The following is a 113,242-nucleotide window of genomic DNA, read 5'->3' as shown; positions in this document are numbered from 1 at the left end:
CGATCGTCTTCTCGGGTCATCCGTTTTACGTCAGCGCGTGGTCGGCATTGAAGCATCACAGGTTGAATATGGATGTGCCGATTGTGCTGGCCATCCTTCTTGCTGTTGTGACGTCGCTTTGGGAAACATCGCTGAGCGGAGAGCATGCCTATTTTGATGCGGCGCTTGCCTTGGTCTTCTTCCTTTTGGCGGGGCGATATCTTGATCACCGCACGCGCGCAGTGGCGCGCTCTGCCGCCGAAGAGCTCGCCGCATTGGAAGTGCCGCGCGCGGTGCGTGTGCGCGACGGCGTCGAAGGAACCGTTCAGGTCAGCGATCTTGCTGTGGGCGATTGGGTGCTTGTGCGACCCGGCGGTCGGATGCCAGTTGACGGCGACATTGTCGAAGGTCAATCCGAGCTGGACCGTTCACTGCTGACCGGCGAAACACTGCCTGTCTTTGCCGAACCGGGTCTGGGTGTCAGCGCCGGAGAAGTGAACCTGACCGGGCCGTTAGTGATCCGAGCAACAGCGGTGGGGCAGGAGACCAGCCTGCATCGTATGGCTGATCTTGTCGCCGTGGCCGAGTCGGGGCGCTCGAATTACACGTCGCTGGCTGACAAGGCTGCGAAACTCTATGCACCGGGAGTGCATATCTTATCAGCGCTCAGCTTTCTGGGCTGGTATCTTTATACGTTTGACGTGCGCACCGCGCTCAATATCGCAGCTGCGGTGTTAATCATTACGTGCCCCTGTGCGCTGGGTTTGGCGGTGCCTGCCGTAACCACCGCAGCTTCGGGTCGGCTTTTCCGCAAAGGTATGCTGATCAAGCATTCGACGGCTCTCGAGCGCTTGGCACAGGTTGACACGGTCGTTTTTGACAAGACCGGAACGCTGACTGCGGGCACTCCGGAATTGACCAATGCGGATGATATCGCACCAAATAACATATCCATAGCACTGGCTTTGGCCATGGGGTCATCGCACCCGCTCAGCCGAGCAATCGTTGCCGCCGGAAACGCCGACCAATTGCGCCCGGCGCGGGTGAGCGATATTGAAGAAGTGCCCGGTTTTGGGACCCAGGGTCGCCTAGACGGGCAGTTGGTGCGGCTTGGGCGCGCGTCTTGGGTGGGGGCAGAGACTCCGACACAGACCGCGGCCTTTTTGGTAGTTGGTGATGGCGCGCCAATTAAGTTCTTGTTCGCTGACACCCTCAGGGACGGCGCCGAGGAAGCAGTGAGCGCACTCAAGGAAGACGGCAAAGACGTTATTCTGCTCTCCGGCGACACCGCCGGCGTGGTTGAAGCACTGGCTCAGCGGCTTGGGATCGAACGATGGGTGGCCGACGCACTGCCAGAAGACAAGGCGAAGCGCATTCAATCGCTGGCGTCTGACGGGCGGCACGTGTTGATGGTGGGCGACGGACTAAACGATACCGCCGCATTGGCCGCAGCCCATGTGTCGATTTCTCCGGCCTCGGCGCTGGATGCGGCGCGGGTGGCGTCGGATATCGTCCTGTTGGGGGGTGACCTCAGCCCAATCGCCGATGCGCTAGCAACCTCCAGGTCGGCCATTCGCCGCATCCGAGAGAACTTTCGCATTGCGACAGTTTACAATATCATTGCCGTACCGCTGGCGGTGGCTGGGCTTGCCACTCCGCTCATAGCGGCCTTGGCAATGTCCTTGTCGTCGATAACCGTATCACTGAACGCTTTGCGCCTGAGGTAACACATGCAGATCCTTGCCTACCTTATCCCGATTTCGCTGATCCTGGGCGGCGTTGGCCTGTTGGCATTTGTCTATACGGTTAAGTCGAACCAGTATGATGACCCCGAAGGGGACGCGCAGCGTATCCTATCTGGGCAATATGACGACAAGCCCAAAGGTTGATCGCTCATCAAAAAAGGCGCCGATTGGCGCCTTTAGTTTTGATCGATTCGATTAACTCAGACCGTCAACCTGGCCCGATTGTGTAACAAGTGATCTGGCGGGCTTGCAGTCGACGACAGGCCAGATCCGCGCTTTCCTCTGACATTCCCATAAAGTTCGCTTCGAACCCGCGCTTGCTCTTGGTGACTTTGCGCAAGGTGCCATCCAGTGTCGACATTTCGGCCAGCGCCGTTTTGAGAAGTTTTTTCTCGGCTGCATATCGGCTGTTAAACCGACCGACGTTGATGCCCCAATGGCGCCCGCCAGAGGTGGAAATGCGCGTTACAACACGCGGTTGCGGCGGTTGTACCGGCGCTTCGGCGCTGACGACTGCTTGGCCGGTTTCCTCTTGCGCCTGTAGCAATGCAGATTGGATATCGTGCTCAATTATCTTGGCCGCCGCAATGACCACAGCTTGGTTCTCTGGCTCGTTTGTCACTGGCCGCAGCTTGGGGCGCAGTGATTTCTTGACCGCCGTTGCGACGCGCACAGTTTTGCCCGCTGGAACACCGCCACCCTTGTAGCTCGGTGTATTTGGCTTGCGCAGCGCAACGTTGCTGGGTGCACGTTTAAACCCAAGGTCGAGCAATTCAGCGACTTTTGCATTGCGCGATGCGGTAGAACGGCCGCCAAACACAGTGGCAATGATACGCTCGTTCCCACGTTCGGCGGAGGCCACAAGATTGAAACCCGCAGCTCGGGTATATCCGGTCTTGATCCCATCTGCACCGCGATAGGCGTTCAGCAGGCGCCGGTTGGTATTGGCCACTTCCTTGATCCCTGCGTGGGTCGAGCGGCGCGAGAACAGGTTGTAATAATCCGGGTAATCATAAAGCAGGTGCCGACCTAACGTTGTCATGTCGCGTGCGGTCGACAAGTGACCCGATTCCGTGAGGCCATGGGCGTTCTTAAACGTCGTGTTACTCATCCCAAGGGCCTTGGCCGTGCGATTCATTCGGCGCGCAAATGCGGCCTCCGACCCTTCCAACGCTTCGCCAATTGCGGTCGCTGCATCATTGGCGGATTTTACTGCGGCCGCGCGTATCAAGAAGCGGAACTTGATACGCTGCCCAGACCGCAACCCAAGTTTGGAAGGCGGCTCGGCGGCGGCGTTCTTCGAGATGCGTACTTTTGTATCAAGCGAAATCTCGCCGTTTTTTACCGCCTCAAACGCAATATAAAGCGTCATCATCTTGGTCAATGATGCTGGATGCAAACGCGTGTCTGCATTGCGCGAATGCAGGACTTCTCCCGATCGCGAGTCGATCACCATAGCCGCATAAGGTGCCGCGAAAGAAACGACTGGCGCGCCAATCGAAATCCACAGCAAGGTTAATACGAATAGCCCCATGCGGGCCGGCGATGTGTGCCGAACCTTCACTTGAACTGTCCTTTGCTCTGCCTCTGGCCGCCGGTTTTTTGGTGGCTGACCTTTTATTTGGCTTTAGGCTAGCACAGAGCTAAAACTGAATAAAGTGTTTGTTTTTGGCGATTTGTTCGGCGACTCTGATGCAAAATGGCAGATGTAGGGGGTCCTGGCAAAAAAGATGCTATCCCTGCCATTTTGGACAGGTCACAATTTTGTTTCAGCCAATTTTAGCAATTATCTCGTTAAGGCCCTCTACAGTGGTCAGCTCAAAAAAGCGTGAATTTTGTGCAGGTATGTCCGCTTTTTCCAATTCCCAAGCGGGGCCCTGGGGGATGTGGACGGCCCAACATCCAGCTTTGATCGCGGGTGCGATGTCAGATCGCATTGAATCCCCAACCATCATTGCGCGGTGGGCGCCGTCGCCGTTTTGCGCAAACACTCGTGTGTAAACGTCGGCAGTTTTGTCTGATACAATTTCGATCCAGTCAAACATCTCACCCAACCCGGATTGAGCGAGTTTGCGTTCCTGGTCCAAGAGATCGCCCTTGGTGATCACGACAATTCGATGGCTCTGCGCCAGTGCTTCGACAGTTTCCTGAACGTGCGGCAAAAGCTCTATCGGGTGGCGCAGCATATCGCGCCCAGCCGCCATCAATTCGGCGATGACCGATGCAGGAACGCGCTCTTGGGTAACGTCAATCGCGGTTTCGATCATGGACAACACGAACCCCTTTATCCCGAAACCATAATGCCCGATATTGCGCCGTTCGGCCTCGAGCAATCTGTCATGCAAGTGATCTGCGGGGGCAAAATCTGCCAACAATTCCGCGAATCGATCTTGAGTAATGCGGAAAAACCGCTCGTTGTGCCAAAGCGTATCATCTGCATCAAAGCCAATTGTCGTAAGATTTCTGCGCATGGGCCTGCTCAATAGGGGTACTGCCCCTTTTCTATCCCGGTGCTGAGGTTATATAAACATTCAACGTGTAACCCCCAGAGTGGACGCTCATATGTCATTGCAGCCCATGCTGATGTCTAACGGACCCAAAGATGATGACGGCGACGTGGGTGTCGCTGTTCAAACACGTGCCAAAACCAAGCGTCCGCCACTTTATAAGGTGCTGCTGTTGAACGACGACTACACGCCGATGGAGTTTGTTGTTCATATATTGGAACGGTTCTTTGGACTGAACCACGCGCAGGCCTTTGAAATCATGCTGACTGTGCACAAAAAAGGTTTGGCAGTTGTTGGTGTTTTCAGCCACGAGATTGCCGAAACGAAGGTCACACAGGTGATGGATTTTGCGCGCCGCCACCAGCATCCGTTGCAATGCACGATGGAGAAAGAGTGAGCCGGCTTTCGGCGCACCAACATATATGTCTCATTCCCGACTGACCCTTGCCGCTGACGAACACGGCTTGCCCGTTTCAGGTGACGGTAGAATTGCCGTTTTTGGACCCCGAGCCGAATACGACCTGTCCGCTTTGCCCAAAGATCGATGCCAGATCATTCAGCCGCTAAAGCCGGATCATGAGGCGTTTGCCCAGTCCGGATATACCTGTGACGTCGCAGCCGAAGGACCGTTTGCCATGGCGGTTGTGGTGCTTCCTCGTGCGAAGGCGCAGGCGAGGGATATGTTGGCGCAGGCGGCTCAGATGGCGGAACTGGTTGTGGTTGATGGTCAGAAAACCGATGGAATAGACAGTATTCTCAAGGCGTGTCGCAAGGAGGCCGAAGTTGAAACGGTTGTCTCCAAGGCGCATGGCAAACTGTTTTGGTTTCGCGATGCGGATCTGTCTGATTGGCGCGCTCCTGCGGCGACGACGCTTGACAGCGGCTTCATAACGAAAGCTGGCGTGTTTTCGGCCGACGGAATTGACCCAGCGTCCGAGGCATTGGCTGATGCGTTGCCCAAGAAACTGGGCCGGGTGGTGGCCGATCTGGGGGCCGGTTGGGGGTATCTTTCAGCGAATATTCTGGCACGCGAGGGCGTTGACGAGCTGCATCTGGTTGAGGCGGATCATGTTGCGTTGGAGTGCGCACGGCGTAACGTGGCGGACTCTCGCGCACAGTTTCACTGGGCCGATGCCACCAATTGGGTGCTAAAGACGCCAATCAACACAGTTGTTATGAATCCGCCATTTCACACAGGCCGCAAGGCCGAGCCAGGGCTAGGAATCGCGTTTATTCAAACGGCAGCGCGAGTTTTGACACCCAGCGGACATTTGTGGATGGTGGCTAATCGACATCTGCCGTACGAAACTACGCTAGAAGCGTGTTTTGCAAAAGTCGAAGAAGTGGCCGGGGACAATCGTTTCAAGGTGCTTCACGCGCAAAGACCGTCTCGTAAGCGGCGATGAAAGCGCGTAATCTGTTTGGAATCGTGACAGCGTGATGGGGATCGCTCATGTCTTATTCAGTCGCGGGTAAAACCGTAATTGTGACCGGGGCCGCTAATGGTATCGGTCTGGCGCTGGGGCGGCATTTTGTCGATCATGGTGCAAATGTGATGTTTGCCGACATGGACGAAAAGCGCCTCGTCGAAGAGTTGGGTGAAAAGCGCGAAGAGGGCAATATCCGTTATTTTGCGGGGGATTTGCGTGAAAAGCTGACGATCAAGAACCTGATTTCAGCGACAATTGATGCCTTTGATCAGGTCGATATTCTGATTAACGGATGTCGGCAGGTGTTACGTACTGACCCGTTGAATCCAGATGATAATTCTGTTGCACTGATGCTGGAACAGAACTTGATGACCGCACTACAGCTTTCTCAGATGGTGGCCAAGCGCATGATCAAGCAGAGCGAAGATCGCCAAGAGGGACAAGCGGGGGCCATTGTTAATCTCAGCTCAATTGCAGCGCGTCGCACACATCCTGATTTACTAGCTTATTCTGTTTCGACCGCGGCGCTTGATCAGATGACACGATCCATGGCTGTTGCCCTCGCGCCGCATCGAATCCGAGTAAACGCCGTTTCGTTTGGCTCAGTGATGTCCGCCAGTCTGCAAGGCACCCTCAAGGAGAACCGCGAATATCGTAGCGAGATCGAGCATCACACGCCGTTGGGGCGCATCGCAGCCCCGGGTGAGCTGGCGGATGCCGTGCAATTTCTGGCTTCGGAAGGGTCGGCCTTTACCACCGGACAAATCCTGACGGTGGATGGTGGGCGCACTTTGTTGGATCCGGTAACTGCACCTGCGCACTAATGTGTGACGATGCGTCTATGGTCTCTTGGGTGGGGCGCTGATAATCAGGACGCGCCAGCCAGAGAGGGACCCAATGTCGGATCAAATGGACAGCCAAAAAGACCGGGCAAGCGCTTGGTTCCGGACGCTTCGTAACGATATTGTCGCGGCTTTTGAGGGGCTTGAAGACAGTCATTCATCTGGGCCATTGGCTGATCAACCCGCAGCGCGTTTTGAGGTCAGCGCGACCAAGCGTGCCAGTCAGGATGGATCAGACGCGGGTGGTGGGCTGATGTCTGTTATGCGTGGCGGACGGGTTTTTGAAAAGGTTGGCGTCAATATCTCAACCGTCTATGGTCAGCTCGGAGAGCGGGCGCAGGCGGCAATGGCGGCGCGCAAAGGCATTCCCGGCATGAAAGACGATCCACGGTTCTGGGCCAGCGGTATCAGTCTTGTCGCGCATATGCAGAATCCGCACTGCCCAGCGGTGCATATGAATACGCGCATGTTTTGGACACCCCACGCATGGTGGTTTGGCGGCGGTTCTGATCTGAACCCTTGTTTGGAATATGATGAGGACACGACGCATTTTCATGGTGTTCAGAAAGACCATTGCGACCGACATGGTGACCATTATCCACGGCTAAAGGCGTGGGCGGACGAGTATTTCTATATTCCCCATCGCAACCGTGCACGTGGGGTGGGCGGCATTTTCCTTGACGACCATAACACCGGTGATTGGGAAGCAGATTTCGCTTTTATTCAGGATATCGGCCGAGCATTTTTGCCCGCCTTTGTGCCCTTGATCGAGAAACGTCGCGGCGCAACTTTTGGAGATGCCGAGAAAGACGCGCAGCTGGTGCATCGCGGGCTCTATGCCGAATATAATCTGGTCTATGATCGCGGCACCAAGTTTGGCTTGGAAACAGGGCATGATGCCAATGCGGTTTTGATGAGCCTGCCACCGATGGCCAAGTGGGTCTAAAGACAAAACGGCGCGCCTGGGCACGCCGTTTTATTGCGTAAGCCGCTGATTTATGACGCTTTACGCGCCATACGGATGTCGCGGCACAACAGGCTGTGCAACATCTCGATCTCAGTATCCGTACCGCGGATGGCGGTCAGCTCGTTGGGTGTGTTCATAAAGCGAATGCGCAACGCAGCCATGCCAACGGGCATGTCAGAGCGGCGCACATAGATGCTTTTGACATTTCGCAATGGAATGCGTTTGCGCGCCTTTGTGCGGTCCTGACGGTTAAGGGCGCACACCACCAGCTCGTTTTTGCGTGGGTCAAAGCGGATTTCGCTGCGATGTCCGCGAATGGCAAAGCTGTAAACGGCAAGGCCGACCAGAGCAAAAGTGATAGAAAGTAAGCCCTTACTTACAGCGGGGTCGCCCGCAAAATTTGTATCCGGGAACGTCCACTGAACCAGCGCGCCCAGCACGGTGACAATTCCGAAAAAGCGCAAGATAGCCTCGTTGCGCGACGTGTGGCGGAACTTGCCTGTGGTTTCGCTGACTGCGTAGCCGCCTTCAGCGGGCGCTGCGATGAGCGAGTTCCAGTTTTCTGCCCCCACGGCACCAAAACGGACCAAAGCGTTCATGAGATCGTCCTCTGTTCAATCAATCAGAGGCAGAATCGTCGGGAAACGTGGCCAAATCGTGGAGCATTTGGTCCGTATTGAAGGAATTAACTATGTTGACGGAAATCCGGATTAGGATCGCCAGTCAAAAAAGCCGGGGCCCGCTTGTGCCAGCAAATGTTCTGCCATCTCGCGTCCTAGGGCCGCGCCGTCCTCGATCGGAGCTGAGCGAGCGTCCTTGAGACTTTCTGAACCATCTGGGCGCAACACTTCGCCACGCAAGCGCAAAGTGGCACCATCCAGCTCGCACAGGCCCGCAATAGGGGTTTCGCAAGACCCATCCAGCGCGGCCAGAAACGCGCGCTCGGCAGCCAGACGTTGTCCAGTGGGGGTGTCATGTATGGCCGACAACAAGTCGGCGGTGTTGGTATCATTTGCGCGCCGTTCAATGCCTATGGCGCCTTGGGCGACGGCGGGCAGCATTTCTTCTGGTTGGATTGCAGATGCGGCGACATGCGACATCTCAAGGCGGTTCAGTCCCGCCATCGCAAGGAACGTGCAATCGGCGATGCCTTCTGACAATTTCTTGAGGCGGGTTTGCACATTGCCGCGAAACTCGACAACTTGCAGGTCAGGGCGATAGTTCAACAACTGTGCCCGGCGGCGCAGAGAGGACGTGCCTACCACCGCGCCGCTGGGCAAATCAGCAAGAGTTTTTACGTCAGAAGAGACAAACGCATCCCGCGTATCTTCGCGCGGGAGATAGGTGTCGAGCACCAGGCCGTCGGGCTGGAGGACTGGCATGTCCTTCATGGAATGTACGGCAATGTCGATGGCGCCAGACAGTAAGTCTTCCTCAATTTCCTTTGTAAACAATCCCTTGCCGCCCAATTCCTTGAGCGGTTTGTCCTTGGCGATCAACGCGGCATCATCGCCGGTTGTTTTGATCACAACGATCTCAAACGCCGCGTCGGGCAGGTCAAAGGCGGCCATCATGCGACGGCGTGTCTCATAGGCCTGAGCCAGAGCCAGCGGAGACCCGCGGGTGCCGATTTTAAGGTGCGAGTCGGGAGAGGGAAGCGTCAAAGTCATGGTGTCGGTCTAATCCTGCTAGGACGGTCTGACAAGCGCGGAAGGGTTGACAACCTTGTCCGCGCGCGTGACCAAGCACAGTGTAAAGCCCCGCGAAAAGAGGCGTGTTTCATGCGACTGAAATGGCACGAATTGCGAATGGGCGACATTGATGCAGGTCAACGCTGGGATGCCTTGTGGCGCCTAGGACTGAGCGGAACGAAAAGGTGACGCATGACACAGAAAAAGAAAATCCTCGCGGCGCTGGCCGGTGAAACCCTAGAGACGCCGCCGATCTGGATGATGCGTCAGGCCGGACGGTATCTGCCTGAATATCGCGCAACGCGCGCTCAGGCGGGGGATTTCCTCTCGCTCTGCTATAACAGCGAGCTGGCAGCGGAGGTCACATTGCAACCTATCCGTCGCTATGGCTTTGACGCGTCGATCCTGTTTGCCGACATTTTGCTGTTGCCCCAGGCGTTGGGCGCGGATTTGTGGTTTGTCACGGGTGAAGGCCCGCGCTTGTCGACCATTCAAATAGAAAGTGACTTCGAAAAGATTAAGCCTGCGTCAGAGATCCACGACGTGCTGAATCCGATCTATGAAACCGTGCGTATTTTGCGCCGTGAATTGCCCGAAGACACAACGCTCATTGGGTTTGCGGGCGCACCGTGGACTGTTGCGACCTATATGGTGGCCGGGCGTGGCACGCCGGATCAGGGGCCTGCTCACGCGCTCAAAGATGAGAATCCGGCGCTGTTTCAACAGATTATCGACCGGCTGGTTGAGGGCACAATTGATTACCTCTCTAAGCAAATCGATGCGGGGGCCGAAGTTGTTAAGTTGTTTGACAGCTGGGCTGGATCGCTCAAGGGGGTTGACTTCGACCGGTATGCCGTTGAACCAACACAGAAAATCATCTCTGCGCTGAAAGACCGACACCCGGATATACCAATCATTGCGTTCCCACGCGGCGCGGGCGAACGTTATGTCGGATTTGCCGAGGCGACGGGTGCGGATTGCGTGGCGCTGGATGATGGTGTCAGCCCGGAATGGGCTGCGGAACATGTGCAAAAGAGCATCTGTGTTCAGGGGAATCTCAAATCATCTCATATGGTTACCGGTGGTCAGGCGCTGGAGGATGAAACCCGGCACATTGTCAAAGCCTTTGGCAAGGGACCACATATTTTCAACCTCGGGCATGGGATTACACCCGATGCAGACCCTGAAAATGTGCAGCTGATGATTGACACTGTACGCAATGGTTAACAGGCGGTGACACTGCAAAAACCGACGTCGGTATTTTGTCGGTATCGCGTCGGTGCGGTTTTCAGGCACAGGCGGCTTAACCCATCGCGCGTTGAGTTATCCCTTCCGTGACCACTTGGACCCGGCGGGCCTTGCCCGTAGCAGGCTCATCGCCCCTTGGGGGCGAAGAGCCATGCCCAACCAATGGCGGGTCAGCTTGCTGATCTGATCATTGGGCGGGAGTGCTCGCGTCGTGAATAAAATGCAGCCTGTTAAATGAGGCGCGCCATTCTGATGTGTCCGCCGCCTGTTTTTCAGGGGAGGAGCTCTTTAGGGCGGTTGCGATACGCATGGCCAGTTCGGGCGCTTCGCCTGCGGTCATCCCCCAACGCACCAGTTCTGGGGTGCCGATGCGTAATCCGTTCATGTCGTTTGCGACCTCTGCCACTGGAAGGCCGGTGCCGCAGGCCAGATAGCCAGCTTTGCGCAAATGTCGGGACGCAGTCTGTCCTCCGCCAAACGGGTCGGCGATTATTGCAAATTGATGCGACTGCGTTGGTCCGCCTTCTGTTTCAAATACCGGGATACCGTTGGATTTGAAAGCGTCGGCCAGGGCTTGCGCCATGTCGATCATCGCACGGGCATAGGCCGTGCCGTGATCGCGCCAATCAAGCATGGAGACTGCCAGCGCCGCAGATTTGGCCGCGTCAAAATTTGCCGTCATGCCGGGAAAGGCGATGGCGTCGAGGCGCTGGGCAATCTCGACTTCGTCTGTGACAATCAGGCCAGAGGGTGGGCCACCAAGGCTCTTGTAGGTGGACATGGTCATCATATGCGCGCCCTCTTTTAGTGGATTGCGCCATGCCCGCCCGGCTATCATCCCGCATTGATGCGCGGCATCAAACAACACGTATGCACCAACAGTGTCAGCAATTTCACGCACTTCGCGCACAGGGTGTTCCAGAAGGTTGAGCGACCCTCCTACCGTGATGAGAGCGGGCTTCACCTGTTTGACCAAATCGGCAAGCCCTTCAAGGTCGATGGTATAGCCATCTGCATTCACCGGGGCCGGGTGACTGTGCAACCCATATAGACCAGCACATCCGGCGGCGTGATGCGTAACATGCCCGCCAATTTGTGCCGGGGGCGTAATGATGGCATCGCCGGGTTTGGCCAATGCCATAAACCCATAGAGATTGGCCAGCGCACCAGAGGGCACGCGGATTTCTGCAAACCGCGCATCAAACACCTCGGCACAGAGTTCTGCGGCGATGATTTCGATTTCCTCAATGGCCTCCAGCCCCATTTCATATTTGTCGCCGGGATAACCCAGAGACGGGCGCGTGCCGATTCCTGAGGATAACAGTTCTTCGGCGGCGGGGTTCATGACGTTGGTGGCCGGGTTGAGGTTGAAGCAGTCACGCTCGTGGATATCGCGGTTTTGCTGGGCAAGGCTGGCGATGTGGGACGAGATGGTCTGGCTTGTGGCACCGACAGTTTCGGCGGCGACGCGTTTGACGAGGGTTTCGGTTGCGGCGGGCACCCAGGGGCGGGGACGAAGGCTATGCATATCTGCTCCAATGCGAAGGATCTGCCTGCATTGGAGCGCAAAGAATGCGTTGGGCGCAAATCAGAAATCATGTAAGCTAGGCATAGTAAATCTGAGCCTAGAGATGATCATGTCCGTACTGCCACCACGCCCCAAAGGGCCACCCATTACGTCGTTGCGCGCCTTTGAAGCGGCCGCGCGTTTGGGGGGATTCACCCGTGCGGCGGATGAGCTGTGTGTCACTCCCGGCGCAGTTGCTCAGCAAGTCAAAGCGCTTGAGGCGTGGTGCGGGGTCGATTTGTTCGAACGACATGCACAGGGCGTTCGGCTGAGCCGTGTCGGGGTTGAGGTGCTGCCGAGTTTAAGTGCTGCGTTTGATGCAATGGGCGAGGCGGTTAGCGTTTTGCGCCGTGCAACGGCACCGGGGCGCGTTCACATTTCGGCACTGCCAGCGGTGGCACAGCTTTGGCTTTCGCCCCGGTTGCCCGCGATCCGTGCAGCCTTGGCGGATGTGGAAATCTCGGTCACAGCGTTGGAGGCCCCGCCCAACCTTGCGCGAGAACCATTTGATTTATCAGTTTTTTACGGGGAGGGTGACGGGCGGCTGATCGCGCGGGATGAGATTTTTCCGGTTTGCGCGCCAGAAGTGGCGCGACAATTGCAGAGCATAGAGGATCTGGCAAATGTGCCGTGTTTAGCCGATGCGGTCTGGACGCAGGATTGGGAGACGTGGCTCAGTGGTTGTGCGACGCAGGTGCCATTACCAGCGCCGGTGCGGGGACCGGTTTATTCGCTTTATGCGCTGGCGGTTGAAGAGGCGGTGAATGGGGCCGGCGTGCTGATAGGGCATAGCGCGTTGGTGGCGCGGCACTTGGAGAGCGGTGCACTAGTGGCGCCGTTTTCGCGGCGTGTGACCCTGCCGCGCGGGTTGGTCTTGGGGGTGCGAGGCGGCGAGATGTCGCCGCCCCTGACAGCGTTGGTGAACCTACTGATCAGCGAAAGCCGCCTCTAGCGCGATCTCGACCATGTCGCCAAAGGTCTTTTCCCGATCCTCGGATGGCAGCGATTCATGGGTGAGCAGGTGATCCGACACGGTCAGTACCGCGAGAGCCTTGCGGCCGTGGCGCGCGGCAAGATTATATAGCTCGGCGGCTTCCATTTCGACCCCAAGGATCCCGTGGCGCACCATCTGTTCGTTAAGGTCTGGACGTTCGTCATAGAACACATCGGCAGAATAAATATTGCCCACATGGGTTGGCGTTCCGCGCGACGTTGCAGCATCTGCGGCGGCGCGTAGCAGGCCATAATCGGCACATGGGGCAAAGTTAAGCTCGCGGAAAATACCGCGCGAGGGGGTTGAGATCGAGCTGGCCGCCTGAGCGATCACCACGTCACGCACCTTGACCTTGTCCTGCATTCCGCCGCACGAACCAATGCGGATCAGGGTTTGCGCGTCGTAGCTGGTGATCAGTTCGTTGACGTAGATCGACAGTGATGGCATTCCCATGCCGGACCCCTGAATGGTGACGCGATGGCCATTCCACGTTCCCGTGAACCCCAGCATACCGCGCACCTGATTGATGCATTCAACGTCGGAAAGAAAAGTCTCAGCCGCCCATTTTGCCCGGTACGGATCACCGGGGAGAAGCACAGTTTGCGCAATCTGCTCGGGTTCGGCGCCAATATGAATCGTCATGAAATGTTCCTGTCCTCGTAGCGTTTAATATAGCCCCAGATGACGCGATCTGCCGCGCGCGTGCAAGGGCTACGCGGGGTCAGCGCTGGATTTCAAACGTGTTCAGGGATGGATCGGGCGGGCTGAATTGCGATTGCACATCGCGCACCGCAGCCACGCCGGGACCTGACCAGAACTCTTCGACCAGAGTGTCAACGCTGGCGCGATCGCCTTGGACAAAGGCGGACACGGATCCGGTTGGATCGTTACGTACCCATCCGGTGAGGCCGAGAGTAGTCGCGCGCGACCGTGTCCACGCCCGAAATGCAACGCTTTGGACGCGGCCTGTAATCTTTACGGATTTCGCATAGTCGGGGACAGTTTGAGACATGATGTCCTCCTCTGTCCCCCAGTGTGACCTGTACCCCGAGTCGTTGCAAATAACGTTATTGCGTGTTCTTAGGGTAGGTCGAATTCAGATTTCCATCTGATCGGGCGCAATTCCTGCGGCGAGCGCTTCGTCAAACCATTTTGGTTTGCGCCCTTTTCCGGTCCAAGTCTTAGATTTGTCATCCGGGTGCGCATATTTCGGAACACCCTTTGTCAGTCCACCTTTGCGTTTACCCGCAACGGAGGCGATTTCGTCAAGCGAAAACCCGTATTGTTCTGCGGCGCTTTGAACCGCCTTGAGCGCATTTTCACGACGCTCGGTTTCCAGCTTGACCAATTGAATTTCAATATTCGCCTTTAATTCCAGCAATTCTTCGCTTGTCATGCCATCTAATTTCATGGCGCTCCCCTTCGCTTTTTATCCTAGCGATTTTCTAATTAAGCAGCGGGTGAAAAATAGGGGTGATATTGTGTCATGTTGCGTGGAATCGAAAAAAACGATGCAACTTGCAAATTCAGGATGATCGATTTAACCCGCTTTTCATGCTAAACGGGTTAAATCGTTGATACCTTTGACGCTATTTGGCGTCGTAATTCCGCGGCGACGGCCTTGGGGTCAGCCAAAGTGACGATGTCGTGCATAATTGTATTCAACTCAAAGTCCTTTGGCGTGTAAACACGCGCCACACCCATTGCGCGCAATCGGTCGGCATCTTCGTCTGGAATTATGCCGCCAACGATTACCGGTGTGTCGGAAAGCCCCTGGTCACGCATGCGCGCCATCAAGTCTTCAATCAGTGGGATGTGGCTTCCTGACAAGATTGAAAGACCTACAACATGGGCTTTATCTTCAATTGCTTTCGCAACTATTTCCTCGGGTGTGAGGCGGATGCCATCATATGTGATATCCATTCCGCAGTCACGCGCGCGGAAAGCGATTTGTTCAGCTCCGTTTGAGTGGCCATCAAGGCCGGGTTTTCCAATGACAAATTTCAGGCGACGTCCCAAACGATCCGACACTGCGTCGACCGCATCGCGAATATCATCCAACCCTTCGGTTTTATTGGACGGCGCGCCGGATACGCCAGTGGGGCCACGGTATTCGCCATGTACAACCCGCATTTGCGCAGCCCATTCGCCGGTTGTAACACCAGCCTTGGCGGCTGCAATCGAGGCGGGCATGACGTTTTCACCGGATTTCGCAGCGGCGCGCAGGGCGGCGAGCGCCGTTTCGACGGCTTTCGCGTCGCGACCATCGCGCCATTCGTTAAGGCGGTTAATCTGTTCCTGTTCGACGGCCGGGTCCACCACCATAATGCCACCATCGCCGGTCATCAGAGGCGAAGGTTCGCCCTTTGTGAATTTGTTCACGCCCACAACCACGGTTTCGCCAGCCTCGATCCGGTTGAGACGGGCAGCGTTGGAATCGACGAGGCGGGATTTCATGTAGTCAATGGCGTCAATCGCGCCGCCCATGCTGTCGAGATTGGCCAGCTCGTGGCGCGCGCCGTCTTTCAGCGCTTCGACCTTGGCATCAACCGCCGGGTTGCCGTCAAACAGATCGTCAAACTCCAGAAGGTCGGTTTCATAGGCCATGATCTGTTGCATCCGCATTGACCATTGCTGATCCCAGGGGCGTGGCAGGCCAAGGGCTTCGTTCCAGGCGGGCAACTGCACAGCGCGGGCACGAGCCTTTTTCGAGAGTGTCACGGCGAGCATTTCGATCAGGATGCGGTAGACGTTGTTTTCGGGTTGCTGTTCGGTCAGGCCCAGAGAGTTGACCTGAACCCCATAGCGGAAGCGGCGGTATTTGGGGTTCTCAACGCCATAGCGGGTTTCGAGGATTTCGTCCCAGAGATCGACAAAGGCGCGCATCTTGCACATTTCGGTGACAAAGCGAATGCCTGCGTTCACGAAGAACGAGATGCGACCGGCCAGTGCCGGGAAATCTTCGGCCGGAACGCGGGGTTTGAGCGCGTCGAGCACGGCAATGGCGGTGGCCAGCGCAAAGGCAAGCTCCTGTTCTGGTGTCGCGCCAGCCTCTTGCAGGTGATAGGAACACACATTCATCGGGTTCCATTTGGGCACGTTCGTATAACAATACTCGGCCACGTCCGCGATCATTTTGAGCGACGGGGCGGGCGGGCAGATATATGTGCCGCGCGACAGGTATTCTTTGATCAGGTCGTTTTGCACGGTGCCTTGAAGCTTGGACACGTCCGCGCCCTGTTCCTCGGCTGCGGCAATATAGAGCGCTAGCAACCACGGTGCCGTGGCATTGATGGTCATAGAGGTGTTCATCTGTTCGAGCGGGATTTCGTCAAACAGGGTGCGCATATCACCGAGATGACAGACAGGTACGCCAACTTTGCCAACTTCGCCGCGTGACAACACATGGTCGCTGTCATAGCCGGTTTGGGTGGGCAGGTCGAAGGCGACAGACAAGCCGGTTTGCCCTTTGGCCAGGTTGGAGCGGTAAAGCGCGTTGGACGCTTGCGCGGTAGAGTGGCCTGCGTATGTGCGGATCAGCCAGGGGCGATCTTTCTGCGGTTGCGACATTTGGCGGTCCTCGTGAATCGTGTGCGTAATATTCTTGCGTCAGAGGTTAGATATGCGAAATATCATGTGCAAGTCAATTCGCTGCGTTGCGGCAATTTAAGTTTCTACCCGCCAGACCATCTTTGTCGAGCTTTTAAACCCAAATACGAGCCGCAGAGGGCCGAGATGCTCGACGCCGGTCGGTTTAAAGCCTTCACGCTCATATAAAGCGCGGGCGCGAGGGTTTGTGTCGATAACGTCCAATCGAACGAAGGAGACAGATCGGTGGACAGCTTCTGCCTTGATTGCGTTCAGTAGAATTGTGCCAACGCCGCGACCACGGGCAGACGCAGCGACAAAAATGCCATCCATTAGTAAGGTGTCCGATACGGTGTCGCGTTCAAGAAGCGCCAGCAGAGCGACACGCCACAGTGTGCCAAAATGGCCGTAATGTCGGGCCATCTCACTATATCCTGCGTCAACCAGAGCGCCCTTTGCGGTTTTGAAGCCGACGACTCCCAGAAGAAGGCCGTTGTGATCGCGGGCCACCAGCGCAAAGTCCGGGTTGAGGGCGGCGTTAAAAAAAGCCAGGGCCTTCTTGGTCGGGCGCATGACCAGGCCAAGTTTGCCGGAAAAAGCCTGCCAATAGAGATCGACCACCTGAGGGCGTTCGGAATCAGTAAAGCCGGGAGTGACCGTGATGTCGCGCATATACGTTTCTATTGTTGCGGTTTGTGCATTTGATATTTACCTGAGCGCCGTGCATTGCAAGAGTTGGTCATGACTTCGGTTGTCGAAATCCCCCTTTGGCTATTCATCCTGATCCTGCTGTTTGCAGCGGTCACAGCAGCCAGCCATTTGTTATTCCCGTCGGTGCGCTGGTTTTTCCGCCGCCGGATGGAGCGCGCAGTGTCGCAGCTGAACACGCGATTGGAGCGTCCGATTGAGCCATTTAAGCTGGCGCGGCGCTATGACATGATCCAGCGTCTGATTTATCAGCCCGACGTCGCAAAGGCGGTGACAGATCGCGCCGCCGAAAATGGCGTGCCCGAAAACGTCGCCTTTGAAGAGGCACGGCGCTATGCACGCGAGATTGTGCCATCGTTTTCGGCCACGGCCTATTTCGGCTTTGCCATTCGGGTGGCACGGTTGCTGAGTACGTCGCTGTTTGAGGTGCGTCTGTTGCAGACGCGCCAGTCGGTGCTGCGAGATATTCCCAAGGACGCGACCGTGGTGTTTGTGATGAACCACCGCAGCAACATGGACTATGTTCTGGTGACCTATCTGGCGGCAGAACGGTCGGCATTGTCCTATGCCGTGGGCGAATGGGCGCGGGTGTGGCCGCTAAGCCGGTTGATCCGTGCGATGGGCGCTTATTTTATCCGGCGTGATCGGGGCAACGCGCTCTACCGCAAGGTTTTGGCGGCGTATGTGCGCTTGGCCACACAAGGCGGTGTCACGCAGGCGATGTTCCCGGAGGGGCGGCTGAGCCTGTCGGGCGGGCCGCAGGATCCTAAGCGGGGATTGTTAAAGTATATCACCGAAGGGGTCGATCCGGCGTCGCGCGACGTTGTGTTTGTACCTGTGGCCATAAATTATGACCGGGTTCTGGAAGATCGTATTTTGCTGGCGGCCAAGGCGCGCGGTGGCAAAGGGTTTCACGCGCGTATCAGCGTGGTCGCCGGGTTCTTTCTGAAACACATGTGGCAGCGGCTGTTAGGCCGGGGCAATCGGTTTGGCACGGCTGCGGTCAGTATCGGCCAGCCATTGTCCTTGCGTGAGTATGCGCCAGATGGCGACGCGGCGGCAGAAGCGCTGGCTGGGGAGCTGATGGGGCGGATCAACGCGATTGTACCGGTTTTGCCGGTCCCATTGGTGGCGGCCATTGTTGAAGACGCTAAGGCTCCTCTGTCTCGGGCAGCAGTCGACAGCTTATTTGCCGACCGGGTGCAAAGGCTGGATCGGCCCGGCGCGACAGCGCAGGTTGTCTTGCCCGAAGGTGATCAGAACCGGGCGATAGAAGAGGCTTTGGCCACATTGACCAAGCGGCGCATGATCCGCAGTGTTGATGGAACTTTTGAAGCCAATCCGGACGAAGCGGATGCGCTGGCCTTTTATGCCAACTCAATACGACACTTGGTAAGCTGATTTCGCAAGTGCAGCGGAAATTTCTGCAACTGCTGGGTTATAAAATTTCAAAATGAACCCAAATGTGGTTGCAATGTTGCGTTAGCGTCGATATTTCATCTTCAGACAGCGCGATTCTGCATCGCGGCAACATGTTTGACACAGGAGGCGACTATGGCTTTGGACACCGAGAGCGCAATTGCAGCGTATGAGGCTCCCAAGAAGGACCTTTATGAAGTAGGGGAGATGCCTCCGCTGGGACATGTACCCAAACAGATGTATGCGTGGGCGATCCGTCGCGAACGCCATGGCGACCCGGAGGTCTCATTCCAGAAGGAAGTTGTAGACACCTGGGAAATCGACAGCCACGAAGTTCTGGTGCTCGTGATGGCCGCGGGCGTGAACTATAATGGTGTCTGGGCGGGCAAAGGTGTTCCGATCAGCCCGTTTGATGTGCACGGTCAGGATTACCACATTGCCGGGTCGGACGCGTCGGGCATCGTTTGGGCCGTTGGTGACAAGGTCAAGACGTGGAAAGTGGGCGACGAGGTTGTCATTCACTGTAACCAGGATGATGGCGACGACGAAGAATGCAACGGTGGCGATCCGATGTTTTCTCCGACGCAGCGGATCTGGGGCTATGAGACGGGTGACGGGTCATTTGCCCAGTTCACAAGGGTTCAGGCGCAACAGCTGATGCCGCGCCCCAAGCATCTGACCTGGGAAGAGGCGGCGTGTTACACGCTGACGCTGGCGACGGCATACCGGATGCTGTTTGGCCACCACCCGCACGAACTGAAGCCCGGTCAGAACGTTCTGGTCTGGGGCGCGTCGGGCGGATTGGGGTCGTATGCGATCCAGTTGGCCAACACGGCGGGTGCCAATGCGATCGGCGTGATCTCGGACGAGAGCAAGCGACAGTTCGTGATGGATCAGGGCGCCAAGGGCGTGATCAATCGCAAAGAGTTCAAGTGTTGGGGGCAACTGCCCACCGTGAACTCACCTGAGTATAATGAGTGGCTCAAGGAGGCGCGCAAGTTCGGTAAAGCGATCTGGGACATCACCGGCAAGGGTGTGAGCGTGGATATGGTGTTCGAACATCCAGGTGAGGCGACATTCCCTGTTTCGACGCTGGTTGTGAAGAAAGGCGGGATCGTTGTGATCTGTGCCGGGACCAGCGGGTTCAACACCACGTTTGACGTGCGTTACATGTGGATGCACCAGAAGCGTCTTCAGGGATCGCACTTTGCCAACTTGAAGCAGGCAGCATCGGCGAACCGTTTGATGATCGATCGCCGTCTGGACCCGTGCATGTCAGAAGTGTTTGCGTGGGAAGAGATCCCGGCTGCGCACACCAAGATGATGAATAACGAGCACAAGCCGGGCAATATGGCGGTGCTGGTGCAGTCGCCCAAGACGGGCCTGCGTACAGTCGAAGACGTTCTGGACGCCGGAAAATAAGAAATTCGCGCCTTTGGGCGCGTGTCGACAGAAACGAATCACCCCCGAAACCCATGCCGGTTCGGGGGTGATTTACGTTTTGGAAAGGGCTTTTAGGTAATTCAAAGCCTTGCAGAACGCCCCCTCACTATTTCTGGGGAGAGAAAATCAGCGAATATCTTAACAAGAAGCGTTCGTGCTATGCTTGTATTAACCTTTCATTAACCACTGAAAACGAGAGTCAATTATGAAAAACGACTGGATACTCGACGTTCTTGCTGATCTGCGGACTTTTGCTTTGGCGAATGGTCTGGAGGATTTGGCTGACCAGCTGGATGACACCCGGATGGTCGCCGCATGCGAGATCGTTTCGATGGCTGAAAAGGTGGGAACGGCGCGACATGGGGATGACGCAAAAACGGGAAACGTTATTAGAGGAGTTAGAGAGCGCGCAAGGGCTTGAGGCTCTACAAGGCGCGATAGAAGAGCTGCGCGAGCATTTCAGTGTGGACCATATGGTCTATCACTGGGTCAGCAGCTCTGGCGAACAATATGGGTGCGGAACATACTCGCCCATTTGGGTGCAGCGCTATCTGGATCGGAACTATATTCGGGTCGATCCGGTAATTATCGGGTGTTATCAAAGGTTTCATCCGGTTGATTGGAAGCGTCTCGACTGGTCCAGCAAGGCCGCGAGAGAGTTTCAAAAAGAAGCCATTGACCATGGGATCGGCAATCAGGGCTTTTCGATTCCGATCCGTGGCCCCAATGGTCAGTTCGCCCTTTTTTCGGTCAGCCACCACTGTGACGATGACACCTGGGCCACATTCACGGACGCCAATCGGCGGGATCTCATCTTGATCGCACACGAGTTCAATCAAAAGGCGCTGGAGCTGGAACCCGGGCGCACGCCGGATCAGCAGCGTGCCCTGTCTCCGCGAGAAGTGGACGCGATGACATTGATCGCGATGGGGTATTCGCGCGCGCAGGTGGCAGAGACTCTGTCGATCTCTGAGCATACTTTGCGGGTCTATATTGAGAGTGCGCGGTTCAAGCTGGGCGCTCTAAATACAACCCATGCGGTTGCTCAGGCGATGAGTCGCGGTTTGATTGTTGTCTCAAATGGTTAACGCACCGGGGCGGTCGTTAGCTCGGTGTTAAGGTGCTGAAAGGTAACTCTTTTCCTGCTCGAAACGGGAAGGGAAGCCAGAATGCTCCATTATATTTATGCGGATCAACTCGACAATTTTCCAAAACTGAAGCGTACGATGTTCCTGGATCGTTCCGATCAGTTCAAGACGCGTCTGAACTGGGACGTGAACGTGGATGAGAACGGTGAGGAGCGCGACGAATACGACGCGCTGAACCCGCTCTATGTGATCTGGGAAAAGCCGGACGGAAGCCATGGCGGCTCGATGCGGTTATTGCCGACGACGGGGCCATGCATGGTCAACGATCATTTCTTGAACCTGACGGATGGTGTGCGGATCGAAAGCCCGCTGATCTGGGAATGCACCCGGTTCTGTCTGGCGCGTGACGCAGAACCGCGTACGGCGGCTGCGCTGATGCTGGCGGGTGGCGAGGTAATGACCGGATTTGGTGTGGAACACTACGTCGGTGTGTTTGACGCGCGCATGGTGCGGATTTACCGCCTGATCGGATCATCGCCCGAGGTGTTGGGATCAGAAGGCAAAGGGCGCGAACAGATCAGTGTTGGTCTGTGGAGTTTTACCGAAGAGGCGCGCGCCAAGGTGGCCGAACGCGCAGGTCTGGACCCGGCGCAATCGCGGGCATGGTTCGAGGCCGCATTTGGCAGTGATGCAGGCGCAGCTTTGGTGGAATTCGCGCAATCGGCGTGATCTGCGCTGGTACGTCCATTGGCGCGGCTGTAGGGTCGCGCCATGGATCAGACAGCCCTTACACTTAGCCATGATCAGGCGGATGCCTTTGACGCAATTGCCGAGATGCTGCGTAGCGTCGGGGTGGATCTGGAAGACAACCTGCTAACCCCGCCGCGCAATGGCAAACAAACCGTGGCAGCGGTGATGGGCAAGGCGGGATCCGGCAAAACGCTGTTGCTGGCCGAGCTGGTCAAAGCGCTTGAGGAGGCCGGGGTCGACATTGTGTCGGGCGATTACGAGGGCAAAAAGCGCAAAGATGGCCGCACGCTGGCGGTGCTGGCACCAACCAACAAGGCAGCAAGTGTACTGCGGATGCGCGGCGTGCCAGCGACCACCATTCACCGGATCATTTACACGCCGGTTTATGACCCGGAATACGAACGCATTGCCGAATGGCTGGCCGGAAATGGCGAGCGCCCCGAGGTAGAGGGGCTGACCGATGAGGCGCTGGACCGGGCGGCTGAGTTCTATAAATTGCACAAGTCCATCCCTGGCGCATTGGCGGCGGCGGGATTGCGCGGATCAGATTTTATCACTGGCTGGAAGCGGCGGGACGACCCGCTGGATATCGGTTTTGTTGATGAAAGTTCGATGCTGGACGACAAACAATATGAGGATCTGCGGGAAATCTTTGACACGCTGTTGTTGTTCGGCGACCCGGCGCAGTTGGCTCCGGTGAACCAGTCGGGCGCGATGGTGTTTGACAAATTACCGATCGAGTCACGGCATGAATTGCAGCGCATTCACCGACAAGAAGCTGATAACCCGATCCTGGATCTGGCCCATGCGCTGGCGGATCCTGACCTGCAGTTTCATGATTTTGAGCGTATGGTCGAGGAGAGCGCGAAAAAGGATGATCGGGTCGTGTTGGCGCAGCGGGTCGAGGTCGATCTGATGGCGCGTTCACCCGTTTTGGTTTGGCGCAATGCGACACGGGTGCGGCTGATCAATGCGTTCCGGCAGGTGCATGGGGCACCGGACGATGAGCTGTTGGAAGGGGAGCCGCTGATTTGTGACGGGCTTGAGTTGCCGCTTAAGCATCGCAAGAAACGGTTGGATCTGGAGGCGCGTGGCCTGATCAAAGGTGCGCAGGTGATTTACTTGGGGCCGGGTCGTAAACCGGGGTTTTCCCGTCTGCATGTGATGGGGGCCGAAGACCCACGCGTTTCGGCAGCCTCAATCGTGAAAATCGAAATGCCAGACGAAGAAGAACCGTTTATCCCCTTTGCCGCGCGCATGGGGGCGACGTTTCTGCATGGCGCGGCGGTGACCATTCACAAGGCGCAAGGTTCGCAGTGGGAAAACGTGCAGGTGTTTGCGCCAGATCTGTTTGTTGCGGCGCGTATGGGTCGGGTTGAGGCCGGGCAACCGTTGTGGAAACGGTTGGCTTATGTCGCGATTACGCGGGCGTCAGATCGGCTTTATTGGGTGGTGCGCAACCGGTTGGCCAAGCCGACAGGGCCACTCGTGGTGGATGATTTGCGCGCGGCACCGGTACCGCTGGCGCTGGAGCAGGAGGATGCGATATGAAAACGGCGATTGTGACTGGTGCAAGTCAAGGCATTGGGCGAGCGACGGCAGAAATGTTTCTGGAGGCGGGCTGGCGTGTGGGGCTGATCGCGCGCAGTGGTGACAAGCTGGAACATTTGGCTGATCGCTATGACACGGCCGTGCCATTGCCAGCAGATGTGACGGATCCGGAGGCTATGGCGTCGGCGTTTGACGCGTTTTCCGAGGAAACTGGTCGGTTGGACGTGTTGTTCAACAATGCGGGGATGTTTGGCCGTGCGGGCACAATTGATGCGCTGGACGTGGCAGAGTTTGATCAGGTGATGAATGTGAATGTGCGCGGCATGTTCATTGCTGCAAGACTGGCGTTTAAGCAGATGCGCGCCCAAGATCCGCAGGGTGGGCGGATCATCAATAACGGGTCGATCTCGGCCTATTCGCCGCGTGACGGATCAATCTGTTACACCACCAGCAAACACGCGATTACGGGCATGACGCGGACTTTGTCGCTGGACGGGCGGCCATTTGATATTGCCTGTGGACAGATCGACATTGGCAACGCGGAAACAGACATGGTGACGGGATTGAACGCGGCGTTAGAGGCCTCTGGCAAGCCTGCGCTGGATACAATGGCTGTGCGCGATGCGGCGACGTCGGTGTTGCACATGGCCAATATGCCAGCAGAGGCAAACGTGCAGTTCATGACGGTAATGGCGACCAAGATGCCTTATATCGGGCGTGGCTGAGCCAACGGGTGTTACCCTTGGCGTATGAGCCTGAATGCGGCGGACGCGCCCCAGCCTGCGGCAATGGCGATGGCCAGTGACATCAGACCATAGAGCAACGGCTTTTGGCGTGACATGTCGTAGAGCCAGCGTTCAAGGCCCACTTTGTCGACGTTGATCACGGTTTGATACTGAGAGATGACGTCACCACCACGTGTGAGGAAAATGCGCGCGGGATAGTCGCCCTCGGCCAGATTGGCGGGCATTTTGAGCGACGTGCGGAACAGGGTCTGTTCGTCAACCTGGACAGCGTTTTCAAGCAGCTGGTAGAGGCCCTGGCTTTTGCGTATGCGAATGATAGCCTCGGAAAAACTCTGGGAATCGGTGATGGTCATGGGCGCGCCGACAGAGCGGATCGCCTTGGGAATCGAGACCTTGTGGCGCTGATCTTCGACATTGCTAATGGCGTCATTGAATGGCGCAGAGGTGGCGACGGCATAAAAGGTGGGGGCTGCGTCAACCTCAACTGTATCGGTGTTGATCCAGATGCCGAATTTGCGCTCTTTGCGCCGCACGGTCACGGGCTCTGACGGGCCCGAAACGGTGATGACAACTTCAAGCGGTGGATTAGACGGAATTGGCACTTCGCGTTTGACAGCGCCGAAAATGAGGATTTCCGAACCGTCAAATGTGGCGGTGATGGCGACCTTGTCCTGTGAGAGGCCAAGCACAACCTCTTCTGCGGAAAGCGGTGATGCGGCCAATGTCAGGAATAGGAGCAAAGAGCGCCACATGGATCAGTGCCCTCCGGCTGCGCCGAGCGAGTAAAGCTCGGTCGGTTGCAGGAGGAGGTCCAGCGCCAGTTTGGCGCAGACCAGAATGACCATGAGGGCCAACAGGATGCGGAGCTGTTCCGCCTTGAGGCGGGTGCCGATGCGAGTGCCGATCTGTGCCCCGATCACCCCGCCGACCAGCAAAAGAACTGCCAGCGCAATGTCGACTGTATAGTTGGTTGTGGCGTGCAAAAGAGTGGTAAAGCCGGTCACAAAGATGATCTGGAACAGCGAGGTTCCGACGACCACTTTAGTGGGCATACCCAAGAGGTAGATCATGGCTGGAACCATGATAAATCCACCGCCCACACCCATGATCGCGGCAAGGATACCGACACAAACGCCGACAATCACCGGTGGGATTACAGAGATATACAGGCCGGAGACGCGAAAGCGCATTTTGAAGGGCAGGCCGTGGATCCAGTTATGCTTCTTGCGTTTGACCGGGCCGGTGTTTTTGCGGGATTTGCGGATGGCGTTCAGGCTCTCGATAAACATCAGAGAGCCAATGATCCCGAGGAACACCACGTAACACAGACGCACAAGCAGGTCGACTTGTCCCTGTGATTTCAAGTAGTTGAACACAACCACCCCAAGGGCCGCACCGATAAGGCCGCCGACAAGCAACACGCAGCCCATCTTGAGATCGACAGTTTTTCGTTTGAAATGCGCGAGCACTCCCGAAAAGGACGATGCAACGATCTGGTTCGCCTCGGTCGCAACAGCGACCGCGGGGGGAATGCCGATAAAAAAGAGCAGTGGCGTCATCAAAAAGCCGCCGCCAACCCCGAACATTCCGGACAAAATCCCAACCATGCCGCCCAAGCCAAGCAGCAAAAATGCGTTCACGGAAACTTCGGCAATTGGGAGATAGATCTGCATAACAATTGATACAGTTAGCATGTGCAGAAAAGCAACCTGCCAGCACTCACAAATGCTGGCAGGCCTGAAACCTTTGTGTGAACTGGACCTATAGATTCACACTTTGGCCTTAGCGTTCCTTGACATACGGCTCACCACCGGCGCGCGGCGGGATCGCTTTGCCCACAAAACCGGCAAGAATGACCACGGTGAGGATATAAGGCAGTGCGCCGAGCAGCTGAACCTGCACTTTGACACCCAGCGCTGATTCGATCAGGTCAGGGCGTAGTTCGAGCGCCTGAAACAGCCCAAACAGCAGTGTGGCCCAGAGCGCGTACCATGGACGCCATTTGGCAAAAATCAGTGCGGCAAGCGCGATATAACCGCGCCCGGCTGTCATGTCTTTGACAAAGCCCGCCTGAAGCGCGGTGGCAAGGTAAGCCCCGGCAAGGCCACAGAGCACACCGCAGATCATCACTGCTGAATAGCGCAGGGTTACAACCGACACACCAGCGGTATCAACCGAGGCCGGGTTTTCGCCCACCGCGCGCAGGCGCAGGCCAAAGCGGGTGCGGAATAGCACCCACCACGTGATCGGCACCAGTGCGAGCGCGATATAGACAAGGATCGGGTGGCCCGAGATCAGCTCGTAATAGAGCGGGCCGATAAAGGGTACATCGCGCAGAGCCTCGGCAAAGGGCAGGGTTATCGGGTTAAAACGGGCCGCCCCTTCAAGCTGGGGTGTGCGGCCGCCCTGGCTGAACCAATCCTGCGCAATAAGAACCGTCATCCCGCCTGCCAGCATGGTGATGGCAAGGCCCGAGATCAACTGGTTGCCGCGAAAGGTGATTGAGGCAAGGCCATGGATCGCTGAGAGCACCAACGATATGCCAATACCCGCTAAAAGGCCAAGCCAGACAGAGCCGGTGGAATAGGCAAAGGCGGCTGAGAAGAACGCCGCAGCAAGCATTTTGCCCTCGAGTCCGATATCGAAGATACCGGCGCGCTCTGAGTACAGACCGGCGAGGCAAGCAAGGAGAAGCGGCGTGGCAAGGCGGACGGTGGTGTCCAGCAGTTGCAGAAGGGTCATGAAATCCATCACGCGTCTCCCTTGCGCAGAGCCAGGAACAGTTTTTCAAGCGGCATGCGCACCATATTGTCGAGCGCGCCTGTGAATAGGATCACAAGGGCCTGGATCACGACGATCAGTTCGCGCGGGATATCTGTCCAGAGGGCGAGTTCCGCGCCCCCCTGATAAAGAAAGCCAAACAGGATCGCGGCAAGGAACACGCCAAACGGGTGGGATCGCCCCATGAGAGCGACGGCGATGCCGATAAAGCCCGCGCCTTCGGTCGAGTTGAGCACAAGACGTTCGCTCTCGCCCATGGTGGTGTTGACCGACATCAAACCCGCCAGCGCACCTGAGATCAGCATAGCGATCACGGTTATGCGTACCGGCGAGATGCCCGCGTATTTGGCACCGGATTCGGAAAAGCCAAAGGCGCGGATTTCATAGCCGAGTTTGGTGCGCCAGATCAGGAACCACACGAGGAAACAAGCAGCGACGGCGATAAAGAAGGTTACGTTGGCCGGTGCCCCACGAAAGAGTGGGTTCTCGGCGGTCGAGAACATGTCTTGGAAGGAGGGCAGGTGCGTCGGCTCGGGGAATTTGGCGGTGGCCGGGTCCATTGAGCGCGGCGGGCGCAGCACGTTGACGAGGAAGTAGTTCAGCAACGCGGCGGCGATGAAGTTGAACATGATGGTGGTGATCACGATATGGCTGCCGCGTTTGGCCTGAAGATAGGCCGGGATCAGCGCCCAGAACGCACCAAAGAGGGCCGCTGCGGTGCTGGCACCCAAGATTGCGATGCTCCAGTGGGGCCAAGGGATGTAGAGACAGGCAAAGGCCACGCCCAGCCCGCCCAGCATCGCCTGACCTTCGCCGCCGATGTTGAACATGCGTGCGTGAAAGGCGACGGCCACAGCGAGGCCGGTGAACATGAAGTTGGTGGCGTAATAGAGCGTATAACCCCAGCCCGCCGAGCGCATCAGCGCGCCGTCAACCATCAGTTTGAAGGCGGCAATCGGGTTTTCTCCAATGGCGAGGATCACCAATGAGGATAGCACGGCTGCGAGCAGCAGCGAGATCAGGGGGATCAGGACGATGTCGGCCCAATGTGGCATCTTACCCATGTGCTTGCTCCTGTGTGGCTTTGGTGTCCGAGATACCGGCCATCATCAGTCCGAGCTCTTTCTCGTCGGTCTTTGCGGGATCGCGTTCGCCCATCATGTGCCCGTCAAACATCACTGCAATTCGGTCTGACAGGGACAGGATTTCGTCGAGTTCGACGCTGACCAAGAGGATGGCTTTGCCCTGATCGCGCAGTTGCACGATTTGCTGGTGGATGAATTCAATGGCCCCGATGTCGACACCGCGGGTGGGCTGGCCGATCAACAGGAGGTCGGGGTTGCGTTCGATCTCGCGGGCGAGGACGATTTTTTGCTGGTTGCCGCCCGAAAAGTTCTTGGCGGCCAGTTTCGGATGCGGCGGGCGCACGTCAAAGCGGTCCATTTTTTCCTGGGCAGTCGCCTGAATACCGGCGTTGTCCATCAACATGCCCTTTTGGTATTCGGGATCAAGGTGATAGCCAAAGACGACGTTTTCCCACGCGGTATATTCCATGATCAGACCTTCACGCTGGCGGTCTTCGGGGACGTGGGCGATGCCGGCGTGGCGACGGGACTGGCCATGCGCACCTTTTCCAGAGAGGGGCAGGTTTGTGCCATTCATTCGAATGGTGCCGGTGGCATCGGTGATACCGCCGAGCACCTCGAGCAGTTCGGATTGGCCATTGCCGGCAACCCCGGCGATGCCGAGGATTTCGCCCTTGCGAACATGAAGGTCGATACCTTTGACACGTTCGACGCCCTTGTCGTCGATGACGCGCAGCTTTTCGACCTCAAGCACGGTCTCGCCGGGGGTGGCGGGTTTTTTGTCGACGCGCAGCAGGACTTTGCGACCCACCATGAGTTCGGCAAGGTGTTCGGGGCTGGTCTCGGACGTCTTAACGGTGGCGGTCATTTCGCCGCGCCGCATGACGGAGACGGTGTTGGTGATGTCCATGATTTCGCGCAGCTTGTGCGTGATCAGGATAATGGTTTTGCCCTCTTCGCGCAGGCGGTCGAGGATGCGAAACAGCTGGTCCGCCTCGGCGGGGGTGAGCACGCCGGTGGGTTCATCCAGGATCAGGATTTCGGCCTGACGATAGAGCGCCTTGAGGATTTCGACGCGTTGTTGGTGCCCGACAGACAGGTTTTCAATTAGTGCGTCAGGATCGACGTTAAGTTCGTATTCGGCGGCCAGATGTGCCAGCTCTTTGCGGGCTTTGGCGAGCGACGGACGCAAGAGGCCGCCATCCTCGGCACCAAGGATGATGTTTTCCAGAACGGTGAAATTCTCGACCAGTTTAAAGTGCTGGAACACCATGCCGATACCCGCCGCAATCGCGGCCTGACTGTCAGGGATGGCGGTCTTTTGACCTTTAATGAAAATCTCGCCCTTATCAGCTTTGTAAAAACCGTAAAGTATTGACATTAAAGTGGATTTTCCAGCGCCGTTTTCGCCAATGATGCCGTGGATAGTGCCCGGCTGAACGGATATCGAGATGTCCTTGTTGGCTTGGACCGGGCCAAAGGCCTTGGAAATGCCTTTTAGTTCAATGGCGGGGGCTGTTGTCATTCAGGCTCTCCCATGCCGACAAAGCCCACCATGCGGGTCGGGCGCGACTGGTCATCGGTTTCGACAAAATACTGGCCGTTTTGTTTCATGCCGTCAGACATGGCAAATTCGACGGTTGCGCGCGCCATTGGGCCTGTTTCGCTGAGGTTCGCCACGCGCGCGGTCGCGCCGGGGGCCATCTGTGAATACATCGCCACATAGTCGTTAAGCGCGGCTAAACCGGTGATTGGTTCGGGCGTGCGCGGGTCGAGATAGCTGATATCAGGTGAGACGCAGTTTGCGAGGGTGGCGGCGCGTTTGTCTGCGTCGGTTTCGCCCCATGCGGCAAAAAAGGCTGTGATATGCTCTGACATTGGAAGTCCTTTCTCGGAAAGAAGAGGGCCATGCCGGAATGGCACGGCCCGTCTATTGTTTGAAACTGTCGCGACTTAGAAGTCGTGCGCAGGGCAGCTGTCGTTGGCGTAATAGGCCACCACTTCGAGGTCACCCGAGATGATCTGTTCGCGGGCTGCGGCCACTGCGGCGCGCATGTCGTCAGAGACCAATGGCGCGTTGTTGTCATCATAAGCAACGCCGACACCCTCTTCGGCCAAGCCGAGGATAGTGAAACCGCCGGTTTCCATGGCGTCGCCCGCTTTCATCGAGTTGTAGACGGCGACGTCAACGCGTTTCAGCATCGAAGTCAGAACCTTGCCGGGGTGCAGGTGGTTCTGGTTGCTGTCAACACCAATCGAGAGGATGTTCTCATCCGCTGCGGTTTGCAGAACTCCCACGCCGGTACCGCCTGCTGCGGCGTAAACCACGTCAGCGCCTTGGGAAATCTGTGCTTTGGTCAGCTCAGAGCCTTTTACCGGGTCGTTCCAAGCGGCTGGTGTTGTGCCGGTCATGTTTGCAACGATCTTGATGTCAGGGTTCACCGCCTTGGCGCCCTGAGCGTAGCCACAGCCAAAGTGGCGGATCAGCGGAATATCCATGCCACCGATAAAGCCGACAGTGCCGGTTTTTGAGGCCATCGCCGCCATCATGCCCACAAGGTAGGAGCCCTGATGCTCTTGGAAGCCGATCAGCTGCACGTTGCCGGGTACTTCGGGCATCCAGCCGTCAATGTTGACGAATTTCGTGTCAGGATAGTCAGGGGCCACAGTTTCAACCGGGGTTGCAAAGGCGAAACCGGTGGTGATCACGGGGTTAGCGCCTGCTTCGGCAAAGCGGCGCAGGGCCTGTTCACGCTGTGCTTCGGACTGAAGTTCAATTTCGAGGAACTTTCCGCCGGTTTCTTCGGCCCAACGCTGAGCGCCGTTAAAGGCAGCTTCGTTGAAGGATTTGTCGAACTTGCCACCAAGATCGAAGATCAGGGCCGGTTCGGCCATCACGGCGCCCGCGGACAGAGCGATGCCGGCAGCGGCCCCCAGAAATTTTTGCATTAGGGTCATGGATGTCTCCCAAGTGTTGAGCGGGTCGGTCGTTCGAAGTGCCGTACCCTGAAAATTCATCGAAATTAATCGATCATCTTGCAAGTAAGACGGCTGTAAGGCGGGGGGTCAACCTGTTTTTGGTGGAAAAACTGTCCATTTGGTCAGCTTTCCGTGGCGACAGGCGCGCTAGAGCGGTTGCAGGCGCTTTTCCATCAGGTGCGCGGCCACATCTGCGCCCATTGCGCGGCGATAATAAGCAGGCCGCATACCGTGCTGGATATAACCGGATGATTCGTAGAGTGCGCGGGCTGCGGTGTTGTCCGCGGCCACTTCGAGGAAGACACGCTCGGCGCCTTTCGTTTGGGCAGTGGATTCGAATGTAGCCAATAGCGTGCGTCCCCGGCCGGTTCGCTGGGCAGCGGGGTGCACGGCGATGGTCAGCAATTCGCATTCATCGACAATGACGCGCCCGAGCGCAAAGCCTGTGTCATCACCAACAACAAGCACGAGATCCGAGGCGAGCAAGTTGGCAAATTCATCCGCGCCCCAAGGGCGGCTTTCGGTGAATGCGGCGGCGTGCAGCGAGGCGAGAATTGCGGGCTGCATCAATCGAGGATGATCGGGGCCGGGTCACGCGGCGGGGCGGCGTCGGCGGTTTTGAGATAGAGCGGCGCGGGGCGCGGCTGAGGCGATTGCCAGCGTTGGGCGGTGAGACGGGCAATGGCGCTGCCTGGGGCATAGCGGGCGGGGGCCTGCACAGCGTTCAGGCGCGGGGCCACATCGGCGGCGGCGGACCCGATACAGGTGAGGCCGGGCTCGAGCAAGGCGGGTAGGTCGTCAAGCGATAGAAACTGTGCGGGAATGTTCTGGGCGGTTGCGTTGCCCTGCATATAGATCGAGCCGCGCGGGGCGGAGAGGCACGACAGGGTCGGGCCGGGCTGATCCAGTGCGACCGCGTCGAGCAGGCTGACGCCCACGGTGGGTATGTTCAGCGAGAGGCCGAGACCGCGCGCCGCAGAGACGGAAATGCGGATACCGGTAAAGTTGCCGGGGCCAACGCCAACGCCAATCGCAGACAGGTCGCGCCAAGTAACATTGGCGGCGTTAAGCATGTCTTGGAGCAGGGGGAACAGGTGTTCGGCCTGACCGCGCGCCATATCATTATGCGCGTCACCCAGCACAGCGTCGCCGTGCAACAGCAGGGCGGAAATGTAGGGGCCGGATGTGTCAAAGCCAAGGATCAGCGGGGTTTCAGATGTCATGTGATGCGGTCAGTGCGTCGCGCCCGGAATCGTTCGCCCGGGGCAGGGTGTCGTTCATGTGCAGCCATGGCAGGGTGCTGCCGGAATGGCAATGCATGGCCGGGGGAAAGTCGGCGGCCTGATCCAGAAGGCCGATGGGGACGTAGGTTTGATCCGGCAGATAATCAAACTGGGCCGCAATGGGAGAACCGCAATCAGGACAGTTCCAGCGGGTCACACCCGGTGTGTGTGATGTGCCGGGGCCAAGGTCTGGTGACAGTGTCAGCGTGTCGGGCGCAAAGGCGGCAAAGGCCGGGGCGGGTGCCCCTGTCCAGCGGCGACAATCAGAGCAGTGGCAGTAGGCAACGATCTGGGGTGGTGCGCTAAAACGCAAAGAGACGGTGCCGCAATAGCACCGTCCCGTAATGTCGTTCTGATTTTGGGTTGTGTCAGACGGCAACCGGGCGCACCTCGGTCACTTCCGGGATGTAGTGGCGCAGCAGATTTTCGATGCCCATTTTCAGTGTCAGGGTTGACGAAGGGCATCCGGCGCAGGCGCCTTGCATGTGCAGGTAAACTACGCCGCGATCAAAACCGTGGAAAGTGATGTCGCCACCGTCCTGCGCCACGGCGGGGCGCACACGGGTGTCGAGCAGTTCTTTGATCTGGCCGACGATCTCGCCATCCGGGCCGGTGTGTTCGGCGTGGGCCGGGGCCTGTTCCGCACCATTGGCCAGAACCGGTTGGCCGGACTGGAAATGTTCCATGATGGCACCAAGAATGGCGGGCTTGATGTGATCCCACTCGGCCTCTTCGGATTTGGTGACGGTCACAAAGTCCGACCCGAAAAACACACCACCCACACCGTTGACCGCAAAAAGGCGTGTGGCCAGAGGCGAGGCCCCGGCACCATCGGCAGATGGGAAGTCGGCAGTGCCCATTTCCAGCACGGTCTGGCCGGGCAGAAATTTCAGCGTTGCCGGGTTCGGGGTGGATTCGGTCTGAATGAACATCGTGCAGGCACCTTTTCTATCTCGGTTGAGATATGCGCCTTGGGGCGGGCGGTGTCAAGTTTTAGAATAATTCTAAGTTGTGGCCGCAGCCCATTCCAGCGCCTGATCAAGGCGGTCATCGCCCCAGAAAATTTCGGACTCCACGGTAAAGCTTGGAGCACCGAACAGGCCGAGGGCGACGGCAGTGTCGTTCTGGATGCGAAGGGATTGTTTGATTTCTGGGGTGGTCGCGTGTTCGAGCAATTGCGCGGGCAGGCCAGCGGCATGAAGACAGGTGGCGAGTACGGAAGGGTCGGAGATGTCATACCCTTGGGCGAATTGTGCCTGATAGACCGTGCGGCAAAAGGCAGGCATGTCGACCCCGGCAGCACCAGCGGCCAGCGCAATGCGCGCCGCCAGCAGGCCATTTTGCGGGAAGGGATCAGGGCGCACAAAGGGCAAATTGCGATCTGCGCAAAGTCGCTCCATGTCGCGCCACATATAGCGCCCCTTGGCGGGGTAGACGAGGAAAGGCGAGGTGCTCCAGCCTTGGGCGGCAAAGATTGGCCCCAAGAGGAACGGGCGCCATTGTACAGTGACGCCGCGCACCGCGGCCGCTGCCTCGATGCGCATGGCAGAAAGGTAGGAATATGTGGACGCGAGTTCGAACCAGAATTGTAGCGTCGGGCGCATGGGTCAGGTCACGGCTTCGAGCTGATCCTTGGAGAGATCGCCGGGCACAATGGTGATTGGCACCGGCAAAACACCCGAGTTGCGGGTCAGTTGCGACACAAGCGGGCCGGGGCCCTTGCGATCGGTGCCTGCGCCCAGCACAAGCACGCCAATTTCGCGGTCTTCGCGAATCTCCGCGAGAATTTCATTGACGGCTTCGCCCTCGCGAATGACCAGAACGGGATCAACCTTTTGACGGTCGCGCATCCATTTGGCAAAGACCTCAAAATGAACTTCGATCCGTTCGCGGGCCTCTTCGCGCATAATGTCACCCACACCGATCCAGTGGTTGAACTCTTCCGGTGGAATAACCGAGAGGATCTTGACGCCGCCGCCTGTGCTGGCTGCGCGCATGGCTGCAAAACGCATGGCGTTCAGGCATTCGCGACTTTCGTCCAGCACCACAAGGAATTTACGCATCGTTCCACTCCATTTTGGCGGATCATGCCGGTTTGGGACGGGTCGTGCAACAGATCATTGCGGAAATTCAAACCCTTGAATGTGCCCAGTCCCAGTACATTTCGCGTGCGCGCCTTGTGACTGGCCCGTGCTGATATTGGCGGTCATCAAAGGCTTTGATTGGCGTCACCTTGTTCATGTTGCCGGACATGAACACCTCGTCCGCGGCCTCAAAATCGGCAAATGACAGAACGGTTTCATGCACCTTTAGCCCGTCTGCACGCATGTTTTCGATGTGGCGCGCGCGGGTGATCCCGGCAAGGAAGGTGCCATTGGGGATTGGGGTGAAAACCTCTCCGTCGCGCACCATAAAGATGTTGGCGGTAGCGGTTTCGGCAACGTTGCCCAAGGCATCGGTGACAAGGGCGTTGGAGAACCCCTTTTGGCGCGCTTCGGCCAACATGCGCGCGTTGTTGGGATAAAGACATCCGGCCTTGGCATTTACGACGGCGTCCTCAAGCACGGGGCGCCGGAACCGGGTTCGGGTCAGCGTGGCGGATGCCTCGGGCGGGGCCATAGGGATCTGTTCAAGGCAGATCGCAAAACCGGTTTCTTCCTGGCTGGGGATGATCGCAGTGATATCCCCACCAATGCCCCAATACATGGGTCGGATATAAACGGCGGCGTCTTTGTCAAATGTCTTTAGGCCCTCGCGGATGATATCGACCATATCGTCGGTCGAAACGGTCGGCGCGAGCATCAATGCTTCGGCCGAGCGATTGACGCGCGCGCAATGGCGATCAAGGTCGGGCATAACGCCGTCAAAAAAGCGCGCGCCGTCAAACACAGTGGTGCCGAGCCATGAACCATGATCTGCTGCGCGCATCACCGAGATATCGCCGTCATGCCAGCTGTTGTTGAAAAAGGTGCGGATATTGGTGCCGACGGCCATGTCATTCTCCCTTGCTGCCCGGCGCGAGGTTAGGCGCGGTGCGAGGAGAGGTCCACTTAAATAATCAAGGAAATGACCCCCGGTCCTGGGGGAGACCGAGGGTCAATATATTCCTACTGAAATCTGTAATGAAAAGAAAAAGGGGACTGTTAAATCTGTCGTTGTCGCAGTTCAGACGCTGGAATGAGCGGCTGCGTTCTGAGCTTAAGATAACGTTGAGATGTGACAGTTTCGCGAAGATTTCAGCCGCACCGCAGAAAACGTGGTGCGAGATGTGAATTTTTGTGCGTTGGAAAGAAATCCGCCGCAGGACTGTGCATAAAAAAAATGGCACGGCATGAACCGTGCCATCTGTTGGCAAATTCGCGATCAGGACCGGCGGGTCAGGACGAGATCATTCCGACAATGTCGTATGTCTTTTTGAGAATCGGCGTCGCCAATTCGCGGGCCTGCGTGGCACCGTGACCCAGAATCCGATCAATCTCGGCAGGGTCCTGCATCAGGCGGGCCATTTCCGTTGAGATTGGTGCGAGTTTTTCCACCGCAAGCTCGGACAGGATCGGCTTGAATTCCGAAAACTGTTTGCCGCCCATTTCGGCCAGCACGGCGTCGACAGAGCTGTCGGCGAGGGCTGCATAGATGTTCACGAGATTGCGTGCCTCGGGGCGATCCTCAAGGCCTTTGGCCTCGGACGGCAGGGCGTCGGGGTCGGTTTTCGCCTTGCGGATCTTTTTGGCGATGGTGTCGGCATCATCCGTCATGTTGATGCGGGATGCATCAGAGGGATCGGATTTCGACATTTTCTTGGAGCCATCGCGCAAAGACATAACGCGCGTCGCCGCACCTTCGATCACCGGTTCTGTGATGGGGAAGAAATCGACGCCATAGTCGTGGTTGAACTTGATCGCCACGTCGCGGGTCAGTTCCAGATGCTGTTTCTGATCCTCGCCCACGGGGACGTGGGTGGCGTGATAGATCAGAATGTCCGCCGCCATCAGCGCTGGGTAGGCGAATAGGCCCAATGAGGCGTTCTGCTGGTTCTTGCCGGCTTTGTCCTTCCACTGAGTCATGCGTTGCATCCAGCCCATGCGGGCGACGCAGTTGAAAATCCATGCCAGTTGCGCGTGTTCGGGCACCTGGGACTGATTGAAAAGGATTGAACGATCCGGATCGATCCCAGCGGCGATGAACCCGGCGCACAGTTCGCGGGTGGCATGGCGCAGCTTTTCGGGGTCTTGCCAGACGGTGATCGCGTGCTGGTCGACCATGCAATAGACGGTCTGAAAAGACCCTTCGTCTTGCATGTCGACAAAGCGCTTCATCGCGCCAAGATAATTGCCCAGCGTCAGGCCGCCCGAGGGTTGGATCCCCGAGAAGACGCGTGGGGTAAAGGGGGAGGACGTTTGGACCGCCTCGGTCATAAGGAATACTCCGTCTGGATTTATCAGTGTTCCTGCCTTACCCATGAGGCAAATGGCCGTCAAGAAGTGCCAGTCAAAGGAACGAGACGTATGAGCAATGACCCAAACCCGAGCCCCGTGAACCCTTTGCCGCCTGTGGTGGCGGCGCTGTTTCTCGTGATGGTCGGGCTGGAGGCCGCGTTCTGGCTGGGAGGGCAGGGCGTTGTTGGTGGGCCGCAGGCGATTGGCTGGCGGCTGGCGGCGATCCAGAAATATGCGTTTTCGACGGAGATTTTCGACTGGATGATGACCAACAACCGCTGGCCGTTGGAACATTTGTGGCGGTTTGTGAGCTATCTGTTTGTTCATGCCAACTTTACCCACGCGCTGTTTGGCGGGGTGTTGATGCTGGCCATGGGCAAGATGGTGGGCGAGGTGTTCTCTGCCCTTTCAACGCTGGCGATTTTTCTGATGTCAGGGATCGTGGGCGCGCTGAGCTATGCGTTGATCACTGGGAGCCCGGTGCCGTTGCTGGGTTCGTACCCTGGAATTTACGGGTTGATCGGGTCATTCACGTTTCTGCTGTGGATACGGCTGGGCGTGGTAGGCGCACCGCAGGCGCGGGCGTTTTCGCTGATTGGGATGCTGGTGGCGATCCAGCTGGTGTTCAGCCTGATCTTTGGCGGCACACCCGATTGGGTGGCGGATGTGTTTGGCTTTATCACCGGGTTCCTGCTGTCATTCGTGCTGGTGCCTGGTGGGTGGCGGCGGATACGAGACCATATCCGCCGCGAGTGAATTTCAGCTTTCGGCGTTTTTGCCAACGATCGCCAGCGCGATGGCGCTGATGCCGTTAGACAAGAGCTCGATCCCAAGCAGCACACCAAGCACAACGGTGGCCGATTGCGGGAAGTTGGACAGCACCATGACGCCCAGCACAATCGAGACCAAACCGGACACGATCAATGCGCCGCGCATTGCGCCTTGGGCGTCGGAAAAGCCGATCCACGCCTTGAAGATGCCCGACACCAGAAACAGGATACCTGCGATCATGGTCAGGGTGATCAGGCCACGCAGCGGTTCGGCCACAAGGTTGATCCCGATGACAAGCGCCACAAATCCCAGCAGCGCGCCAAATATCTTGGCCCCGACACCTTCGGCGCGCAGACCTGCGATGATCTGAAGAAACCCAAGGATGAAAAAGCTCCATCCAGTGATCAGGGTTGCCGTCACAGAGGCGGCAAATGGGTTGAGCAGGGCCACAATCCCGGCCACCAATGATAGAATGCCGACAATCAGCATGATAATCCAGTTCGTCATAATCCCTCTCCTTCCCCTTTTGGGGTGAATGTAGAGATGTAATGTCACAATCCTGTGCAAGGGCAACTGTTTTCTGAAATTATAGTGAAAACAGCGAGTTATCCTGACCTCTTGGCGGCGCTGCGCAATTCGGAAAACCGGAACGCGCGCAGGATATGGCTGCTGAGGAAGTACGTCGCGCTGCCGAAAGCGATGAGGATGAGCAAGGCAAGATAGCGCCAACCGGCCATGCCGAGCCATGGGCTGAGGATCAGGGTGCCGCCCCAGAGCGCGGCGGCCATGATGGCTGAGCATAGGCAAATGCGCCACAAGCGGTCACGCAGCCGGGCGTCGAACCGGGCGACAGGGCCAAAACGGCGCGCGCCGATGCTGAGTTGCAGAACCATGATCCATGCAGAGGCAGAGGCCGCGATGGCCGGGGCCATCCAGCCCAGAAATGGCGATAAGCCAAAAGCGAGCGCTGCGTTCACAAACATGGCCCACAGCGCGTAGTTTAGCGGGCGTTTGGTGTCAGAGCGGGCAAAGAACAGCGGTTGTAGCAATTTTTGCAGCACAAAGGCAGGCAGGCCAAGCCCGTAAATGGCCACGGCCACCGCGATTGCGGCACTGTCGTCGGCGGTGGTGGCGCCGCGTTCGTACATCACCGACACCAAAGGCAAGGGGATTACCAGAAACGCCACCGCACAGGGGATGGTGAGGAACAGCGCAAACTCACCGGCGCGGGAAAATGCATGGCGCGCGCCATCATCATCGCCAGCGGCAAGACGGCGTGACAGGTCAGGCAACAGAACAATACCGACGGCAATGCCCACCACGCCCAGCGGCAATTGATAGAGCCGATCCGCCGCAAAGAGCCAGCTGACCGCACCGGGGGTGGAGGAGGCCACGATCTGACCCACCACGAGGTTGATTTGCATCACGCCCGAGGCAAGCGCAGCAGGCACCGCAACACGCACCATTTTGGACATGTCAGGCGTCCATTTGGGCAGGCCAGGGCGGAATGATACGCCAGCGTGTGCCGCCGCTATCCAGACCAGTGCCAGTTGGGCCACACCAGCCACAGGGATGGTCCAGACCAGCCACATGACCACATCCCCGCCCACTGCGGCCCCGATCAAAAGGGCGGGCACCACAAGTATATTGAGCAGGACTGGCGCGGCGGCTGCGGCGGCAAAGCGCCCGGTGGCATTCAGCACGCCGGAAAACAGCGCGGCCAGCGACATGAAGAGGATGTAGGGAAACACGATGTGGCCAAAACCGACGGCCATATCAAACCGCTCGTCCCCGTAGAGACCTTTGGCCGTGGCCCAGACCAGCACCGGCATAAACACCATCCCGAGTGCAGTGAGGAAAAGAACCGCAGTGGCCAACAGATTAAACGCATCGCGGGCAAAGGCGACGGCGTCTTCGTCGGCCTCGTATTTGCGCGAAAACATCGGCACAAATGCCGCGTTGAACGCACCCTCGGCAAAGAAGCGGCGGAACATGTTGGGCAGGCGAAAGGCCACGACAAAGCTGTCGAGTGCGCTGCCCGGCCCGATATAGCTGAGGATCAGGATTTCGCGCGCAAAACCCAGAATGCGGCTCATAAGGGTCCAGAAACCAACGGTGAGAAAGCCGCTTATCAGGCGGATGGGTTTCAAGAACGTGCCCTTTCCGCACCAAGTTCCATCGCCTTGCGCAGGCGTTTTTCGAGCGTGCGCTGTTTAGACGGTGTGTGGAATTTCAGGCCGAACATGTCCTTGACGTAGAAACTGTCGACCACCTGTTCGCCGTACGTGGCGATGACCGCAGAGGCGATATAGACGTTGGAATTCGCCAGCGTGCGTGTGAGATCATAGAGCAGGCCCGGACGATCGCGGGTGTCAACCTCGATAATGGTGTAAATCTCGGAACCTTCGTTGTCGAAGGTTATGGTCGTCGGCACTCTGAATGCGCGTTCGCGTTTCTTGATCACATCACGGGATTTGATGGCCTCGGTTGGCAAGACCTCTCCCTTAAGCGTCTTTTCGATCATGTTGCGCAGACGGGGCAGGCGTGCGGCCTCGTAGGGGTGGCCTTCGACATCCTGCACCCAGAATGCGGCCGTTGCGTACCCATCCTTGGACGTAAACGTGCGTGCGTCGACCACATTGGCCCCAACCAGTGCCAAGGCCCCAGCGAGGCGTGAAAAGATGCCCGGATGGTCTTCGAGTGCAAAGCAAATGCGGGTTGCGTCTCGGTCTTCGTCCGGGTGCAGGTCAATGCAAATTTCGTAACCCTCAATTTTGCGCAGCAATTCGGCAAAGACCTTGTGGGCTGTGATATGCAAACCTTGCCAATAAGGGTCATAATGGCGCCCGGTCTCTTTCTTGAGATCCTTTGCAGGCCAATCGGCGAGCTCTTTACGAAGCAGTTTCTTGGCCTCGGTGCCCCGGTTCTCGCGGGTGATCGCCTCCATACCGTCTTCCAAAACCAGCTTGGTTTGACTGTATAGCGAGCGTAGCAGAACGGCCTTCCAGTTGTTCCAGGTGTCCGGACCAACCCCGCGAATGTCACAAACCGTCAGGACCGTCAAAAGATTGAGCCTGTCGACAGTGGACACCGCCTTGGCAAAGGCGCGCACGGTGCGCGGGTCGGCAATGTCGCGTTTCTGGGCCATGTCTGACATCAAAAGGTGATGCCGCACCAACCATTCAACGGTTTCGCATTCGGCCTTGGGCAGGCCAAGGTTGCGTGACACGCGCCGTGCGATTTGCGCGCCGAGAATCGAGTGGTCAATGTCTGAACCCTTGCCGATGTCATGCAACAGCAACGCCACCATTAGCACCCGGCGATTGATGCCGGACTTCAGGATGTCTGAAGACAAAGGAAGCTCATCCCGCAGCTCTTCGCGCTCAATCTTGTCGAGATTCGCGATGACCTGAATGGTGTGTTCGTCAACGGTATAGGAGTGATACATATTAAATTGCATCATCGCCACAATCCGCTGGAATTCGGGGATAAAGGCCGACAGAACACCCAGTTCGTTCATGCGCCGCAAGGCGCGTTCGGGGTTGCCGTGTTTGAGCAGCAAATCGAGGAAAATGCGACGCGCTTCCTTGTTCGCGCGCATGTCCTCGTTGATCCGATGCAGGTTTGCGCGCACCAGACGCATGGCGTCTGGATGGATCAAAAGACCTGTTCGCAGCCCTTCTTCAAAAAGACGCAGCAGATTGACCTTGTCATCAAGAAACGCTTCTTCGTCGGCAATGGACAGACGGTTGTGCACCACTTTGTAGGCCGGTTTCACCCTTGGACGGCGGCGGAATATCCGCTCTAGCAATGGGGCCGCCTTGGCGTGAATCGCCTCGAGGCGGCTGAGCAGGATTCGCGTTAGGTCGCCAACCATGGTCGCATGGCGGAAATAGTCCTGCATAAAGTGCTCAACGGCGCGGCGTCCGCCTTTGTCGACATAGCCCATGCGATCGGCCACCTCGACCTGAATGTCAAAGCTGAGCTGTTCGGTGGGGCGGCCAGACAAAAGGTGCAAGTGACCCCGCACTGCCCACAAGAATTTTTCGGCGTTTTTGAACATGTCCAGCTCGTCGCGCTGCAATACATCAAGATCGACCAGCTCAGCGACCTCTTGCACGTGGTAGACATATTTGGCGATCCAGAAGAGCGATTGCATGTCTCGCAAACCGCCTTTGCCCTCTTTTACGTTGGGTTCAACCACATAGCGTTCACCCTGCTTCAGGTGGCGCGCTTCGCGTTCGGCAAGTTTGGCGTCGATAAACTCCCGCTCGGTGCCTTTGAACAGCTCTTCGAGCAAGCGTTCGTCCAGTTCGGTGGCCAGCGACGTGTCACCGGCCAGAAACCGTTGTTCCAGCAGGGCGGTTCGGATCGTGAAATCCTCGCGACCCAGGCGCAGGCAGTCTTTGACTGTGCGACTGGAATGGCCGACTTTGAGGCGCAGATCCCAGAGGATGTAGAGCATGGTTTCGATCACGCTCTCGGCCCACGCAGTGATCTTGTAGGGTGTCAGAAACAGCAGATCGACGTCAGATTGCGGCGCCATCTCACCGCGCCCGTAGCCACCAACCGCCAGCAATGCGAGGCGTTCAGAAGAGGTGGGCGTGGCCAAAGGGTGAATGTGCTGTGTTGCCACGTGATAGGCGCACCCGACAAGGCAGTCGGTGAGCCAGGTATAGGACCGGGTCATGCGTCGTGACCGGCGTGGTTCTTCTTGGAAAAGTTTGGCAATGAGCGCCATGCCATCCTTGCGGATCGCCATCAACCTTTGGACGACCGCGCTTCGAAATTCGCGGTCGTCTGATAGTTCGGATCTTAGTCCGCTGATCTCTGCGAGTGTGGTCTCTACATCAAAGATGTCGGACGGTGTGCAAAGAAGCTCCTTGGAGGGAAGGGCTGGGAAAGCCTTAAAAAGCTCAGAATCCGGCGCCGCCGAAGCGTGTTGGGGCTGGGTCAATGATCACCACCTTCTTGTCGCGGATCGTGGCCACAGCCAGCCCGCGTTCATTCGTACCGTCGGCGCGCAGGCGGAAGATGCCATTCACGCCCTGAAATCCAGCACCCTGAGTCAGGGCGCCAGTGGTCAATGCATCGCTCTTGCCGGATTTGACCAGTGCGCCAATTGCCGCGATGCCATCATAGGCCAGCCCACCAATCGGATGCGGGAGACCGCCATATGCTTGCGCATAGCGCGATTGGAACTGCTGATTCAACTGCGGATCAGGCAAGGCGAACCATCCCCCCTGAACACCGGGCAGTTCCAGTGTCTGGGCGGGAATGTCCCAGCGGGTCAGGCCCATATACTGAATGGTAGCGGGGCTCAGGCCCGCTTCGGGCAGCAATTGCGAGATTAGCGGTAGTGCGCCGGATGTGTCGGATGTCAGGAAAATCGCGTTAGCCTGATTTTGGTCGGCGGTTAGCTTTATCTGAGAGGTTGCGGCAATCACACCTTCTTGGGAAAACTGATACCCGACAGTGCCCGCATCCGAAGCGCGTTGGCGTGAGATAGCCGACAAGATCGCGTTGCGGCCCAATTGGCCGGACACATTGTCGGCATGAACCGTCAGGATGTTGTCTTTGGCATTGCGTTTGGCATAGCCCACCAGCCGATCCGCCGTATTGTCGAATGTCGGTCCAAGCACAAAGAGATTGCCCCCGGCGATCGTCGTGTTGTTGGAAAAGGCCAAAACATTGATATTGCGCGCAGATACAGATTTAGCGGCAGCATTGGCAGATTCTGCAAAGACCGGACCAAGAATTATTTTTGCACCTTCGTTCACAGCCTGAATGGCAACTGCGCCAGCAGTGTTGGCATCACCCGCAGTGGCGTAAATGCGCAGGTCGACTTGCACGCCGTCCAGATCAGCGATTGCCAGTTTTGCAGCGTTCTCAAGGCTTTGCGCCAAGAGTGCGTCACCGGAATTGCTTGACCCTTTGGGGACAAGCAGCGCAACTGGTACAGGGGCGTTTGTCGAAATTGACGGCCCGGTGCTCAGGCCCGTTGTTTCGCAGGCGACCAAAGCAATGCTGGTCAGGGCGAGTGCTGCCCCTTTCAGAAACTTGCGGGCGGGTTTAAGAAAAGCAAACATCATGAAATCTCCACTCCCAATGGGGTCGGGTCCGCAAAGATGATCCGGCCGCCCGATTGGAGTGAATAATAAACGTACGACAAGGCGGGTCCAGAGGTGAATCACACAAGCGAAAAATTGCGGGGCGGTTTGTACTTTGTCGCCACACCAATCGGCAGCGCGCGCGACATCACGCTTAGGGCGTTGGATGTGCTGGCGTCAGCAGATGTGATCGCCGCCGAAGACACCCGTTCGATGCGCCGATTGCTGGAAATACATGGGGTTCCTTTGGGGGATCGGCCTCTGTTATCCTATCACGATCATTCCGGTTCGGGTGCGCGGGACAAGCTGATGGGCTTTCTGGAACAGGGGCTTTCGGTGGCTTATGCGTCGGAGGCGGGTACGCCATTAATTGCCGATCCCGGCTATCATCTGTCGCGCGCTGCATCCGAGGCCGGGCATATGGTGACTTCGGCACCGGGGCCGTCTGCGATTGTCACGGCGCTGACATTGGCTGGGTTGCCGACGGATGCGTTTTTCTTTGCTGGGTTTTTGCCAAATGCAAAAAGCGCGCGGCGCAGCGGGCTTGAGGCGGTGCGCGATGTGCCAGGGACGCTGGTGTTTTACGAATCGCCTAAGCGCGTGGGCGCGATGCTGAAGGACGCCGCCGCTGTTCTGGGGGCGGACCGTCAGGCGGCGGTATGTCGGGAGCTGACCAAGAAGTTCGAGGAAGTCTTGCGTGGGTCGCTGGGATCATTGACCGAAGCGGCCGAGGGGCGCAATTTCAAAGGAGAAATTGTTGTCCTGATTGATCGCGCCCGTGGTGAAAGCGCAAGCGAAGACGACATCGAAGGCGCGCTACGCTCTGCGCTGGAAAATATGTCCGTGCGCGACGCTTCTGATGCGGTGGCCCAAAGTATGGGGGTGAATAAACGAAAAATTTATCAAATGGCCCTAAAAGTGAAAAAGGATTTGTAACGATCGAGGGTTTGGTATGGCGATTTCACAGCAGCGAAGACGATCACAAGTGAATTACCATGCTGGCTGTGCCGCCGAAGACTGCGTGGCGCGCGCCTATGAAGGGCATGGGATGACGGTTGCCCATCGTCGATGGCGTGGGCGTAGCGGGGAATTGGATTTGGTTCTGCGCCGGGATGATCAGGTGGTCTTTGTTGAAGTCAAGAAAAGCAAGAGCTTTGCGCAGGCCGCAGAACGTATACGCCCGGCCCAGATGCAGCGCATCTTGAGCGCGGGCGAAGAATTCATTGGCACTGAACCGCTTGGTTTGCTGACAGATACACGGTTCGATGTCGCCTTGGTGAATGATGCCGGACAGGTTGAGATTATCGAAAACGCGTTGCAAGCGGCATGAGCCCCCATTGAAAGCCGGACACCCTTGGGCCATGTAGGGGCAACAAGAAAGGGTGCCCCATGAAGATCGCTTTTCAGATGGATCCGATTCAATCGGTTGATATCAATGCAGACAGCTCGTTTCGGCTGGCCGAAGAGGCTCAGGCGCGTCGGCATGAGCTGTTTTTCTATTCACCCGACAAGCTGGCCTATGAAGAAGGCGAGATCACCGCGCGTGGGCATGGTATGACCGTGCGGCGGGAACAGGGCAATCATGTTGATCTGAGCCCGGAAACCCACATTAAATTGCGTGATTTCGACGTGGTATGGCTACGCCAAGACCCACCGTTTGACATGCATTACATCACTTCGACCCACCTGTTGGACCGGCTGGCACCGGATACGCTGGTGGTGAATGATCCGTTTTGGGTGCGCAATTTCCCTGAAAAACTTTTGGTGCTGGATTTCCCGGACCTGACACCCCCCACGACGATTGCGCGTGATCTGGACACAATCAAGGCGTTCAAGGCAAAGCATGGCGATGTCATTCTGAAACCGCTTTACGGCAATGGCGGTGCAGGTGTGTTCCGTCTTGACGTGAACGACCGCAACCTGACGTCGCTGCATGAGTTGTTCACAGGCTTCAGCCGGGAGCCTTTGATCGTGCAGAAATTCCTGCCGGATGTCAGCAATGGCGACAAACGGGTGATCTTGGTGGACGGTGAACCGGTTGGCGCGATCAACCGTGTACCTGCGGCAGGCGAGACCCGGTCGAACATGCATGTGGGCGGGCGGCCTGAAAAGGTTGCGCTGAGCGCGCGAGATCTTGAGATCTGCGCTGCGATTGGGCCGTTGCTGCGCGAAAAGGGGCAGGTGTTTGTTGGGATCGACGTGATTGGCGATTACCTGACCGAAATCAACGTGACCTCGCCGACTGGCATTCAGGAACTGGAACGATTTGACGGGATCAATGTGGCTGAAAAAATCTGGCAGGCGATTGAGGCCAAGCGCGCCTGATCATACTTCTTTGGAGGCGGTGAGGCGAAAGCTCACCGCTTCGGCCACATGGGGTTTGCGCACCGTGTCGCTGCCCGCAAGATCGGCGATGGTGCGGGCCACGCGCATGACGCGGTGATAGCCCCGCGCCGTGAGGCCAAAACGTTCAGCGACCTTGCCCAAGAAAGCGCGGCCCTCGGCGTCCGGGGTCGCCAACTCTTCCAACACTGCGCCTGACATGTCGGCATTTGCGCGAATGTCAGGCGTGCTTGCGAAACGGCTGTCTTGCAGAATGCGCGCTGCGACCACCCGTTCGCGCACGGTGGCGGAGGTTTCTCCATTGGCGGGTAGGTCGAGGTCTGAGAACTGAACCGGCGGGACTTCGATACGCAAGTCAAGCCGGTCGAGCAAGGGGCCGGACAGACGGCCCAGATAGTCTTCGCCACAGATCGGTGCACGTGAACAGGCGCGATTTGGGTCGTACATTTGGCCACAGCGGCAGGGGTTGGCGGCGGCGATAAGCATGAATTTGCACGGATAAGTGACATGAGCATTGGCGCGCGCGATCATGACTTTGCCGGTCTCGATGGGCTGTCGCAGGGTTTCCAGCACCGCACGCGAGAATTCCGGAATTTCATCCATGAACAACACGCCATTATGCGCGAGCGAGATTTCACCGGGCGTAGCGCGCCGTCCACCGCCCACAATTGCAGCCATGGATGCGGTATGATGCGGTTCGCGAAACGGACGCGCACGGGAAATGCCGCCTTGATCCAAAAGCCCCGCGACCGAGTGGATCATGGAGGTTTCCAGTGCTTCGGCGGGGCTGAGAGGCGGCAGGATTGTGGGCAGGCGCGCGGCCAGCATGGATTTGCCCGATCCGGGCGCGCCAATCATAAAGAGATGATGACGCCCTGCGGCGGCGATTTCGAGCGCGCGTTTGGCGCGTTCCTGCCCTTTGACGTCGCACAGGTCGAGCGGGCTTGTGTCTGGGTTGACCTCGCCGGGCTCGGACGGGGGCAGGGGTGATTGACCGGTATAGTGGCGCACAACGTCGGCAAGCGAATTGGCCCCGATCACCTGCGTTGCAGCGACCCAAGCGGCCTCGGAGCCACTGGCGCGTGGACAGAGAAGGGTCCTGTCATCTTCGGCGGCGGACATGGCCGCGGGCAGGGCGCCGGTGACGGGCACAAGCGAGCCATCAAGCGAGAGTTCGCCGAGGGAAACCGTGCCTTCGGCGGCATCGTCGGGAATGATGCCAAGAGCGGCGAGCAAAGCAACGGCGATGGGCAGGTCAAAATGACTGCCCTCTTTGGGCAAATCCGCAGGGGAAAGGTTAATGGTGATGCGTTTAGAGGGTAGCGCGATGGCCATCGAGGACAGTGCAGAGCGCACCCGGTCGCGCGCCTCGGAGACGGCTTTGTCGGGCAGACCGACGATTGAAAAGGCTGGCAAACCGGGCGTCACGGCGCATTGCACCTCGACCTGATGCGCCTCGACCCCTTCGAATGCCACGGTATATGCCCGCGAAACCATGACCGACCCTTTCACCACACTCCGTTAACATTGGTAAACGAAGTGTGGTTAGCGAAGGGTTAACGCGTTTCTAAACAAGCGCCATGAACGCAGGCCATGCAGCAGGGTCGGCCACTGTTTTGTCGCGGCAAAACGCGTTGCAAAAGCCAAATCGGCGGCCGTCCAGTTCAAGCACATGCGTGACTGGATCACCGGAGTAAGGGCAGGCGGCATTTTCAGCCTCGGTTCCGTCTACAGCGCGGGCGGGCAGAGGCGCTGGGCCGGGCCAACGGCGGGTATCGTAAGGTTTGGCGTACCATGTCAGAGTTTCGCCGCGCACAAGACCCATAGCGCGCCAGCGACGAAACGCCGGATCAGCCAGATGTGTGGCAACATAAGCTTGGGCCGTATCGTTGACGGGCAGGTTATAGCCTGCAATGCGCGCTGCGACGGGGGCATAGAACACATCGGCGATGGAATAGTCACCGAAGAGCCATGGACCGTCTCCGCCGCAAATTTTGCGGGCGTGATCCCAGAGTGTTTCGATGCGGTTCAGATCTGCGCGCACATTGTCGGAAGGGGCGGCGTCTCTGTAAGACAGGCGTAGGTTCATCGGGCAGTCGGCGCGCAAGGCGGTGAAGCTGGAATGCATTTCCGCCGTAAGGGTCCGGGCGGTGGCGCGTGCCAACGGGTCAGATGGCCAGAAGGGTTTCTCTGGATGTCGGCTGGCCAACTCTTCGGCAATGGCGAGACTGTCGTCGATGATCGCGCCCTCGGAGGTGACGAGGGTGGGCACGGTTTTGGCAGGCGCAAGGTTCAGTTGCTCGGAAACCGACGCTTGGGTAAAATCGAGCACGCGAACAGAGCGCTCGATCCCGAATTTTTCAAACAAAAGCCAGCCGCGCAGCGACCATGAGGAATAGGCGTAATCGCCGAGATACAATTGATATGTCATGCGCGAAGGCTAGCAAGTGAACTCGGATCGGCAAAACGAAAGGTTTTGACCAGGGTCATCACGGATTGTGATTAATGCGGCCCAGGGTCCAGTTGTTTTCTATGATCGAGATGGTTGTGACCGACAGGTTATCGATACGATGCAAAAACGCTTCGTAAGCGGTTAGGCGTTCGGCGCGCTGGATCTGGGTCAGGATGACGCCGAAATGGGCAACGATGATCAGGTTGTGGTCCAAATGCTCTGTGATCAGACGGTCGATGGCGGAGTTGACCCTTTCGCAGACTTCGTTCCAGCTTTCCCCGTTCGGGGGGCGCACCTCGCCCGGGGTTTCCCAGTAGGCGCGGATGCGGATGGGATCGGTGGCTTCGATGTCGGCAAATTTTTGCAACTCCCAATCGCCGAAATGGATTTCGCGCAAGGTAGGATCGTGGGGCAGGCGGGGGCGGTCCCGCTGGATCGCGTCGGCGGTTGCGCTGGCGCGCGAGAGATCGGAGCTGATCACAGGCGCGTCTGCTGGCAGGAAATCGGCCAGCCGCGCGATGGCGGCGGTGTCAGAGAGATCGGCGGGCAGGTCGGACCAGCCGACCATGGACTTCGCGTGGGTGGGGCCATGGCGCACAAGGAACAGCTGGGTCATGGCAGGGTGCCTTTCAGAACCATGGGCAGGCCAGCAACAACCAGCACAGCAAGGTTTGCGCGGGCGGCGATCTGTTGGTTTAGCTTGCCTTGGGCATCGCGGAACCGGCGTGCAAGGGCGTTATCGGGCACCACGTCAAGGCCGACCTCGTTTGACACCAACACGACGCGGCCTTTGCAGGTTGCGAGCGCTGAGAGCAGGCGGTCGGTCTGGGCGGCAAGATTGCTCTCGGCCAGCAGGTGGTTTGAGAGCCACATGGTGGCGCAATCGAGTAGGGCAACCTCGTTTGGTGCAACATCTGCAAGCGCGTCGGCGGCGTCGAGCGGGGTTTCCATGGTGCGCCAGTTGTCGCCGCGCTGATCCAGATGGGCGGCAATTTTGGCGCGCATCTCGTCGTCAAAAGCTTGGGCCGTGGCAATATAGACGCGTGGTGCGCCGGATTGTGTAACGAGCTGTTCGGCAAAGGCAGATTTGCCAGACGAGGCGCCGCCAAGCACGAGGGTGAGGTTTTCCAGCATGAGAGGCCTTTCGCGTTGCGCGGCAAATTGCGCAAAAGCGAGGGCAAGCGCAAGGGTTGAAGCCGGTGCAATGGGGTGCCATGTCAGACGCATGAGATATTTGTTGCCCCTGATATTGCTGGCCGCGCCTTTGGCTGCCGAAGAGATAATGCCGGATCAGTTGGCCGGGTTTGCCGACCGGGACGTGGTGATTTTGGGGGAGTTGCACGACAACCCGTTTCACCACTCCCATCAGGCCGAGGCTGTGGCCGTGCTGGCCCCCAAGGCGGTAGTGTTTGAGATGCTGACCCCTGAAAAGGCGGCGTTTGTGACGCCGGACCTGTTGGGCGATGAGGCCGCGCTGGGCGAGGCACTGGATTGGGCGCAGAGCGGCTGGCCCGATTTTTCGATGTATTATCCGATATTTGCGGCCTCGGGTGGGGCGGAAATTTATGGCGCGCAGGTCACGCGCGAGAGTGCGCGGGCGGCTGTGTCTGGTGACGGTGTGGCCGCGCGGTTTGGCGAGGATGCCGAGGTGTTTGGCCTGACCGGGGCGTTGCCCGAGGAACAGCAAGCGACACGGGAGGCGATGCAGATGCAGGCCCATTGCAATGCGCTGCCCGAGAGCATGCTGGGCGGTATGGTCATGGTGCAACGGCTGCGCGATGCAACACTGGCACGCGCGGTTGTTGACGCCCATGCCGCAACCGGAGGGCCGGTGGTGGTGATCACCGGCAATGGCCATGCGCGCACCGATTGGGGTGTGCCTGCACTGTTGCCCGAAGGGCTGGACGTGGTGTCGGTGGCGCAGATCGAGGGCGCGCCAGAGCCGGGGGCGCCATATGATTTCTGGATCGTGACCCAAGAAGCCGAGCGTGAAGACCCGTGTAAGGCGTTTGAATAGCCAAGCTTGCTTGTGTCGCGCGGCGCAGGGGCCTAAGTTTGGGGCGATCTGGCGCGAAAGGGGCCCAAATTGCTGACAGACAAGCGGATTTTGCTGATCATCGCGGGTGGAATCGCCGCGTTTAAATCACTCGACCTGATCCGGCGGCTGCGCGAGCGTGGAGCTTGGGTGACACCTGTACTGACCAAGGCGGGCGAAGAGTTTGTGACACCTCTTTCGGTGTCGGCGCTGGCTGGAGAGAAGGTTTATCGCGATCTTTTTGATCTGATGGATGAGGCCGAGATGGGACATATTCAATTGTCTCGTTCGGCGGATTTGATTGTGGTTGCCCCGGCGACGGCGGATCTGATGGCCAAGATGGCGCAAGGCGCAGCCAATGATCTGGCCTCAACATTGTTGTTGGCCACAGACACACCGGTTCTGGTGGCGCCTGCGATGAACGTACGCATGTGGGACCATCCTGCGACACAGCGCAATGTTGCGACGTTGCGGCGCGATGGGGTGAGTTTTGTCGGCCCGAACGAGGGCGATATGGCCTGCGGCGAATATGGGCCGGGGCGCATGTCTGAACCGCTAGAGATTGTTGCGGCAATTGAGACAGCGATGGCTGAGGGGCCGCTGACGGGGCGGCGGGTTTTGGTAACGTCTGGTCCCACACACGAGCCGATTGACCCGGTGCGCTATATCGCGAACCGCTCGTCCGGGGCGCAGGGCAGCGCGATTGCGCGGGCCTTGGTCACGCTGGGGGCCGAGGTGGTTTTTGTGACCGGCCCGGCAGAGGCTGAGCGCCCGGAAGGGGCACAGGTGGTCGAAGTTGAGACCGCGGCAGAGATGATGAGCGCCGTGCAATCGGTGTTGCCAGTGGATGCGGCTGTGTTTGCCGCAGCGGTGGCCGACTGGCGTGTAGATGGCGCATCCGACAGCAAGATCAAGAAGCAGAATGGCCAGCTCCCGGCGCTGAACTTTGCCGAAAATCCAGATATTCTGGCCACGGTGAGCCAGTTAGAGAGCGGACGGCCTGTTTTGGTTGTCGGCTTTGCCGCCGAAACCGACGACGTAATCGCCCATGCCACAGCCAAACGGCTGCGTAAAAAATGCGATTGGATCGTCGCCAATGACGTGAGTCCGGAAACCGGGATCATGGGAGGATCGGAAAACGCGGTGACGCTGATTTCTGATGCGGGCGCGGAAAGCTGGCCACGAATGGGCAAGGACGAGGTTGCCATTCAACTGGCACGTCGCATTGCCGACACGCTTGGATGATCCGGGCGAGGCGGGGAACAGTATAGAAAACATGGTTATACTCAAAATACGCTGGCTGGACAGGGCCGACCGGGACGTTCCGTTGCCCAGCTATGAAACCGCAGGGGCCGCGGGCGCGGATGTGCGCGCAAACTTTCCCGAAGGCGCGAGAGAGGGCGTGACACTAAACCCCGGCGCACGCGTGCTGGTGCCGACCGGGATTTCGGTGGAGATCCCAGAGGGATACGAGGTGCAGGTGCGGCCCCGGTCCGGGCTGGCGCTAAAGCATGGGATCACTTTGCCGAACACGCCGGGCACAATTGACAGCGATTATCGCGGGCCATTGGGGCTGATTGTGCTGAACGCGGGCACCGAGCCGTTTCACATCGAACACGGTATGCGGATGGCGCAGCTTGTTGTGGCGCCGGTGGTGCAGGGTGTATTCGAGGTGGCGGATGCGCTGAGCGAGACGACTCGTGGAACGGGCGGGTTCGGCTCGACCGGGGTGAGCTGATGCTGTTGGTTTTTGGTCTGGCGCTTCTGCTGTGGCTGGTGGGTGCTGTGATGAAAGCGCCGCACACGGCGCGTTGGAGCATGATTGGCGTTCTTTATGTGGGCGTTTTGGGTGTGCAGCTCGCGTTTCCAAGTGGCCATGCGCTGAAGGTGGCGACTGGTGACAGCCTTGCGCTGTGGGTGCTGATGGGCGCGGCAGTGGCGATTGTGCTGGGGTATTCGCGGGTGCTGAAGGGGCTGCGCAACAAGGCGCAGGAACCTGAGGCACAGGCCGAAGCCGGGCCATTTACCGATACTGAACTGAACCGTTATGCGCGCCATATTGTGCTGCGCGAGATGGGAGGATTGGGTCAGAAAAAGCTCAAGGATGCCAAGGTGTTGGTGATTGGGGCTGGTGGCCTTGGCTCGCCCGCGCTGCTGTATTTGGCGGCGGCGGGTGTGGGTACGATTGGTGTCGTGGATGACGACAGTGTCGACAACTCAAACCTGCAACGGCAGGTGATCCACCGTGACGATGCCATTGGCGTGCCCAAGGTGTTTTCGGCTGAGGCGGCGATGAAAGCGCGGAACCCATTTGTGACTGTGCGCCCCTATCAACGCCGGCTGAGTGAGGAGGACGCACGGGCGCTGACCGAAGAATACGATCTTGTGCTGGACGGGACCGACAATTTTGACACGCGCTACCTTGTGAACCGCCAATGTGTGGCGCTGGGCAAGCCACTGATTTCTGGCGCTTTGTCGCAGTGGGAAGGGCAGTTGAGCGTGTTTGATCCAGCCTCTGGCGCGCCATGCTATCAATGTATTTTCCCCGAGGCCCCAGCGCCAGGTTTGGCACCCAGCTGTGCGGAGGCAGGTGTGATCGGGCCGCTGCCAGGCGTGGTGGGCACAATGATGGCGGTCGAAGCCATCAAGGTGATCACCGGTGCCGGCGCCGCGTTGCGCGGCGATATGATGATCTATGATGCGCTTTGGGGCGAAACGCGAAAGATTGGTTTGAAATCACGCCCCAATTGCCCGATTTGTGGTCAGGGCTTGGGGCGGGACTAGGGCAGCTCCGCGCGCCCTGATCGTGCGCTTCTCGCGGGGGTCAGATCACGCGCGAGAGGTCTGCGATCAGGTCTTCACTGTCTTCCAATCCTACCGACAGGCGCATGATGCCGTCACCGGCAAAATCCCGGTAGCTGTCGAGCTGTGATCCAGTCAGGCGGAAAGATGTTTCCATCAGCGCATCGGTGCCCATCCAGAACACAAGGCTGCGGTGATGGCCCAGCGACACGGCGTAGTGGATGGTTTGCAGGCGGTCAATCATCGCCTGTGCAGTGCTTCGCCCTGTGCCGCACTGCCAACCTGAAACGCGATCATGCCGGACATATTGGTCATTTGTCGCTGAGCGAGGTCATGTTGGGGTTGACTGGCGAGGCCGGGATAGATCACCCGTGTGACCGAGGGCTGTGCCTCGAGCCATTGGGCGACCGCCATAGCACCGGCCTCGTGCGCCTTCATGCGCATCGGCAAAAGCGACAGGCCGCGTGCGATCAGCCACGCGTTAAACGGCGACATGATTCCACCGTGGTGGATTGACGCCTCACCGCGCATCTGTGCGATCAGCTCTTTGCGACCGGCCACCGCGCCGCCCACCGCATCACCATGCCCGCCGATATATTTGGTCACGGAATGCATGATCAGGTCGACGCCAAGCGCGCTGCAATCCTGCCCCAAGGGCGAGGCAAAAGTGGCATCACACGACATCAGCGCGCCTGCCTGTTTGGCGAGCGTTGCGATTTCCGCGAGGTCGGTCAGTCGCCCGATTGGGTTCACTGGAGTTTCGGTATGGATCAGTTTGGTATTGGGCCGGATCGCGGCGGCAACAGCGGCAGGATCGGACATATTGACTGTATCAACAGCGATTCCAAGACGGGGCAGCGTATCACGCGCCAGTTCCGCGACACCCGCATAGGACACGTCCGAAACGACGGCATGATCGCCCGCTGACAGGAATGTCAGGAAAATCGCGGTCGCTGCCGCCATTCCCGAAGCTACGCACAGGCAATCTTCGGTGCCTTCAAGGGCCGCGATTTTCTGTTCCAGCATCTGCACCGTGGGGTTGCCCCATCGCGCATACAGAAACGCGCCATTGTCTTCGAGGTCATGGGCGGAAAACCCGGCGACCTGATCGGTAACAAAGGTTGAGGACATATGCAGCGGCGGGGCGGATGCGCCTGTGGTTGGATCGGGTGTTTCACCAGCGTGAATTGCGGTGGTCATCGGTCCGGTCGAGCGGTTTCTATATGTCATTTTTTGATCCCTGTGTTTTGTCGCAGCGTGGGGGCGCACAGTTATGATTGCAAGAGTGATTGCAGCCAGCCAGCACCGACCTTAGGTTGACCTCAAAGGAGATGCCCCCCATGACCAACCCGCTTTTGTCCAACTGGGACACACCGTTCAACCTGGCCCCGTTTGACGCGATTTCGGACGAGGATTTTGCACCCGCTTTTGAAGATGCGCTTGAGGCGCACAAGGCTGAGATTGCCACGATTGCTGAAAACGCTGATGCGCCGAGTTTTGCAAACACAGTTGAGGCGCTGGAGGCGGCAGGCACAGGGCTGGACAAGGTTTTGTCCGTGTTTTTCAGCGTCGCGGGGGCCGACAGCAACCCAGCGCGCGAAGCGTTGCAGCGTGAATTTTCACCCAAATTGGCACAGCATGGTGCAGAGATTTCGGCCAACAAGGCGCTGTTTGCACGTATCGCTGCCGTTTGGGCCGCGCGCGAGACACTTGATCTGAGCGACGAACAACAACGTGTGTTGATGCTGACCCATCGCGGTTTCGTGCGTGGCGGTGCCGCGCTGACTGGCGAAGCTGATGCACGTATGAAAGACATCAAATCGCGCCTGGCGGTTCTGGGCACGGAGTTTACCCAAAACCTGTTGGCGGATGAGCGCGACTGGTTCATGGAATTGGGCGAAAATGACCTTGAGGGCCTGCCCGAATTTGTAATCGATACCGCGCGCGCAGCTGGCACAGAAAAGAGCGCGGCGGGCCCGGTGGTCACACTCTCGCGCTCGCTGATCGTGCCGTTCCTGCAATTCTCGCCGCGCCGGGATCTGCGTGAAAAGGCGTTTGCGGCTTGGGGCGCACGTGGAGCCAATGGTGGCGAGACCGACAACCGATCAATCGCGGCCGAGATCTTGGCGCTGCGTCACGAGCGAGCGGCACTTTTGGGCTATGACAGCTTTGCCGACTACAAGCTGGAAACCGAGATGGCCAAAACGCCCGGCGCAGTGCGCGATTTGCTGACTGCTGTCTGGACCCCGGCCAAGGCCCGCGCCGAGGCGGATGCCGCTGTGTTGACCGCGATGATGAAAGAGGATGGTGTGAACGGCCCGCTAGAGCCGTGGGACTGGCGCTATTACGCGGAAAAACGACGCAAGGCGGAACATGATCTGGATGAGGCGGCTTTGAAGCCATATTTGCAATTGGATCGCATGATCGAGGCGTCCTTTGCCTGTGCGACACGCTTGTTCGGATTACAGTTCAAACCGCTGGATGCGCCGCTTTACCATCCGGATTGCCGCGCATGGGAGGTCACACGCGATGGCGCGCATGTGGCTGTGTTTATCGGAGATTATTTTGCGCGGGGGTCAAAACGGTCTGGCGCATGGTGCTCTGCGATGCGAGGGCAGGCGAAATTCCCCGAAGTGCAGTCGCCTGTGGTGATCAATGTCTGCAATTTTGCAAAAGGTGAGCCCGCGTTGCTCAGCTATGACGACGCGCGCACACTGTTCCACGAATTTGGTCACGCGCTGCATCAGATGCTATCAAACGTGACCTATGAGAGCATTTCTGGCACATCGGTCGCTCGTGATTTTGTAGAACTGCCCAGCCAGCTCTACGAGCATTGGCTTGAGGTGCCCGAAGTGTTGCGCGACTATGCAACACATGCGGAGACGGGCGAGGCCATGCCTGCGGAAATGCTCGAGAAAGTGCTGGGGGCCGCAAATTTCGACCAAGGGTTCCAAACTGTGGAATACGTGGCCTCGGCGCTAGTGGATCTGGCCTTTCATGAGGGCACGGCACCTGCTGACCCGATGTCGAAGCAGGCAGACGTGCTGGAGAGCTTGGGCATGCCGCACGCGATCACAATGCGCCACGCGACCCCGCATTTTGCCCATGTCTTTGCCGGGGATGGCTATTCCAGCGGGTATTACAGCTATATGTGGTCCGAAGTGATGGATGCGGATGCGTTTGAGGCGTTTGAAGAGGCCGGCGGCGCGTTTGATCCGGCCATTGCCCAAGCGTTGGAAGACCACATCCTATCCGCTGGCGGATCGGTCGAAGCTGATCAGCTCTACACAAGATTCCGTGGACGTCTGCCCGGTGTTGAGGCGTTGCTCAAAGGGCGCGGGTTGGCGGCCTAGCCGCTCCTCAAGCCGTCACAGGCTTTCCTCGCATCTTCCTTTCGCCAAAAATATCCCGGGGTGGTCATAGCTTTTGCTATGACAAGGGGCAGCGCCCCTCAGGCTCAGCTTTGCTGAGCCACGCCCAAGCCTTATGAACGCAGCAAGCTGCGTTCATAAGGCGCGGGAGCACCCGCGCGCTGATGTTCAAATGGTCTGGTCGTAATCGCCGACACCCGGTTCGGTGCGGATCACCACGTTCAACTCGTCAAAGATTGCGCGCAATTCGTCCTCGCTCTGCGCACTTTCACAGACCACAACAAGGTTCGGTGTGTTCGAAGACGCGCGGATCAATCCCCAGCTGCCGTTCTCAAGTATGACACGGGCGCCGTTCACAGTCACAATTTCCTTGATCGGTTGACCAGCAAAGCTGTCACCTGCCTTGTGTTTGGCCACCAGTTTAGCCACCAGGCGCTCAAGAATGTCATATTTCTCGGTATCAGCGGCATAAGGCGACATGGTCGGGGTCGACCAGGTTTTGGGCAGGGCTTTGCGCAGGTCAGACATGGATTTGTCTGGGTTGCGATCCATCAGCTTGCATATTTCCACGGCCACGCGCATGCCGCAGTCATAGCCGCGCCCAATCGGTTCGGCCAAAAAGTAGTGGCCGGATTTTTCGAAACCTGCCAGCGCGTTGATTTCTTTCACGCGGCGTTTCATATGGCTGTGGCCGGTTTTCCAATAGTCGGTTTTCACACCTGCCGCTTGCAATTCGGGGTCAGCTGCGTACAAACCCGTCGATTTCACATCTGCCACAAAGGTCGCGTTGGGATAGATTTTGCACAGATCGCGCGCCATGATCACGCCCACCTTGTCGGCAAAAATCTCCTCGCCCTCGTCATCCACTACGCCGCAGCGATCGCCGTCGCCATCAAAACCAAGCGCCAGATCTGCGCCTGATGCTTTGACCGAGTCCGACATGTCATGCAGCATCAGCATGTCTTCCGGATTTGGGTTGTAGTTCGGAAATGTGTAATCCAGCTCTGTATGGCTGTGCACCACCTCGACGCCGATGCGTTCAAAAATTTCTGGCGCAAATGCCGCGGCCGTGCCATTGCCAGTGGCACAGACCACCTTGAGCGGGCGCGACATTTTGAAATCGCCCACCAGATCGTCAATGTAGGCTTCCTTGACGCCGGGCGCGAACTCATACGATCCGCCGGGTGCCGCGTCAAAGTCACCGCCCAATACGATATCACGCAGCTCAGCCATCTCATCTGGACCGTGTGTCAAAGGGCGCTCAAAGCCCATTTTGACGCCTGTCCAGCCATTGGGATTATGGCTGGCCGTGACCATGGCCACCGCAGGCACATCCAGATGGAATTGCGAAAAATAGGCCATGGGCGAAACAGCTGGGCCAATGTCGATGACCTTGATCCCGGCCTGCATTAGGCCAATAATGAGGGCGTTCTTGATGGACAGAGAATAGTCGCGATAGTCGTTGGCCACGGCGATTACCGGATCGATACCCCGACGCCGGATCTGGGTTCCAAGGCCAAAGCCAAGTGCGGTCATGCCTGGCAGGTTGATCTCGTCGGGGAACTTCCAGCGCGCATCATACTCGCGAAAGCCCGTTGGTTTGATCATCGGATCGCGCAGAAATTCCCAGGTATTGGGGGTTACGTCGGCAATAGGTTTGGTCATTTGGAATGTCTCTTTATTCGTCGTTCAAAACTGTAATGGATGCGTTTTGGCAAGGCGGTCAAACGCCATCAACGTGTCGATCAACTCGGGCATGTGCCGCAGATGTATCATGTTTGGCCCGTCCGATGGCGCATTGTCCGGATCTTCGTGGGTTTCAATAAAGACGGATGCAACCCCCAAGGACACTGCGGCACGGGCCATGACTGGTGCAAATTCACGTTGTCCTCCGGTGCTGCCGCCTTGGCCGCCCGGTTGTTGCACCGAATGCGTGGCGTCCATCACAACCGGATAACCGGTTTGTGCCATCCGAGGCAGGGCGCGCATGTCGGTCACCAGCGTATTGTAGCCAAACGACGTGCCGCGCTCGGTCAGCATGATGCGGGTGTTGCCTGTGCTTTCGAGCTTGGCCACTACATTGTCCATGTCCCACGGGGCTAGGAATTGGCCTTTTTTCACGTTGATCACAGCGCCGGTATGGCCTGCGGCCAGCAAAAGATCAGTCTGGCGGCACAAAAAGGCAGGGATTTGCAAGATGTCGACAGCATCAGCGGCAGGGGCGCATTGTGCGTCACTGTGTACATCCGTCAGGACGGGAACACCAATCGCATCACGCAGATCGGACAACACTTTGAGCCCTGCGTCCATGCCCAGACCACGCTTGCCTGACATGGATGTGCGGTTAGCCTTGTCGTAGCTGGCCTTGAAAACATACTGCGCGCCAGCGGCTTCGCAAGCCTCTTTCATTTGGCCTGCAATCATTTGGGCGTGGTCCGCACTCTCCAGTTGGCATGGACCCGCAATCACCGTCAGGGGCTGATCATTGCCAATCGTCAGACCAGCGATATCAATGTGTTTCATTTACGAGGACACCTGTTCTCTGAGGATCGACGCGGTAAGCGAGATCATCAGATAGATGCCTGAAAAGATGAGAAAGGCCAAGACGGTGTTTTCGAAACTGCGCGGATATGACGGATCTTCGCTGGCCACCGGATCGACGCTGGTTGTCAGATAGCGCACCTGCCGGTTGGCCTCGAGTTCGGTCTGTTTCAGCGTTTGCAGTGCGGATTGCATGATAATGTCAGCGGTCGCCAGATCGGCTTGCGCCATCTGAATGCGCGCTGTTTTTTCTGCCAGAGAGTCTTCGCCGACAACCGCGTCCGTCATTCTTGCTTCCAACTGATCGAGCAGGTTTTTCAGGCGGCGCACATCGCCCTCGACACCTTGCACACGCGCCTGGTTCGGGCGGGCGTTGTCTTTGAGCGCCGCGAGTTGCAGTTCTTTCTCCTGCAAACTTACTTCGACGTTGGAAATCTGGGATCGCAGGGCGGTAATCAGCCCTTCGGGGTCAATCAGGTCGCCTTCGGTTTGCAATTTGACCAGTGCCTGTTGTGCTTCGCGCCGCTCTGCCTTGGCCTTATCAAGGCTGTTGCGCGCATCACTCAGGTGGTCTTCGCGCTTGCGCTGCGACAGATCATCAGCGCGGGTTTCGGCATAGCTTACCAGCGCGTTCGAGAATTGCGCGGCCAGCTCCGGATCAGCAGCAATAACTTCCATGCGGATCGACCCTTCCGTGGGGTCATAGCCAATTTTTACCATCTTTTTGTAGACCTTGTAGGCCTGTTCGTTGGACGGATCCGGATCCAGGCGTTGGATCGGGTCGATCATTGGGCTGGAGAAGTGTGCCTTGAAGCCTGCATCCTGGTCCAGACGGATCATCGCATCTTTTGACGTCAAATAGTCCTGTACGGCAATTGCGTCGCTGTTCACGTTCAACTGTGAAGGCAAGAGGGACCCAAGCCCGGTGCCAGTTCCCCCCTCGGCCTGTTGCACAAGGAAGGCTGACTTGGTGGAATACATTGGCGTGGCCACCGAAAAGAAATACCACGCGGCAAACAGGGTGGGCAGAAAAACAAAGACCGACAGACGCGCGGCCAGCAACAAAAGGCGCCGCCGACGGCGGCGGGCAATATCACGCTGAATCTCGCCAATCTCAATGGCACGCATTTCGGCTGGTGATTTTGTTTCGGTGCTGGGCAGCGTGTTCTTGTCCGCTGGCATGGTCTGAGGCAGCTGAACTTTGTTCTTTTCAACCTCTGCCGGAACCTTGTCAGTTTTCTGCTGGACCAGTTCCAACATATTGCTGCGCTGGAACGGATCGATGCCCGACGCGCGTAACAGGCGCACGGCGTCATAGTCAGATGTTGCGGCAAGCCCGTTTTGCTGGGCCATGCGGCGCGCCATGCGCAACTGGCGCCCGGTCAACCCTTCGCGCTTGATTTCGTCGATTTCCTGTTCGGCCGGTTTGACCTGTCCCGGCGCCGGTGGTTTGCCCGTGGCCGGGTCGCGCGCGACACCATCGCTGACCGGTTGTGGGCGTTGCGCCGCGGCAGATTGTGAGTCTGGGCTGGTTGGTGGTTTGGGGCCGGGTTGAGGCACACCTGCTGATTCGCTGGGTGCGCCTGCGCCTCCTGCTGCCATCGCGCCGTTGCCGACAGATCTGCGGATGCGAAATTTTTTAGCCTTGGGTTTGGTAGTCATAGAGCTGCTTTGCCTCTTCCAAGGTATCAAACATGTACAATTTGCCGTTCAGCAAAACCGCCGCAGACTTGGCAAATGCCTCAAGCGTCTTTGGCTGGTGGGATACAATGATGATAGTGGTTGTACGCAGGCGTTCGCGAAGAACATCGCCCGCCTTCTTGTTAAAGTTCACATCGGTCGAAGATGGCATACCCTCGTCGATGAGGTACATATCGAAATCCAGTGCCAGCAACAGCGCAAATGTGAACCGGGACCGCATACCAGACGAGTAGGTGCCCAGCGGCTGGTCAAAGTATTCGCCAAGATCACAAAGCCATCGGCAGAAGGATTCCACATAGTCCGGGTCCAAGCCGTAAAGGCGCGCGATGTAGCGACAGTTTTCCATTGCCGTGTGTTTGCTGACAACCCCGCCCATAAAACCAAGCGGGAATGAGATGCGGCAATCGCGGCGGATCACGCCCTCATCCGGTTTTTCAAGGCCGGCCATCATGTTGATCAACGTCGTTTTGCCCGTGCCATTGGGGGCCAAAACACCCATAGAGCGGCCCAATTCCACACGAAAAGACACGCGATCAAGGATCACCTTGCGCTGTGTACCCGTCCAAAAGGACTTACTGACGTTTTCAAACTCGAGCATAGACTGCTCCCGGGCTGCTCTGCCTTAACTTATCCCAAAACCGTTAACGCTCTGTCGGCGAATTAAGGTCAATATGTCGGATTGTTCGCATCTTTAGCAACTCTCTGAGGCAAGATTAGGGCAGGAAACAAGAAAAAACCGGCGCAAATCGCCGGTTTTCTGCATTTGTCACGTTAGGGTGGATCACAGGTTTTGTTTCTCAACCCGAAACAGTTTGCCCGCAATGATCGAAATCAAAGCAGCAGCAAAGCTGAATAGGGCGCCCATTTTGGCGGCATCCTGAACCGGCCCTGCCTCAAATGCGACCGAAGCCACAAACAGCGAGACTGTGAAACCGATGGCCGCAACGCAGCCGATCACCACAAGGTCAATAATGCGCATCCCTTGGGGGATCCCCAGCCTGAGCGGTACAGCAGCGAACCAGCCGAACAATAGAATGCCAATCGGTTTGCCGATGATCAGCCCCGCTAGGACCAGCCATGTCGCATCGCCAATCGATGAAAATTGCACTCCTGCGTTACACAATCCGAAGAAGAACAGGATCACTTCGACCGGACGTTTGAGAGCGTGTTCAATGACATTCAAGAGATCGTGCAGATAGCTCTCTGCCTCTGAAAACAGGCCAAAGGCGCGGTCAGCGTGCGGGATTGTCGGCACGATAGGCAAAAGCCCCAGCGCCGGGTGCAGACCCGAGCGCATGAAGCCGTACCAGCTAAAGCAGGCCGCGACAAAATAGGGGAAGAAATGCAGGTTTTTGCGGATCCAGGTGGAATTGGGTCGCGCCTGATTGCCCCGGTCCAGATAGCGCGGTAACCAATTGAAGATGACAAAAACGACGATCGCCGCCGCCAAGGAAAGCAACAGCCATTCCGGTGCCAGCTCGGACGAGGGATAGAAAATGGCCAGAATGATTAGCCCTGCGGCGTCATCAGCAATGGCCAAGAGCAACAAGAAGCGCACGGCCGGGTGACCCGCGCCGAAAACTAGGCGGCCCACAAGGTAGGAAAACGCAATGTCGGTCGCGGTGGGGATGGCCCAGCCATTGGCGACTGCGTTATACGTGTCTGACCCCATCAATAGGGCAAGGCCAAGATACACCCCAATTGGACCAAACATGCCGCCCGCGGTCGCAAACAAAGGCGTTGCGGCGCGTTTTCCGCGCAAAGAACCGTTTTTGAGGATCACCGCTTCCCAGACTTCCTTGGCCGCGATGGCAAAGAACAAGGCCATGAGCAGATCATTGACCAGATAGTGCAGGGTTAGGGTGCGGTGGCCGTCATGGTAGTGACCGATGGGCGCGTGGTCCCAGATCTTAAACTCAACAAAATGGTGGTAACTGTCATAGTCTAGGTTGGCCCAAACGAGAGCAATAATCGCCCCGATGATGAGCAAAAGTGAATACTCGTTAAGAAAATTCCAAACGCGATACATCTATTCTCCACCCTGCATTCCATTAGTTTGTCATCCGGCCTATCGGAAATTCGGTTTTCGGGCAAACTTTTGCAGAAATGAGAGCGGTAACAGGCGCGAACATGTGACTGTTCGCGCCCTTTTGGCAACGGGTGTTGCGGCCGTGGGTCAGGAGATGGCCTGCCAGACCGAACCAGCGATCAAGGCGCCCATCATGGCAAAGCTGAGATAGGCAAAGAACACGCGCGGTTTGACCAGTGCCCAGACGGCAATTGCTGCGGGTATACAGCTTACTCCGCCCGCGATGACAAAGCTCATGGCTGCACCATTGGACATGCCCTGTTCCAGCAGTCCGGCCACAAGCGGCACGGCTGCATACCCGTTGAGATAGGCCGGAGCCCCAACCAATGCCCCCAACAGGATTGGCTGAAAGCCGTCGCCGCCCAGGATCGACGCAATCCATTCTGCAGGCACATAGTGGATCATCAACGCTTCGATGACATAGGCCAGTGCCAGCCATTTCAACAGGAAGAGACCATTTTCGATCGTGGTGTCACGAAATGTTTCGCGCCGCTCGGCTTCGGCCCAGAATTTCCAGACAGGGCGGCCCGAAAAGGGTTTCTTTGTACCGCAACAGCTGCCAACCTGTGGCTTTTCGCGCAATGGGTTTGCAAACACCGGCGTGGATTTCAAGAGCATTGTGCCATAGCCGCCGAGCAAGCCAAGACCGATAGCCGAGGCTGCCTTGGCAATGGCAAAATCGTATCCAAGCGTGCCGGACGTAATGGCAAACATCGCCGGATCCATAAGGGGGGATGCGAGCCAGAATGCCATGACCGCAGAAAGCGGTGCGCCTACGGCGAGCAAGGCCGCGATAAATGGAATAACCTCGCAAGAGCAGAAGGGGGACAACCCACCAAGCAGGGCAGCGAGCAGGATCATACGGGTTTCACGCCCTTCAAACGCTTTGGCCAGAATAGTTTCGGCACCCGTGGCCTTGAGATAGCCAATGGCAAACACCGCAAACAGGATGAAAGGCCCGGTATGCAGCAAAGCGCCACTGGCAAAGGTGATTGTCGGCCAGAGCTGTTGAGTATCCAATACAGCAACCACCACAAGGATCAGGACAAGTGCGCCCCATGCCTTGTCGGTGCGTGCCAGCCGTGTGCCCAAAGGGGCCGGGGAGTGTGTGGTATCAGCCATGATCATGGTCCTTATTCGGATCCGCGCTGTCGGCGCAGCATTCCTCGAGCAGGAAGGTCGATAGCTGGCGCACCGCGTCATAGGCGACGGCGGCGCAGATGATCGACCGTCCTTGTTTTTCCTGAGTCACCAGCCCGGCTTGGGCGAGGATCTTCATGTGATGGGTCAGTGTCGAACCGGTCACGCCGGTGCGCTTGCCCAGTTCTCCGATCGAAAGGCCGTCTTCGCCGGCACGCACAAGGCAACGCAGCACTGACAAGCGTTGTTCCGAGCCAAGTGCGGCAAAGGTGGAGGCGGCGATCTCGAGGGAGATATCTGTGGGGTCGGTATTTTTCATATTTCTAGAAATATAGAAATAAATGAGTTTCACAAGATATTATTTCGAAAAACATCGAAATAATGTGATCTTTTGGTAGGTCGGACAAATTTGTCCGACCTACGGAACGGTTCTATTCGTGGAGACGACACCTATATTATCCGAATGACTCTCACAGATGACATTCGCGCCTGCACCCTTTGTGCTGAACGCTTTGCCGCCACTGCGACCACCCACTCTCCGCGTCCCGTCATCTGGTTTCGCCCTTCCGCTCGTCTGATGATTGTTGGACAAGCGCCAGGCGCACGTGTGCATGAAAGCGGCCGACCCTTTACAGACCCCTCGGGCGACCGATTGCGCGACTGGATGGGCGTGGACACAGCGACATTTTACAATCAGGACCGTGTGGCAATCCTGCCCATGGCGTTCTGCTTTCCAGGCTACAACGCCAAGGGCAGCGATCTGCCGCCGCCACCGATTTGCGCGCGTACGTGGCGTAACAAGGTTATGGCTGAACTGGGTGATGTCGATTTGACGCTCGTCGTGGGCCGCTACGCTCAGAAATGGCACTTGGGCAGCAAGGCAGGCGTCACCGACACCGTGCGCACCTGGCGCGACCATGCGCCTCGTGTCTTTCCCTTGCCACATCCGTCCTGGCGCAATACGGCTTGGCTCAAGAAAAACCCGTGGTTCGAGGCTGACCTATTGCCTGTACTGCGGGCACGGATCAAAGAGGTTCTGACATGAGCGACCCGACACTTCATCCTGCGACGCCGCTGGATAAAGCCCACGCAGAGATGGACTCAGCTGGTGATGACGCGGCGCGCCTGCGGTTTTACGAACGTCTCGCGGATGGCGAGTTGTTCATGCTGCTGGACAAGGAACCTGAAAACGACCGAATTTCGCCCGAGATTTTCGAAACGTCAGACGCTTCATTTGTGCTGGTGTTTGATACAGAGGAGCGTCTGTCGCAATTTGTCGGGCGAGTTGCACCTTATGCCGCTTTGTCCGGGCGTGTGATTGCAACTATGCTGTCAGGTCAGGGCATTGGTCTGGCCGTCAATCCCGAAGTGGCCCCCAGCGCCATTCTGATCCCGCCCGAGGCGGTGGCGTGGCTCTCAGAAACGCTACAAGACGCACCTGACGAAGTCGAAGCGCATATCAGTGCCTTCACAGCACCCGCTGGCCTGCCCGAAGTTCTGTTGACGGCGTTGGATACGAAGCTCGCCACCGCCGCTGGGCTTGCCAAATATGCTTATCTGGTTGGCGTCACTTATGAAAATGGCGCCACATCGCACATGCTGGGTTTTGTCGAAGCTGTGCCCGCTGCACAAAATGCACTGGCCAAAGCTGTCAACGAAGCGCTGACTTTTTCTGGCATCGAAGCCGCCGCGCTGGATGTTGGGTTCTTTGCCGCCACCGATCCGGTTGCCGCCCATCTGGCCCGCGCCGGACTGCGATTTGATCTGCCCGAGCAGGTGCAGCCTGCGGAATACAAACCAATTGCACCGGGGCGCGACCCCAACAAACCGCCTATTTTGCACTAAGTCAGATTAAGAGTTCGTGCTTCCGCCTGTACCCGACTGATGTCGGGTCAATATCCGGCTTTGCGATCAACGACATGCAGAAAGGCGTTTCCTGCTTCGCCGCGCTGGATGTTTTCAGCGATCACCTGACTGGCCGTTTTCACCCGAGTTTCAGAGGCAATGTGCGGCGTCACTGTCACCCGCGGATGCGCCCAGTATGGATGATCCACCGGCAAAGGCTCGACCCGGAACACGTCTAGCGTGGCGTGGGCGATGTCTCCGCGATCAAGGGCCGCCAACAAGGCGTCGTCGTCGATCAACGGCCCACGCCCCGGGTTGATAACAAAGGCGCCCTTGGGCAGCATTGCCAACCGCGTGGCATTCAGCGTGTTCTCTGTGGCCGGTGTATTGGGCAAGAGCAGGATCAGGATCTCAGCCGTACCAAGCGCCTGCTTCAGCCCGTCGCTACCATGCAGACATGTGATCCCTTCTGCCTCTTTGGGTGTACGGCTCCACCCGGTGACTGGAAACCCAAGCCCTGACAGCGCACGCGCACATGCCATGCCAAGCTGACCCATCCCTAGGATTGTCACACCCCGATCGGCGGCCAAGGGCGGGACATGCGGTTCCCAAGTGCCATTCTGCTGCGTGATGTTGCGATCCATACCCAGATGGTGGCGCATGGTGTGGCCTGTCACCCATTCGACCATACCGCGTGTCATGCCCGGATCGACCATGCGAGCCAGCGGCAGGGTCAACGTTACGTTGTCAACAATCCCTTCAACCCCGGCCCAGAGGTTCAGCACTGCTTTGCAGCGCGTATAAGGCGTGAAATCCCGAAGCGTGCTGTTTGGTGCATAGACAATGTAGTCTACAATGTCCGGTGCGTGATCTTGGCGCAGATCGACCTTTAACCCAAGCGTGTCAAACGCATCCTTCAAGGCGGGGGCATATTTTTCCCAACGGTCGGGATGGGCGGCAAACAGGGCGTTGATCATAAGGTAAAGGCTCCTTTGGCTCGAATTTGTGACACACAGTTCACAGCCGTCGCCCCTTGGCAAGAGGTACATCTCGCGATCCAGAGCGGTATCTCAGGCTCGGCGCAGCCGAGCCACGCCCAACAGGCGGCTTGCATCCTTGATGCAAGACTGCTTGGCGGGAGCATTACCGAGGCCGATGCACATGTGCGCTTTGGACCAGTCCAAAGGCGATCATCAGTACCAACATGGCCGACCCACCATAGCTGACCAGCGGCAAGGGCACCCCAACCACCGGGGCTAGCCCCATCACCATCGACATGTTCACGGCAAAGAACAGAAACAATGCCCCGGCAATCCCAAGCGTCAACAGCGATGAATACCTGTCCTTGTTCAGCAATGCTGAACTGATGCAAAACAGGATGATCAGCGCATAAAGCGCGAGCAGCGATATCGCGCCGATAAAACCAAATTCTTCGGCCAGAGTCGTAAAGATAAAATCGGTGTGCTTCTCAGGCAGAAAGTTCAGCCGCGATTGCGTGCCTTGCATAAATCCCCGCCCGGTCCAGCCACCTGAACCAAGCGCAATCTTTGACTGCGTGATGTGATAACCCGCGCCCAGCGGGTCTGAGGACGGATCCAGAAACGTGTCGATCCGGCGATACTGGTAATCCTTGAGCAATTGCCACGTCGTGCCGCGTGATTGAAACACTGCAAAGACGGTGCCAACCGCCAGTCCGATTACGGCTGTAAAATACGCCCAGTGCACACCAGCCAGGAACATCACCATTGCCCCACCCGTCACCAACAGGATCGAAGTGCCAAGATCCGGCTGACGTAGTACCAAAGCCGTCGGCAAAAGGATCAGAAACACCGGGATCAGCACCCAGATCGGGTGCGACGTGCGTTTGGCCGGTAGCCAGTCATAATAGGCCGCAAGACACATAACGAGGGTGATTTTCATCAACTCTGATGGCTGTAGCCGCATGAAACCTAGGTCGATCCAACGTTGCGCCCCCATGCCCACACTGCCCATGATTTCAACCAGCACCAGCAATAGCAACGTCGCGATATAGGCCGCACCTGACACGGATCGCCAGAACCAGATCGGGACAACCGCCACAAGCAGCATAAGCGCAAGACCCAGCACATAACGTTTCATCTGTGGTTCAGCCCAGGGACTGAACGATCCGCCCGCCACGGAATACAGCATCAGAAAGCCAACACCCGTCACAGCCGTGAGCAACAACACCAGAGGCCAGTTAAGGTAAAACACCTTGCGCAGCCCGGTTGGAACATATTTGGCGTTATACTCTAGATAACTCATGCACCCCTCCGCTACGCCCGGTTCCGGCGCGTGATTTCGCGCTCTGGCACCAGACGGTCCAGCTCTTCCTGCTGTTCTTCAATCTTGGCACGATCCTTGGACGGGTACGCTGAAAGAGGCGGCGTGCCGCCATAAAGCGCCTGAAGTGTGATGTCGCGCGCAATGGGCGCTGCGGCTTTGGAACCACCGCCGCCATGTTCAACCACAACCGACACCGCAACGCGTGGAGTGTCATAGGGCGCAAAATTCACAAACAGCGCATGGTCACGTCGGTTCCACGGCAAGTCTTCGTTGCGGGTCACCCCCCGCGCGCGCTCGGCGGCGGTGATGTTGCGCACCTGGCTGGTGCCGGTCTTGCCCGCAAGGCGGTATTCGTCGGCGATGATACGGCTGCCATAGGCAGTGCCGCGGCGGTGGTTTGACACCGCATACATACCACGCCGCACCTGATCCAAATGGGTTGGGTTGATGTCGAGCGTCTGTGGCGCCGCGCCAGCCTGTTCCACACCATTGACCGATTTGACCAATCGCGGTTGCAGCTCCAGCCCCGAGGCCAGCCTGGCAGTCATCACCGCCAGCTGCATGGGTGACGCCAAAACAAATCCCTGACCAATTGATGCGTTTGCTGTATCGCCAATCACCCAGGATTCGCCACGCACCTGCGCTTTCCAGTCGCGCGTCGGGTTCAGCCCCTTGGCCACACCTGACATGGGCAAATCGTGACGGATGCCAAGGCCCAGCTTGGTGGACATGGCCGAAATCTTGTCGATCCCCACCTCCAACGCCAGTTGGTAGAAATACACATCACAACTCTCGCGCAGTGCCTGAGTCAGCCCGACATGGCCGTGCCCGCCGCGTTTCCAGCAGTGAAATCGCCGGTTTGACACCTCAAGATGTCCGGGGCACCAGACAGTATCATCGGGGCTGAACAGCCCTTCTTTCAGCGCGGCCAATGCTGTGATCATTTTGAACGTTGATCCGGGGGGGTAAGTGCCCTGCACCGACTTGGCCGCCAGCGGGCGGTGATCGTTTTCTGTCAGCGCACGATAAGCGGGCACCGAGATACCTTCGACAAACAGGTTCGGATCAAACGTCGGAGAGGACGCAATCGCCAGCAAATCGCCGCTCTGGCAATCCATGATCACCGCCGCCGCGCTTTCATTGCCCAAACGGGCCTGCGTATAGGATTGCAGCTGTTGATCTATCGTCAACTGCACGTCATCGCCGGGCTGGCCCTCGCGCCGGTCCAGCTCGCGCATGACACGACCCACGGCATTGACTTCCACCCGTTTGGTTCCCGCCTTACCGCGCAAATTGTTTTCCATTTTGCCTTCCAGACCCACCTTGCCGATCTGGAACCTTGGAATGCGCAAAAGCTGATCCGGGTTTTCGATTTTTGAGAGGTCATAGTCTGAAATTGGGCCGACATAGCCAATCACATGCGCCAAATCTCCGCGTAGTGGGTAGTAGCGCGACAATCCAACCTCGGGCGTAATGCCGGGCAGGGCGGGGGCGTTGACTGCCACCCGGCTCATTTCTTCCCAGCTCACTCGGTCGGCCACAGTAATTGGCAGGAACGGGGGCGAGCGGCGCATCTCGGTCATGGCGCGATCAAGGTCGTCGGGGTCCAGCTCGACAAGGGTGGCAAGGCGCGAGATCACGTCGTCAACGTCGCCCGCATCTTCGCGCACCATGGTAATGCGGTATGAGGGTTCGTTGCGTGCCAGAACCACGCCGTTGCGATCAAAAAGCTCCCCCCGTGCGGGCGGAATCAGGCGGATATTGATGCGATTTTCCTCGGCCAGCAGGCGAAACTGATCCGCCTGATCCACCTGAAGATGCCGCATCCTGAGACCCAGCGCGCCGACAAAGGCCAGCTGAGCCCCGCCCAGCAACAAGGCGCGGCGGGTCAAGCGGGTGTGGCTTTCGCCAACTTCTGCGGGCGACTTCCTCATGCGGTGGCCCCCATTCCGGTGTCACGCACCGCGCTGCGGCGCACACCGAATATGCCCGCCGACAGCAACACGATAAACGGATAGATCATGACATTCATAATCACCTGCATCAGCGTCAGTCCGAGAGAGGCGCGCTCCACAAAAAAGAGTGTTAAACCAACGCGATACGCCAGGGCAATCGCCACCATCAGCGCCGCGGCATAGGCCCATTCCGCAAGGAATGTTGCGGCGCGTTGCGACGGGGCGCGATGGCGCTGGACTTCGACTGCGATCACCATCACAGCGGCCAGCATGCCCGGCGGACGCATCAGCAGCAAATCAGCTAGCAGAAACACTAGCGCGACGACAATGGGCGGTGTGTATTTCGGCTGGCGTCCGGCCCAGGCCACGGTCAGCACGATCAGTAAATCCGGACCCGCCCAGCGGCGCGGTGTGGTTTCCAGCGGCAAAAGCTGAAGGAACAGGATGACCAGACAGGTGATGACAAACGCGATGCGCATCAACCACTTATGAGAGATCACACCACTAGCCATCGCTGTTTTCCACAGCGTTCGCAGTCTGGTCCGGGGTGACAACCGCACCGGGCGTGGTTACCTTTTTCTGCCCATGGTGCCGCAGCACACGCAGAAATTCGAGCCGTTCGTAATCTGCCGACAGACGCACACGCAGTCGCCCGCCCGGATCAGTGGCAACCTGACCAATCAACAATCCGCCGGGAAACACATCGCCATCGCCAGACGTCACCACCCGGTCGCCCGGACGCACAAGATCGGCGTTCTCAAGGAAATCCACATGCGGCGCGACCGAGTTGTCGCCCACGATAAGTGCAGTCTGCCCTGATGGTTGGATCAGCGCGGGGACGCGGCTGGAACTGTCGGTCAACAGGATCACCCGCGCGGTTGACTGCCCGACACCGGAAATGCGCCCGACCAGGCCGATTCCATCCATGGTCGCCCAGCCGTCCACCACGCCGTCGCGCGCGCCAATGTTCAAAAGCACGGATTGACGAAAAGGCGAGCCGCTATCGGCCAGCACAACACCGGTAATATATGTTAGGCGCGGATCGAGCCGCACGTTGTTCAGATCAAGCAGCCGTGCGTTTTCCTGTTCCAGTTGCAGCGCCGCCTCTTTCCACGCTTTCATCTGTTGCAGTTCTCGGCGAAGCTCTTGGTTTTGCTCGACAATCCGGTTGTAACTCTGAAAGTCCCGCATCAGGTTTACGGCCCCCGTGACTGGCGCCATGGCCCAGTCAAAGTTGGGAACAACCTTGTCCGTCACCTGTGCGCGGAACCGTTCCACGCGCGGGCTGTCGATGCGCCAGACAAGGAAAAAGGCCAGCAGACACAAGACCAGAATCCCGACAAACAACCGTTTGATCGGGCCTGCATAATCTTCACCCTGTGTCCGGTCTTTGGCCACTTTGCCCCCTGATACTGAAAGCGCGTGTTACATCTAGCATGGCCACCCGGCCCACGCCAAACACAGGCGCGAGAGAACCGGGATCAGCTGTCGTAGTCGATGGCGTGGCGCAGCTGTTTTTCGTATTCCAGCGCCTTGCCGGTGCCCATGGCCACACAGTTCAGGCTTTCGTCGGCAATCGACACAGCCAACCCGGTCTGCTCACGCAATGCAAGGTCCAGATCGCCCAACAGCGCGCCTCCGCCAGTCAGCATCACGCCCCGGTCGACAATGTCAGCTGCCAGATCGGGAGGCGTTGCCTCAAGCGCGGTCATCACCGCTTCGCAGATCTGTTGTACAGGCTCGGCAAGAGCTTCGGCCACCTGAGCCTGACTGATTTCAGTTTCCTTCGGGACGCCATTCAACAGGTCGCGACCCCGGATCTGCATCGACTGACCACGGCCATCGTCGGGCATACGTGCAGTGCCGATCGAGGTTTTGATACGCTCGGCAGTGCTCTCTCCGACCAGCAGGTTTTGCTGGCGGCGCAGGTAGTTGATGATGGCCTCGTCCATACGGTCACCACCGACACGCACAGAACGCGCATACACGATGTCGCCAAGGCTCAGAACTGCAACTTCGGTGGTTCCGCCGCCGATATCGACAACCATGTTGCCGGTGGGGTCGGTGATGGGCATGCCTGCGCCAATGGCCGCGGCGATGGGTTCTGCAATCAGGCCCGCGCGGCGCGCGCCGGCCGAGAGAACCGATTGACGAATTGCGCGTTTTTCCACGGGTGTTGCACCATGTGGGACACAGACAATGATCTTGGGTTTGGAAAAGGTCGAGCGCTTGTGGACTTTACGGATAAAGTGCTTGATCATCTCTTCGGCGGTGTCAAAATCAGCAATCACACCGTCGCGCATCGGGCGGATCGCCTCGATGCTGCCGGGTGTGCGGCCCAGCATCAGTTTGGCGTCTTCGCCTACGGCCAGAACCTTTTTCACGCCATCTTTGACGTGATATGCGACCACCGACGGCTCGCTGAGGATCACGCCCTTGCCCTTGACATAGACCAGCGTGTTCGCGGTCCCAAGGTCGATGGCCATATCAGATGTGAACAGGCCGCCCAGATTTCCCAGCATGTGTGTTTCGTCCCCAGAGATTCGCAAAAAGGCCCGCGACTCTGCTGGCGCGGGCCGACCTTCTTATATGGAGTGCATCCTGTTTGTGAAAGACCCAAGGCGGGGCTAATGCGCATGAATCCGCCGCGTTTTGCCTTGTTGCGGGCGCTTTGCCCGTTGTCAGGGCAAGGCGCTTGCAATCCCAAGGCAAAAGCGGACATGAGAGGGGGGTAAAACAGGGGCGGAACATGTTGAGCTATCAGCACATTTATCACGCGGGCAATCTGGCCGATGTGCAGAAACACGCGCTGCTCAGCTGGATGCTGGCCTATATGACGGCCAAACCAAAGCCAATGAGCTATCTGGAAACCCATGCCGGACGTGGGTTGTATCATCTGGACGCGGATGAGGCGGTCAAGACCGGCGAGGCAGAGGCCGGGATTGGGGTTGCCGAAACATGGTTTGGCGCGGATCACCCTTATTCTCGATCACTTAGAGCCGTGCGTGCGAAATTTGGTGCGACCGCTTATCCCGGTTCTCCTGCGCTTGCGGCTGAGCTTTTGCGCCCCCAGGACAATCTGCATCTCGCCGAGCTGCATCCCCAAGAAGGCGCTGCCTTGACCGGCGCGATGCGTGGCAGCGGGGCCAAAGTGCATCGTCAGGACGGGTTTGAAATGGCGATGGCGGTGTGTCCACCTACCCCTCGCCGCGGCGTGCTGCTGATTGATCCGAGTTATGAAATCAAGACCGACTACAAAACGATTCCGGGCTTTATCGCCAAGCTGCATCGCAAATGGAACGTGGGCGTTATTGCGTTGTGGTATCCGATTTTGGCGGATGGCGCACACGCGGCGATGCTGACGGCGCTGGAAAACCAAGCGCTGCCCAAGACACTACGCCATGAGGTGCATTTCCCCGCCGCGCGCGAAGGGCACCGTATGATCGGATCTGGCATGTTTGTGCTAAATGCGCCATTTGGTTTGGAAAGCGAAGCCAAATGGCTCTCGGACAAGTTCGCCGCGCTGACGGGCTGACCCTGAGCGCAGTCAATTGCGCATCATTTGTCCACTGTCGGCAATGCGTCAGCCTCAGCGCGAAACCAGTCGAGCACTGAATCTCGAAGGTCAGATTCGTCCAGATCGGGGCGGTATTCCAACGAATATGCCGCGTCCCGATAATGTAGCGCCGGGCCAATACGACTGAGTCGCCCGGCGGCGATTTGATCAGCCACCAAATGATGCCATCCCAGCGCGACACCCTCGCCATCCATCGCCGCCTGTATCATGAAATGATAGTTGGAATGCCGGTACGCGGCGGCATCCGGTGGCGTCGATTGCCCCAAGTGCGCAAACCAGTGCTCCCAACCCACAAACTCATGCTCGCGTTCGGCATAGTGTAGCAGATCGCCGGAAAGGATTGCGTTTGGATCGCCCTCGGCTTGGGCCAGATGAGGATGTTGGCGCAGATAGTTTGGGGCACAAACGGGATAGACGACCTCGTCAAATAATCCAATGCTAGGCCAGTCGGTGCCGTCCCTGCTACGCCAGTTCACAACAAGGTCGACATCGTCCCGCTTAAGGTCTTCGAGCCAATAGGACACTACAAGATGGATCGGTGCCTGTCCGGTGGCGCGTCGCAAATCGGAGAACCGAGGCAGTAACCAGCCATGCGCGAAGCTGAAACTGCACGCCAGCGTCAATCCGGCGCGCCGCGGCGTTGCCGCCACGTTCTCAACGGCCGTTTGAATATGGGTCAGTCCCAGATCGGTGGCATGCGCCAGATCGCGTCCGGCCCGAGTCAAAGTTGGGTTGTTGTGGTTGCGCTCAAATAGCGCCACACCCAAATCCGCCTCGAGATTGGCGATGTGACGGCTGACGCTGGGCTGACGCATTCCTAGTTCATTGGCAGCTTTCGTAAAGCTTTCAGCACGCGCCGCAGCCTCGAAAACGCGTAATGGCGTCAATAGCGTCTGTATGCGTCTGAATTTGGATTGCATAGCTTCAAGGTATGAAGCGGATACGCGTTATGCAAGTTTATTGAGAGTGGTGAATGTGTTTTTCTAACTGCAAGCTATTCAACGAACAGGACACTTTCCATGAACGACACAATGACCAGTTTTCAAACTTCCCCTCTGACAGACAGGTTTGGGGTTGAGGTTCATGACCTCGACCTCTCGGTCATCAATGACACTTCGTTTCAGCAGCTGCGCGAACTATTCGATGAGCACTCGGCGCTATTGTTCCGCGCCCAAGACCTGAAACCGGAAGCCCATCAAAAGCTTGCCCAGATGTTTGGCCCGATCGAGGACCGCGAACCCGAAAAACGCAAACCCGGTGAAACTCCGCCCGTGCGGCCCGTCAGCAACGAAACAGCCGATGGCGGCGTGACCGGTGAGATGGATCTGCACACGTTGAACCTAAAGGCCAACCAACTTTGGCACATCGATAGCACGTTTCTTCCGAACCCGGCGCTATGCAATATCCTGACGGCCAAAGTCGTGACCGAACAGGGGGGCGAAACCGAGCTGGCCTCGACCCGCGCGGCATGGGCCGAGATGCCGGACGCATTGCGCAACCGTATTCAGGGGCGCGTGCTGGGGCATAACTTTATCCGTTCGCGTGAGCGTGTTTCGGCGGAGTTGGCCCGTCAGTCTGACTTCACACGCTGGGAAGCACAGCGTTGGCCAGCAGTTTGGCCAAACCCGGTGAATGGCCGCGAGGGGTTGTTTATCGCGAGCCATGTCTATGAGGTCGAAGGGATGAGCCCCGAAGACGGGGATGCGCTTCTCAACGAGCTCATGGCGTATTGCACTCAAGATGCATTTGTTTACGCCCATAAATGGCAAGTGGGCGATGTGTTGATCTGGGATCAACGCGCGGTTCTGCACCGTGGCCGGCCTTGGGATTACTCGAAACCTCGCACGCTGGTCAGCATTTGCTGCACCATGCGGGATCAGGATGGGTTGGCCAGCGCGCGCGCGGCAATTGCGCAATAACGGCTAATCCAACCGTGTGGCTGATAAAAAAAGGCGCCCTGTGAACGGGGCGCCTTATGCTTTGGTATTTGACCCTTAGAAAACGAACGAGTCGCTGTCTAATCCGGTTGTCGCTTCCCAGTTGCGGATCGCGTCTTCAACCACTTCACCGCGCAAAACAACAGTGTCTGTCGCACCTTGAGGACTGAGGCTGGTGTTGCCGTTGTTCACCTCAAAGGTCAGCTGTTCCGCTTCTAGTTGTGTCACGACAATCTCGTCAGCCTCTGCGCCAAACTGCTGGACTCCGGCCTTGTCGTCGAGCAGGGCAAATACGAATTCTTCCACTTCGCCTTCACTCAGAGTCGAGCCAGAAATCACCGCGCGAGCTTCTTGTGACAGGGATCCGTCGGAACCGTAGAAAAAGGACTGACCACCGCGGCCCGCTGGGTTCAGGTCATTTTCACCATAGTCGAAAACACCGTAGTCGCTGACCTTGTCCTTGAAGTCGACATTCTTCATCGACCCGTCATCCTTGATCTTGCCAGGTGCGTCTTCACCTTCGCTCAGCAGGCGCAATTGAGTGCCTTTCCAGTCGAATTTTCCAAAATCCATGCTGTCAGCGATGAAGGCTTCGGCGTCCTCGACTTGAACGTCGCGTAGATAGACTATGGCATTGCCGTCCTGATCGGTGATCATGGTGCCTTTCTTGGACACGTCAAACAACAGTTTCTCAGGGGCTTTGCCCTCATTGAGGCCGGTCATGTGAAGGACGTCTTCACCGACGGTAAAGTCAGTCACAGTCGTGTAGGCATCGGAGCCTCCGGCCCAGTCGTCGGCCGTTGCGTTGCCGTCACGTGCTTCCATCTTGGATTGACGATAAGTCAATACAATCGTGTCATGTCCGTCACCGGTCGAGACGAGATTGGAGCCATTCACAGCGCCAAAGTAATCATCACCGGCACCGCCGCCGAGCCGGTCATTACCCCGGCCACCCATCAGGAAGTCACGGCCGTCGCCGCCATTGGCCTCGTCGTCTCCGCGGCCCAGCTTGACCACGTCGTTTCCGTCGCCGGCTGCGACGTGATCGTCCCCTTTGCGCGTGCGCACATAGTCGTTTCCGATGCCCGTGCTAACATAGTCGTTCAGATTGGAGCCCAGAAAAGAGTCATTGTTATTGGCGTCTTCTTCGATTTTGGTCTTGGTGTCGAAACGTTTGTTAGTGTTTCCATCTGGATCGATTTGCTCGCGATCCATTGTTGCGTTTACGTATGTGTTCAAATCGCTACGTGTGGTCATTGCGTTGCCCCTCAAGTTGAATACCGATGCGACCGATCTTTGGGTCGCTCGAGATTGACCAAATTCCAATTCGGCCTCTCGTGTTTCAAATATGGGGGGGCGCCGTAGGTCTGCCTTGGGAAGAGATGCCAACTAATTTGGAATATCTGCCACAATAAAAAAGACCGCCCGTGAGATGTGCCACGGGCGGTCTTTTCGATTTTACGAGCGCATTGCCTGCGCTGCTTTAGGTGATGCGCGGGTTAAGCCATATCTTTGTAGGAAATCTCGCGCGCGTCTGCGCCCTCGCCCATTTTGGTACGACGCACCAGAAGACGGTTCAGCGCGTGAACATAGGCTTTGGCCGAAGCAACAACCGTATCGGTATTGGCCGATTCACCGGTGGCGATGACCCCGTCTTCTTCCAGACGGACCGAAACCGTGGCCTGCGCATCGGTACCTTCCGTCACGGCGTGCACCTGATACAGCTGCAAACGCGCTGCGTTGGGGTGCAGTTCGCGGATGGCCTTAAACGTGGCATCCACCGGGCCGTCGCCTTGGGCTGTCGCGGAAACGTCTTTGCCGTCAATCTCCATCTCCACAGTGGACTCAGCCGGGCCGCCGGTGCCGCAAACCACTTTCATGGACACCAGTTGCAGTGCGTCATTTTCGCCATCTTCACCAAGGCGCATCAACGCGACGATATCGTCGTCAAACACCTCTTTCTTGCGATCGGCCAGCTCTTTGAAACGCACAAAAATGTCCTTGAGCTGGTTGTCGCCCACCTCAAAGCCCAGGTTCTCAAGCTTGTCGCGCAAAGCTGCACGGCCCGAATGTTTGCCAAGCGGCAAAGATGTGCCCGAAAGGCCCACGTCTTCGGGGCGCATAATCTCGAAGTTTTCAGGGTTCTTGAGCATGCCATCCTGATGGATTCCGCTTTCGTGGGCAAAGGCGTTTTTACCTACGATGGCCTTATTGAACTGTACCGGAAAACCCGCAACCGTGGCCACGCGGCGCGAAATCGCCATGAGCTTGGTTGTGTCGATGCCGGTGTTCCACGGCATGATGTCATTGCGCACTTTCATGGCCATGACGACTTCTTCCAACGCGGTATTCCCGGCGCGTTCGCCAAGTCCGTTGATGGTGCATTCAATCTGGCGCGCTCCACCGGCCACAGCGGCCAGTGAGTTTGCTGTCGCCATGCCAAGATCATTGTGACAATGGGTGGCAAAAATCACTTCATCCGCGCCGGGCACCGCCTCGATCAACCGTTTTATCAGGTCCGCGCTTTCGGCAGGAGCTGTATAGCCAACCGTGTCGGGGATGTTGATGGTGGATGCGCCTGCTTTGATGGCAATCTCGACCACGCGGCACAGATAATCCCATTCGGTGCGCGTTGCATCCATGGGTGACCACTGCACATTTTCGCAGAGATTGCGGGCATGTGTCACGGTTTCATGGATCTTGTCGGCCATTTCGTCCTTGGTCAGGTTCGGAATGGCGCGGTGCAGGGGCGAAGTGCCGATGAAGGTGTGAATGCGGTTGAGGTCGGCGTGTTTCACGGCCTCCCAGCAGCGGTCGATATCGGTTATGTTGGCGCGGGCAAGGCCACAGATGCGGCTGTTGACGGCATTCTGCGCAATCTCGGAAACAGCGCGAAAATCACCTTCCGAGGCGATGGGAAACCCGGCCTCGATAATGTCGACGCCCATCTCGTCCAGCATGGCGGCGATTTCCAGCTTTTCATCATGGGTCATCGTGGCGCCGGGGCTTTGCTCGCCGTCGCGCAGGGTCGTGTCAAAAATGACAACGCGGTCTTGATCAGGTTTGGTCATGTCGGGATCTCTTTTTTATGTTCTCCAAGTGCCGGCGCGCGAATGGCATCCTCTGAGCGGTCGCGCCAAGGGATGGCACGCTCAGAGGCGGGCTAGGAGAAGCAACAGGCCAGCAGGAATCGCCGCGCGGGTGCGCGAAATAGAAAGGGCGATATGGTGCTGGCTGATCATGAGCGCGATTTATACATGGGGGGCAACAAATGAAAAGGGGGAAAGTGATCCACTGTGCCGGGTAACGCTGTATGCGTTGAAAGGCGTGTGGGAGACTGAGATGGAACGGGCATTGGTGATTGGCGATACAGGCGGTATCGGGGCGGCGCTGGCGGCAACGTTGCGCCAGCGCGGCGTGAAGGTGCGCGGGATGTCACGTCGGGATGGGTTCGATGTGACGGAACCAGCAAGCGTTGAGGCGCAGCTGGGCGCGCTAAAAGATGTGTTCGATCTTGTGTTTGTGGCCAGCGGCGCGTTGACGTCAACGCGGTCGGGGCCAGAAAAGGCGCTGCGCGATGTCAGCGCCGAAGAGATGGCGGCGCAGTTCGCGGTAAATGCCATTGGTCCGGCGCTAGTGCTGCGCCATGCCAAACGCCTGTTGCCGCGCAAAGGGCGGTCGATCTTTGCGGTACTGTCCGCTCGGGTGGGCTCGATCGGGGACAATCGGGCAGGTGGGTGGTATTCCTATCGCGCCTCCAAAGCGGCGCTGAACCAGATTGTGCGCACCGCATCAATCGAGATTGCACGCACACATCGCAAGGCAATGTGCGTGGCGCTGCATCCAGGCACGGTATTAACACCCTTTACAGCCGGATACCCCTGTCATGCCAAAAACACACCCGAAGAGGCGGCCGGGAATTTGCTGGATGTTGTGAATGGTTTGAAAGCGTCTGACACGGGCGGGTTCTTTGACTATTCAGGCGCGCGCGTGGAGTGGTAGGTAGGTCGGACAAACTTGTCCGACCTACGAACGTTATCCTGCTGTTGCGGCGTCAGTTCTGAAGTGTGCCGTCGTTCCAGTTCCCACTGTCCACCTGACCGCCGGCATAGCGCATCGTGCCTTCGCCCTGCCGTTTGCCGGCGCGAAACGTGCCCTCGTAGATATCGCCATTGGCGTAGGTCGCCACGCCAACCCCGTCGATCTCGCCCGCGTTCCATTCGCCTGCGTATTTGAACCCATCGGGCATGACGATTTCGCCGGTCCCATCGCGCTGACCGTTGATGAATTGCCCAGTATAAACTGTTCCGTCAGCATATGTCGCAACGCCCATGCCGTGGCGCTGGCCGTCAACCCACGCGCCTTCATAGCGGTAGCCATCCGAATAGGTCATCACACCCTGACCATGGTTGCGGGCATTTACGAATTCACCCTCATAGACCAGCCCATTGGCATAGATCGCCTTGCCCACGCCGTCGATCACACCGTTTTTCCAGTCACCCTCATAAGTCGACCCGTCCGTGTAAGTGATCAAACCCTTGCCGTCCGCCAGATCGTCCTTGAACTGGCCCACATAGATCGACCCGTCAGGATAGGTCACCTGACCATTACCTTCGATATGTCCGTTCACCCAGTTGCCAGTATACTGATACCCGTCCAAGCCAATGAAATTGCCGTCGCCGTGGCGCTGGTCTGCTTCAAAGTTACCCTCGTAAATATCGCCGTTGGCATAGGTCACGCGGCCAAATCCCTGCCGTTGCCCACCAACAAGCGCACCGATATAAACATCGCCGTTTGGCTGTGTCAGCGTGCCTTCGCCGTCAATCTGACCAGCGCGCCACATGCCCGCATAAACAAGCCCGTCCGGCATAGTCAGGTTGCCTTCGCCTTCGCGCTCTCCCGCCACGATCTGACCGTCATAGACTGTACCGTCCGCATAGGTGATCTTGCCCAGACCTTCTTTGACACCATTCAGCCAGTCGCCTTCATATCGGTAGCCGCCCGGTGACAGCATCACGCCCTTGCCGTGATGCATCGCATTCAGAAATCCACCCTCATAACGAACCCCATTGGCATAAATCGCAACACCCGCGCCGGTGATCTTTCCTTCAGACCATTCGCCCTCATAGGTTCCGCCGTCAGTAAACGTAATTTTACCAATGCCATGCGGCTTGCCCTTGGCAAATACCCCTTCATAGACCGAACCATTGGGGAATCGCGCCATGCCCAGGCCTTTGATCTCTCCATCCACCCACGCACCGGCATATTCATATCCATTGGGCAGCCGATACGTACCCGTGCCATGCTGCAAACCGCCTTTAAAGGTGCCCTCATATACACCGCCATCGTCATATTGTTTGGTCAGAACCTGGCCGTCCTGTGCCATTGCGGGGGCGGCCAAAGTGGCGCCGGCAAACAGGATCGCTGTGGTAAGTGCCTGAGTTCTGTTCATGTTTTTATTCCCATGCATGCCCATTGCCGGTCTCCGGCTTTTTGCGAAATTCTACGGCAACGGACATCGCTGGGCAACGGGTTTTGCGCGATTGCGCTTTTGTCTGCCGCTGGGTCTGTTAAATCTGCGCCATAAGCGATGATTTCGGAGGCTGTAATGGCTGATACTTTCCGTCTGACACTGGCACAAGCCAACCCAACGATGGGCGATCTGTATGGCAATGCGGCCATGGTCCGCAGCACCTGGGCCGAGGCCAAGGCCGCCGGGTCTGACATGGTGGCCTTTCCGGAGATGTTCATCGTTGGCTACAATGCGCAGGATTTGATCCTGAAACCCGCTCTGCAACAGGCGGCGATGGATGTGATTACCCAACTGGCCGTTGACTGCGCCGACGGCCCTGTGGTCACCGTTGGAGGCCCATACGCCTATGATGGCAAGCTCTATAACGCTTATTACGTGCTGCGCGGAGGCAAGATTGTGCACCGTCAGCTCAAGCACCATTTGCCCAACTACACCGTCTTTGACGAGGTGCGCCTTTTTGATCAGGGCCCGCTGGGGGGGCCATATGACGTGAACGGCGTGCGCATTGGCTCGCCCATTTGCGAAGACGCTTGGTTCGAAGATGTGCCCGAAACCCTAGAAGAGACCGGCGCCGAAATCCTGGTGGTGCCCAACGGTTCGCCCTACTACCGCGATAAATTTGATCGTCGCATGAACCATATGGTCGCCCGTGTTGTCGAAACCGGCCTGCCGCTGGTCTATCTCAACATGGTGGGCGGTCAGGACGATCAGGTGTTTGACGGCGGCTCGTTTGTGCTCAACCCGGGCGGAGAGCTGGCCATGCAACTGCCGGTCTTTGACGAAGCGATTGTGCATGTCACATTCACCCGCACCGACCGTGGCTGGCGCTGTGATGAGGATGAAAAAGCACTCTTGCCTGCAGGCGAAGAGCAGGACTACCGCGTCTGTGTCGAGGCTCTGCGCGACTACATGCGCAAAGCAGGCTTTCAAAAGGTACTTCTGGGCCTGTCCGGCGGCATCGATTCGGCGCTGGTGGCCACCATTGCCGTCGACGCGCTGGGCGCTGAAAACGTGCGCTGTGTGATGCTGCCCAGCGAATATACCTCCCAAGGGTCGCTGGACGACGCCAAGGACATCGCCGAGCGGCTGGGTTGCCGCTACGACTTTGTCCCAATCGCCGAGGGGCGCACAGCCATCACCAACACACTCGCACCGTTATTTGCAGGGACCGAGCCGGGTCTGACCGAAGAGAACATCCAATCGCGCCTGCGCGGCTTGCTGTTAATGGCCATGTCCAACAAATTTGGCGAGATGCTGCTGACCACTGGCAATAAATCCGAAGTGGCCGTGGGCTATGCCACGATTTACGGCGATATGGCGGGCGGCTATAACCCGATCAAGGATATGTACAAAACACGCGTTTTTGAAACCTCGCGCTGGCGCAATGCGGTCCATCGCGACTGGATGATGGGCCCTGCGGGCGAGGCGATCCCGGTATCGATCATTGACAAACCCCCCAGTGCCGAACTGCGCCCCGACCAGAAAGACGAAGACAGCCTGCCGCCCTATGACGTGCTCGATGCGATCCTCTTGATGCTGGTCGACGAAGAACGCTCTGTCGCAGAATGTGTTGCCGCCGGGTATGATCGCGACATCGTCAAACGGGTGGAGCATCTGGTTTACATCAGTGAATACAAAAGGTTCCAGTCCGCTCCTGGCGCGCGGCTCAGCAAAAAGGCGTTCTGGATGGATCGCCGATATCCGATCGTAAACCGCTTCCGGGATCCCAGCTGACCGGTCGAAAAAGGGGCAATGCTCCTCAAGCCCTTGCGGGCTTTCTTCGCCCCTTCCTATCGCCCTGAAATATCCCGGGGGGAGTCGCCAAAGGCGGCGGGGGGCTGGCCCCCTTGTTATCCCCAATGTGAAGTCTTGTCCGATCGCGGTCATCCGCTAATGTGCGTCCCAAGGGCGCCAATGGCCCCGGAGGCCGTGTTTTTCAGGGATCGGACATCGATATGGACCAGACCGCCGGACAGGACAAAGCCCTAATGCGCGAAATCGGGCGCATGATCGACATAGATGCAAAAGACGATGTGATTGCGCTTATGTCCGACTGGGCCACGCAGGACATTCTGGAATGCCTGATCGGGCTGCGCCTGCCACGTGCGCGAAAGCTGTTTCAGTGGTTGCCGGACCCGCTTGGACTAAAGGTGCTGGTCGAACTGGATGATGATCTGCACGCGGCCCTTTTCAGCCCGTCCTCAATCACCACATTTCGGGGTCTGATCGCTCAAATGCCCTTGGACGAGGCGGTCGACACGCTTGTGGGCCTGCCGCGCCGCTTTGCGGATGAGCTGATCGGCGCACGTGACGACGCCGACGACATCCGCGCCGTGTTGGCACAACGTGAGGACAGCGTGGCCAATGTCATGCGTCTGGGCGTGCTGGCCGTGCCGGTCGACTGGACCGTAGGCCAGCTGATTGCAGACATTCGCGCCCGTAGCACCGAAATCGACAAGATCGACATGATGTTTGTCGTTGACAACGCGCGCCGCCCATTGGGGCGCTTGCGGTTTCGCGAAATTCTGGTGGCTGAGGCGGAGACCCCCCTGATCAAGCTCGTGCATGATGATGTCGTGTTGGTTAACGCAGAAACTGATCGCGAAGACGTGTTGAAAATGGCAGAGCGGGAAGAACTCAACATGCTGGGCGTCACTGACCGCGCCGGTCGTCTTGTCGGCGGAATTGCCCCGCGCGAGCTGGCTGATATCCGACGCGATGAGGCCGAAGAAGATATCCTTAAATTGGGGGGCGTCTCGCCCGCCTCAACCCAGTTTGACAGCCCGCTCACGATCCTCAGGCGTCGTTTGCCGTGGCTGCTTGGTGGCTTGGGCGGCGCAGGGTTTGCCGCCGTGGTGATCGGCGCTTACGAAGACGCGCTGGCACAGGCCGCAGTTCTGGCCAGCTTTATCCCCGTGGTGATGGCCACTGCCGGAAATGCCGGTATTCAGGCGAGCACCGTGTCGGTTCAGGCCATCACATCGGGCGTAGAATGGCGCGGCGACTTTGGCGCGCGGATGGTGCGCGAATTGTCCGGTGCTGCGCTTAATGGGCTCAGTATCGGGGCAGTCACGGGTACTCTGGTATTGATCGCGGGGCAGTTTTTGTCGATCGCAAACCCGGTGTGGTTGGCGCTGACGATTCTGGTGGCATTGATGTTGGTGACAATGATCGCCGGTACGGTTGGCGCCGCGATCCCATTCGTTCTGCGCGCCATCAAACTTGATCCAGCGGTGGCCACAGGAATCTTTATTACGACAACCAACGATGTCTTTGGCGTGCTGATCTTTTTCGTGATTGCCCGCGCGCTGTATCTCTGACGCGCGCGGGCTGTTAGTCGGTTAGTAGGCGATTACCCAAGCATCAGCTGATAAGACGCCGGCGCATATTTGAACGCGCCATCGTGGTTTTCGACATATCCAACACCGGGCCAAGGCATGTGATAGCCCACAAACGGGATCTTGTCGGCGGACATCATGCCCAGCATCTTTTTGCGGGTCGCGGCCGCGGCGGCCTTGTCCATGTCGAATTTAACCTCCCAATCGGGATGTGACAGCGAATACACATAGTGGTTGGCAAAGTCCGCCGCGATGACAAGCTGCTTACCATTGCTTTCAATCATGTAGGCCATATGACCCGGTGTGTGGCCAAAAGCCTCAACCGCCGTGATCCCCGAAGCCACGGACGCGCCCGGATCGATCATGTCGAACTTGTCCGCATGCGGGCGCACCTTGGCTTCAAACGCTTTGTTCTTGCCGCTTTTGTCCCACGCGTCAAACTCGGTTGCGCCGGTGACATGGCGCGCACCGGCAAAGGTCACGCCCGCATCCCCAGCAACGCCGCCGATGTGGTCGCCATGCATGTGCGTAACCACTACGGTGTCGATCTGGTCATTGGAATATCCCGCCGCCGTCAATGCAGCGGTCATGGCATCCGGGCTGAGGCCGGTGTCAAACAAAACCAGCTCGGACCCGGTGTTGACCACGGTTGGTGTGAAAAAGAACTGTGCCGCGTCGGACGGGATATTGGCCGCTTCTGAAACGGCAGCAAATTCGGTCTGGCTGACATTCTTTCCAAAAATGCTGTGCGGCGCTTCGACAGTGCGCGTACCCACCAGCAGCGTTGTTACTTCAAAATCACCCAGCTTCATGCGGTTGAAGCGGGTCATTCCAACGCCCTTCATCTCGGCGGCGGCTGACGCGGTTTTGGCGGTTGCGGCGGCCAGTGGCAGGGCGGCTGCGCCCATAAGCATGTGGCGACGGTTTAGTGCGGGAGCTTTCAGCATAGGGGGTCTCCTGTTGGTGCTGTAAATATCGATATTTTTGACAGTGCACCAAGTTTACGTAGAAAAGCGAGGATTGGATTGCTTTTTCACGCGGAATTGAGTTGGAGTGGAATAATGACCCAGAACAAGACGGCCCCGACAGACATCAATCCGCGCGACTTTATTAGTAGTGTGAACCCAGCGCGCAGGCGCGAGGACGGGTTTGTTTTGCTAGATCTTTTTACAGGTGTCACAGGGTTTGACGCCGTGATGTGGGGCCCAACGATTATTGGTTTTGGGCGGTATCACTACCGCTATGAAACCGGTCGTGAGGGCGATTTTCTGGCCACAGGTTTCAGCCCGCGCAAGGCGAATCTCTCGATCTATATTATGCCGGGCTATCAGGATTACGGAGAAATTCTTGCCCGTTTGGGCAAGCACAAGTTGGGGCGCAGTTGCCTTTACGTGAATAAACTGGCGGATGTAGATTTGCACGTTCTCGAAGAGCTGATCCGGGTGGGGTTGCGGGATTTGGATGCAATTTGGCCGGTTGCACCGCATTAGCAGCCGTGTGTCGTACAAACCGTATGTTCACCCTTGTTCGACGGCGGGTGTCAGGGCAAAGTGTCTTGATGGTTCGGTATGTTTTTCTCATGTGTCTCGCGGTCTTGGCCGGTTGTGGTACGGTCGATTATGACAATGCACCTGTAGGGCGCTTTAGCGGCTCGCTCTTTGTCATGTGGGTCGGAGAAGGCAGCGATACCGAGGGCGACGGGCGGTTTGTGTTTGTTCCTGCGCCGGGTGCGCCTTTGGTGTTTGAACGAAACAACCCCGCAGGCACGCTCGATGTGATTGCACCGGAAATGATGTATACGGACGGCGGATCTATTCCCAAACCCGGCCAACTGTTTCGCGGGTTGTCGCCATGGGGCTATGCACCAGCCTATATGGTTCATGACTGGCTGTTTGTGGCGCGTCATTGTCTGACGGACGGTATGGCAACACCAATTGAGCAGGGTGTCGAGGGAATGCCATTTGAAGAAAGCGCCGAGATTATTTCCGAGGCGTTGCAAACCCTGATTGCTGAGCGACGGGTACGGCCAGACGACGTGGCCCCCAAGGTCATCGCCGGCGCGGTAGCAGGGCCAATTTCGCTGTCCAAATGGAACGCCAGTGGCGTTTGCGCCCCTCAACGGGTCACCGATCAACACCGCGCAGAAGTTGAGGCCGCACTTAACAAACAACTTGGACGAAGAGTGCCTGAATCTATCAAGTTGCCTGATGGTGATACGGTTCCTATTGAACCGGCGCGGATTGTATCGCAAATCAGCTTTTGATCACGTTCCATAGACCGCGCCACTCTGCATGTGCGTTTCTTGTGGGTAAATCAACCAAATATGTGTAATTGGACTGGTCAATTGTCTGATTTTGTGGTTTTTTGTGGCTAAATGGCAGGTATTGCGTAGAGAGTGTCATGTCGGTGACAAATGAAATTGAAGAACCCGGTGAGACCGGAATGTTGAAATACGCCAGCGTAAGCCGGTTTCATGACGGCGATGCGCTGATGCAGCACGCTTTGACGGCGACTGAACTGGCGACCGCCGCGGCGCGAAAGTATTTTCGGGGGCGTCTTGGGGTTGAGTTTAAGGCAGATGAAAGCCCGGTGACACAGGCCGACAGGGGTGTTGAAACAGTGGTGCGAGATTATCTTTCCGCGCAGTTTCCAGATCACGGCATATTTGGCGAGGAGCATGGCATCGAGCGCGGCGAGCGAGACGACCTTTGGATCGTGGATCCAATTGATGGCACACGGTCATTCTTGTCCGGTCATCCGATGTTCGGCTTTTTGCTGGGCCATCTGCACAAAGGCGTGCCTGACCTTGGCGTGATTGCCATGCCCGCGCTGGGTGAGGTGTTGATCGGGCGCAAAGGCGGCGGCGCGCACATGAATGGCGAACAGGTGCGTGCTTCTGACCAAACCGACCTGAGCAAAGCGATCCTGTTCGTGAACGAAGGCGACAAGATACACAAAGATCGGCCAGCAGTTTTTGGTCGGCTGATGCAGGCCGGACAGACCCGCCGGTTCGCCTATGATTGCTATCCCCATGCTTTGGTCGCGATGGGGCACGTGGATGCTGTGGTGGATTACGACCTGCAACCATACGACTATTTGCCAGTTTCAGCCGTGGTCGAAGCCGCGGGCGGCGTAATGTCTGACTGGCAAGGAAGGGCGTTGACAATATCGTCTGGCACACAGGCCGCGATTTCCGCCGCAACGCCCCAATTGCACGCACAGTTGCTTGACCTCGTGAACGGCTAGACGATGGCCATACTCTCGTTCCTCATCAGCCTGACCGGTGCAACAATGTTGCTGTTATTTGCCGTCCGCATGGTGCGCACCGGGATCGAACGCGCCTTTGGGGCGTCTTTTCAGCGCCTGTTGACCGAGAGCAAAAGCCTGACCGGGGCCAGCGCCACGGGATTGATGCTGGCGGTGGTGCTACAAAGCTCGGCCGCTGTGGCGCTCTTGGCCACGGGTTTTGCCGCGAGCGGCTATCTCGCCTTTGGCAGTGGGCTTGCCATTGTGCTGGGCGGTGATCTTGGCAGCGCGCTGATCATACAGGTTCTGTCATTCCGGCTGGATTGGCTGGTGCCGCTATTGCTGGCGGTGGGCGGCTGGCTTTTCGTCAAGACCGAGCGCAAGCGTGGGCGACAGGCTGGTCGTATTCTGTTGGGCGTGGCATTCATTCTGATATCGCTGCAATTCCTGCGCGAAGCGATGGACCCAATCCGCGACAGCGCGTTTCTGCCTGCTGTGGCTGGTTACCTCGAACGCGACTATGTCACCGCCTTCATCGTCGGTGCTGTGTTGGCGTTTGTGATGCATTCCAGCGTCGCGGCCATCTTGATGTGCGTGACCCTGGTTCAGATTGGCGCGATCCCGTTTGGCGCGGCGCTGTCGCTGGTGCTTGGCGCCAATCTGGGTAGCGCGGCTATTCCACTTTGGTTGACCCGAGGGATGCCCGACGTGGCGCGACGTATCCCTTGGGCAAATCTGGGCTTGCGAGGCACTTGGGCCATAACCACGCTGTTGGTGCTCAACCTTGCGGGTGTTTCGGACAAGCTGATGATTGTGGGGGCAGGGCAGTCGCTGGTCTATGCCCATGTGGCATTTAACCTGTCGCTGTTGGTACTGGCCCTGCCATTTTGTCACCGCCTGGAACATGTGGTCAGCACGCTTGCACCCGCTGGTGCAGATCTCGAAAATGGCCAAGTTGAGGGTGAAAGCGCGCTCGACATGGGCGTTCTGGACACACCACAACTGGCCATGGCCAGCCTCAAGCGCGAGCTGCTGCGCATGACGGGTATGGTTGAACGCATGTTGCAACCAATGCTCGAAATTTACGATACACCGGATATCGCCCGGATTGATGCGCTCAGGGCACAGGACGACGCAATCAATTTGGCGCTCTCTGATATCCGGTCCTATGTCGCCGCGATGCCCCATGATGCCTATAGCAAATCCGAAAGCAAGGCCGTACGCGGGTTGATGGATTTCGCTATTCGGCTAGAGTCGGCGGGTGACGTGGTGTCCAAGAAATTGACCGCCATCGCACTTGAAAAACAAGCCAACGGCGCGCAGTTTTCGCCCGAAGGCTGGGCCGAGTTGCGCCAGATGTACGAGGCGATCATGGCCAATATGCAGCTGGCCGCGAACGTGCTGATCTCCGATGACCTTGAGAGCGCTCGGCTCTTGGTGATGGAAAAAACTGAACTCAAACGCGCTGAGCGCAAGAGCCGCAAGCGACATTTGAAGCGGTTACAAGAGGGGCGCGCCGAGAGCTTTGGCTCCTCTGACGTGCATCTGGAAACATTGCGCGCACTGCGTGATCTCAATAGCCACGTATCGGCGATTGCCTATCCGATTCTCTATCGCAATGGTCAATTGCTGGAAACGCGCCTGATTCAAGAGATGGAAGGCGCTTAAGGACGCCGATTTGTCTTTTCTGCCTGCACCGCACGCGCGACATCCATGAAAGACCGGATCACGCGCACGTCCTGACGCTGGGTCAAATGGATCAGAGACTCGCGCATGGTAATTGACATATCCAAAAGCTCAAACTGCGTCACCCTGCTATCATGCACATACTCCGCCTTGGATACAAAACCGATGCCCGCCCCGGATGCGACAATTTCCCGAACGGCCTCGCGGCCTTCGGCCACAATCGCCGGTTTCAGCGTAATGCCGTGCTGTGCTGCGCCCTCTATCAGTTTTTGCCGTGTTTTTGAGCCCATTTCGCGAAAGATCAGCGGGTATTTGGTCAGGTCTTGAAGTGACATGCTGGTTTGAGAACCCAGCAACACCCCATGCGCTGCAAAGGCAATAATCTCGCTCTCTCCAAGGTCCAGAACGGTTGTGTCCTGCCGCGAAGGAAGGCTGCCGACCACGCCGATCTCGCAATTATACGCCCGCAAATCATCCATGATCCGATCCGTATTGCCGGTGCGCAATGATACTGTCACGTTCGGATAGCGACGCCGATACCGGGCGAGGATTTCGGTGATGTGATGTGCCGAGTCGACCATAACGCGCAGCTCGCCTTCGATCGCGGCACCCTTTTCAGAGATATATTCCTCAATCCGTGTTTCGACCTCAAAAAACTGTTTGGTCATGACAAACAGTTGTTCGCCCGCTTCAGTCAGCCGCACCCGTTTGCGTTCGCGGTGAAACAGCAAAACGTCGTGCTCCTGTTCCAACTTGCGCACCTGTTCCGAAATTGCCGGCTGGGTGAGGAACAGCGCCTCTGCGGCACGCGAAAAGCCACCCAAAAGGGCAACATGATGAAAGGCTTTAAGCTGGCTATAACGCATGTAAAGGGGGTCCGGTGAGATGTATAGGCGTGGCTTATGGATCAATTGCTATTTGCAATTTCACATATGGATGGCGTTGAGGCAATTGTCTTTTCAAGGACCATTTTCGGAGAGCCGTGATGACCGCCGCACCAACAATCCAAGCACCACGTCTGGGTGAACCTTATTTACTCACACCCGGCCCCCTGACAACGTCATTCCCGGTCAAGCAGGCGATGCTCCGGGATTGGGGCAGCTGGGACGATGATTTCCGTGCCATGACCCAAGAAATGCGCGACCGGCTGCTGGCGATGCTGGGCGCGGGCGCGGACGCGTTTGATTGTGTTCCAATGCAAGGGTCCGGTTCGTTTTCGGTCGAGGCGATGCTGGGCAGTTTTGTGCCGCGCGATGGCAAGGCGCTGGTGCTGGCCAACGGTGCCTATGGCCAACGTTCGGCGCAAACGCTGGCGTATCTGGGGCGCGACTATGTACTCATGGACAAGGGCGATTACCTGCCGCCGCGCGGCGACGAGGTGGCGCGTATTCTGGCGGATGATCCTGCCATCACTCATGTTGTGGCGATCCATTGTGAAACATCCAGCGGCATCCTGAACCCGGTCGAAGAAATTTCCGAAGTCGTGTATGGCGCGGGACGCAAACTGCTGGTCGACAGCATGTCAGCATTTGGTGCGATAGACCTAAAAGTTGCGGATGTCCGTTATGAGGCGATGGTCAGTTCGGCCAATAAATGCATCGAGGGTGTGCCGGGATTTGGATTTATCATCGCCCGCAAAACCGAGTTGGAAGCCGCCAAGGGGAACAGCCATTCCCTGTCTCTCGACGTACACGCACAATGGGCGCATATGAACAAGACAGGTCAATGGCGGTTTACTCCGCCCACTCATGTGGTTGCCGCCTTTCTCGAAGCGCTGCGTGCACATGAGGTCGAAGGCGGTGTGGCGGGGCGGGGCGCGCGCTATCGGCGCAATCGTGACGTGATGGTCGACGGAATGCGTGCGCTTGGATTCGAAACGCTGCTTAAGGATCGTTGGCTCAGCCCGATCATTGTAACTTTTTTCTGTCCGGCGGATCCAAACTTTGACTTCGCCCGGTTCTACGAGCTGATGAAGGCCAAGGGCTTTATTATCTACCCCGGCAAGCTGACGGTTGTAGACAGTTTTCGCATTGGCTGTATTGGGCAGATGGACGAACACATCATGCGGCAGGTCGTGACCGCCGCCAAGGAATCGCTGGCCGCGATGGGGGTAAGCGATGCAACGCCACCCGCGCTGGCACTACAAGAACGCGCCAAACTGGCGGCCTGAATACTCAAAGGAAGATCAAGACATGACCATTCAATCCCCCGTCGTTGCCAATGGCCGCGCTTATGACATCCCCAAGGTGTGCGCGATTGCGATCTGTCTGGACGGCTGCGAGCCGGAATATCTTGAGGTAGCGATTGCCAAGGGTCTGATGCCGACGCTGAAACGCATCCGCGAAACCGGCACCGACCGGTTGGCCAATTCGGTTATCCCGTCGTTCACGAACCCAAACAACCTGTCCATCGCAACAGGCCGCCCGCCCAGTGTGCACGGCATTTGCGGCAATTATCTGATCGACCCGGACACCGGCGAAGAGGTAATGATGAACGACGTGCGCTTCCTGCGCGCACCCACGCTGTTCTCCAAATATTACGAGGCCGGTGCCCGCGTCGCGATGGTCACGGCCAAAGACAAGCTGCGCGCGCTGCTCGGCGCCGGATTGAAGTTTGAAGAAGATCGCGCCGTGGCGTTTTCCTCTGAACGCTCGGGCGAAACCACCAAGGCTGAGCACGGCATTGACAATGCATCCGAATGGCTGGGCATGGACGTGCCCGAGGTTTATTCGGCTGAATTGTCGGAATTTGTGTTTGCCGCCGGTGTGAAGCTGCTCAAGGAATGGGCGCCGGATGTGATGTACCTGTCGACCACCGATTACATCCAGCACAAGTTTGCCCCGGACGAGAAAGGCGCGCTGGATTTCTACGAGATGTTCGACCGCTACCTGACCGAGCTTGATGCGCTGGGCGCGGCCATAGTGGTTACAGCCGATCACGGCATGAAACCCAAGCACAATGCCGACGGCACGCCCAGCGTGATCTATGCACAGGATTTGCTAGACGAGTGGCTTGGCAAAGACGCCGCCCGTGTGATCCTGCCGATTACCGACCCTTACGTCGTTCACCACGGCGCGCTGGGCTCGTTCGCAACCGCTTATCTGCCCGAAGGGGCCGATCAGGGCGCGATCATGGACCGGCTTAAGGCGCGGGACGAATTGATCCTTGTTGTCGACAAGGAAGAGGCGATGCGCCGCTTTGAACTGCCCGGCGACCGGATTGGCGACATCGTCATGATTTCCGGCGAAAACATGACCATCGGCACGTCCGAGCACCGCCACGATCTGGCCGCGCTCAAGGAACCGCTGCGCAGCCATGGCGGGCTGACCGAACAAGAGGTGCCGTTTATCTGCAACCGCGTTCTGGCCCTGCCTGAACGCCCGGTGCTGCGCAACTTTGATGCGTTTTTCTATGCGGCGCAGGCTGCGGCTCAGTAAGGGAGAGAGCAACCATGAGCGAGAATTTTCGCAAAGAAGGGATGCGCATTGGTGGCGAGGCGGTGTTTACCGACGACGTAATCGAGGTGCGCTATCCCTACACGGATGAAGTGGTTGGCACCGTGCCCGCCGGTACTGCCGAGCACGCACGCAAAGCGTTTGAAATCGCGGCGAACTATACGCCGACTTTGACGCGCTATGAACGCAGTCAAATCCTACAACGCACGGGCGAGATCATCGGTGAAAAACGCGATTGGATGGCAAAATGGCTGACGCTGGAACTGGGTATCAGCCACCAGCACGCGATTTATGAAACCAAACGTGCGCAGGATGTCTATCAATTTGCCGCCGCAGAGGCGCTCAAGGACGACGGCGAGATTTTCAGCTGTGACCTGACCCATAACGGCAAACAACGCAAGATTTTCACCAAGCGCGAGCCGGTCAAGGCGATCAGTGCGATCACGCCATTCAACCACCCGCTTAACATGGTCAGCCACAAGATTGCGCCGTCGATTGCCACCAACAATTGCATGGTTTGCAAACCCACCGAGCTGACCCCGCTGACGGCAATTGCGCTGGCGGATATCCTTTACGAAGCTGGCTTGCCGCCCGAGATGTTCCAGATTGTCACCGGCTGGCCCAAGGATATCGGCGAGGAGATGATGGTGAACGACAATATCGACATCATCACCTTCACGGGGGGTGTGCCAGTGGGCAAGATTATCGCAGACAAGGCCGGGTACAAGCGCACCGCGCTGGAACTGGGCGGGAACGATCCGCTGATCGTGTGCAACGACCTGTCAGACGCTGATCTGGACAAGGCGGCGACGATTGCGGTGGCGGGCGCTACAGGCAATTCCGGTCAGCGCTGCACGGCGATCAAACGCATTCTGGTACAGGAAAGCGTGGCCGAAAAATTTGTGCCGCTGGTGCTGGAAAAGGCCAAAAAGATCAAGTTTGGCGATCCACAGGACCCCGAAACCGAGCTGGGCTGTGTGATCCATGCGCAGGCGGCAGAGCTATTTGAAAACCGTGTGTTGCAGGCGGCAGAGGAGGGGGCGGAGATCCTCTATCATCCCGAGCGAAAAGGCGCGCTGTTGCCACCCATCGTGGTCGACAAGGTGCCCCATTCCAGCGAGCTGGTGATGGAAGAAACCTTTGGCCCAATCATTCCGATCGTGCGCGTGCCGGACAATGACGACGAGGTCATGGCAATCTCTAACTCGACAGATTTTGGCCTGTCTTCAGGGGTTTGCACCAACGATCTCAACCGCGCGATAGCCTTTATCAACGGGCTGGATGTGGGCACCTGCAACATCTGGGAACAGCCCGGTTACCGTATTGAGATGTCGCCCTTTGGTGGCATCAAAGATAGCGGAAATGGCGTGAAAGAGGGCGTCATCGATGCGATGAAGTTCTTTACCAACGTCAAAACCTATTCACTTCCCTGGCCGGGATAAGGTCGCTTTGGCCTCACGCAAAGCCGTCTGACCCGTCAGGCAACCGGGGCGGGTCTTGATCCCCCGCTCCGGAACAAACCACTCAGCCAGCCGCGCCCTTTCGGCGCGCATGTGCGAGGAGAAAACCGTGCCTGCAATTTTGCATACCGAAGGTGAATCCAACACATCCAGCGCACGTCAGGCGTGGCTGAAAAAATCCATCGGCCCCAAGTCGGCTCCGCTCTTGCGGCGGGATGCGGACGCTTTCCTGCATCAAAGCCTGTCCACCCCTTGTGTGAGCACCATCGCCAAGGCAGAAGGGATCTGGGTGGAGGACATGGACGGCCGCCGGTTCATGGATTTTCACGGCAATTCGGTGCACCACATTGGTTGGGGTCACCCCAAGCTAATCGCGGCAATCAAACAACAACTGGATGATCTGCCCTTTGCGCCGCGCCGTTTTACCAACGACCCTGCGGTTGAGCTGGCCGAGAAACTGGCTGATCTCGCGCCGGGAAACCTCGGTAAAACCTTGTTCACCACCGGCGGCTCGGACGCCAATGAAGTGGCGCTCAAGATCGCGCGGGCGGCGACGGGGCGGTTCAAAACCGTAAGCTTTTGGGATGCCTTTCATGGCGCGGGTTTTGGTGCCGCCAGCGTAGGGGGCGAAGCGACGTTCCGTAGCCACATCGCCGGGCCGCTCTTGGCGGGGGCCGAGCATGTGGCGCCGTTTGCCTGCTACCGTTGCCCCTATAATCACGCGGGTCCGGATGTTTGCGGATTGGCTTGTGCCAAGATGGTGGATTTTGTGCTGGAGCGTGAGGGTGACGTGGCCGCCGTGATCGCTGAACCAATGCGCGCGGTGCCTTATGTGCCGCCCCCCGGATTCTGGAAAGCGGTGCGCGAGGCCTGTACCGCGCGGGGGGCGCTGTTGATCATGGACGAGATCCCCACGGGGCTGGGTAAAACGGGGCGGATGTTTGCCTTTGAACATGACGAGGTGGTGCCGGATATCGTAACACTGGGCAAAAGCCTGGGTGGTGGCGTCTTGCCTATTGCCGCCTGTGTGGCGCGGCGTGAATTGGATGTCTGCGGCGACTTTGCCATTGGGCACTACACACATGAAAAAAATCCGGTTACGGCCCGCGCTGGGCTTGCGACGCTCGAGATCATCGAGGAGGAGGGGCTGGTGGCACGCGCAGCAGAGCTGGGTGCCTATGCCAAGGCACAGCTTGAGGATCGGTTGGGCGAGGTGCCGATTGTCGGTGACGTGCGCGGGCGAGGGTTGATGTTTGGCGTGGAGATCGTAACTGATCGCGCTGATAAGACGCCGGGCAATGATCTGGCGGAACAGATTTATTATCGCTGTCTTGAGGCAGGTTTGAGCTTTAAAATCTCACAAGGCTGTGTGTTGACGCTGTCGCCCCCCCTGACGATTGCACGGGCGGATCTGGACCGGGCGCTGGACATTGTTGTGAACGCAACAAAAGCGGCGCTGCGCTAAAGGCTCCCGCCCGGTTGAGCGTGGCTCAGCAAAGCTGAGCCTGAAAAGGGGCGCTGCCCCTCTTGGCCTTTGGCCAATTCACCCCGAAGTGTTTTTGGCAAGATGAAGGGTGGGTCAGTCCGGAAAAGTCACACCGGTGCGCTGGGCGCGCAGGCGGGGATCGTGCGATTTGACAAGGACAGGCTGACCGGAAAGCAGTTCGCGACATCGGGCGAGCGTGTCGTCCTCGAGCCGGGTCATGGCGTCGTGGGTGTAGAAGGTGAGATGGGGGGAGAGTAGCACGTTCGGCATGGAAAAGAGCGAGCTGAGCGGGTGGTTTTCCAGAGCGAGCGGTTCCTGAGAGTAGACGTCAAGGCCAAGGCCGGCGATCTCGTTGTTGGTCATTGCGCTGAGCAGGGCGGCCTCGTCGATCAGCGCGCCGCGTGAAGTATTGATCAGGATGGCACTGGATTTCATGGTGCGCAGCTCGGCTTTGCCAATGATGTGATGCGTGCTGTCGTTGAGTGTGCAATGCAGGCTGACAAAGTCCGATTGTGCCAGCATCTCATGCAGAGTGTCGCATTTCTCAACGCCAAGAGCGGCCATCTCCTCGGCCGTGGTATGGGGGCTATAGGCGATGACGCGGGCGCGAAAGCCAGCACCAGCCATACGCGCCATGGAGCGGCCGATTTTGCCTAAGCCGACGATGCCGAGTGTCTTGCCCGCAATATCCGAGCCAAGCCATGTCGGTTCGGGCCAGGCCCAGCCTGTTGCGCGCATATGGGCATCAAGTGCGGGCAGTTTCTTGGCCAGCGCGATGAGCAGCGCAAAGGCCCCTTCCGCCACTGTCTCTTCTGCATATTCGGGGATGTTGACCACCGGGACACCATGTTCGATGGCCGCCGGAATATCGATGGCGTCAATCCCGACGCCGTATTTCACGATGCCACGCAAACGGGCGGCGGCGGCGATGACCGCTCGGGGGATGGGTGTGTAGCACATCAGCAAGAGGTCAGTGTTGGCCATCTCTGCAATCAGCGTCGCCTGATCAACACCGTCCGGCAACAGTACTAGGTCATGGCCCATCGCGCGTAAGGCGGCGTCCAGGTCTGGGGTTTGCAACTTGGCATCGGTACGGACGATTTTCATGGCGCGGGTCCTGAGGATTTCTCGTTTGTGCGCAGTGTGCGCAGTTCGTTACCGATCAGGCAAATCCCGATTGCCGATAGTGTCATAGGACAGGCTTATGGCAACGCGGCATATGGTGGACAAAGAGCGCACTTTGTGGAATGGGAGGCCGCAACAGGAGATTGACATGACCACCACCCGTTTTGCCCCGTCGCCCACCGGCTATATTCACGTTGGCAACCTGCGCACCGCGCTGATGAACTACCTGATCGCACGCAAGGCGGGCGGTACGTTCATCCTGCGGATCGATGATACCGATCCCGAGCGGTCCAAGCAGGAATATGTGGATGCTATTCAGCAGGATCTGGAATGGCTGGGCCTGACATGGGACCGTGTCGAGAAACAGTCTGACCGGCTAGAGCGTTACGAAGAGGCGGCCCAGCAGCTGCGCGATTTGGGGCGGTTTTACGAGTGTTTTGAAACCCCGGTTGAGCTGGACCTCAAGCGCAAGAAACAGCTCAACATGGGCAAGCCGCCGGTTTATGACCGTTCGGCGCTGGCGCTGTCTGAGGACGACAAGGCGCGCCTTCGCGAAGAGCGTGGCAATGGGCATTGGCGGTTCAAGCTCGATCATGAGCGGATCGAGTGGGTCGACGGTGTGCTCGGCGCGCGCTCGATCGACGCCTCAAGTGTGTCTGACCCTGTTCTGATCCGCGGCGATGGTCAGTTCCTTTATACGCTGGCCTCGGTCTGGGACGACATCGATTTTGGCATCACCCATGTGGTGCGCGGCGCGGATCACGTGACCAACACCGCGACGCAAATTCAGATCATCGAGGCGCTGGGCGGCACTGTGCCAACCTTCGCGCACCACTCGTTGCTTACCGGGCCACAGGGCGAGGCGCTGTCCAAACGCTTGGGCACATTGGCGTTGCGCGATCTGCGCGAGGCGGGTGTTGAGCCGATGGCATTGCTCTCGTTGATGGCGCGGCTGGGGTCAAGCGATCCGGTCGAGCTGCAAAGCAGCCTCGAGGAGATTGCGAGCGGGTTCGAGATTGGCCATTTTGGCGCCGCGCCAACGAAATTTGACGCAGAGGATCTCTACCCGCTGACCGCCAAGGTGCTGCATGAACTGCCGCTGGCGGATGTGGCCGAGGATGTCGCAGCGGCGGGTGTACCCGACACGTTGGCAGAGCGGTTCTGGGACGTGACACGCGAAAACATTACCACCCGTAAAGACCTTAAGAGCTGGTGGGAGCTGTTCGCCAACGGTGCCGAGCCGGACATCGCCGATGAGGACAAAGAGTTCATCGCCCAGGCCATGTTGCTCTTGCCCGAGGGGCCGTTTGACGACGCCACCTGGGGCACTTGGACCAAGACCGTCAAGGAAGCCACCGGGCGCAAAGGACGCGGCCTATTCATGCCACTGCGCAAGGCGCTGACTGGGCAAAGCCACGGGCCGGATATGTCTTCGGTTATGCCGCTGTTGCAGGTGATCAAGGCGCGCGGCTAATCGTTCTAACCTCATTCAGCACGACGGCAATAAAACCAACAAGGGCGGTGATGTCATCGCCCTTTTCTGATGCAGATCAAAGCATAAACTTGCATTCGGAATATGACAGGCTCAATCGTAACCTATTGAAAGATTGATCATGTTTCGCCTTGCTCTGATTCTACACCTGTTCATCGGCTCCACCCTCGCGGGCACCGGCGTCATTGTTGCGTTGGTCGCTGGATACACAACCGTCACCGCGATTCTGCTCATGGCGGCACTTGGGTTCGCGCTCTCTATGCCGGTTACTTGGCTGATCGCGCGCAAGCTTTATTCAGTAGGGGCCTGATCCAGCCATGCCTGAACCGACGCGATAAACTCATGCGGTTTTTCCGCATGAAGCCAGTGGTTCGCGCCCGTGATCTTGGCAAAGCGCGCCTTGGGGAAAAGCGGCCGGATGTTGGCGCGATGTTCAGGCAGCACATAGTCTGACAATGACCCGCTCAGGAAAAACGTTGGCCCCTCGTAGGTGCCCTCCATTTCGGGGAAACCGATCACCTTAGGCATCTCGGCCTCAAGCACATCCAGATTCAGCCGCCAGCGTGTATTGGCAATATCAAGCGATTGCGTAAAGAAGCTGCGCAAGGCCGGATCATCCACCGTCGCCTCCAGTTGCTCCAACGCGTCCGAGCGTTTGACAACTTGGCTCAGGTCAACCGAGCGCATCGACTGAATATACTGCTTTTGGTCATGCTCATACGTGACCGGCGCAATGTCGGCGACAATCAGACTACGCACCAGCTCGGGCCGGGTCAGAGCAAGCACCATTGCCGCCTTGCCACCCATGGAATGGCCCAGCACATCCATGGCCGGATCACGCCCGTGCTTGGCCTCAGCCACGATCACTTCGGCCAGATCAGCGGCCATATCCTCGTAGGAATGGCTGTCAAACCAGGGGCTTTCCCCATGATTGCGCTGATCGACCGAGATCACCCGCCGTGTGCGCGCCAAACGCTTGCCAATGGCGCTCCAATTGCGGCCCGAGCCAAACAGCCCGTGCACGATCAGAAGGTCAGGAAGGTCGGTCGGGGTGCCATAGACAATCGTGTTCAACATGAGTCCCTGATAGCGCAGCTTTCGCGCGCCTGCCAGAGTGGTTGAGTGTTCGCGCGCGCAACGCTAGCCTGCGCGCATGATCGATGAAAAAGACCTGTCCCGCAAAACCCGCGCCCTGTTGGACCTGATCCATGAGAAGTTTGGCATCAAGGCGGACAAGCTGGATATAGCGATGCGCAAAATCGGTCGCCGCCTGCCAAAACGCGCCCATACCAGTGCCAAGGTGTTGGTGGATGCTCAGGCGCAGGCCGGGCACCCCAAACTGATGCTTCAGGGGGACATGACCCGCGTCGCGGCAGCCTATGAAACCCTCAAGCAAGACTTGGACGCGGTCGACCGCGCCGACCGTCGCAAAGGTGCAATACTTGGTACGTTGGGTGCGCTCAGCTTCAACCTGATTGCGCTGGTCGTGCTGTTGGTTGCGTTTCTGATGTGGCGCGGGTTGATTTAGGGCACCACGCATCGCGCATCAGCGCTTCACGAAACACCACCGTCACGGTTGTGAAACTTACAAACAGCAACAGATACCAAGACCCCATCTTGGCCAGACTCACCCAGTCTGAAGCCCCCTGTCCGTGATACAACCAAACGCGCGTGGCCGTGCCCACATTCTTGGCCAGCGACAAAAAGATGCTGAACAGGAACGCAGCGACGGGCAGGGGCATCCAATACCAATTCACCCCGATGCAAAACCAGATCCGCGTGCGCCAGAATAGCGCCACGGTGGCCACAAACCGCAAAGCGCGCATGTCCGCCACAAAGTGGCGCGCAAAGAAATTCACGTAAATCGCACAGGCCAGCGCCATGGCAAACCAGAGCGGGGGAAACGGCGCAAACCGCATCTCAAACAGCCGGATCACGCGCGCCAAGTACGGCCCGACCGAAGCAAACATTAATGTAGCGACTTGCAAACATCGTGATTTTCGGCTCGAATTATTTGCATCTATCGCAGGGGGCAAACCCAGATTAGCTGCGAATGAGCTCAGATTATTTGCGACGGGCTGGCAATCATCTGCTCTGGCTCACATTAAATGCGAACGACGGCAACGAGGCTTTCTTGGTATCCATTGTGTTGAAAAGAGGCCATGACAAGGAGTGCAGATTTTGACCCCGGAAAAGCTACGCAGAATTTACGGAGATGTTTCGCCTCACGCCGCAGCGAAGGCAATCTCACATTTTGACAAACATTGCCGCCAATTCATTGAACACTCTACTTTTCTCGTTCTGGCGACCTCTGACGGCGCAAATCTGGATGTGTCCCCGAAGGGCGATCCGGCTGGGTTTGTTAAAATCGAAAACGAGAAAACACTACTGATACCAGATCGCCCCGGAAACAACCGGATTGATGGATTGCTGAACATACTGGCGCACCCAAAAGTGGCCATTTGCTTTATGATTCCGTCTGTTACGGAGACACTTCGCGTAAATGGCATCGCGGAAATCAGCGATAATCCAAACCTTTGCGATGAGTTCAAGGTAAATGGACGAAGTCCTAAAACCGTGCTCAGAGTCACGGCTGAGGAGATATTCACACACTGCGGCAAGGCTCCGATGCGTGCAGGTTTGTGGCGTCCAGAAACGTGGCCCACCGACCGCCCGATACCTTCACTGTACGAGATGATCCAAGATCACTCGAAAATTGAAGTTGCATCCACCGAGCAGTCGTATGCTGAGCGGCGCTATCGTGAAACCTTGTATTAAACTCTCATCCCGTGACTCACAGGCACGGGGTCTGAGCCGCTCTACTTGGGTTTGACAAACGGGGGATTCCTAGACGCCATGCCGCCGCCAAACCCGCGTCCAGAGACCCTGAATAATCCTGTCCTGAAATCTCATCTGAATATCTATGTTCAGTCACACAAATTGCGGGCGGGAAATCAAACAATCGTAGGCATTTGAAAACACGCCCCAAATCCAACTCGCACGTAATCTGGGTTCGGCCCTTTGATTGCAGGCTGGTTGCAAATAATCCGGGTTTATACCCCTCGATAGCGTCAGATAATTCGGGCCCAAAATCGCGATGATTGCAAGTCGAGCCGAGTATGTTTGCAGGTCAGTACACATAAAGCCTGAAAACAGCGGCACACCCCACAGTTTCATGACCCCATCACCAGGATAGGCCCAACTGCCCGCCTTAACCTTGAAGACTTCCATCGCCGTGCCGGTCAGATGAAACAACAATATCACCCGCGCCTCGCGCCGCGATACCACGCGTGTCGCCAGAAATAGTCCTTGCAACCCCAGCGCATAAAGCGACAGCGCATCATAGCGCGCAATTAACCAATCCGCCTGCCAGATCCGGTTTGTCACCAGCATCCCGATCAGCAAAAGCCCGCCAAACAGCGCCGCCCATCCTTGTTTGAGCATCAACATCACGAGTTCGGCCAACGCAAAAGCTAGCCGCGCGCATACAGTCGCCCAAACGTCGTTCCAGCTGGCGCGTGCCGGAAACGGTTACCTTCATGGCGGCTCTGCAGGGCGCTCGGAGCAGGTCCAACATATCTCTGGCGTACCAATAAACCGCGCCATCCTCCCCAGCTCCGCCTCAAGCTTGGCCGCACGTGCAGCGGTCCAGCGCACGCCCGGCTCTGCCCATAATTTATGAATGTTCAGCGTCCCCCGTGCCCGGTCCGCCTTGGCCTCCAACCGCCCGACAAACCGGTCGCCCTCCAACAGAGGATAGACGTAATAGCCCCACTTTCGCTTTTCGGCGGGTACAAATATCTCAATACGGTAGTCCATGCCAAACAGCCGCAGAAACCGGTCCCGATCGCGAATGGCCGGATCAAATGGGCTCAGGATACGCAACCTTGACGTGGCCGCTGGTGCTGCCTCCAATCGCGCCTCAATATCAACCGGGGCTAATGCAGGCACCCAATCTCGCGTCGCTGTCTGCACCTCAACCGGAACCAAACCGGCCCCCTCGACCCACTTGCGCACGTCCACACTTGAGGCCGCATCCCAAAACCGCTGGATATCACCCGCTGTGCCAAACCCAAGGCGATCAATCGCGCCACGACACAGCCAATCCAGCTGCGCCGCATCACTCATCTCCATCTCGCGCCATTGATCCGGGATCACCCGTTCGCTCAGATTATAAAACTTGCGAAAATTCTCGCGGTAACAGGTGGCTAGCTCGCCCGTATACCACATGAAATCCAGCGCCTGTTTATGCGGCGGGCGCTGCCACATGCCACGTGGGCCCTTGTGTTCACTGTCAAAATCATTGCTGCACAGCGCGCCCTCGTCGCGAATACGTTCCTTGAGTGCCTCTCGTTCTTCTGGTCCCAGCATGTTGCGGAACCAGCTGGCCTTGCCCATCTGTTCGGCCTTGCGCCGGTATTGTCGCTGCCACACCGGATAGGTCTCAACCGGCAAGATCGAAGCGTCATGGGTGAAATGCTCAAAAACACTGCGATCCTTGGCCAAAAGCCTATCCAGCATCGGCTCGCGATAGTTCTGGTTGCGAGTCCACAATATGTGATGATGCGCGCGCGCCAGCACCTGAATACTGTCCAATTGCACAAACCCAAGGCTCCGGATTGTGGCCAGCGGATCAGGCGCCCCGGTAGGCGTTTCTGCAAGCCCCTGATTGGCCAGCCAAAACCGGCGCGCGTCGCGATTTGTGATGCGTAATGTCATAGGCGCAACCTAAAGAAGCGTCGCGAACAAATAAAGAACAAATGGCGCCACAGCCAAACTGATCCGTGCGGCAACCAACCCGGTTCCTTCTCAATGTTCCCAAATACCCAAAACAGGCTCGGCACCGCCGAGCCACCCCCAACAGGTGGCTTGCATCTTTGATGCAAGTCCACTTGGCGGGAGCACCCCCAAGACACAAAAATACCGCCGCCCCGATCAGGGCGACGGCCAAATTCTACTCTGTAGACAAAATCAGAGTTTTGGATACATCGGGAAACGCGCGCAAAGTGCGGCAACTTCGCCCTTCACTTTTTCCTCAACCGCGCCATTGCCCTCTTCGCCATTGGCTGCCAGCCCTTCGACCACCTCGATGATCCAGTCAGCGATCTGGCGGAACTCGGCCTCGCCAAACCCACGTGTGGTGCCAGCAGGAGTGCCCAGGCGGATACCGCTCGTAACCATCGGCTTTTCCGGGTCAAACGGGATGCCGTTCTTGTTACAGGTGATATGCGCGCGACCCAGCGCTTTTTCCGTGGCATTGCCTTTCACACCCTTGGGGCGCAGATCGACCAACATCACATGTGTGTCTGTGCCACCTGTTACGATGTCCAGTCCACCCTTCATCAGCTGATCCGACAGCGCCACGGCATTGGCCCGTACATTGACGATGTAGTCTTTGAATTCAGGACGCAGCGCCTCGCCAAAGGCAACCGCCTTTGCCGCGATCACATGCATCAGCGGACCGCCCTGAATACCGGGGAAGATGGCCGAGTTGATCTTCTTGGCAATCGCCTCGTCATTGGTCAGGATCATGCCGCCGCGCGGGCCACGCAGGGTCTTGTGGGTGGTTGTCGTGGCCACATCCGCATAAGGGAAGGGTGAGGGGTGCTCACCGGCTGCAACCAACCCGGCAAAGTGAGCCATGTCCACCAACAGAAACGCACCCACGCTATCCGCGATTTCGCGGAACTTGGCAAAGTCGATCTGGCGCGGAATCGCTGACCCACCAGCGATGATCATTTTGGGCCGATGCTCTTTGGCCAGAGCGGCCACCTCATCATAATCGATCAGGTTGTCTTGCTTGCGCACGCCGTATTGCACTGGGTTGAACCACTTGCCCGACTGGTTGGGGGCTGCCCCGTGGGTCAGGTGCCCGCCCGACGCAAGGTTCATGCCCAGAATGGTGTCGCCGGGTTTGAGCAATGCCTGAAACACGCCCTGGTTTGCCTGCGAACCAGAGTTCGGCTGAACGTTGGCAAATCCCACATCAAACAGCTCTTTGGCGCGCGCAATGGCAAGGTTCTCGGCCACGTCCACGTACTGGCAACCGCCATAATAGCGACGCCCTGGATAGCCTTCGGCGTACTTGTTGGTCATGACCGAGCCCTGCGCTTCCATCACGGCGGCAGAAACGATGTTCTCGCTGGCAATCAGCTCAATCTCGTCGCGCTGGCGGCCCAGCTCATCGGTGATAGACGCGAAAAGTTCTGGGTCGCGGCTGGACAGGGCTTCGTCAAAAAAGCCGGGATCGCGGGATGCGGTCATAGGTGGGTCTCCGGGATGAGGTGTTCACGTTGGCGCAGTACGTAGCTCATTGCCCCATGGCTTAAAAGGTCTCAACGCGACACAATCGCTTGCCAGTACGCCGCCAATGGTGCAGGGGGTAGATATATGCCTCAATCGGAAACCTGTGATTGGGGTGGGAAACTAGCTTCGAGGCCTCTCATGTCCCAGAGAATCGCTTTCCTCGCCAGTGAGGCCCCCGTGGCCCAGACCGCGCGCGCCGCTCTCGTTGGTCGATATGGGAACCACGATGTGGACGGCGCAGACGTGATTGTCGCGCTGGGTGGCGACGGTTTTATGTTGCAGACATTGCACGGGTTCCAAAACCTCAACCTGCCGGTTTACGGCATGAACCGCGGCACCGTCGGGTTCCTGATGAACACATATGCCGAATCGGATCTGCCCGAACGTCTTACCGCCGCAGAAGAAGAGGTGCTGAACCCATTGGCAATGCAGGCAACCTGCCTTGACGGGTCTTCCCATCACGCACTAGCCATCAACGAGGTATCGCTGCTGCGCGCAGGTCCACAAGCGGCCAAATTGCGCATTACGATTGACGGGCGTCTGCGGCTTGAGGAGTTGGTCTGTGACGGCGCCCTTGTTAGTACACCTGCCGGGTCGACCGCCTATAACTATTCGGCGCATGGTCCGATTCTGCCAATTGGCTCTGACGTTCTTGCGCTTACCGCGATTGCCCCGTTTCGCCCACGTCGCTGGCGCGGTGCTTTGCTTCCCAAAACCGCTCACGTGCGGTTTGACGTGCTTGAGGCAGCCAAGCGCCCGGTGATGGCCGACGCCGACAGCCGCTCGGTTCAGAATGTCACCGCTGTCGAAATCTTTTCAGACATCAAGGTGCGCCATCGCATCCTGTTCGATCCCGGCCATGGTCTCGAAGAACGCCTGATCCGTGAACAATTCGTCTGATTCACGGCAAGGCGTCTCTTAAACCAGCGCGTTATCTGTACGCAAAGTATATCCGGCATCGCGCAGGCGCGTGACAATATCGGTCACATGCATCAGATCGCGCGCCTCGATCACGACTTCCAACTCAGCTTTTTTCAATGCAACGGTCTGCATCATCCGCTGGTGGATCACCTCAATCACGTTGGCACCGCTTTCGCCAATAATACGAGAGATATCCGAAAGCTGGCCGGGTGTGTCGTCAATCTCAAAGGTCAGCCGCGTGATGCGACCGTCCCGCACCAATCCGCGCAGGATCAACGTCGACAAGAGCCGCGAGTCGATATTGCCGCCGCATACCACCAGGCCAACTTTCTTGCCCTTTAATGCCTCGGCCTGCTTCTGGATCACCGCCAGCCCTGCGCCTGCCGCACCCTCGGCCACCAGTTTCTCGCTGGACAACAGATCAAACACCGCCGCCTCGATCTCGGTTTCGCTGGCCGTCTCTACCCGATCCACATGAGACCTGATGATCTCCAGATTGGCGGGTGAGGGTGCGCGTACGGCAATCCCCTCGGCCAATGTCGATCCGCTGATCACCGTCTGCCCGGATCCAAGAAGCGCCGCGACCGCGTTAAAACTTTCAGCTTGCGCGCCAATGATCTCGATCTCGGGTTTGAGGCTCTTGGCCGCTACGGCAATCCCCGCAATCAACCCGCCTCCGCCAATGGGCACAACCAGCGTGTCCAGATCAGGCTGTTGTGACAGCATTTCCAGCGCAATACTGCCTTGTCCGGCGGCCACAACCGGGTCGTCGAAGGGATGAATGAAGACCAGCCCGCGTTCTGTTGCCAAATCCATGGTGAACTGAACACTCTCGTCGAATCCTGTGCCATGCAACACCACCTCGGCGCCAAAATCGCCGGTGCGCTTGACCTTGTTAAACGGCGTGCCCTCCGGCATCACGATCACCGACGGAATGCCAAGGCGGGTGGCGTGATAGGCCACACCCTGCGCGTGATTGCCTGCACTGCACGCGATCACCCCGGCCTTGCGTTGCTCCGGATCCAGCGTCAACAGCTTGGCCAATGCCCCACGCGCCTTGAATGCGTTGGTATGCTGCAGGTTCTCAAGCTTGAGAAACAGATCAAATCCCAACTGCATCGAAAGCCGCGCCGCGTGCACTGTGGGTGTAACAACGGTGGCCGATTTTATGGCGGTATAGGTGGATTGGATCAGGCTGGGGGTAAGCTGCATGGTGGGCGTCCTGAGAATAGTGCGTTTCGACAAGGGCTGCCAATGGGGTCGCAAAATCTTGGTACGCGTGGGTAAGGCGCTATGTCAATCGCCACAAATAAGAGGTGCACATTGACTAAATTCGGCGGCCTGTGGTCTTGGTTTCACGTGGCAGACCGATCAGCAGCAAAAGAACGGCAATAGTATATCAGAGAGAGTTTTGCCGGACTGGTAAATGAGAATGTCAGGTTCCATAAATTTGCTGTACCGAGCGTCCACTCCCAACCTAACAACCATTGGGTGCCAACGGGTCGAGCTGGTTTCATTGGTGCGCAAGCCCGTCGTGAGGCGCTAGATTTTTCCGACAATTCAGACGTGGCGGTTAAGTTACTCTAGGTGCGCACAATGGCTGCGGTCGGCAACGGGGTCGGCGGCGGTTTTAACCAGCCGAACCCGATCATTTGCATCGCTGGTCAGATGTCTAATTAGACAGAGGTTCACCCTCCACCGTCACCCGGTGCATGAGGCGACGAAAACCCTGATAATCGTTGATTGCCTTGTGCCAAGTCGCCCGGTTGTCCCACATCGTGATGTCACCCGCTTGCCAGCGCACACGGCATTGGAATTCGGGCTGTTTGCAATGTTCGTAAAGCACTTCGAGAACCGCGGCTGACTCTTCCGCACTGAGGCCCTCAATATGCGTCGTAAAAACAGGGTTCACAAAAAGGCCCAGCCGCCCGCTGAGCGGATGAGCAATCACAACAGGATGGCGTGCGTCTTGCGTCGCCGCCTCTGAATTGCCCAATCTCCCGCTCTTTGCTGCTTCACTGTCCAGCGTGTTCACACCAAAAACATGTCGGGACGAATGAACGGCAACCAGCCCATCAACAAAGGCTCTCATGGGGTCTGACAACGCCTCATAAGCTGCGCCCATTGACACAAACAACGTGTCCCCGCCGTAAGGCGGCATCTCAATGGCATGCAGGATAGATCCCATTGCAGGAATCTGATCATAGGAATGATCGGTATGCCAGCCTTCACCGACGGCTTCTTTCTGGTCCCTTTCTTTCAGGACGGTTGCGATTTCCGGATGGCCATCGACCGGCTTGAAGAAACGATTTACGTTGATAGAGCCGAAACGGCGCGCAAATTCCAAATGGTCGTCAGGGGCAACACTTTGCTCTCTGAGAACGATGACAGAATGTTTGGCAAAGGCTGCGCGTATGTCCTCAAATTGTCCGCTATCTTTTACGTCGGCTCCAATAATCTCAGCACCTAAGCCGCCCGTTAAGGGTCTGATGTCCATTTGCTCGCTCCCTTGTCTCGCATGGTTAGCCTACGATGTTGCATAAGATCGGGAAAACTGAATTAATCTTGCGCAAAGATGGGATTTTCTGATGGTTCGATTTTCACTGCGCCAACTCGCATTCCTCGCAGAGACCGCCGATTGCGGTGGTATTGCTCCTGCTGCAAGAAATTTGAATGTTTCCCCTGCGGCGATCTCGTCTGCGATCGACAAACTTGAAGCTGTCACTGGCGTGACTTTGTTTGATCGCTTTCCTGCGCGGGGTATGCGGCTGACCCGAGCCGGAGCCGCGATACTGCATGATGCCGAAATCCTATTGATGCACGCAGAGGCGCTGGAAAAACGAACAGTAGAAATGGCAAAAGGTGAAATTGGCACGATCCGGATCGGGACGCATTACGCCATTGCGCAAAGGATCGTTTTGCCTGCCGTTTTGTCCTTCCGCGAACGCTATCCCAATGTGCGCATTGAAGTTGTTGAGGAAGATTTTCCCAGTCTCGTTGCGTCGCTTGAGGCTAGCGACGTCGACGCACTCGTCGTCTTTAATCAAGGCTTTGACGCCGCGCGTTATGATGTTGAGGTCCTAAAGGAGATTGCGCCGCTAGTCTTGTTGCCAGAGGCGCATCCCTTGGCAAAGTCTGCCAGTGTGCAATTAGAGGATCTTGCAAACATACCCTACATCGCCGTTTCGCGCGCCGGTCCTGGCCCAAGTTATCTGGACTTGTTGCGGAATGCCGGGCTTGATCCAGAGGTGCCGCTGACCTCCCAATCCCGTGAAATGGTTCAGGCTTATGTGGGAAAGGGACTGGGCTTTACCCTTGTTGGGTTTCCGCCTGGTCAAAACGTCACAATAGAAGGCGATGCTGTGATTACACGTCCTCTCGCCCAAGATATTGGCCAATTCGAGATAGCCATTGCCGTAACACGCGCAGTGCGGCAAGCGGATTTGGTAGCGACTTTCCTGGATACGTGCCGTGCGCAGGTCTGATGAACCGTGCAAGGAAGGTTCCAAGCTGTGTATTTGCAGTTGACCAAAGCCATCCTACTTTGATTGTCTGGCCCCGCCTTTTCGGCGGGGCCGTTCCAACTGTATTACCCGTCAGTTCTGCGCATAGCCAATTGTTTTCAACGCGTCCTTGATCTCGTCCAAAATCGCCGGATCGTCAATTGTTGCTGGCATCTTGTACTCCGTGCCATCTGCGATGTTTACCATTGTGCCTCGCAGGATCTTGCCCGAGCGTGTCTTGGGCAATCGATCAACCACCACGGCCAGCTTGAACGCCGCCACAGGGCCAATTTTTTCACGCACCAACTTGACCACTTCCTTGACCACGTCGCCATTATCGCGACCCGCGCCGGAATTCAGGCACAGGAAGCCCACCGGCATCTGGCCTTTCAGCTGATCGGTCACCCCAATCACCGCGCATTCGGCCACATCCGGGTGCGCCGCCAGAACCTCTTCCATGCCACCTGTCGACAGGCGGTGCCCGGCGACGTTGATCACATCATCCGTGCGCGCCATGATCGAGACATACCCGTCCTCGTCCATCATGCCTGCATCGCCGGTTTCGTAATAGCCGGGGAACGTGTTGAGATACGATTTTTGAAACCGGTCTTCGGCATTCCATAGGGTTGGCAATGTGCCCGGGGGCAGGGGCAGTTTGATCGCGATCGCCCCCAGCGTCCCGGCAGGCACCGGGTGGCCCGCATCGTCAAGAATGACAACCTCATAGCCTGGCATCGGTACCGTAGGAGAGCCCAGCTTGGTAGGTAATTCCTCAATCCCCAACGGGTTCGCCGCAATTGCCCAGCCAGTTTCGGTCTGCCACCAATGATCGACAATTGGGACTTTCAGATGATCCTGCGCCCAGACAATCGTATCCGGGTCGGCGCGTTCCCCAGCCAGATAAACCTGCTTCAAACCGCTCAGATCGTATTTCTTGACGAATTCTCCCAAGGGGTCTTCGCGTTTGACCGCCCGGAACGCGGTGGGTGCGGTAAAGAACGACTTTACCTTGTGCTCCTCGATCACGCGCCAGAACGTGCCCGCATCCGGTGTGCCCACGGGTTTGCCCTCAAACACGATCGTGGTGTTTCCGTGGATCAGCGGGCCGTAACAGATATAGGAATGGCCCACGACCCAGCCCACATCGGACGCCGCCCAGAACACATCGCCCGGATCGACATTATAGAGGTTTTTCATGGTCCAGTTCAGCGCCACCAATTGACCTGCGGTGTGACGGATCACCCCCTTGGGTTGACCGGTCGTGCCCGAGGTATAGAGGATATAAGCCGGATGGTTGCCCTCAACCGGCACACATTCCGCAGGCTCTACGCCGTATTGGAACCCATGCCAGTTCACGTCGCGCCCCTCGATAAGCTCGGCCACTTCCTGCTCGCGCTGGAAAATTACACAAAAGTCGGGTTTATGCGTTGCCAGATCAATCGCACCGTCCAGCAGGGGTTTGTAATGCACCACACGCCCCGGCTCGAGCCCGCAGGACGCGGCGATAATCGCTTTGGGTTTGGCGTCGTCGATCCGCACAGCCAGTTCGTTTGCAGCAAATCCGCCAAACACGACTGAATGGATCGCGCCAATCCGGGCACATGCCAGCATCGCTTCCAGCGCTTCGGGCACCATAGGCATATAGATGATGACCCGGTCGCCTTTCTCAACGCCCTTGGCACGCAGCCCGCCCGCCAGATTGGCCACGCGGTTGCGCAGTTCGACATAGGATATCTCGCGCTTGGTATGTGTGATGGGCGAGTCATAAATGATCGCGGTCTGTTCACCCCGGCCAGCTTCGACATGGCGGTCCACCGCATTCCAGCAGGTGTTTACCTTGGCGTCGGCAAACCATTCGAACAGGTTTTTACCTTTTTCAAACAACGCTTTGGAGGGCTTCTCATCCCAGTCAATGGCCTCGGCGGCTTGCATCCAAAATGCGTCCGGATCCGATTTCCAAGCTGCGTAAACGTCCTTGTAAGCCATAATTGCTCCTCCTTACACTTAGGCAAAGTGTTACGGGAGCAAGTGGCAATGGGGCAAGGCTCGGGCTACTGGGCGTGTCAGTTTATCGCATGATATTTGCAGAAAAAGAGGCCTCGATAGATGCAAATATTGCAAATACCGCTTTAAATATCCGGTTTAGTTTGCTGATTTTCTAAAAATGCAAAGTTGCAAATAATTTTTTGCAACTTCGTCAAAAGCCACCCATCACCGGGTCTGCCGCCAATCCTGTCCGGCTGCAATACACAAAGAGAAAGCCCGCCGGCGGGTGCAGGCGGGCTGATCCAAAAAACCAAGAGGCGTTTGCTGCAAAATCAGCCGTATTGCGTAACCGGAGTTCCAGCAATCGCCGCCATGTTGAGCAGGCCACGGGCCGTGATCGATTGGCTGACAATATGCGCGCGGTTGCCCATGCCCATCAGGATCGGCCCAACTTCAAGCCCGTCAGAGCGCATTTTCAGAATATTACGCACACCCGAGGCCGCGTCGGCATGGGCAAACACCAACACATTTGCCGACCCCTTCAGGCGCGTGCGCGGAAATATGCGCGCGCGCAGCTCGGGGTCCAGCGCCGTGTCCACGTTCATTTCCCCTTCATAGACAAAATCGCGCGGTTTGCTGTTGAGGATGTCGAGCGCCTCACGCAGCCGCTTGCCAGATCCCAGCCGATGATTGCCAAACTGTGATTGCGAACACAGCGCAATATTTGGCTCCAGCCCAAAACGGCGCACATGCCGGGCGGCACCAACAGTGATGCGCGCAATATCCTCGGGCGAGGGCAGTTCGTTCACTTGCGTGTCGGCAATGAACAGCGGCCCGTCCTCCAGGATCATCAGCGACAGCGCCCCATGAGGCGTATGGCGCGGGCTGCCCAAAACCTGTTCGACATAGTTCAGGTGCCAGCGATATTCGCCAAACGTGCCGCAAATCATGCTGTCGGCCTCTTCGCGGTGCACCATGATCGCGCCAATCGCCGTGGTGTTGGTGCGCATGATCGCCTTGGCCAGATCCGGTGTGACACCGTCGCGTTCCATCAACTCGTGATAAGAATTCCAGTAGTCGAAATAACGCGGATCGTTTTCCGGGTTCACCACCGCAAAATCCCGGTCAGGTCGCACCGCCAGCCCCAGCCTTTCGCACCGGGCCTCGATCACTTCGGGGCGACCAATCAGGATCGGCGTTTCGGTGGTTTCTTCCAGAATGGCTTGCGCCGCGCGCAGAACCCGTTCGTCCTCGCCCTCGGCAAATACAATCCGGCGCGATGCTTTACGCGCTGCTTCAAACACCGGGCGCATCAACAGGGCGGATTTGAACACCGATTGGTTCAGCTTATGCACATAGGCGTCGAGATCGTCGATCGGTCGCGTGGCCACGCCACTGGCCATAGCCGCCTTGGCCACAGCTGCCGACACTACCCCAACCAGACGTGGGTCAAACGCCTTGGGAATCAGGTAATCCGCCCCAAATGTAAGCTGTTCGCCCTTATAGGCCGCCGCCGCCTCTGCCGAGGTTGTCGCACGCGCCAGTTCGGCTATCCCGTTGACACAGGCTACGCACATTTCGTCGTTGATCTCGGTTGCGCCCACATCCAGTGCACCGCGGAAAATGAACGGGAAACACAGCACGTTGTTGACCTGATTGGGAAAATCGCTGCGCCCTGTCGCAATAATCGCATCAGGTGCCACCTTGCGCGCTGCATCGGGCATGATTTCGGGTGTGGGATTGGCCAGCGCAAAGAGGATCGGTTGCTTGGTCATGCGCGCCACCATCTCTGGCTTCAGCACACCCGGACCCGACAGGCCGAGAAACATATCCGCCCCGTCAACCACATCATCCAAAGTCCGCAGATCGCTGTCCTGAGCAAACTCCGCCTTTTGCGGGTTCATG

At 57.7% G+C, this 113,242-nt stretch carries 108 protein-coding genes (2 of these 108 cut by a window edge); 44 read left to right on the top strand and 64 right to left on the bottom strand.

What is annotated here, in order from left to right; all coding sequences use genetic code 11:
* Together CLV88_RS03305 and ccoS are read left to right on the top strand one after the other, a co-directional pair.
* Nucleotides 1-1,706 carry the 3' portion of a heavy metal translocating P-type ATPase gene (locus tag CLV88_RS03305; RefSeq protein ID WP_106606913.1) on the top strand. 481 nt of this gene lie to the left of the window's left edge, so the window shows 1,706 of its 2,187 coding nt (coding positions 482-2,187); its start codon lies beyond the left edge, outside the window; it ends in the stop codon at nt 1,704-1,706.
* A gap of 3 nt (nt 1,707-1,709) precedes the next feature.
* Nucleotides 1,710-1,868, top strand: a complete 159-nt coding sequence (gene ccoS / locus CLV88_RS03300) for a cbb3-type cytochrome oxidase assembly protein CcoS (RefSeq protein WP_106606912.1) — start codon at nt 1,710-1,712, stop codon at nt 1,866-1,868.
* 64 nt (nt 1,869-1,932) lie between these two features.
* On the opposite strand, the gene CLV88_RS03295 is transcribed toward ccoS, so the two are convergent.
* Both CLV88_RS03295 and CLV88_RS03290 read right to left on the bottom strand, forming a co-directional pair.
* Complete coding sequence (locus tag CLV88_RS03295) at nt 1,933-3,258, bottom strand: D-alanyl-D-alanine carboxypeptidase family protein (RefSeq protein WP_106606911.1); 1,326 nt, start codon at nt 3,256-3,258, stop codon at nt 1,933-1,935.
* Nucleotides 3,259-3,493: 235 nt separating this feature from the next.
* The gene (locus tag CLV88_RS03290; RefSeq protein ID WP_106606910.1) at nt 3,494-4,195 is read right to left on the bottom strand and encodes an HAD family hydrolase; all 702 of its coding nucleotides are present in this window, start codon (nt 4,193-4,195) and stop codon (nt 3,494-3,496) included.
* 91 nt (nt 4,196-4,286) lie between these two features.
* Here CLV88_RS03290 and clpS point away from each other — a divergent pair, with 91 nt between their 5' ends.
* The 4 genes from clpS (at nt 4,287) to hemF (ending at nt 7,449) form a co-directional block, all read left to right on the top strand.
* On the top strand, nt 4,287-4,628 hold the full coding sequence (gene clpS, locus CLV88_RS03285) for an ATP-dependent Clp protease adapter ClpS (RefSeq protein ID WP_106606909.1): 342 nt from the start codon (nt 4,287-4,289) through the stop codon (nt 4,626-4,628).
* A gap of 25 nt (nt 4,629-4,653) precedes the next feature.
* Complete coding sequence (locus tag CLV88_RS03280; RefSeq protein ID WP_106606908.1) at nt 4,654-5,637, top strand: class I SAM-dependent methyltransferase; 984 nt, start codon at nt 4,654-4,656, stop codon at nt 5,635-5,637.
* Between the two features lie 47 nt (nt 5,638-5,684).
* Complete coding sequence (locus CLV88_RS03275; protein WP_106606907.1) at nt 5,685-6,485, top strand: SDR family NAD(P)-dependent oxidoreductase; 801 nt, start codon at nt 5,685-5,687, stop codon at nt 6,483-6,485.
* 73 nt (nt 6,486-6,558) lie between these two features.
* Entirely contained in the window at nt 6,559-7,449 is an 891-nt protein-coding gene (gene hemF / locus CLV88_RS03270) for an oxygen-dependent coproporphyrinogen oxidase (RefSeq protein ID WP_106606906.1), read from the top strand.
* A 50-nt stretch (nt 7,450-7,499) separates the two neighbouring features.
* Here the strand turns inward: hemF and CLV88_RS03265 are convergent, their stop codons facing one another.
* Nucleotides 7,500-8,069, bottom strand: a complete 570-nt coding sequence (locus CLV88_RS03265) for a hypothetical protein (RefSeq protein ID WP_106606905.1) — start codon at nt 8,067-8,069, stop codon at nt 7,500-7,502.
* 111 nt (nt 8,070-8,180) lie between these two features.
* Nucleotides 8,181-9,140, bottom strand: coding sequence for a hydroxymethylbilane synthase (hemC, locus tag CLV88_RS03260; RefSeq protein ID WP_106606904.1), 960 nt, complete (start codon nt 9,138-9,140; stop codon nt 8,181-8,183).
* A gap of 213 nt (nt 9,141-9,353) precedes the next feature.
* Between hemC and hemE the strand changes: the two genes are divergently transcribed.
* A complete protein-coding gene (gene hemE, locus CLV88_RS03255) occupies nt 9,354-10,388 on the top strand; it encodes a uroporphyrinogen decarboxylase (protein ID WP_106606903.1) in 1,035 nt (344 codons plus the stop codon).
* 208 nt (nt 10,389-10,596) lie between these two features.
* Here the strand turns inward: hemE and CLV88_RS03250 are convergent, their stop codons facing one another.
* Nucleotides 10,597-11,937, bottom strand: coding sequence for a serine hydroxymethyltransferase (locus tag CLV88_RS03250; RefSeq protein ID WP_106606902.1), 1,341 nt, complete (start codon nt 11,935-11,937; stop codon nt 10,597-10,599).
* A gap of 109 nt (nt 11,938-12,046) precedes the next feature.
* Here CLV88_RS03250 and CLV88_RS03245 point away from each other — a divergent pair, with 109 nt between their 5' ends.
* Nucleotides 12,047-12,928: a LysR family transcriptional regulator gene (locus CLV88_RS03245; RefSeq protein WP_106607085.1), complete on the top strand. Its 882-nt coding sequence runs from the start codon at nt 12,047-12,049 to the stop codon at nt 12,926-12,928.
* Here CLV88_RS03245 and deoD read toward each other — a convergent pair.
* The 5 genes from deoD to CLV88_RS03220 all read right to left on the bottom strand — a co-directional run bounded on the left by deoD (nt 12,902) and on the right by CLV88_RS03220 (nt 17,230).
* A complete protein-coding gene (gene deoD, locus CLV88_RS03240) occupies nt 12,902-13,612 on the bottom strand; it encodes a purine-nucleoside phosphorylase (RefSeq protein WP_106606901.1) in 711 nt (236 codons plus the stop codon). The two genes, CLV88_RS03245 and deoD, sit on opposite strands and share 27 nt — an antisense overlap.
* Nucleotides 13,613-13,691: 79 nt before the next feature.
* The gene (locus CLV88_RS03235; RefSeq protein WP_106606900.1) at nt 13,692-13,982 is read right to left on the bottom strand and encodes an acylphosphatase; all 291 of its coding nucleotides are present in this window, start codon (nt 13,980-13,982) and stop codon (nt 13,692-13,694) included.
* An 84-nt stretch (nt 13,983-14,066) separates the two neighbouring features.
* A complete protein-coding gene (locus CLV88_RS03230; protein WP_106606899.1) occupies nt 14,067-14,381 on the bottom strand; it encodes an H-NS histone family protein in 315 nt (104 codons plus the stop codon).
* Between the two features lie 155 nt (nt 14,382-14,536).
* The gene (locus CLV88_RS03225; RefSeq protein ID WP_106606898.1) at nt 14,537-16,540 is read right to left on the bottom strand and encodes a protein meaA; all 2,004 of its coding nucleotides are present in this window, start codon (nt 16,538-16,540) and stop codon (nt 14,537-14,539) included.
* 96 nt (nt 16,541-16,636) lie between these two features.
* Nucleotides 16,637-17,230, bottom strand: a complete 594-nt coding sequence (locus CLV88_RS03220) for a GNAT family N-acetyltransferase (protein WP_106606897.1) — start codon at nt 17,228-17,230, stop codon at nt 16,637-16,639.
* 69 nt (nt 17,231-17,299) lie between these two features.
* On the opposite strand from CLV88_RS03220, the gene CLV88_RS03215 reads away from it, so the two are divergent.
* The 6 genes from CLV88_RS03215 to CLV88_RS03185 all read left to right on the top strand — a co-directional run bounded on the left by CLV88_RS03215 (nt 17,300) and on the right by CLV88_RS03185 (nt 24,242).
* Complete coding sequence (locus CLV88_RS03215; RefSeq protein WP_106606896.1) at nt 17,300-18,667, top strand: 1-acyl-sn-glycerol-3-phosphate acyltransferase; 1,368 nt, start codon at nt 17,300-17,302, stop codon at nt 18,665-18,667.
* A gap of 153 nt (nt 18,668-18,820) precedes the next feature.
* Complete coding sequence (gene ccrA, locus CLV88_RS03210) at nt 18,821-20,107, top strand: crotonyl-CoA carboxylase/reductase (protein ID WP_106606895.1); 1,287 nt, start codon at nt 18,821-18,823, stop codon at nt 20,105-20,107.
* A 386-nt stretch (nt 20,108-20,493) separates the two neighbouring features.
* The gene (locus tag CLV88_RS03200) at nt 20,494-21,216 is read left to right on the top strand and encodes a helix-turn-helix transcriptional regulator (RefSeq protein ID WP_106606893.1); all 723 of its coding nucleotides are present in this window, start codon (nt 20,494-20,496) and stop codon (nt 21,214-21,216) included.
* Between the two features lie 81 nt (nt 21,217-21,297).
* Complete coding sequence (locus tag CLV88_RS03195) at nt 21,298-21,945, top strand: acyl-homoserine-lactone synthase (protein ID WP_106606892.1); 648 nt, start codon at nt 21,298-21,300, stop codon at nt 21,943-21,945.
* Between the two features lie 42 nt (nt 21,946-21,987).
* Nucleotides 21,988-23,517: an ATP-dependent DNA helicase gene (locus CLV88_RS03190; RefSeq protein WP_106606891.1), complete on the top strand. Its 1,530-nt coding sequence runs from the start codon at nt 21,988-21,990 to the stop codon at nt 23,515-23,517.
* Complete coding sequence (locus CLV88_RS03185) at nt 23,514-24,242, top strand: SDR family oxidoreductase (RefSeq protein ID WP_106606890.1); 729 nt, start codon at nt 23,514-23,516, stop codon at nt 24,240-24,242. Before CLV88_RS03190 ends, CLV88_RS03185 begins: the two co-directional genes overlap by 4 nt.
* 11 nt (nt 24,243-24,253) lie before the next feature.
* Here the strand turns inward: CLV88_RS03185 and CLV88_RS03180 are convergent, their stop codons facing one another.
* The 15 genes from CLV88_RS03180 to trpS form a co-directional block, all read right to left on the bottom strand.
* Nucleotides 24,254-25,015 carry a TIGR02186 family protein gene (locus CLV88_RS03180; protein WP_106606889.1) on the bottom strand — a complete coding sequence of 254 codons (762 nt, stop codon included), beginning with the start codon at nt 25,013-25,015 and terminating at the stop codon, nt 24,254-24,256.
* A gap of 3 nt (nt 25,016-25,018) precedes the next feature.
* Nucleotides 25,019-25,936 carry a sulfite exporter TauE/SafE family protein gene (locus CLV88_RS03175; RefSeq protein ID WP_106606888.1) on the bottom strand — a complete coding sequence of 306 codons (918 nt, stop codon included), beginning with the start codon at nt 25,934-25,936 and terminating at the stop codon, nt 25,019-25,021.
* 109 nt (nt 25,937-26,045) lie between these two features.
* Nucleotides 26,046-27,014: an ABC transporter permease gene (locus tag CLV88_RS03170; RefSeq protein WP_106606887.1), complete on the bottom strand. Its 969-nt coding sequence runs from the start codon at nt 27,012-27,014 to the stop codon at nt 26,046-26,048.
* Entirely contained in the window at nt 27,014-28,108 is a 1,095-nt protein-coding gene (locus tag CLV88_RS03165) for an ABC transporter permease (protein ID WP_106606886.1), read from the bottom strand. The genes CLV88_RS03170 and CLV88_RS03165 overlap by 1 nt, the downstream gene beginning before the upstream one ends.
* Nucleotides 28,101-29,654, bottom strand: a complete 1,554-nt coding sequence (locus CLV88_RS03160; protein ID WP_106606885.1) for an ABC transporter ATP-binding protein — start codon at nt 29,652-29,654, stop codon at nt 28,101-28,103. Before CLV88_RS03160 ends, CLV88_RS03165 begins: the two co-directional genes overlap by 8 nt.
* Nucleotides 29,651-30,007 carry a nuclear transport factor 2 family protein gene (locus CLV88_RS03155; protein WP_106606884.1) on the bottom strand — a complete coding sequence of 119 codons (357 nt, stop codon included), beginning with the start codon at nt 30,005-30,007 and terminating at the stop codon, nt 29,651-29,653. Before CLV88_RS03155 ends, CLV88_RS03160 begins: the two co-directional genes overlap by 4 nt.
* Nucleotides 30,008-30,082: 75 nt before the next feature.
* Nucleotides 30,083-31,087, bottom strand: a complete 1,005-nt coding sequence (locus CLV88_RS03150; RefSeq protein ID WP_106606883.1) for a BMP family lipoprotein — start codon at nt 31,085-31,087, stop codon at nt 30,083-30,085.
* A 168-nt stretch (nt 31,088-31,255) separates the two neighbouring features.
* Nucleotides 31,256-31,675: a GNAT family N-acetyltransferase gene (locus CLV88_RS03145; protein ID WP_106606882.1), complete on the bottom strand. Its 420-nt coding sequence runs from the start codon at nt 31,673-31,675 to the stop codon at nt 31,256-31,258.
* Nucleotides 31,675-32,331, bottom strand: a complete 657-nt coding sequence (gene tsaB / locus CLV88_RS03140; RefSeq protein WP_106606881.1) for a tRNA (adenosine(37)-N6)-threonylcarbamoyltransferase complex dimerization subunit type 1 TsaB — start codon at nt 32,329-32,331, stop codon at nt 31,675-31,677. The genes CLV88_RS03145 and tsaB overlap by 1 nt, the downstream gene beginning before the upstream one ends.
* Entirely contained in the window at nt 32,321-32,770 is a 450-nt protein-coding gene (locus tag CLV88_RS03135) for a GFA family protein (protein ID WP_243403550.1), read from the bottom strand. The genes tsaB and CLV88_RS03135 overlap by 11 nt, the downstream gene beginning before the upstream one ends.
* A complete protein-coding gene (locus tag CLV88_RS03130; protein WP_106606880.1) occupies nt 32,760-33,323 on the bottom strand; it encodes a NifU family protein in 564 nt (187 codons plus the stop codon). The genes CLV88_RS03135 and CLV88_RS03130 overlap by 11 nt, the downstream gene beginning before the upstream one ends.
* Nucleotides 33,324-33,395: 72 nt before the next feature.
* Nucleotides 33,396-33,995, bottom strand: coding sequence for a 2-hydroxychromene-2-carboxylate isomerase (locus tag CLV88_RS03125; protein WP_106606879.1), 600 nt, complete (start codon nt 33,993-33,995; stop codon nt 33,396-33,398).
* Nucleotides 33,996-33,998: 3 nt separating this feature from the next.
* A complete protein-coding gene (locus tag CLV88_RS03120; RefSeq protein WP_106606878.1) occupies nt 33,999-34,454 on the bottom strand; it encodes a universal stress protein in 456 nt (151 codons plus the stop codon).
* 67 nt (nt 34,455-34,521) lie between these two features.
* On the bottom strand, nt 34,522-35,385 hold the full coding sequence (locus tag CLV88_RS03115) for a branched-chain amino acid aminotransferase (protein WP_106606877.1): 864 nt from the start codon (nt 35,383-35,385) through the stop codon (nt 34,522-34,524).
* 383 nt (nt 35,386-35,768) lie between these two features.
* On the bottom strand, nt 35,769-36,806 hold the full coding sequence (trpS, locus tag CLV88_RS03110; protein WP_106606876.1) for a tryptophan--tRNA ligase: 1,038 nt from the start codon (nt 36,804-36,806) through the stop codon (nt 35,769-35,771).
* Nucleotides 36,807-36,896: 90 nt separating this feature from the next.
* Between trpS and CLV88_RS03105 the strand changes: the two genes are divergently transcribed.
* Nucleotides 36,897-37,583, top strand: coding sequence for a rhomboid family intramembrane serine protease (locus CLV88_RS03105; protein ID WP_106606875.1), 687 nt, complete (start codon nt 36,897-36,899; stop codon nt 37,581-37,583).
* A 3-nt stretch (nt 37,584-37,586) separates the two neighbouring features.
* On the opposite strand, the gene CLV88_RS03100 is transcribed toward CLV88_RS03105, so the two are convergent.
* The 4 genes from CLV88_RS03100 to CLV88_RS03085 form a co-directional block, all read right to left on the bottom strand.
* Nucleotides 37,587-38,105 (bottom strand): HdeD family acid-resistance protein, encoded by a 519-nt coding sequence (locus CLV88_RS03100; protein WP_106606874.1) that lies wholly within the window; start codon nt 38,103-38,105, stop codon nt 37,587-37,589.
* A 98-nt stretch (nt 38,106-38,203) separates the two neighbouring features.
* Entirely contained in the window at nt 38,204-39,748 is a 1,545-nt protein-coding gene (gene murJ / locus CLV88_RS03095) for a murein biosynthesis integral membrane protein MurJ (protein WP_106606873.1), read from the bottom strand.
* Nucleotides 39,745-42,555 carry a [protein-PII] uridylyltransferase gene (locus CLV88_RS03090; RefSeq protein WP_106606872.1) on the bottom strand — a complete coding sequence of 937 codons (2,811 nt, stop codon included), beginning with the start codon at nt 42,553-42,555 and terminating at the stop codon, nt 39,745-39,747. The genes murJ and CLV88_RS03090 overlap by 4 nt, the downstream gene beginning before the upstream one ends.
* The gene (locus CLV88_RS03085) at nt 42,515-43,687 is read right to left on the bottom strand and encodes a penicillin-binding protein activator (RefSeq protein ID WP_106607083.1); all 1,173 of its coding nucleotides are present in this window, start codon (nt 43,685-43,687) and stop codon (nt 42,515-42,517) included. Before CLV88_RS03085 ends, CLV88_RS03090 begins: the two co-directional genes overlap by 41 nt.
* A 96-nt stretch (nt 43,688-43,783) precedes the next feature.
* Between CLV88_RS03085 and rsmI the strand changes: the two genes are divergently transcribed.
* The 3 genes from rsmI to gshB are packed head-to-tail and all read left to right on the top strand — an operon-like array spanning nt 43,784 to nt 46,033.
* Complete coding sequence (rsmI, locus tag CLV88_RS03080) at nt 43,784-44,644, top strand: 16S rRNA (cytidine(1402)-2'-O)-methyltransferase (RefSeq protein ID WP_106606871.1); 861 nt, start codon at nt 43,784-43,786, stop codon at nt 44,642-44,644.
* 16 nt (nt 44,645-44,660) lie between these two features.
* Nucleotides 44,661-45,038: a YraN family protein gene (locus CLV88_RS03075; protein WP_106606870.1), complete on the top strand. Its 378-nt coding sequence runs from the start codon at nt 44,661-44,663 to the stop codon at nt 45,036-45,038.
* 59 nt (nt 45,039-45,097) lie between these two features.
* Nucleotides 45,098-46,033, top strand: a complete 936-nt coding sequence (gshB, locus tag CLV88_RS03070) for a glutathione synthase (protein ID WP_106606869.1) — start codon at nt 45,098-45,100, stop codon at nt 46,031-46,033.
* Here the strand turns inward: gshB and CLV88_RS03065 are convergent, their stop codons facing one another.
* From CLV88_RS03065 to cobU, 4 genes are all read right to left on the bottom strand, one after another.
* Nucleotides 46,034-47,548 carry a YifB family Mg chelatase-like AAA ATPase gene (locus CLV88_RS03065; protein ID WP_106606868.1) on the bottom strand — a complete coding sequence of 505 codons (1,515 nt, stop codon included), beginning with the start codon at nt 47,546-47,548 and terminating at the stop codon, nt 46,034-46,036.
* 70 nt (nt 47,549-47,618) lie between these two features.
* Nucleotides 47,619-48,482: a glutathione S-transferase gene (locus CLV88_RS03060; RefSeq protein WP_106606867.1), complete on the bottom strand. Its 864-nt coding sequence runs from the start codon at nt 48,480-48,482 to the stop codon at nt 47,619-47,621.
* A gap of 58 nt (nt 48,483-48,540) precedes the next feature.
* The gene (locus CLV88_RS03055; protein ID WP_106606866.1) at nt 48,541-49,119 is read right to left on the bottom strand and encodes a histidine phosphatase family protein; all 579 of its coding nucleotides are present in this window, start codon (nt 49,117-49,119) and stop codon (nt 48,541-48,543) included.
* Nucleotides 49,116-49,637 carry a bifunctional adenosylcobinamide kinase/adenosylcobinamide-phosphate guanylyltransferase gene (gene cobU / locus CLV88_RS03050; RefSeq protein WP_106607082.1) on the bottom strand — a complete coding sequence of 174 codons (522 nt, stop codon included), beginning with the start codon at nt 49,635-49,637 and terminating at the stop codon, nt 49,116-49,118. The genes CLV88_RS03055 and cobU overlap by 4 nt, the downstream gene beginning before the upstream one ends.
* Before the next feature lie 91 nt (nt 49,638-49,728).
* On the opposite strand from cobU, the gene CLV88_RS03045 reads away from it, so the two are divergent.
* The 4 genes from CLV88_RS03045 (at nt 49,729) to CLV88_RS03030 (ending at nt 53,322) form a co-directional block, all read left to right on the top strand.
* Nucleotides 49,729-50,520 carry a ChaN family lipoprotein gene (locus CLV88_RS03045; RefSeq protein WP_106606865.1) on the top strand — a complete coding sequence of 264 codons (792 nt, stop codon included), beginning with the start codon at nt 49,729-49,731 and terminating at the stop codon, nt 50,518-50,520.
* A 69-nt stretch (nt 50,521-50,589) separates the two neighbouring features.
* Nucleotides 50,590-51,783 (top strand): bifunctional phosphopantothenoylcysteine decarboxylase/phosphopantothenate--cysteine ligase CoaBC, encoded by a 1,194-nt coding sequence (coaBC, locus tag CLV88_RS03040; RefSeq protein WP_106606864.1) that lies wholly within the window; start codon nt 50,590-50,592, stop codon nt 51,781-51,783.
* 31 nt (nt 51,784-51,814) lie between these two features.
* Nucleotides 51,815-52,276 (top strand): dUTP diphosphatase, encoded by a 462-nt coding sequence (gene dut, locus CLV88_RS03035; protein ID WP_106606863.1) that lies wholly within the window; start codon nt 51,815-51,817, stop codon nt 52,274-52,276.
* Nucleotides 52,276-53,322, top strand: coding sequence for a HesA/MoeB/ThiF family protein (locus CLV88_RS03030; RefSeq protein ID WP_106606862.1), 1,047 nt, complete (start codon nt 52,276-52,278; stop codon nt 53,320-53,322). Before dut ends, CLV88_RS03030 begins: the two co-directional genes overlap by 1 nt.
* 40 nt (nt 53,323-53,362) lie before the next feature.
* On the opposite strand, the gene CLV88_RS23555 is transcribed toward CLV88_RS03030, so the two are convergent.
* On the bottom strand, nt 53,363-53,584 hold the full coding sequence (locus tag CLV88_RS23555; protein WP_207797006.1) for a PLP-dependent transferase: 222 nt from the start codon (nt 53,582-53,584) through the stop codon (nt 53,363-53,365).
* Nucleotides 53,581-54,570 carry a trans-sulfuration enzyme family protein gene (locus CLV88_RS03025; protein WP_207797005.1) on the bottom strand — a complete coding sequence of 330 codons (990 nt, stop codon included), beginning with the start codon at nt 54,568-54,570 and terminating at the stop codon, nt 53,581-53,583. Before CLV88_RS03025 ends, CLV88_RS23555 begins: the two co-directional genes overlap by 4 nt.
* 110 nt (nt 54,571-54,680) lie before the next feature.
* On the opposite strand from CLV88_RS03025, the gene CLV88_RS03020 reads away from it, so the two are divergent.
* Nucleotides 54,681-56,693, top strand: a complete 2,013-nt coding sequence (locus CLV88_RS03020) for a M3 family metallopeptidase (RefSeq protein WP_106606861.1) — start codon at nt 54,681-54,683, stop codon at nt 56,691-56,693.
* Nucleotides 56,694-56,879: 186 nt separating this feature from the next.
* Here the strand turns inward: CLV88_RS03020 and CLV88_RS03015 are convergent, their stop codons facing one another.
* From CLV88_RS03015 to CLV88_RS02985, 7 genes are all read right to left on the bottom strand, one after another.
* A complete protein-coding gene (locus CLV88_RS03015; protein ID WP_106606860.1) occupies nt 56,880-58,376 on the bottom strand; it encodes a phosphomannomutase/phosphoglucomutase in 1,497 nt (498 codons plus the stop codon).
* Between the two features lie 24 nt (nt 58,377-58,400).
* A complete protein-coding gene (kdsA, locus tag CLV88_RS03010; protein ID WP_106606859.1) occupies nt 58,401-59,234 on the bottom strand; it encodes a 3-deoxy-8-phosphooctulonate synthase in 834 nt (277 codons plus the stop codon).
* Nucleotides 59,235-60,914, bottom strand: coding sequence for a KpsE/RkpR family capsule polysaccharide export protein (locus tag CLV88_RS03005; RefSeq protein WP_106606858.1), 1,680 nt, complete (start codon nt 60,912-60,914; stop codon nt 59,235-59,237). It lies immediately after the preceding gene.
* On the bottom strand, nt 60,892-61,551 hold the full coding sequence (locus CLV88_RS03000; protein ID WP_106606857.1) for an ABC transporter ATP-binding protein: 660 nt from the start codon (nt 61,549-61,551) through the stop codon (nt 60,892-60,894). Before CLV88_RS03000 ends, CLV88_RS03005 begins: the two co-directional genes overlap by 23 nt.
* Nucleotides 61,552-61,734: 183 nt before the next feature.
* On the bottom strand, nt 61,735-62,982 hold the full coding sequence (locus tag CLV88_RS02995; RefSeq protein WP_106606856.1) for a Na+/H+ antiporter NhaA: 1,248 nt from the start codon (nt 62,980-62,982) through the stop codon (nt 61,735-61,737).
* A gap of 147 nt (nt 62,983-63,129) precedes the next feature.
* Nucleotides 63,130-64,164: a permease gene (locus CLV88_RS02990; protein WP_106606855.1), complete on the bottom strand. Its 1,035-nt coding sequence runs from the start codon at nt 64,162-64,164 to the stop codon at nt 63,130-63,132.
* Nucleotides 64,157-64,501 (bottom strand): ArsR/SmtB family transcription factor, encoded by a 345-nt coding sequence (locus tag CLV88_RS02985; protein ID WP_106606854.1) that lies wholly within the window; start codon nt 64,499-64,501, stop codon nt 64,157-64,159. Before CLV88_RS02985 ends, CLV88_RS02990 begins: the two co-directional genes overlap by 8 nt.
* Before the next feature lie 144 nt (nt 64,502-64,645).
* On the opposite strand from CLV88_RS02985, the gene CLV88_RS02980 reads away from it, so the two are divergent.
* Together CLV88_RS02980 and CLV88_RS02975 are read left to right on the top strand one after the other, a co-directional pair.
* A complete protein-coding gene (locus CLV88_RS02980) occupies nt 64,646-65,227 on the top strand; it encodes a uracil-DNA glycosylase family protein (protein WP_106606853.1) in 582 nt (193 codons plus the stop codon).
* Nucleotides 65,224-66,027 carry an SseB family protein gene (locus CLV88_RS02975; protein ID WP_106606852.1) on the top strand — a complete coding sequence of 268 codons (804 nt, stop codon included), beginning with the start codon at nt 65,224-65,226 and terminating at the stop codon, nt 66,025-66,027. Before CLV88_RS02980 ends, CLV88_RS02975 begins: the two co-directional genes overlap by 4 nt.
* Nucleotides 66,028-66,074: 47 nt before the next feature.
* On the opposite strand, the gene CLV88_RS02970 is transcribed toward CLV88_RS02975, so the two are convergent.
* The 6 genes from CLV88_RS02970 to CLV88_RS02945 all read right to left on the bottom strand — a co-directional run bounded on the left by CLV88_RS02970 (nt 66,075) and on the right by CLV88_RS02945 (nt 72,808).
* Nucleotides 66,075-67,004, bottom strand: coding sequence for a 2-hydroxyacid dehydrogenase (locus tag CLV88_RS02970; RefSeq protein ID WP_106606851.1), 930 nt, complete (start codon nt 67,002-67,004; stop codon nt 66,075-66,077).
* Between the two features lie 166 nt (nt 67,005-67,170).
* Nucleotides 67,171-68,310 carry a rod shape-determining protein RodA gene (gene rodA, locus CLV88_RS02965; protein ID WP_106606850.1) on the bottom strand — a complete coding sequence of 380 codons (1,140 nt, stop codon included), beginning with the start codon at nt 68,308-68,310 and terminating at the stop codon, nt 67,171-67,173.
* An 11-nt stretch (nt 68,311-68,321) separates the two neighbouring features.
* Entirely contained in the window at nt 68,322-70,265 is a 1,944-nt protein-coding gene (gene mrdA, locus CLV88_RS02960) for a penicillin-binding protein 2 (RefSeq protein ID WP_106606849.1), read from the bottom strand.
* Complete coding sequence (locus CLV88_RS02955; RefSeq protein WP_106606848.1) at nt 70,262-70,798, bottom strand: rod shape-determining protein MreD; 537 nt, start codon at nt 70,796-70,798, stop codon at nt 70,262-70,264. Before CLV88_RS02955 ends, mrdA begins: the two co-directional genes overlap by 4 nt.
* Nucleotides 70,791-71,684: a rod shape-determining protein MreC gene (mreC, locus tag CLV88_RS02950; protein WP_106606847.1), complete on the bottom strand. Its 894-nt coding sequence runs from the start codon at nt 71,682-71,684 to the stop codon at nt 70,791-70,793. The genes CLV88_RS02955 and mreC overlap by 8 nt, the downstream gene beginning before the upstream one ends.
* A gap of 83 nt (nt 71,685-71,767) precedes the next feature.
* On the bottom strand, nt 71,768-72,808 hold the full coding sequence (locus CLV88_RS02945) for a rod shape-determining protein (protein WP_093090085.1): 1,041 nt from the start codon (nt 72,806-72,808) through the stop codon (nt 71,768-71,770).
* Between the two features lie 227 nt (nt 72,809-73,035).
* Here CLV88_RS02945 and CLV88_RS02940 point away from each other — a divergent pair, with 227 nt between their 5' ends.
* Nucleotides 73,036-73,821 carry a 23S rRNA (adenine(2030)-N(6))-methyltransferase RlmJ gene (locus CLV88_RS02940; protein ID WP_106606846.1) on the top strand — a complete coding sequence of 262 codons (786 nt, stop codon included), beginning with the start codon at nt 73,036-73,038 and terminating at the stop codon, nt 73,819-73,821.
* A gap of 23 nt (nt 73,822-73,844) precedes the next feature.
* Here the strand turns inward: CLV88_RS02940 and CLV88_RS02935 are convergent, their stop codons facing one another.
* Nucleotides 73,845-74,783, bottom strand: coding sequence for a LysR family transcriptional regulator (locus CLV88_RS02935; protein WP_106606845.1), 939 nt, complete (start codon nt 74,781-74,783; stop codon nt 73,845-73,847).
* A 99-nt stretch (nt 74,784-74,882) separates the two neighbouring features.
* On the opposite strand from CLV88_RS02935, the gene CLV88_RS02930 reads away from it, so the two are divergent.
* Nucleotides 74,883-75,782 (top strand): TauD/TfdA dioxygenase family protein, encoded by a 900-nt coding sequence (locus CLV88_RS02930; protein ID WP_243403549.1) that lies wholly within the window; start codon nt 74,883-74,885, stop codon nt 75,780-75,782.
* Between the two features lie 75 nt (nt 75,783-75,857).
* On the opposite strand, the gene CLV88_RS02925 is transcribed toward CLV88_RS02930, so the two are convergent.
* Together CLV88_RS02925 and CLV88_RS02920 are read right to left on the bottom strand one after the other, a co-directional pair.
* Nucleotides 75,858-77,057 carry a calcium-binding protein gene (locus CLV88_RS02925; protein ID WP_106606844.1) on the bottom strand — a complete coding sequence of 400 codons (1,200 nt, stop codon included), beginning with the start codon at nt 77,055-77,057 and terminating at the stop codon, nt 75,858-75,860.
* A 242-nt stretch (nt 77,058-77,299) separates the two neighbouring features.
* Nucleotides 77,300-78,871: a 2-isopropylmalate synthase gene (locus tag CLV88_RS02920; RefSeq protein WP_106606843.1), complete on the bottom strand. Its 1,572-nt coding sequence runs from the start codon at nt 78,869-78,871 to the stop codon at nt 77,300-77,302.
* Between the two features lie 271 nt (nt 78,872-79,142).
* On the opposite strand from CLV88_RS02920, the gene CLV88_RS02915 reads away from it, so the two are divergent.
* Entirely contained in the window at nt 79,143-79,802 is a 660-nt protein-coding gene (locus CLV88_RS02915) for an SDR family oxidoreductase (protein ID WP_106607080.1), read from the top strand.
* A gap of 52 nt (nt 79,803-79,854) precedes the next feature.
* Here the strand turns inward: CLV88_RS02915 and CLV88_RS02910 are convergent, their stop codons facing one another.
* A complete protein-coding gene (locus CLV88_RS02910) occupies nt 79,855-81,252 on the bottom strand; it encodes an MORN repeat-containing protein (protein WP_106607079.1) in 1,398 nt (465 codons plus the stop codon).
* 156 nt (nt 81,253-81,408) lie between these two features.
* Between CLV88_RS02910 and CLV88_RS02905 the strand changes: the two genes are divergently transcribed.
* Entirely contained in the window at nt 81,409-83,067 is a 1,659-nt protein-coding gene (locus CLV88_RS02905) for an NAD+ synthase (protein WP_106606842.1), read from the top strand.
* A gap of 221 nt (nt 83,068-83,288) precedes the next feature.
* Nucleotides 83,289-84,653 (top strand): magnesium transporter, encoded by a 1,365-nt coding sequence (locus CLV88_RS02900; protein WP_165798790.1) that lies wholly within the window; start codon nt 83,289-83,291, stop codon nt 84,651-84,653.
* Between the two features lie 32 nt (nt 84,654-84,685).
* Here the strand turns inward: CLV88_RS02900 and CLV88_RS02895 are convergent, their stop codons facing one another.
* Nucleotides 84,686-85,618, bottom strand: a complete 933-nt coding sequence (locus tag CLV88_RS02895) for an MBL fold metallo-hydrolase (protein WP_106606840.1) — start codon at nt 85,616-85,618, stop codon at nt 84,686-84,688.
* 114 nt (nt 85,619-85,732) lie between these two features.
* Between CLV88_RS02895 and CLV88_RS02890 the strand changes: the two genes are divergently transcribed.
* The 4 genes from CLV88_RS02890 (at nt 85,733) to CLV88_RS02875 (ending at nt 89,585) form a co-directional block, all read left to right on the top strand.
* Nucleotides 85,733-86,161 (top strand): DUF1801 domain-containing protein, encoded by a 429-nt coding sequence (locus tag CLV88_RS02890; RefSeq protein ID WP_106606839.1) that lies wholly within the window; start codon nt 85,733-85,735, stop codon nt 86,159-86,161.
* Nucleotides 86,162-86,229: 68 nt separating this feature from the next.
* The gene (locus CLV88_RS02885) at nt 86,230-86,934 is read left to right on the top strand and encodes a hypothetical protein (protein ID WP_106606838.1); all 705 of its coding nucleotides are present in this window, start codon (nt 86,230-86,232) and stop codon (nt 86,932-86,934) included.
* 137 nt (nt 86,935-87,071) lie between these two features.
* Nucleotides 87,072-87,917, top strand: a complete 846-nt coding sequence (locus tag CLV88_RS02880; protein ID WP_341477140.1) for an inositol monophosphatase family protein — start codon at nt 87,072-87,074, stop codon at nt 87,915-87,917.
* Between the two features lie 3 nt (nt 87,918-87,920).
* Entirely contained in the window at nt 87,921-89,585 is a 1,665-nt protein-coding gene (locus CLV88_RS02875; protein ID WP_106606837.1) for a Na/Pi cotransporter family protein, read from the top strand.
* Here the strand turns inward: CLV88_RS02875 and CLV88_RS02870 are convergent.
* Nucleotides 89,582-90,469 carry a LysR substrate-binding domain-containing protein gene (locus CLV88_RS02870; RefSeq protein ID WP_106606836.1) on the bottom strand — a complete coding sequence of 296 codons (888 nt, stop codon included), beginning with the start codon at nt 90,467-90,469 and terminating at the stop codon, nt 89,582-89,584. The two genes, CLV88_RS02875 and CLV88_RS02870, sit on opposite strands and share 4 nt — an antisense overlap.
* A 119-nt stretch (nt 90,470-90,588) precedes the next feature.
* Here CLV88_RS02870 and CLV88_RS02865 point away from each other — a divergent pair, with 119 nt between their 5' ends.
* From CLV88_RS02865 to pbfA, 4 genes are all read left to right on the top strand, one after another.
* Complete coding sequence (locus CLV88_RS02865) at nt 90,589-91,773, top strand: 2-aminoethylphosphonate--pyruvate transaminase (protein ID WP_106606835.1); 1,185 nt, start codon at nt 90,589-90,591, stop codon at nt 91,771-91,773.
* A 22-nt stretch (nt 91,774-91,795) separates the two neighbouring features.
* Nucleotides 91,796-93,040: a phosphonoacetate hydrolase gene (gene phnA, locus CLV88_RS02860; protein WP_106606834.1), complete on the top strand. Its 1,245-nt coding sequence runs from the start codon at nt 91,796-91,798 to the stop codon at nt 93,038-93,040.
* Nucleotides 93,041-93,054: 14 nt separating this feature from the next.
* Nucleotides 93,055-94,500, top strand: coding sequence for a phosphonoacetaldehyde dehydrogenase (phnY, locus tag CLV88_RS02855; RefSeq protein ID WP_106606833.1), 1,446 nt, complete (start codon nt 93,055-93,057; stop codon nt 94,498-94,500).
* Between the two features lie 127 nt (nt 94,501-94,627).
* A complete protein-coding gene (pbfA, locus tag CLV88_RS02850; RefSeq protein WP_243403548.1) occupies nt 94,628-95,983 on the top strand; it encodes a (R)-1-hydroxy-2-aminoethylphosphonate ammonia-lyase in 1,356 nt (451 codons plus the stop codon).
* 114 nt (nt 95,984-96,097) lie between these two features.
* Here the strand turns inward: pbfA and CLV88_RS02845 are convergent, their stop codons facing one another.
* Nucleotides 96,098-97,111: a 2-hydroxyacid dehydrogenase gene (locus tag CLV88_RS02845; protein ID WP_106606831.1), complete on the bottom strand. Its 1,014-nt coding sequence runs from the start codon at nt 97,109-97,111 to the stop codon at nt 96,098-96,100.
* Between the two features lie 166 nt (nt 97,112-97,277).
* Here CLV88_RS02845 and gltX point away from each other — a divergent pair, with 166 nt between their 5' ends.
* The gene (gltX, locus tag CLV88_RS02840; protein WP_106607077.1) at nt 97,278-98,603 is read left to right on the top strand and encodes a glutamate--tRNA ligase; all 1,326 of its coding nucleotides are present in this window, start codon (nt 97,278-97,280) and stop codon (nt 98,601-98,603) included.
* Between the two features lie 139 nt (nt 98,604-98,742).
* Nucleotides 98,743-98,931: a CTP synthetase gene (locus tag CLV88_RS02835; protein ID WP_106606830.1), complete on the top strand. Its 189-nt coding sequence runs from the start codon at nt 98,743-98,745 to the stop codon at nt 98,929-98,931.
* Here the strand turns inward: CLV88_RS02835 and CLV88_RS02830 are convergent.
* Entirely contained in the window at nt 98,913-99,698 is a 786-nt protein-coding gene (locus CLV88_RS02830; protein ID WP_106606829.1) for an alpha/beta fold hydrolase, read from the bottom strand. The genes CLV88_RS02835 and CLV88_RS02830 overlap by 19 nt on opposite strands.
* A gap of 76 nt (nt 99,699-99,774) precedes the next feature.
* Here CLV88_RS02830 and CLV88_RS02825 point away from each other — a divergent pair, with 76 nt between their 5' ends.
* The gene (locus tag CLV88_RS02825; protein ID WP_106606828.1) at nt 99,775-100,149 is read left to right on the top strand and encodes a hypothetical protein; all 375 of its coding nucleotides are present in this window, start codon (nt 99,775-99,777) and stop codon (nt 100,147-100,149) included.
* On the opposite strand, the gene CLV88_RS02820 is transcribed toward CLV88_RS02825, so the two are convergent.
* Nucleotides 100,088-100,591 (bottom strand): DUF817 family protein, encoded by a 504-nt coding sequence (locus tag CLV88_RS02820; RefSeq protein ID WP_106606827.1) that lies wholly within the window; start codon nt 100,589-100,591, stop codon nt 100,088-100,090. The genes CLV88_RS02825 and CLV88_RS02820 overlap by 62 nt on opposite strands.
* A 202-nt stretch (nt 100,592-100,793) precedes the next feature.
* Here CLV88_RS02820 and CLV88_RS02815 point away from each other — a divergent pair, with 202 nt between their 5' ends.
* Complete coding sequence (locus tag CLV88_RS02815; protein ID WP_243403547.1) at nt 100,794-101,399, top strand: pyridoxamine 5'-phosphate oxidase family protein; 606 nt, start codon at nt 100,794-100,796, stop codon at nt 101,397-101,399.
* A 153-nt stretch (nt 101,400-101,552) separates the two neighbouring features.
* Here the strand turns inward: CLV88_RS02815 and CLV88_RS02810 are convergent, their stop codons facing one another.
* The 3 genes from CLV88_RS02810 to glyA all read right to left on the bottom strand — a co-directional run bounded on the left by CLV88_RS02810 (nt 101,553) and on the right by glyA (nt 104,885).
* Entirely contained in the window at nt 101,553-102,065 is a 513-nt protein-coding gene (locus tag CLV88_RS02810; RefSeq protein ID WP_243403546.1) for a DUF817 family protein, read from the bottom strand.
* 93 nt (nt 102,066-102,158) lie between these two features.
* Complete coding sequence (locus tag CLV88_RS02805; protein WP_106606825.1) at nt 102,159-103,340, bottom strand: winged helix-turn-helix domain-containing protein; 1,182 nt, start codon at nt 103,338-103,340, stop codon at nt 102,159-102,161.
* A 252-nt stretch (nt 103,341-103,592) separates the two neighbouring features.
* On the bottom strand, nt 103,593-104,885 hold the full coding sequence (gene glyA / locus CLV88_RS02800) for a serine hydroxymethyltransferase (RefSeq protein WP_106606824.1): 1,293 nt from the start codon (nt 104,883-104,885) through the stop codon (nt 103,593-103,595).
* A 180-nt stretch (nt 104,886-105,065) separates the two neighbouring features.
* Between glyA and CLV88_RS02795 the strand changes: the two genes are divergently transcribed.
* Nucleotides 105,066-105,827 carry an NAD kinase gene (locus CLV88_RS02795; RefSeq protein ID WP_106606823.1) on the top strand — a complete coding sequence of 254 codons (762 nt, stop codon included), beginning with the start codon at nt 105,066-105,068 and terminating at the stop codon, nt 105,825-105,827.
* A gap of 18 nt (nt 105,828-105,845) precedes the next feature.
* Here CLV88_RS02795 and CLV88_RS02790 read toward each other — a convergent pair whose 3' ends face one another.
* A complete protein-coding gene (locus CLV88_RS02790; protein ID WP_106606822.1) occupies nt 105,846-107,060 on the bottom strand; it encodes a threonine ammonia-lyase in 1,215 nt (404 codons plus the stop codon).
* 460 nt (nt 107,061-107,520) lie between these two features.
* Nucleotides 107,521-108,345 carry a TauD/TfdA dioxygenase family protein gene (locus CLV88_RS02785; RefSeq protein ID WP_106606821.1) on the bottom strand — a complete coding sequence of 275 codons (825 nt, stop codon included), beginning with the start codon at nt 108,343-108,345 and terminating at the stop codon, nt 107,521-107,523.
* 91 nt (nt 108,346-108,436) lie between these two features.
* Between CLV88_RS02785 and CLV88_RS02780 the strand changes: the two genes are divergently transcribed.
* On the top strand, nt 108,437-109,333 hold the full coding sequence (locus tag CLV88_RS02780) for a LysR family transcriptional regulator (protein WP_106606820.1): 897 nt from the start codon (nt 108,437-108,439) through the stop codon (nt 109,331-109,333).
* 111 nt (nt 109,334-109,444) lie between these two features.
* Here the strand turns inward: CLV88_RS02780 and prpE are convergent, their stop codons facing one another.
* A complete protein-coding gene (gene prpE, locus CLV88_RS02775; RefSeq protein ID WP_106606819.1) occupies nt 109,445-111,337 on the bottom strand; it encodes a propionate-CoA ligase PrpE in 1,893 nt (630 codons plus the stop codon).
* Between the two features lie 332 nt (nt 111,338-111,669).
* Nucleotides 111,670-113,242, bottom strand: the 3' portion of a protein-coding gene (locus CLV88_RS02770) for an NADP-dependent malic enzyme (RefSeq protein ID WP_106606818.1). The gene runs 707 nt beyond the window's last position; the window shows 1,573 of its 2,280 coding nt (coding positions 708-2,280); its start codon lies beyond the right edge, outside the window; it ends in the stop codon at nt 111,670-111,672.

This window comes from Shimia abyssi (assembly GCF_003014475.1).
Lineage (GTDB): Bacteria > Pseudomonadota > Alphaproteobacteria > Rhodobacterales > Rhodobacteraceae > Shimia > Shimia abyssi.
This window is presented reverse-complemented; position numbering and strand designations above follow the sequence as displayed.

What these genes read in the sequence shown, in the direction of transcription:
- CLV88_RS02835 (WP_106606830.1), top strand. Translation starts at nt 98,743, where the DNA reads ATGTTTCGCCTTGCTCTGATTCTACACCTGTTCATCGGCTCCACCCTC.
- CLV88_RS02905 (WP_106606842.1), top strand. Translation starts at nt 81,409, where the DNA reads ATGGCTGATACTTTCCGTCTGACACTGGCACAAGCCAACCCAACGATG.
- CLV88_RS03000 (WP_106606857.1), bottom strand. Translation starts at nt 61,551, where the DNA reads ATGCTCGAGTTTGAAAACGTCAGTAAGTCCTTTTGGACGGGTACACAG.
- CLV88_RS03175 (WP_106606888.1), bottom strand. Translation starts at nt 25,936, where the DNA reads ATGCAGATCTATCTCCCAATTGCCGAAGTTTCCGTGAACGCATTTTTG.
- CLV88_RS02885 (WP_106606838.1), top strand. Translation starts at nt 86,230, where the DNA reads ATGGTTCGGTATGTTTTTCTCATGTGTCTCGCGGTCTTGGCCGGTTGT.
- CLV88_RS03100 (WP_106606874.1), bottom strand. Translation starts at nt 38,105, where the DNA reads ATGACGAACTGGATTATCATGCTGATTGTCGGCATTCTATCATTGGTG.
- CLV88_RS03280 (WP_106606908.1), top strand. Translation starts at nt 4,654, where the DNA reads ATGTCTCATTCCCGACTGACCCTTGCCGCTGACGAACACGGCTTGCCC.
- CLV88_RS03165 (WP_106606886.1), bottom strand. Translation starts at nt 28,108, where the DNA reads ATGGGTAAGATGCCACATTGGGCCGACATCGTCCTGATCCCCCTGATC.
- CLV88_RS03045 (WP_106606865.1), top strand. Translation starts at nt 49,729, where the DNA reads ATGAGATATTTGTTGCCCCTGATATTGCTGGCCGCGCCTTTGGCTGCC.
- CLV88_RS02810 (WP_243403546.1), bottom strand. Translation starts at nt 102,065, where the DNA reads ATGCTCAAACAAGGATGGGCGGCGCTGTTTGGCGGGCTTTTGCTGATC.
- CLV88_RS02920 (WP_106606843.1), bottom strand. Translation starts at nt 78,871, where the DNA reads ATGACCAAACCTGATCAAGACCGCGTTGTCATTTTTGACACGACCCTG.
- CLV88_RS02940 (WP_106606846.1), top strand. Translation starts at nt 73,036, where the DNA reads ATGTTGAGCTATCAGCACATTTATCACGCGGGCAATCTGGCCGATGTG.
- CLV88_RS03115 (WP_106606877.1), bottom strand. Translation starts at nt 35,385, where the DNA reads ATGGCCGTCGGCACCAATATCCGCACCTTTTTCAACAACAGCTGGCAT.
- CLV88_RS02865 (WP_106606835.1), top strand. Translation starts at nt 90,589, where the DNA reads ATGACCGCCGCACCAACAATCCAAGCACCACGTCTGGGTGAACCTTAT.
- CLV88_RS02845 (WP_106606831.1), bottom strand. Translation starts at nt 97,111, where the DNA reads ATGAAAATCGTCCGTACCGATGCCAAGTTGCAAACCCCAGACCTGGAC.
- CLV88_RS03230 (WP_106606899.1), bottom strand. Translation starts at nt 14,381, where the DNA reads ATGAAATTAGATGGCATGACAAGCGAAGAATTGCTGGAATTAAAGGCG.
- CLV88_RS03025 (WP_207797005.1), bottom strand. Translation starts at nt 54,570, where the DNA reads ATGACATATAGAAACCGCTCGACCGGACCGATGACCACCGCAATTCAC.
- CLV88_RS03275 (WP_106606907.1), top strand. Translation starts at nt 5,685, where the DNA reads ATGTCTTATTCAGTCGCGGGTAAAACCGTAATTGTGACCGGGGCCGCT.
- CLV88_RS02825 (WP_106606828.1), top strand. Translation starts at nt 99,775, where the DNA reads ATGATCGATGAAAAAGACCTGTCCCGCAAAACCCGCGCCCTGTTGGAC.
- CLV88_RS02955 (WP_106606848.1), bottom strand. Translation starts at nt 70,798, where the DNA reads ATGGCTAGTGGTGTGATCTCTCATAAGTGGTTGATGCGCATCGCGTTT.
- CLV88_RS03170 (WP_106606887.1), bottom strand. Translation starts at nt 27,014, where the DNA reads ATGGATTTCATGACCCTTCTGCAACTGCTGGACACCACCGTCCGCCTT.
- CLV88_RS02900 (WP_165798790.1), top strand. Translation starts at nt 83,289, where the DNA reads ATGGACCAGACCGCCGGACAGGACAAAGCCCTAATGCGCGAAATCGGG.
- hemE (WP_106606903.1), top strand. Translation starts at nt 9,354, where the DNA reads ATGACACAGAAAAAGAAAATCCTCGCGGCGCTGGCCGGTGAAACCCTA.
- mrdA (WP_106606849.1), bottom strand. Translation starts at nt 70,265, where the DNA reads ATGAGGAAGTCGCCCGCAGAAGTTGGCGAAAGCCACACCCGCTTGACC.
- clpS (WP_106606909.1), top strand. Translation starts at nt 4,287, where the DNA reads ATGTCATTGCAGCCCATGCTGATGTCTAACGGACCCAAAGATGATGAC.
- CLV88_RS03290 (WP_106606910.1), bottom strand. Translation starts at nt 4,195, where the DNA reads ATGCGCAGAAATCTTACGACAATTGGCTTTGATGCAGATGATACGCTT.
- CLV88_RS03215 (WP_106606896.1), top strand. Translation starts at nt 17,300, where the DNA reads ATGACTTCGGTTGTCGAAATCCCCCTTTGGCTATTCATCCTGATCCTG.
- CLV88_RS03155 (WP_106606884.1), bottom strand. Translation starts at nt 30,007, where the DNA reads ATGTCAGAGCATATCACAGCCTTTTTTGCCGCATGGGGCGAAACCGAC.
- CLV88_RS03060 (WP_106606867.1), bottom strand. Translation starts at nt 48,482, where the DNA reads ATGACATATCAATTGTATCTCGGCGATTACGCCTATTCCTCATGGTCG.
- CLV88_RS03030 (WP_106606862.1), top strand. Translation starts at nt 52,276, where the DNA reads ATGCTGTTGGTTTTTGGTCTGGCGCTTCTGCTGTGGCTGGTGGGTGCT.
- hemF (WP_106606906.1), top strand. Translation starts at nt 6,559, where the DNA reads ATGTCGGATCAAATGGACAGCCAAAAAGACCGGGCAAGCGCTTGGTTC.
- CLV88_RS02945 (WP_093090085.1), bottom strand. Translation starts at nt 72,808, where the DNA reads ATGCTGGGAAATCTGGGCGGCCTGTTCACATCTGATATGGCCATCGAC.
- CLV88_RS02930 (WP_243403549.1), top strand. Translation starts at nt 74,883, where the DNA reads ATGAACGACACAATGACCAGTTTTCAAACTTCCCCTCTGACAGACAGG.
- CLV88_RS03250 (WP_106606902.1), bottom strand. Translation starts at nt 11,937, where the DNA reads ATGCATAGCCTTCGTCCCCGCCCCTGGGTGCCCGCCGCAACCGAAACC.
- CLV88_RS03105 (WP_106606875.1), top strand. Translation starts at nt 36,897, where the DNA reads ATGAGCAATGACCCAAACCCGAGCCCCGTGAACCCTTTGCCGCCTGTG.
- CLV88_RS03265 (WP_106606905.1), bottom strand. Translation starts at nt 8,069, where the DNA reads ATGAACGCTTTGGTCCGTTTTGGTGCCGTGGGGGCAGAAAACTGGAAC.
- CLV88_RS02875 (WP_106606837.1), top strand. Translation starts at nt 87,921, where the DNA reads ATGGCCATACTCTCGTTCCTCATCAGCCTGACCGGTGCAACAATGTTG.
- CLV88_RS02870 (WP_106606836.1), bottom strand. Translation starts at nt 90,469, where the DNA reads ATGCGTTATAGCCAGCTTAAAGCCTTTCATCATGTTGCCCTTTTGGGT.
- CLV88_RS02915 (WP_106607080.1), top strand. Translation starts at nt 79,143, where the DNA reads ATGGAACGGGCATTGGTGATTGGCGATACAGGCGGTATCGGGGCGGCG.
- CLV88_RS03190 (WP_106606891.1), top strand. Translation starts at nt 21,988, where the DNA reads ATGGATCAGACAGCCCTTACACTTAGCCATGATCAGGCGGATGCCTTT.
- phnY (WP_106606833.1), top strand. Translation starts at nt 93,055, where the DNA reads ATGAGCGAGAATTTTCGCAAAGAAGGGATGCGCATTGGTGGCGAGGCG.
- ccrA (WP_106606895.1), top strand. Translation starts at nt 18,821, where the DNA reads ATGGCTTTGGACACCGAGAGCGCAATTGCAGCGTATGAGGCTCCCAAG.
- CLV88_RS02895 (WP_106606840.1), bottom strand. Translation starts at nt 85,618, where the DNA reads ATGCTGAAAGCTCCCGCACTAAACCGTCGCCACATGCTTATGGGCGCA.
- CLV88_RS03020 (WP_106606861.1), top strand. Translation starts at nt 54,681, where the DNA reads ATGACCAACCCGCTTTTGTCCAACTGGGACACACCGTTCAACCTGGCC.
- CLV88_RS03120 (WP_106606878.1), bottom strand. Translation starts at nt 34,454, where the DNA reads ATGCGTAAATTCCTTGTGGTGCTGGACGAAAGTCGCGAATGCCTGAAC.
- CLV88_RS03055 (WP_106606866.1), bottom strand. Translation starts at nt 49,119, where the DNA reads ATGACCCAGCTGTTCCTTGTGCGCCATGGCCCCACCCACGCGAAGTCC.
- CLV88_RS02805 (WP_106606825.1), bottom strand. Translation starts at nt 103,340, where the DNA reads ATGACATTACGCATCACAAATCGCGACGCGCGCCGGTTTTGGCTGGCC.
- CLV88_RS03145 (WP_106606882.1), bottom strand. Translation starts at nt 31,675, where the DNA reads ATGCAGCCCGCAATTCTCGCCTCGCTGCACGCCGCCGCATTCACCGAA.
- CLV88_RS02890 (WP_106606839.1), top strand. Translation starts at nt 85,733, where the DNA reads ATGACCCAGAACAAGACGGCCCCGACAGACATCAATCCGCGCGACTTT.
- CLV88_RS03195 (WP_106606892.1), top strand. Translation starts at nt 21,298, where the DNA reads ATGCTCCATTATATTTATGCGGATCAACTCGACAATTTTCCAAAACTG.
- CLV88_RS23555 (WP_207797006.1), bottom strand. Translation starts at nt 53,584, where the DNA reads ATGATTGACCGCCTGCAAACCATCCACTACGCCGTGTCGCTGGGCCAT.
- gshB (WP_106606869.1), top strand. Translation starts at nt 45,098, where the DNA reads ATGAAGATCGCTTTTCAGATGGATCCGATTCAATCGGTTGATATCAAT.
- dut (WP_106606863.1), top strand. Translation starts at nt 51,815, where the DNA reads ATGGTTATACTCAAAATACGCTGGCTGGACAGGGCCGACCGGGACGTT.
- CLV88_RS02985 (WP_106606854.1), bottom strand. Translation starts at nt 64,501, where the DNA reads ATGAAAAATACCGACCCCACAGATATCTCCCTCGAGATCGCCGCCTCC.
- CLV88_RS03075 (WP_106606870.1), top strand. Translation starts at nt 44,661, where the DNA reads ATGGCGATTTCACAGCAGCGAAGACGATCACAAGTGAATTACCATGCT.
- cobU (WP_106607082.1), bottom strand. Translation starts at nt 49,637, where the DNA reads ATGCTGGAAAACCTCACCCTCGTGCTTGGCGGCGCCTCGTCTGGCAAA.
- CLV88_RS03295 (WP_106606911.1), bottom strand. Translation starts at nt 3,258, where the DNA reads ATGGGGCTATTCGTATTAACCTTGCTGTGGATTTCGATTGGCGCGCCA.
- phnA (WP_106606834.1), top strand. Translation starts at nt 91,796, where the DNA reads ATGACCATTCAATCCCCCGTCGTTGCCAATGGCCGCGCTTATGACATC.
- tsaB (WP_106606881.1), bottom strand. Translation starts at nt 32,331, where the DNA reads ATGACATCTGAAACCCCGCTGATCCTTGGCTTTGACACATCCGGCCCC.
- CLV88_RS03225 (WP_106606898.1), bottom strand. Translation starts at nt 16,540, where the DNA reads ATGTCGCAACCGCAGAAAGATCGCCCCTGGCTGATCCGCACATACGCA.
- ccoS (WP_106606912.1), top strand. Translation starts at nt 1,710, where the DNA reads ATGCAGATCCTTGCCTACCTTATCCCGATTTCGCTGATCCTGGGCGGC.
- CLV88_RS03160 (WP_106606885.1), bottom strand. Translation starts at nt 29,654, where the DNA reads ATGACAACAGCCCCCGCCATTGAACTAAAAGGCATTTCCAAGGCCTTT.
- CLV88_RS03015 (WP_106606860.1), bottom strand. Translation starts at nt 58,376, where the DNA reads ATGACCAAACCTATTGCCGACGTAACCCCCAATACCTGGGAATTTCTG.
- CLV88_RS02785 (WP_106606821.1), bottom strand. Translation starts at nt 108,345, where the DNA reads ATGGACATCAGACCCTTAACGGGCGGCTTAGGTGCTGAGATTATTGGA.
- trpS (WP_106606876.1), bottom strand. Translation starts at nt 36,806, where the DNA reads ATGACCGAGGCGGTCCAAACGTCCTCCCCCTTTACCCCACGCGTCTTC.
- deoD (WP_106606901.1), bottom strand. Translation starts at nt 13,612, where the DNA reads ATGACGATTCATATTGGCGCCGAACCCGAGCAGATTGCGCAAACTGTG.
- CLV88_RS02795 (WP_106606823.1), top strand. Translation starts at nt 105,066, where the DNA reads ATGTCCCAGAGAATCGCTTTCCTCGCCAGTGAGGCCCCCGTGGCCCAG.
- CLV88_RS02925 (WP_106606844.1), bottom strand. Translation starts at nt 77,057, where the DNA reads ATGACCACACGTAGCGATTTGAACACATACGTAAACGCAACAATGGAT.
- CLV88_RS02820 (WP_106606827.1), bottom strand. Translation starts at nt 100,591, where the DNA reads ATGTTTGCTTCGGTCGGGCCGTACTTGGCGCGCGTGATCCGGCTGTTT.
- CLV88_RS03085 (WP_106607083.1), bottom strand. Translation starts at nt 43,687, where the DNA reads ATGTTTGCTTTTCTTAAACCCGCCCGCAAGTTTCTGAAAGGGGCAGCA.
- glyA (WP_106606824.1), bottom strand. Translation starts at nt 104,885, where the DNA reads ATGACCGCATCCCGCGATCCCGGCTTTTTTGACGAAGCCCTGTCCAGC.
- CLV88_RS02990 (WP_106606855.1), bottom strand. Translation starts at nt 64,164, where the DNA reads ATGGCTGATACCACACACTCCCCGGCCCCTTTGGGCACACGGCTGGCA.
- CLV88_RS02995 (WP_106606856.1), bottom strand. Translation starts at nt 62,982, where the DNA reads ATGTATCGCGTTTGGAATTTTCTTAACGAGTATTCACTTTTGCTCATC.
- CLV88_RS02975 (WP_106606852.1), top strand. Translation starts at nt 65,224, where the DNA reads ATGAGCGACCCGACACTTCATCCTGCGACGCCGCTGGATAAAGCCCAC.
- CLV88_RS02880 (WP_341477140.1), top strand. Translation starts at nt 87,072, where the DNA reads ATGTCGGTGACAAATGAAATTGAAGAACCCGGTGAGACCGGAATGTTG.
- CLV88_RS02935 (WP_106606845.1), bottom strand. Translation starts at nt 74,783, where the DNA reads ATGCAATCCAAATTCAGACGCATACAGACGCTATTGACGCCATTACGC.
- CLV88_RS03235 (WP_106606900.1), bottom strand. Translation starts at nt 13,982, where the DNA reads ATGTCTCAAACTGTCCCCGACTATGCGAAATCCGTAAAGATTACAGGC.
- CLV88_RS03125 (WP_106606879.1), bottom strand. Translation starts at nt 33,995, where the DNA reads ATGCGCCCGACGCTACAATTCTGGTTCGAACTCGCGTCCACATATTCC.
- CLV88_RS03180 (WP_106606889.1), bottom strand. Translation starts at nt 25,015, where the DNA reads ATGTGGCGCTCTTTGCTCCTATTCCTGACATTGGCCGCATCACCGCTT.
- gltX (WP_106607077.1), top strand. Translation starts at nt 97,278, where the DNA reads ATGACCACCACCCGTTTTGCCCCGTCGCCCACCGGCTATATTCACGTT.
- CLV88_RS02970 (WP_106606851.1), bottom strand. Translation starts at nt 67,004, where the DNA reads ATGATCAACGCCCTGTTTGCCGCCCATCCCGACCGTTGGGAAAAATAT.
- prpE (WP_106606819.1), bottom strand. Translation starts at nt 111,337, where the DNA reads ATGGCTTACAAGGACGTTTACGCAGCTTGGAAATCGGATCCGGACGCA.
- CLV88_RS02790 (WP_106606822.1), bottom strand. Translation starts at nt 107,060, where the DNA reads ATGCAGCTTACCCCCAGCCTGATCCAATCCACCTATACCGCCATAAAA.
- CLV88_RS03245 (WP_106607085.1), top strand. Translation starts at nt 12,047, where the DNA reads ATGTCCGTACTGCCACCACGCCCCAAAGGGCCACCCATTACGTCGTTG.
- kdsA (WP_106606859.1), bottom strand. Translation starts at nt 59,234, where the DNA reads ATGAAACACATTGATATCGCTGGTCTGACGATTGGCAATGATCAGCCC.
- CLV88_RS03220 (WP_106606897.1), bottom strand. Translation starts at nt 17,230, where the DNA reads ATGCGCGACATCACGGTCACTCCCGGCTTTACTGATTCCGAACGCCCT.
- CLV88_RS03200 (WP_106606893.1), top strand. Translation starts at nt 20,494, where the DNA reads ATGACGCAAAAACGGGAAACGTTATTAGAGGAGTTAGAGAGCGCGCAA.
- CLV88_RS03130 (WP_106606880.1), bottom strand. Translation starts at nt 33,323, where the DNA reads ATGTTCATTCAGACCGAATCCACCCCGAACCCGGCAACGCTGAAATTT.
- CLV88_RS03005 (WP_106606858.1), bottom strand. Translation starts at nt 60,914, where the DNA reads ATGACTACCAAACCCAAGGCTAAAAAATTTCGCATCCGCAGATCTGTC.
- CLV88_RS03065 (WP_106606868.1), bottom strand. Translation starts at nt 47,548, where the DNA reads ATGGTTTCGCGGGCATATACCGTGGCATTCGAAGGGGTCGAGGCGCAT.
- hemC (WP_106606904.1), bottom strand. Translation starts at nt 9,140, where the DNA reads ATGACTTTGACGCTTCCCTCTCCCGACTCGCACCTTAAAATCGGCACC.
- CLV88_RS03185 (WP_106606890.1), top strand. Translation starts at nt 23,514, where the DNA reads ATGAAAACGGCGATTGTGACTGGTGCAAGTCAAGGCATTGGGCGAGCG.
- rodA (WP_106606850.1), bottom strand. Translation starts at nt 68,310, where the DNA reads ATGAGTTATCTAGAGTATAACGCCAAATATGTTCCAACCGGGCTGCGC.
- CLV88_RS02830 (WP_106606829.1), bottom strand. Translation starts at nt 99,698, where the DNA reads ATGTTGAACACGATTGTCTATGGCACCCCGACCGACCTTCCTGACCTT.
- CLV88_RS02910 (WP_106607079.1), bottom strand. Translation starts at nt 81,252, where the DNA reads ATGAACAGAACTCAGGCACTTACCACAGCGATCCTGTTTGCCGGCGCC.
- CLV88_RS02980 (WP_106606853.1), top strand. Translation starts at nt 64,646, where the DNA reads ATGACTCTCACAGATGACATTCGCGCCTGCACCCTTTGTGCTGAACGC.
- CLV88_RS02780 (WP_106606820.1), top strand. Translation starts at nt 108,437, where the DNA reads ATGGTTCGATTTTCACTGCGCCAACTCGCATTCCTCGCAGAGACCGCC.
- CLV88_RS03150 (WP_106606883.1), bottom strand. Translation starts at nt 31,087, where the DNA reads ATGACCCTAATGCAAAAATTTCTGGGGGCCGCTGCCGGCATCGCTCTG.